This is a genomic window from Edwardsiella piscicida (assembly GCF_021733145.1).
Lineage (GTDB): Bacteria > Pseudomonadota > Gammaproteobacteria > Enterobacterales > Enterobacteriaceae > Edwardsiella > Edwardsiella piscicida.
Window position 1 is genome coordinate 1 of record NZ_CP090968.1, and the last position, 113,435, is coordinate 113,435.

The following is a 113,435-nucleotide window of genomic DNA, read 5'->3' on the forward strand; positions in this document are numbered from 1 at the left end:
GTGTCACTTTCGCTTTGGCAGCAGTGTCTTGCCCGATTGCAGGATGAGTTACCTGCCACAGAATTCAGCATGTGGATCCGTCCTCTTCAGGCGGAGCTCAGTGACAACACGCTGGCGCTGTATGCGCCCAACCGCTTTGTTCTTGATTGGGTTCGTGATAAATATTTAAATAATATTAATGGGTTACTTAATGATTTTTGCGGTTCCGATGCGCCGGTGCTGCGTTTTGAGGTGGGCAGTAAGCCGGTCGCCCCGGCTGCGGTCAGCAGCGCCGCCAGCAGCGGCGTGAGCGTGGCGCCGGCCGCCGTGCGAACCAGCAGTCCGGCGCGCCCGAGCTGGGAGCGGGTTACCGCCCAGCCGGAGCTCTCCTATCGCTCCAACGTGAATCCTAAGCACACCTTCGATAACTTTGTTGAGGGTAAGTCTAACCAGCTGGCGCGCGCGGCGGCGCGTCAGGTGGCGGATAATCCGGGTGGCGCTTATAACCCCCTGTTTCTATACGGCGGTACCGGCCTGGGTAAAACGCACCTGCTGCATGCGGTCGGCAATGGCATCATGGCGCGTAAGCCGAACGCCAAGGTGGTGTACATGCATTCAGAGCGCTTTGTTCAGGATATGGTCAAAGCGCTGCAGAATAACGCTATCGAAGAGTTCAAGCGCTACTACCGCTCTGTCGATGCGCTGCTGATCGACGATATTCAGTTTTTTGCCAATAAGGAGCGCTCACAGGAGGAGTTTTTCCACACCTTCAATGCGCTGCTGGAAGGCAATCAGCAAATCATCCTGACCTCCGACCGTTATCCTAAAGAGATTAACGGAGTAGAAGATCGCCTGAAGTCGCGCTTCGGCTGGGGACTGACGGTGGCCATCGAGCCGCCGGAGCTGGAGACGCGCGTCGCTATTTTGATGAAGAAAGCCGATGAAAATGACATTCGCCTGCCGGGCGAGGTGGCTTTCTTCATTGCCAAGCGCCTGCGCTCGAACGTCCGCGAGCTGGAGGGGGCGCTGAACCGGGTGATCGCCAATGCCAACTTCACCGGGCGGGCGATCACCATTGATTTTGTCCGCGAAGCGCTGCGTGACTTACTGGCGCTGCAGGAGAAGCTGGTCACCATCGACAACATTCAGAAGACGGTGGCGGAGTACTACAAGATTAAAGTGGCCGACCTGCTGTCCAAGCGCCGTTCCCGCTCCGTTGCCCGCCCGCGCCAGATGGCGATGGCGTTGGCCAAGGAGCTGACTAACCACAGTCTGCCGGAGATCGGCGATGCCTTTGGTGGGCGGGACCATACCACGGTGCTGCACGCCTGCCGCAAGATTGAGCAGCTGCGCGAAGAAAGTCACGACATCAAAGAAGATTTTTCTAATCTAATCAGAACGTTGTCATCCTAATTACCTAATAGTCATCGTAGCGATATGAAATTTATTGTTGAGCGTGAGCATCTTATCAAGCCGTTGCAACAGGTGAGCAGCCCGCTGGGCGGGCGCCCTACGTTGCCGATTCTGGGTAACCTGTTGCTGCAGGTGGAAGATGGCCATCTGTCGCTGACCGGCACCGATCTCGAGATGGAGATGGTGGCCAGGGTGCCCCTGGTACAGCCCCATGAAGCGGGAGCGACGACGGTCCCGGCGCGTAAGTTTCTGGATATTTGCCGCGGTCTGCCGGACGGCGCCGAAATTTCGGTGGCGCTGGACGGCGATCGCATGCTGGTCCGCTCCGGGCGCAGCCGTTTTTCTCTGTCTACCCTACCGGCCGCGGATTTTCCTAACCTGGATGACTGGCAGAGCGAGGTGGAGTTTACCCTGCCGCAGGCGACGCTGAAGCGCCTGATCGAGGCGACGCAGTTTTCCATGGCCCATCAGGATGTCCGCTATTATCTGAATGGCATGCTGTTTGAAACCGAGGGCGAAGAGCTACGTACCGTGGCGACGGACGGCCATCGCCTGGCGGTCTGCTCAATGCCGATCGGTCAGAGCCTGCCGAGCCATTCGGTGATCGTACCGCGTAAAGGCGTTATTGAGCTGATGCGCCTGCTGGACGGCGGCGAGACGCCGCTGCGTTTGCAGATTGGCAGCAATAACCTGCGCGCTCACGTCGGGGGATTCATCTTTACCTCCAAGCTGGTCGATGGCCGTTTCCCTGATTATCGTCGCGTCTTACCGAAGAATCCGGATAAAGCCCTAGAGGCCGGCTGTGACGAGCTGAAGCAGGCCTTTGCCCGCGCGGCGATCCTCTCCAATGAGAAATTCCGCGGCGTACGTCTGCACGTCAGCCATAACCAGCTGAAGATCACGGCCAACAATCCGGAGCAGGAAGAGGCCGAGGAGCTGCTGGACGTGGACTATCCGGGCAGCGATCTCGAGATTGGCTTTAACGTGAGCTACGTTCTGGATGTGCTAAACGCCCTGAAGTGTGAGCGTGTGGTGATGATGCTGACGGATGCGGTTTCCAGCGTACAGATAGAAGATGCCGCCAGCCAGGCAGCGGTGTATGTCGTGATGCCGATGCGTCTGTAACGATGGTGACACTTTGCTCACGTAGTGAGTCAGCGCGCCGCGCCGAATCTGCCGCGGCCATGGTAGGGCGGTGTGCATGGCATTGACCCGTCTCGTGATCCGTGATTTTCGTAACATCGAAGACGCCGATCTCGCGTTGGCCCCAGGATTTAATTTTCTGGTCGGCGCCAACGGCAGTGGAAAGACCAGCGTGCTGGAGGCTATCTATACGCTGGGGCACGGGCGGGCGTTTCGCAGCCTGCAGGCCGGGCGGGTGATCCGTCATGACTGCGCCGCGTTTGTGCTGCATGGTCGTATTGATGACGGCGGCGGGCGGGAGCTGGCGGTCGGGCTGAGCAAGGATCGCCAGGGGGACAGCAAGGTTCGCATCGACGGCAGCGACGGCCATAAAGTGGCTGAGCTGGCGCAGATGCTGCCGATGCAGCTGATCACCCCCGAGGGGTTCACCCTGCTCAACGGCGGACCTAAATACCGTCGGGCCTTCCTAGACTGGGGCTGTTTTCACGGTGATCGGGGCTTTTTTACCGCGTGGAACAATCTGCGGCGGGTGTTGAAGCAGCGCAACGCCGCACTGCGTCAGGTGACGCGCTATGCCCAAATCCGGCCCTGGGATCAGGAGCTGGTGCCGCTGGCCGAACAGGTCAGCGCGCTGCGGGCGGCCTACAGTGAGGCTATCGCACAGGACATTGCGGCGACCTGCAGCCAGTTTTTACCGGAGTATGCGCTATCCTTTTCGTTTATGCGCGGCTGGGATCGCGAAAGCGACTATGCCGCGCTGCTGGAGCGTCACTTTGAGCGCGATCGGGCGCTGACCTATACCGCGCTGGGGCCGCACAAGGCGGACTTCCGCATCCGCGCCGACGGTACGCCGGTTGAGGATTTGCTGTCGCGCGGGCAGCTAAAACTGTTGATGTGCGCGCTGCGCCTCGCACAGGGAGAATACCTGACGCGCCACAGCGGCCGTCAGTGTCTGTATCTGATCGATGACTTCGCCTCTGAGCTGGATGCCGGGCGGCGCCGTTTGCTTGCCGAACGGCTGAAAGCCACTGGCGCACAGGTGTTTGTCAGCGCAGTCAACGCCGATCAGGTCGGCGACATGGTTGATGAAAAGGGCAAGATGTTCCGCGTGGAACAGGGTAAAATAGCCGTTTAGATTCGATTTATTACGATAGTTATCCAATGAGCGAGAAAGGCTGATGTCAAATACGTATGACTCCTCAAGTATCAAGGTATTAAAAGGGCTGGATGCCGTTCGTAAGCGCCCGGGCATGTACATCGGGGATACCGATGATGGTACGGGTCTGCACCACATGGTGTTTGAGGTGGTGGATAACGCGATTGACGAAGCGCTCGCTGGTTATTGCAAAGATATCATCGTCACCATTCACAGTGACAACTCCGTCTCCGTACAGGATGACGGCCGCGGCATCCCAACCGGCATTCACCCGGAGGAGGGCGTCTCTGCCGCCGAGGTCATCATGACCGTGCTGCACGCCGGCGGTAAGTTTGACGATAACTCCTATAAGGTCTCCGGCGGCCTGCACGGCGTGGGGGTTTCCGTGGTGAACGCCCTGTCTGAAAAGCTGGAGCTGGTGATCCGTCGCGACGGCCATGTCCATGAGCAAATCTACCGACACGGTGTGCCGGCGGCGCCGCTGAAAGTGGTTGGCGACACCGAGCAGACCGGTACTCGCGTGCGTTTCTGGCCGAGCATGGAGACCTTCAGCAATGTGGTCGAATTCCAGTATGACATTCTGGCTAAGCGCCTGCGCGAACTCTCTTTCCTGAACTCCGGCGTCTCCATCCGCCTGCGCGATAAACGCAACGATCGCGAAGATCATTTCCACTATGAGGGTGGGATTAAGGCGTTTGTCGAGTATCTGAACAAGAACAAAACGCCAATCCATCCGAACGTGTTTTACTTTTCGACCATGAAGGATGATATCGGCGTAGAAGTGGCGCTGCAGTGGAACGATGGCTTCCAGGAGAATATCTACTGCTTTACCAATAACATCCCGCAGCGCGACGGCGGGACCCATTTGGCCGGTTTCCGTGCGGCGATGACCCGTACGCTGAACAGCTACATGGAAAACGAAGGCTATACCAAGAAGAGCAAAATCTCCGCTACCGGTGACGACGCGCGTGAGGGGCTGATTGCCGTGGTGTCCGTGAAGGTGCCGGACCCCAAGTTCTCCTCTCAGACCAAGGATAAGCTGGTCTCTTCGGAGGTGAAATCCGCCGTTGAGTCGCTGATGAACGAGCGTCTGGCTGAATACCTGCTGGAAAACCCCAGTGATGCCAAAATCGTCGTCGGCAAAATCATCGACGCGGCCCGCGCACGTGAAGCCGCGCGTAAGGCCCGTGAGATGACCCGCCGCAAGGGTGCGCTGGATCTGGCCGGCCTGCCGGGCAAGCTGGCGGACTGCCAGGAGCGCGACCCCGCCCACTCAGAGCTTTACTTAGTGGAAGGGGACTCCGCGGGCGGCTCTGCCAAGCAGGGACGTAACCGTAAGAATCAGGCCATCCTGCCGCTGAAGGGGAAAATCCTCAACGTCGAGAAGGCGCGCTTCGACAAGATGCTCTCCTCGCAGGAGGTCGCGACCCTGATCACCGCGCTGGGCTGCGGCATTGGCCGGGATGAGTACAACCCGGATAAGCTGCGCTACCACAGCATTATCATCATGACCGATGCCGACGTCGACGGCTCGCACATCCGTACGCTGCTGTTGACCTTCTTCTATCGTCAGATGCCGGAAATTATCGAGCGCGGCCATGTATATATTGCTCAGCCGCCGCTGTACAAGGTGAAAAAAGGCAAGCAGGAGCAGTACATTAAAGACGATGAGGCGATGGATCAGTATCAGATGTCCATCGCGCTGGACGGCGCCGCCCTGCATATCAACGCTGCCGCGCCCGCGCTGGCCGGTGAGCCGCTGGAAAAACTGGTGGCGGAGCATTATCAGGTGCAGAAGCTGATCGGTCGCATGGAGCGTCGCTATCCCAAGGCGGTGCTGAATCAGCTTATCTATCAGCCGACCCTTAGCGAAGCCGATCTGGGGAACCAGGCGCAGGTTGAGCAGTGGATTAACTCGCTGGTGGCAACGCTGAACGAGAAAGAGCAGCACGGTAGCGTCTATAGCGCCCGCGTTCTGGAGAATCGCGAGCGTCAGATGTTTGAGCCGCTGGTGCGCGTGCGTACCCACGGCGTGGATACCGACTACGCGTTTGACTTTGACTTTGTTCACGGCGCCGAATATCGCCGCATCTGCGCGCTGGGCGAAAAGCTGCGCGACCTGCTGGAAGAGAGCGCTTTCGTGGAGCGTGGCGAACGTCGTCAGCCGGTGGCCAGCTTTGAGCAGGCGTTGGACTGGCTGGTGAAGGAGTCGCGTCGTGGCCTGGCCATTCAGCGCTACAAAGGGCTGGGTGAAATGAACCCGGAGCAGCTGTGGGAAACCACCATGGATCCGGAAGGGCGCCGTATGCTGCGCGTGACCATCAAGGATGCGGTGGCGGCCGATCAGCTGTTCACCACCCTGATGGGGGATGCGGTAGAGCCGCGCCGGGCCTTTATTGAAGAGAACGCGCTTAAAGCGTCCAATCTGGACTTTTAATTGCGCCGGATATAAGTGGTTTAAAAGGGACGGAAACGTCCCTTTTTGCTGTGGGTTAATCTGCACTGACCAGCGTGTATTGAATAAGGGAGCCAATCATGCCAATTAAACTGATCGCTATCGATTTGGATGGAACGCTGCTGAACGAGGCGCGGGAAATTACACCAGCGGTGAAAGCCGCTATCGCTGACGCGCGTCGACGGGGAGTTAAGGTGGTGCTGGCTACCGGCCGCCCGCTGATCGGGGTGCGCCCTTACCTGCGCGAGCTGGCGCTGGATGTCGCCGGGGAGTATTGCCTGTGCAATAACGGGGGGCTGATTGTCCATGCCGATAGCGGAGAGACCCTATTTGAGACCGCGTTGGACTATGGCGACTACCGTTATCTGGAGGCGCTGGCGCGTGAGGTAGACTGCCATTTTCATGCGCTGGACGCTGAGCGTCTGTTTACTGCCAATAGGGATATCAGTAAGTACACGGTGCATGAATCCTTTATTACCGGCATTCCGCTGTATTTTTGCCCGGTAGAGCAGATGGCTCCCTCCCTGCGTTTCCCCAAGGTGATGATGATCGATCACCCTGAGGTGCTGGAAGCGGCGATCGCGCGCATTCCCGCGCAGGCGTATCAACGCTATACCCTGCTGCGCAGCAGCCCGTTCTTCCTCGAGATCCTGCATCGCGACGTGGACAAAGGGAAAGGGATCGCGCGTTTGGCCGAGCATCTGGGTATCGACCGTCAGCATGTGATGTGTATTGGCGACCACGGTAACGATCTGGCGATGATTGACTACGCCGGTCTGGGGGTGGCGATGGGCAACGCCGAGCCGGCCATTCTGGCCGCAGCGCAGTATGTGACGGCCAGTAACCGCGAAGATGGCGTGGCGCAGGCTATCCAGCGCTGGGTTCTCAATGCGGCGTAAGCCGCTGTGTAAAATGCCGTTTATGGATAGTCTCTCCGGCGGGCCTGGTTTATGCTGGTAAAAACAGGCCGCCAGGGGGCTAATTATGCGCCATCCGTCAGAGTTACAGCTTACCGATGATGCCCGCGGGCATCAGTTGACCAATACCCATGTCTGGACACCCGACAGCCGCTGGATAGCCTATGACGTGCGTCCGCGTGGTTCGACATTTAGCGGCGAGACCATTGAGCGGGTCAGCGTGCCCGATGGTCAGACGCAGTGCCTCTACCGCGCCGTCGACGGCGCCTGCGTTGGCGTGGTAACGGTGGCGCCAACGTCGCCGGAGCGCTATGTCTTTATTCACGGGCCGGAGCATCCAGACGCGCTCTGGCAGTACGATTTTCACCATCGGCGCGGGGTGATCGTCAGCGCTGAGCATCCCGACGTCGCAGAGACGCTGGACGCGCTGGATATCACGCCCCCCTATACTCCCGGCGCCCTGCGCGGCGGTTCCCACGTACACGTTTTTAGCCCCGATGCGTCGCGCCTGAGCTTTACCTATAACGATCATGTGATGCACGAGGACTGTCCTGAGCGCGATCAGCGCAACGTGGGGGTCGCGCTGTCGGGAGCGTCGGTACGCTCCGCCAAGTCGCATCCGCGTGAGTATGACGGCAGCCATTTCTGCGTACTGGTAACCCACACGACGCCAGCGCCGCGTCCCGGCAGCGATGATATCACCCGGGCCTATGAGGAGGGTTGGGTCGGTCATCGGGGATACCTGAAGCCCGACGGCCTGCGTCAGCGCTGGGCGCTGGCATTTATCGGCGATACGCTGTCTGAGGATGGCCAGCGTGTGCCGGAGCTGTTTATCGTCGACCTGCCTGAAGAGGATAGTGCCTATCGCCAGGCTGGCGTCTCCCCGCTGCAGGGGACCGGGAGCACCCTGCCGGCGCCGCCGGCCGGCGTATCGCAGCGGCGATTGACGTTTACCCATTCCCGGCGCTATCCCGGCCTGGCGACGCTCCCGCGGCACTGGGTTCGCAGCGCGCCGGACGGTGGGAGTCTCGCGTTTCTGATGCGGGACGACAATGGTGTGGTACAGCTGTGGCGCGTATCGCCTAACGGCGGTGAGCTACGTCAGGTGACTCACGGAGGATATGACGTACAGTCCGCCTTTAACTGGCATCCGGACGGGCGCTCGGTGCTGATGGTGATGGATAACAGCGTGGTGCGCTGCGATGTGGCCAGCGGAGCGGTCACCCGGATCACCGAGCGTACGGCGCAGCCCCCCTGCGCTGATGCCGTCATACCGTCGCCGGATGGCCGCTGGGTAGCCTATATGCGAGAGGTCAACGGCTGGGCGCAAATTTTCGTCGCCCGCCTGACCACGGATGACGAGTAGCTGCGGTCAGTTCTCTAGCGCAGCCGGCGGCGCCATACCGCTGGCTGCGCTGGCCTGTTCGGCGCGCTGCACGCGGGCGCGCGGCGACGCCGTGGCCGGATCGTCGTCGGCGCGGTAGTAGTCATAGGGCAGTAGCAGCGTATCGGCGACCGCCGACAGCGGTAGATCCAGGGCTAACAGCGGGCGCATGGCCCAGCCGCTTTCCTCGCTGCCGATCATTTGCAGATCGTTTTTGGTGCCCGCGTAGTAGCCCTGATGAGGGCCGACGCGCGTCATGACGCTGGAGCATCCGCTACTGAGTAACAGCATACCCCCGGCAAACAGGAGCGTGGTATGGCGCACGAAGGGTGTAGTCATAGTGTCATCCTGGGCTGATTCCAATCTGCCGCCGTCTCTTTCCGGCAACGTTGCTTAGCATATACTGGAATATTGACGCCGTGTTTGTTTTTCAGCCAAATTTTGTCAATGTGTGCTGTATCATAAAATTTAGACGATACCGCTTGAAAACGTCAGGATCGTCGCCATCTTATTATCAGAGCAATGATGGATACGCCGATAGGGTATTCATTTAATCAATCTGTCCATTGGGAAGATTATTTCATCCTCGCTGCATTGTTTAGGAGGCTGTCGCTATGCGTAATTTTGATTTGGCACCGTTGTACCGCTCCGCCATCGGATTTGATCGTTTATTCAATCTTATTGAGTCGGGGCAGAATAATACCAATGGAGGGTATCCTCCGTATAATGTTGAACTGGTAGATGATAATCACTACCGTATTTCTATTGCCGTCGCTGGCTTTGATGAGGCGGAGCTTGAGATAACGTCTCACGCTAACTCACTGATGGTTAAAGGCTCTCATCAGGCGATCGACAAGCAGCGAACCTATTTGTATCAGGGGATCGCTGAACGTAATTTTGAACGTAAATTTCAGCTGGCTGAACATATTCATATAAAAGGCGCACGGCTGGAGAATGGACTATTATTTATCGATTTGGAGCGGATCATTCCCGAGTCGCAGCAGGCACGTAAGATTGCCATAAAATAACGGCAGTTGGCTGGTTAACTAACGCTACTTTTGCCTGCCTTTGGGGGCAATGCAGGTGGAAATAGTTCCACCTGAGCATTATTAACATCTCGCTTCGTAGAAGGAGTATAGGAACATGCGTAATTATGATCTTTCACCGTTAATGCGTCAGTGGATTGGTTTTGACAAGCTGGCTAATGCCATGCAGACCTCGCTGGAGCCGCAGGGATTTCCACCCTATAACATTGAAAAGAGTGACGATAACCACTACCGCATCTCTCTCGCTCTGGCGGGATTTCGCCAGAGTGAGCTGGATATTGAGGTTGAAGGCCCGCGCCTGACGGTGCGCGGCAACCCGGTCAAACCGGAAAAGCCGGTGGAGTACCTGCATCAGGGGCTGGTGTGTAAGGCCTTTGAATTAAGCTTTACCCTGGCAGAACACCTGACGGTAGAGGGCGCCGCCTTTGAAAACGGTCTATTGAATATCGATCTGGTGCGTCACGTACCGGAGGCGCTCCAGCCGCAGCGCATTATCATCGGCGCCGCGCAGCGCGATCCCGCGGCGCTTGAGTGCCGGGATGAACCGAACACCCAACAGTAATAATCAGATCGACCATACCCTCCGCGGGTATAAACCCTCTCGATTTGGCGCAGCCGCGGCTGCGCCTTTTTTTATTCTGTAATTTTTAATTTTTACAGAATAATCAAAATAAAGGGGCTACGCGGCTGACTTGTCGCATCGGCTCACTGCGGGTAAGGTGGTTTTTTTTATTCCTAACCGTCCGCGTGGTCCGCTATGACGTTTTCTGCTTTTGGCGAGAGATTTACCCGTTACTCCGCAATCACCCGTCTGATGGACGATCTCAATAATGGTCTGCGCACGCCAGGCGCCGTTATGCTGGGCGGCGGTAACCCGGCGCGGATTGCGCAAATGGATGCGTATTTTACCTCCCTATGCGGTGAGCTGCTGGAGGAGGGGACGCTGGGCGAAGCGCTGTGTAACTATGATGGGCCACAGGGTAAGGATACGCTGCTGGAGGCGTTGGCCAGACTGCTGTCAGAACAGTATGGCTGGCCGATTGGGCCACAAAATATTGCGCTGACTAACGGTAGTCAGAGCGCGTTTTTCTACCTTTTTAACCTGTTTGCGGGACGGTGCAGCGATGGCACTCGGCGGCGGGTCCTGTTTCCGCTGGCGCCGGAGTATATCGGCTATGCCGACGCCGGCCTGGAGGATGATCTGTTTGTGGCGCTTAAGCCCAGCATTGCCCTGCTGCCGCAGGGGCAGTTCAAGTACCATATCGACTTCGATCGCCTGAAGATTGAGGATGACATTGGCCTGATCTGCGTATCGCGGCCAACCAACCCAACCGGAAACGTGCTGACGGATGAAGAGCTTACCCGCCTAGACGCGCTGGCGCGGCAGCATCGCGTCCCGCTGCTGATCGACAACGCCTACGGGGTACCCTTTCCCGGCATCATCTTTACCGAGGCGACGCCGCTGTGGAACCCGAATACGATCCTGTGTATGAGTTTGTCGAAGCTAGGGTTGCCGGGCGTACGCTGCGGGATCGTGGTGGCTGACGAACGAACCATTCAGGCGCTGAGCAATATGAACGGCGTCATCAGTCTCTCTCCGGGCAGCATGGGTCCCGCGCTGGCGCTGCGCATGATCGAGCGTGGCGATCTGCTGCGGCTGAGCCGTGAGGTGATCCGCCCGTTCTATCAGCAGCGCGTTGACCAGACGCTGGCGATTATTCGCCGCTATCTGCCGGAGGAGCGCTGTCTGATCCACCGGCCTGAGGGGGCGATTTTTCTTTGGCTATGGTTTAAGGATCTGCCGATTGGCAGCGAGGAGCTGTATCAGCGGCTGAAACAGCGCGGCGTACTGATGGTTCCCGGCGACTATTTCTTCCCCGGGCTAGCGCAGGCGTGGCCGCATACCCGGCAGTGTATGCGCATGAACTATGTGCCCGATCCGACGTTGATTGAGCGCGGGGTGCAGATCCTGGCAGAAGAGGTTGAGCGCGCCTACCGCGAAGCGGGCGCCGCCTAGCGAGGCATTCGCCGTCACAATAAAAAACCCGGCATCGGCGCCGGGTTTTTTATTGTCTTGAGACAGGCCGTTTAGTTCTGCAGCAGCCCGGCATTTTGCTGCTTTGCCGCCATCAGCGTCTGGTATTTGGCGGACAGATCGCGCATCAGCTGGTTGTACTGATCGACCTGAGCCTGAGTTTGCAGCTGTACGCCCTGATTATCGAAGCGCGCCTGCGGTCCCAGATTTTGTAGGAAATCACCGACCTGTACCAGCGTTTGGGCGACATCTGCCGCCTGCGGGATCATCGGCATAACGGCGTTGCTGGGGCCGGTGACAATCTTGGTGAAGGCTTTATCGAAGACGGCTTTGACCTCTTCAGGCTGCTTCAGCGTGGCATAGGCGCCGTCGGCCTGAGCCTTGGCACTCTGGATCTGCTGGCCCAGCATGTTCAGCGCGCCAAGCTCCTGCTGCAGACGATCGCGCTGGGTCAGATACTCCTGCGGGGTACGGATCTGCTGCAGGGTACTGAACAGCGGCGTCATGCTGGCTTCCATGGCGCGGTTAAAGTTCTGAGAAAAGGTGACCAGGACAGCATAGTCGCCGGCATAGTGCCCCAGCTGCTGTTTTTGGGCCTCGCTCAGGGTGGGGATCGTAACGCTGCCGCGCATTACCGTATTCTGTAGATAGTCGATAAAGGCTTTTTGCTGCTCTTTATCGCTATCGCCGCAGCCACTCAGCTGCATGACTAAAAAGAGTGCCATAACGGGCATCAGCAGGCGCTGTGCCCATGTTTTTACTGCGAAGGTCATGTGAGTGACTCCTGTAAACCGCGCAAGAATGGTACGAAATCTGTCAATCTAGTGTACCCCGTAAAATGCGGGATAACAGCCATAAAGTAAAAAACCCGCCTGACGGCGGGTTCGATAGCCTGCTCTGCTAACCTACTGCAGAACGGAGATGTCGGCGACCTGCAGGAACAGATCGCGCAGCTTGTTCAGCAGCGTCAGGCGGTTGATGCGGACCTGCTCATCGTCGGCCATGACCATAACCTGCTCGAAGAAGTCATCGACTGGCTGACGCAGGGTAGCCAGCTCAACCAGCGCTTCCTGATAGCGGCCGTCGGCGAACAGCGGCGCCAGCTTCTCCTGCAGCGTGATCAGGTTGGCCGCCAGGCGGATTTCCGCCGGCTCTTTCAGTAGGACGGCCTGAACCTGTTCAGCCAGGACATCGCCTGATTTGGCCAGGATATTGGAGACGCGCTTGTTCGCGGCGGCCAGCGTAGCGGCCTCCGGCAGCGTACGGAAGTGGCTGACGGCGCGTACGCGGGCGTCGAAGTCGGCCGGACGGGTCGGACGGCGCGCCAGCACCGCCTGAATGGTGTCAACGGCATGGCCCTCTTCTTGATACCACGCGCGGAAGCGGCCCAGCATAAACTCCACGACGTCATCGACGACGTTGGCGTTGCTCAGCTTGTCGCCGTACAGGCGCACGGCTTCCTGCGTCAGGGTCAGCAGATCCAGCGGCAGCTTTTTCTCTACGACGATACGCAGTACGCCCAGTGCGGCGCGGCGCAGCGCAAACGGATCTTTATCGCCCTTCGGATGCTGGCCGATGCCGAAGATCCCCGCCAGGGTATCCATTTTATCGGCAATGGCGACAGCGCAGGCGACCAGAGAGGTGGGCAGCGCATCGCCGGCAAAGCGCGGCATATACTGTTCGTTCAGGGCGACGGCGACCTCGTCGGCCTCGCCGTCGTGGCGAGCATAGTGCATCCCCATGACCCCCTGGGTGTCGGTGAACTCAAACACCATGTTGGTCATCAGGTCACACTTGGAGAGCAGGCCCGCGCGGGTTGCCATATTGACATCGGCGCCGATCTGCTGGGCAATCCAGCCGGCCAGCGCGGTGATGCGATCGGTCTTATCACGCAGGCTGCCCAGCTGCTGCTGGAACAGCACGGTCTCCAGACGCGGCAGATTGTCCTCAAGGCGCTGCTTACGGTCGGTTTTGAAGAAGAACTCGGCGTCGGCCAGACGCGGACGCACGACCTTCTCGTTGCCAGAGATGATCTGCTGGGCATCTTTGGAGTCAATATTGGCGACAAAGATGAAGTTTGGCAGCAGCTTGCCCGCCGCATCGTAAACCGGGAAGTATTTCTGGTCACCTTTCATGGTGTATACCAGCGCCTCTGCCGGAACGGCGAGGAATTTCTCTTCGAACTTGGCGGTCAGTACGACCGGCCATTCGACCAGAGAGGTGACCTCTTCCAGCAGGCTGTCGCTCAGATCGGCTACGCCGCCGATGCGGGCCGCAGCGGCTTCGGCATCGCGCTTGATCAGCGCCTTGCGGGCGTCATAGTCAGCGATAACCTTGCCACGCTCCAGCAGGATCTGCGGATACTGATCGGCGCTGTCGATGGTGAACTCGGCTTCGCCCATAAAGCGGTGGCCGCGGATGACGCGATCGGACGGCACCCCAAGGATCGTCGCCGGAATGCTTTCGCTGCCCAGCAGCAGGGTGACGGTATGTACCGGGCGGACAAACTGCGTATCGCTGTCGCCCCAGCGCATCAGCTTGGGGATAGGCAGGCGTGACAGGGCGTTGGCGACCCGCGTCGGCAGCAGATCCTGGGCACGTTGCCCTTTCTGCAGCGCGCGGTACAGCAGCCACTCGCCTTTGTCGGTGCTCAGGCGGTCGGCCTGATCGACGCTGATGCCACAGCCGCGGGCCCAGCCCTCGGCCGCCTTGGTCGGCTTACCGTCGGCGTCGAACGCCTGGGCGATGGCCGGACCCCGTTTCTCGATCTCGCGATCGGGCTGCGCCGCGTTCAGGGCGGCGACTTTCAGCGCCAGGCGGCGCGGTGCGGCGAACCATTCGATATCGCCGTGCGCCAGACCGGCATTATCCAGTTCTGTGCGGAAGTTGTCGGCAAAGGCCTGCGCCAGGGAGCGAAGTGCTTTCGGCGGCAGCTCTTCCGTGCCGATTTCAACCAGGAAAGTCTGTTGCGTCATGGCTGCCTCTTAATCTTTTTTACACATCGGGAAGCCCAGCGCCTCGCGGGAGGCGTAGTAGGCTTCGGCGACCATTTTGGTCAGGGTACGGATGCGCAGGATGTAGCGCTGGCGCTCGGTCACGGAGATCGCTTTGCGGGCATCCAGCAGGTTGAAGCTATGGGCAGCCTTCAGAATGCGCTCATAGGCCGGCAGCGGCAGCGGGTGCTCCAGCTCCAGCAGCATGCGGGCTTCTTTTTCGTACTGTTCAAAGCAGGCGAACAGGAAATCGACGTCAGCGTATTCGAAGTTATAGGTGGACTGCTCCACTTCGTTCTGGTGGAACACGTCGCCGTAGGTGGTTTTACCCAGCGGGCCATCGCTCCATACCAGGTCGTAGACGCTATCGACGCCCTGGATATACATGGCCAGACGCTCTAAGCCGTAGGTGATTTCACCGGTAACCGGCTTACACTCCAGGCCACCCACCTGCTGGAAGTAGGTGAACTGGGTGACTTCCATACCGTTGAGCCAGACTTCCCAGCCAAGGCCCCAGGCACCCAGGGTCGGGTTTTCCCAGTTATCCTCAACAAAGCGGATATCATGCACGGTGGGATCCAGTCCCAGCGCTTTGAGTGAGCCCAGGTACAGTTCCTGAATGTTGTCCGGTGACGGCTTGATCACGACCTGAAACTGGTAGTAATGCTGCAGTCGGTTCGGGTTCTCGCCGTAGCGGCCATCGGTCGGACGGCGGGACGGTTGTACATAGGCGGTCGCCATCGGCTCTGGGCCCAGCGCTCGCAGGCAGGTCATCGGATGGGAAGTGCCGGCGCCGACTTCCATGTCCAGCGGTTGGACGATGGTGCAGCCCTGGCGCGCCCAATAGTCCTGCAGAGTCAGGATCAGCCCCTGAAAGGTCTTGATATCAAACTTTTGCATGTTGGATGTGTTCGCACGCGTTCAAGTGGATTGAAACAGAAAGGATCAGTATACCGCCTGAGCGTAAGATATACAGCAATAGTGCGACAAGGCGCGCTTTTTTAGCCCGCAGGCGCCGCTATTGCGGATTTTACGTGCAAAATATCGCATCAACGCCGGGCGCTGACGCTCTGGCAGGGTATGATGCGCTGAAGACTGTTATCGGGAGAACGTATGGACGACCACGCGCCGCCGCGCTGTGCCTGGGTTTCGGCCGATCCGCTGTATATCGCCTATCACGATCATGAGTGGGGTAGGCCGCTGTATGACGGGCAGGCGTTGTTCGAACTGCTGTGTCTGGAAGGACAGCAGGCCGGGCTCTCCTGGCTGACGGTGCTGAAAAAGCGTCAACGTTACCGGCAGGCTTTCCATGGCTTTGATCCCGCCAAGGTGGCGGCGATGACGGCAGAGGATATCGCTGACCTGCTGTTGGACCAGGGGCTAATCCGCAACCGGCGCAAGCTGGAGGCGATCGTCACCAATGCCCGGGCCCTGCTGGCGATGGCGCAGCGCGGCGAGGCGTTTTCGGCCTTTATCTGGTCGTTCGTCGGCGGGGCACCGCTGGCGCCGCCGGAGGGCGGATGGCAGGCGCTGACGCACACGTCGGTTTCTGATGCCCTGGCCCGCGCGCTGAAGCAGCGCGGTTTTACCTTTGTCGGCACCACGATCTGCTACGCCTTCATGCAGGCCTGTGGGATGGTGAATGACCATATGCCCGGCTGCTGTCTGTACCATGATGCGTCCCCTGTATCTGCGTCCGGCCAGGCCCGCTGATACGTCGGCGCTGCTGGCGCTGTGGCTGAAGCTGACGATCCAGGCTCACCCGGCGATACCGCCCGGCTACTGGCGCGCCAGCCTGCCGTGGGTGCGCGATGCCTATCTGCCGGAGGGGCAGACGTGGCTGGCGACCGACCGTGGACGGATCGGCGGCTTTATCTGCATATTGCCTGGCCATCTGCTCGGTGCGCTGTTCGTGGCGCGGCGCTACCGCGGACGCGGCGTGGCACAGCGCCTGATGCGCCACGCTAAACGCCACCATCCCTGGCTGCTGTTAGAGGCATACTGTGCCAACCTGCGGGCGCAGGCTTTTTACCGCCGTCAGGGGTTTCACTGCATCGACAGACAGATCCAGGCGCAGACCGGTCAGGCGGTGGCCACGCTGCTGTGGCAGCGTAGGGCGGTGCTTGAGAAAAGCGAGCGTCTTGATTACACTGCGCGCTCTTCCGTCATGGGGGAGTAGTCTGTCGGTGCGCCAGCGCCGACGCTGACGTCAACAAACTTGGTGTTATCACCATGGCGTCAGCGCCCGTCACGAGATGGGTTGACGAGACCTGTGGCCGGCCAAGGCGCACTCCGGGGTGAGGGCCTGGTCGCGCCATGTGTCTATGAGACTCACCCCGGTATATGTTCCGCTGTGTCCATTATTCTTACTTCGATGAGCTCCGTCGCCCTGGCTGAAATCGGCGATAAAACTCAGCTTTTGACGCTGCTGCTGGTAGCGCGCTTTGGTAAGCCTTTCCTGATCCTGTTGGCAATTATTCTGGCAACGCTGGTTAACCACTACTTTGCTGCCCTGATAGGGGAGCTGGTCACGCAGTTTCTCAGTCCGCAGATTATGCGCTGGATGGTGGCGGCGGGCTTCTTGGCCATGGCCGTGTGGGTACTGTTTCCCGATAAAGATGACGGTGAGATCCGCGGGGGGCATCCCTTCTGGACGTCGCTGGTGGTGTTCTTTCTGGCTGAGATTGGCGATAAGACCCAGATTGCGACCGTCCTGCTGGGCGCGCACTATCAGCATATTACCTGGGTCGTCCTGGGGTCGACGCTGGGGATGGTGCTGGCCAATGCGCCGATGCTGTGGTTCGGTGCTCGGCTGCAGCCCTACCTGAAGAGCGGTTGGGGAAGGCGACTTTCTTCTCTGCTGTTTGCGATTTTAGGAGTTGTTACCCTTATCCTGTGACGTGATTTTTGCTCCACTCATACTGAACCAATGCCCACCGAGCCGGTCAGACGGGGGCAGCGCGACCGCGGCAGGTGCCGCGCATCGCGCATCACGCTATCTTGACGTCCCCGGGAGCGGGGACATTTATCGACATTGAGGTTTATTCATGAAAAAAAGCCGTTTTTGCATCGCAGGCCTGATCAGTGCGGCGCTGATCCTTTCCGGATGTACCACCAATCCCTATACCGGTGAGTCTCAGGCTGGGAAGTCCGGCGTCGGCGCCGGCTTGGGTGCCCTGCTGGGCGCCGGCGTGGGCGCACTCTCCTCTTCTAAGAGCGATCGTGGTAAGGGGGCGCTGATCGGCGCGGCGGCGGGTGCGGCGCTGGGCGGCGGCATCGGTTATTACATGGATGTGCAAGAGGCGAAGCTGCGCGACAAGATGCGCGGTACCGGGGTGAGCGTCACCCGTCAGGGCGATAACATTGTCCTGAATATGCCGAATAACGTGACCTTTGATTCGAATAGCAGCAATCTGAAGCCGGCCGGTGCCAATACACTGACCGGGGTGGCGATGGTGCTGAAGGAGTACCAGAAAACGGCGGTTAACGTCGTGGGCTATACCGATAGCACCGGTAGCCGCGATCTGAACATGCGCCTGTCACAGCAGCGCGCCGACAGCGTTGCCAGCGCGCTGATCGTTCAGGGCGTGTCCGCGGGACGCATTCGCACCATCGGCATGGGGCCGGCGAACCCGATTGCAACGAACAGCACTGCCGCGGGGAAAGCACAAAACCGCCGCGTGGAAATCACTCTTAGCCCGCTGTAAGGGGCTAAGCCATGGGGTGCCCGGCCTGGTCGGGCAGCTCAGGCGCCGCCTTTGCGCAGCAGATAGCGGTAGGGCGTCTGCTCGATCTCCTGCGCCAGCAGGGCGTGATCCATAAAACGGCAGAAGCCGGGAATATCGCGGGTGGTGGCCGGATCGTCGGCGATGATCAGCAGGGTTTCACCCGCCGCCATATGGCGTACGGCCTTGCGTACCATCATTACCGGCTCCGGGCAGCGCAGGCCCAGAGCGTCTAGGGTTTTGTCCGGATTGGCGAACAGATCGGTCATGGCAGGTCTCTGAATAGCGCCGTTCAGGGCGGTCGCACGAATAAATAATCTCACGTCGCTAGGGCGTATCCCGTCATTGGCCGTGCGCGTCGCTGACGTGCGCCGTTACGGGACGCGCCCTAGTGTACCCGGCGCAGCGCAGGCTGCAAAGGGCGTTAACGATTGCGTGAAAAATAACCGTTGCATCGTGGCGAGAGCCGGGTATGATCGCCGCCGCATCCGTTAAGGATGATCGTTTTCTTGGGTTCCCTCACCCCAATAACCAAAAAGGTGACATCGATGTTTAGTTTTACACCGCAGCAGCGGTTTACGGCCCTTTGTTGGCTGTCTCTCTTTCACGTCTTGATTATCACATCAAGCAACTATCTGGTGCAGCTGCCGATCACCGTGTTCGGTTTCCATACCACCTGGGGCGCCTTTACCTTCCCGTTTATCTTTTTGGCGACGGATCTGACCGTGCGTATCTTTGGCGCACCGCTGGCTCGGCGTATTATTTTGGCGGTGATGGTGCCAGCGCTGCTGATCTCCTACTGTGTCTCCGCCCTATTTTTTCAGGGGCAGTGGCAGGGCTTTGCCGCGCTGGGCAGCGTTAACCTGATGGTCGCGCGCATTGCCTGCGCCAGCTTTATGGCCTATGTGCTGGGTCAAATACTGGATGTGCATGTGTTTAATCGCCTGCGGCAGACGCGAGCCTGGTGGGTTGCACCGACCGCCTCGACGCTGTTTGGCAACATCAGCGATACGCTGTCGTTTTTCTTTATTGCCTTTTACCGCAGCAGCGACGCGTTTATGGCAACCCACTGGGTAGAGATTGCGCTGGTGGATTATGCATTCAAGCTATTGATTAGCATGGTTTTCTTTTTGCCGATGTACGGCGTTATGCTGAATATGCTGCTGAAGCGGATAGCGTTTCGCCAGCAGCAGGCCTCGCTGGCGTAGTTCACGTGGGATGAGGGAGACGAAACGGGGTGCGCGCAGGCGCGCCCCGTTGTCGTTTAGGGGGACCGCCGCCGTGAACTGATAAATTAAAACTATAAAAATCAAATATATATCATTGTTATATATAATTTTATTTCGTTTTTTTCTGCGCTATGTTCCTCCACAGGAGAGATTTTTCTGAGGAGAATATTATGTATAGATCAGTACGGATGTATAAATACCCGATATTGATATGCGCCCTGCTGTCACCGCTGACTGCGACGACGTATGCCGCCGACGCTGAGCAGCCGCCGGTGGTATCCCGCGTGCATCCGCTGCTGCATGTTCAGGGATACACCTTTCGCGATGCTAACGGCAATGGTCGCCTGGATCCCTATGAGGATTGGCGGCTTTCTGCGGAGCAGCGCAGCGCCGATCTGGTCGCGCGTATGACGCTGCGGGAAAAGGCCGGCATGATGATGATCGATACGTTCCGGGTGGCACCGCAGGGCGCGATCCGCCAGGAGGATGCTGCGTTAATCCGTGAGCAGCATATGACGCGCTTTATTTTCCGTAATCCGGTGGTGTCGCAGCCGCAGTCCGGTACCAATCAGCTGACGCCGCGCGAGGTGGCAGAGGCGCTAAATCAGGCACAGGAGATGGCGGAGCGAACCCCCCACGGCATTCCGGCGCTGTTTAAGTCTAACGCCCGCAATCACCTCGATCCCCAGGCGCGGGAGGGGATCAACGTGATTAGCGGCGCATTCTCCTCCTGGCCGAAAGAGGCGGGGCTGGCGGCCACCCGAGACATGTCCCTTATCCGTGAGTTTGCCGGGATTATGGCCCAGGAGTGGCGTGCCGTCGGTATCCGCGGCATGTATGGTTACATGATGGATCTGGCGACGGAGCCCCGCTGGTATCGCGTTCATGAAACCTTTACCGAGGACGCCGATCTGATGTCGGATATTGCCCGCCAATTGATCCTGGGGTTACAGGGAGAGCGGCTGGGCCGCGACAGTATCGCGCTGACCATAAAGCATTTTCCCGGCGGGGGCCCGCAGGAGAACGGCGGCGATCCCCACTATGCCTACGGGAAAAATCAGAACTATGCCGGGCAGAACTTTCGCTATCACCTGAAACCCTTTATTACCGCCATTGAGCTCGGCGTGTCGGCGATCATGCCCTATTACGGTATTCCCGTCGGCCAGGCGCTGACGCCAAACGACGTCGGCATGGCGTTCTCGGCCGGCGTTATCACCGGGCTGCTGCGTGAACAGCTGGGATTCAAGGGGTATGTCAATAGCGATACCGGGATTATCGGCGATCGCGCATGGGGCATTGAACACCTGCCGGAGCAGGAGCAGATTGCCATCGCGGTCAATGCGGGGACGGATGTCCTTTCGGGCTATCACAGCAATGCCATCGTATATGACACGATCCGCGCGGGAAAAATTAGCCAAGAGCGGGTCGATCTGGCGGTCAGTCGGCTGTTGAAAGAGCAATTTACGCTGGGGCTGTTTGAAAACGCCTATGTTGACCCCGAACGGGCCACGCAAACGTTGGGCAATAAGGCGTTTCAGGCGCTGGCCTCGCTGGCGCAGCGTAAGTCCATCGTCCTGTTGAAAAATGGCGACGATAGGGCGCCGCTATTACCACTGGCGCCCGCGCAGACGCTGTATGTGGTGGGGATGGATAAGGCGATTGTTGAGGCGTACGGGTTTCGGGTGATCAGCGGCGATCGGCGCGGCGGCGCGCTGCCCGCGATACCGCCCCAGACGGCGCGGGCGATCGTTCGCGTGGTGGTCAGCAATCCCTATGTCGAGGCGCGCCGCTTTGGCGGTGCCGCCGAGGATGAGCTGAATGATCTGGCCTTTAGCGCGATGGCCCGGGCTAAAACGTGGCAAATAACGCCGTCGCTGGCCGATATCCAGACGATTATGGCGCGGGTTGGGGCGGCCAATACGATTTTATCCATAAACTATCGCCAGCCGTTTGTGCTAGACCGCGCCAGTGGAATGGATCGCGCCGGAGCCATCCTGGCGACGTTTGGGGTTTCCGACCATGCGTTGATGGATGTGCTCAGCGGGCGTTTTAATCCGCAGGGTCGCCTTCCCTTTGCGCTGCCTAATCAGGCGCAGGCGGTCGTGAACCAACTCTCCGATATGCCGGGTTACCGTGCTCTGGATACCTGGCGTCCCTACGGCTTTGGTCTGCGCTATCAGTAAGGCCGCCGCCTACCCTGTGCCCGTCGCACAGGGTATTTTTTCCCTGACTCCGCCTTTTCGACGTTTTACGCTATGCTCTCCTTTTATCTTCCGACAGGAGGCGCACGATGACACCGATCACACTGCACTCGGCCACCCCGGCCGCGATCTTGGCGCTGTATCGGGCCATTCCGGAGTTTGCTCCGCGCCATTCGCTGGCGGATATACAGCGGCGTCTTGCCGGCCGTCAGGCCAGTCTCCTGATCGCCCGCAGCGGCGGCCGTGACGTGTAAAGTGGGCTATGCGCTGGATGAACAGACGTTCTACAGCTGGCTTGGCGGCGTGTTACCCGGCTGGCGACGTAAAGGAATCGCTCAAATCCTATTGCATGCGCAGCAGGCGTGGGCGTTAAATCAAGGGTATCGGCGTATTGAGGTAAAAACCCGTAATGGCTTTTCCTCGATGCTGATGATGTTGATAAATAATGGCTATCACATTATTCAGGTGCAGCCTCAGGACGAGGTTGTCGATTACCGTCTGCGTCTGGTCAGGGATCTGCGTTTAGATGCGGCGTAACATACGGTTACTTGCTTTTTGTTCCGCGATCGGGTGCGATGTGGAATTAGACCTTCGGACAACATAAGGAATTTCCATGGGTAATTTAGTGAAGTTGATCGGCGTCGGGCTGTTGGTTACCGGACTGGCCGCCTGCGATGGCAGCTCCACCGCGGAGACCAACGCACCGGCGCAGGGTGCGAGCGCGACTCAGCCCAGCGTGCCGGCGGGTGCCAAAGTCAGCCTGTTAGACGGTAAGATTGGCTTTACGCTGCCTGCGGGACTGAGCGATCAGACCAGCAAGCTGGGCTCACAGACCAACAATATGTCCGTGTATGCCAATAAAACCGGGCAGCAGGCGGTGATCGTCATCTTGGCGCCGATGCCGCAGGATAACCTGAATACCCTGTCGACCCGCCTGATTGACCAGCAGAAATCACGCGACGCCAGCCTGCAGCTGGTCTCGTCTGAGAGCGTTAAGCTGGGTGGAAAGGACGTTGAGAAGGTCGTGAGTATGCAGCAGGCGAACGGTCACGCCATCTACTCCAGCATTATCTTAGCCCAGGTCGGCGATCAGCTGATGACCATGCAGATCTCCCTGCCGGGCGATAATCGCCAAGAAGCGGCCAATATCGCCAACGGCGTGCTCAATACCCTCTCCTTTGCCCAATAAGCGTCGCGGGGGGCCGACAGACTATCGGCCCTCCGTAGCGATCGGTGACGGCTCTGCGACAAGCTGCCCGCTGACCATGCGTTGATGCAGCGTGTGGCCGTGGCCGTCCTGCGCCTGCAGCGTCGCCTCGACGCCTTGGCGGAACGGCGTGCCGGCCTGCAGCGGCGCGCGTAGCGTCAGCTGTAGATTCATATCGCCCTGCAGCGTCGTCAGCGCAGGCCAGCCCCAGGCATCCAACTGACTGACCGGTACGCCGCGCCCGTGGAGCGCCAGCGTTAATAGGCTATCGTCCTGGATCAGGGTCGCGCTGGCCTCCAGTAATCCCTTCTGTGAAATCGCGCTGAGATCGCTGACGCGGACGGTGCCGCCGTCCGCCAGCAGCGTTGCCGATGGACGGCGCAGATCCACCTTATTAAAGGTAGCCTCGCTGGCATTGAACTGCATCTGCCCCTGCCAGATCCCCCAGCGGCGCTGGCGGGCGAGGGTGACATGGCTACCAAAGCCATCCAGCGCGGTCATCTGAAATGGAAAGTCGGGGTTAATATCGACCAACAGGGTGCGGCTGAGAGAGAAGCGCTGCAGCGTGATCTCCTGCAGCCAGGCGGGCAGCGGGCGTAGCCACAGCGTGCGCCATGCGCTGGGCAGCGTGTACTCCAGGCCGACGACGGCCAAATCGTTGAGGGTCAGATGGCCGCTGTCACGCTGCCAGTCGCCGCTGGCGCGGATCAGCGCATTGCTCCAGCGGGTATTGAACTGGCGCAGCGTGATCCCCTGCGGCGTGAGGTCGGCGCTGAGCAGCGGATCGCTCAGATGCACCGCCCCGAGCACGATATCCGCCGCGTTGAAGGCCAGCGATCCCCGTTGGCTATGCCAATGGCCATCGGTCAGCGAGACGTTGCGCAGAGTGGCATCCAGCCCGCCCAGCGCCCAGCCTTTGCCCTCAAGGTTAGCGCCCAGCAGATCGAGCCGGACGAGCGTCAACGGCGGCAGGATCTGCAGCGCGTGTAGAAACGGCCGCAGCGCCTGTGGGCTTTGCCAGTGGATCTGGCTCAGCCGCAGGCTATCGATACGCCATGTGCCATCGGCCTGGCGCAGCGCCTGCGCCGTCATTTGCCCATTGGCCACATCGGCACCCAGGTTATTCAGCCACAGCTGGCGATCCCGATACTCCCCCTGTACCAGCACGTTTTTGGCCGGAATCTCGCCGATGTTCAGCGCCGCGGCGCTGAACTGAAAATCCACCTTGGTACTGCCGGGGCGCAGGGGAACGATGCCGCCGTCTACGTCGGAGGCCTGCAGGGGCCAGTCAGCGTGGGGCCAGAGGATCTGCATATCGTGCAGGCGCAGGGCGGCGGCGCTGATGGGCAGAGGTGGTATGCCGTCCTGCGTCAGCGTCAGTTTGCCGCCGCTGAGGCTAATCGCGCTAAAGTGGCGCGGTGCGCTAAGCTGCTGCCAGCCGAAGGTCAGGCGCAGCGTCGCTGACTGGATCAGCGGGGGCTGACCGGCGCGGGCCAGACTGAAGCCGTTAACCTGCACTGTCGCCGGCTGACCCAGGGTATGCTGCAGCGCACTCAGCGTGATGCGGTAGTGGGTGTGTTGGTTGACCCAGTCGCTTATCTGGCGGGCTCCCCAGCGGCTCTGCACGATAAAATAGGCCGCCGCCAGCGCCAGCAGGATCAGTACGCAGAGCGTCAGCAGCAGTTTCCCGATAACTTTCATGGTGATTCGTCCTTTCAGTGTTCCGGGGCGGCATACGCGGCAGTGTCCAGGAGAGCGTTGATGCCTCTCAAAGGCCGAGAGCGATCTGGCCCCGTTCGCCGGGCACAGCCTAGTTTATGCCGTAATTATGAGCGAGGCTCAAGGGAAAGCGTTGTGAAAGGCGAAAGCGGGCCTGTTATCAGGCCCGCGCTGCGGGGATCAGCGGTGAGTTTCGTGCGGGAAGATCAGATTCAGTACGATAGCGGTGATCCCGCCTGCCGCAATGCCGGAGGAGAGTAGGGTTTTCAGCCATTGAGGGGCAAACTGTAGGATTTCCGGCTGCTGCGATACGCCCAGCCCCACGGCCAGCGACAGCGCCATGATCATGATGGCGCGGCGGTTGAGCGGCTCACGCGAGACGATACGCACCCCTGAGGCGGCGATGGTGCCAAACATCACGATGGTGGCGCCGCCGAGCACCGGCTCGGGAATATGCTGGACAAACCCGGCGACGGCGGGGAATAGGCCGAGCAGGACCAGCATCAGCGCGACCACGAAGCCGACCTTGCGGCTGGCGACGCCGGTCAGCTGGATCACGCCGTTATTCTGTCCGAAGCAGGAGTTGGGGAAGGTATTGAAGATCGCCGACAGCATAGAGTTGAGGCCGTTGGCCAACACGCCGCCCTTCAGGCGCTTCATGTACAGCGGCCCGGAGACCGGCTGCTCTGAGACATCCGAGGTCGCAGTGATATCCCCAATGGTCTCCAGCGAGGTCACCATAAACACCAGCATCAGCGGTATCAGTAGGTTCCAGTCTATCCCCAGGCCGTAGTACAGCGGGGTTGGTATCGTGACCAGCGGCGCCGTATTCGGCTGCGCGGCGGACGCCGGCAGCATGTCCATCAGCCAGGCTAGGCCGTAGCCGACGGCCATCGCGATCACCAGCGAGGCGACGCGCAGGTAGGGGTTGCGTTGGCGATTGAGCAGGATGATCACCAGCAGCACCGCCCCGGCCAGCAGCAGATTTCGCGGCGCGCCGAAGCTGTGATCGCCCATTGCGCTATAGCCACCGCCGATGGAGATCAGGCCGACCTGGATCAGCGACAGACCGATGATCATCACGACGATACCGGAGACCAGCGGGGTGATGATGCGGCGCGCCAGGTGCAGGAAGCGTGACAGGATAATCTCTGTGCAGGAGGCCAGCATCAGGGTGCCAAACAGCGTCGCCATCATGGTAGGAATATCGGCGCCGCCGTTCTTTAGCGCCATACCGCCCATGATCAGCGGCGTGACAAAGTTAAAGCTGGTGCCCTGAATCGACAGCAGACCGGAGCCGACGGGGCCCCAGGTTTTGATCTGGAGCAGGGAGGCTAGACCAGAGGCGAACAGCGACATGCTGATGATGTGCTGGGTATCCTGCGCCGGCAGGCCGAGCGCCTGACAGATCAACAGGGCCGGGGTGATGACGGCGACGAACATCGCCAACAGATGCTGGCAGGCGGCAAACAGGGTCTGCGCCAGCGGCGGGCAGTCATCCAGACGATAGATCAGTTCGCTGTGGGTCGTCGGGGGCGTAGTCGGTTGGGCCATCGGATCGAGGTCGGTCGTTTGAGTGGTCATGTGTGCGGGCATCCAGGATCAACAATGGGCGCATTTTAATGATCTGCGCCACAAAAGCAATCGTTTGCGTTGGGTGCGTGGCCACTTTTTTGTGGCTTTTATCCAGCAGAGTTTTTTCGATAAAAGCTTGCCGCATCACAACCTTTGTCATTAAATTGTCGGGTTACTGAGCTGCGAAAAAACGGTGAAATTATATAACTTTCTGAAATATAAAAACTATATGGAGTACCTGAATGTATCATTTGGATATTTATGGCACGTTGGTTGCCGCGACGCTGGTGCTGCTGTTGGGGCGCCAGATGGTGCAAAAAATACCTCTGTTGACCAAATACACCATTCCTGAACCCGTAGCCGGCGGGCTATTGGTTGCCCTGGCCCTGCTAATCCTGAAAAAAAGCATCGGTTTTGAAGTCGACTTCGACATGTCGTTGAAGGATCCGCTGATGCTGGCTTTTTTTGCCACCATTGGTCTGAATGCCAACCTGGCCAGCCTGCGCGCCGGGGGCAAGGCGCTGAGTATTTTCCTGTTTGTGGTGGTTGGGCTGTTGATCGTGCAGAACGCCATCGGTATCAGTATGGCGAAACTGATGGGGCTGGATCCGCTGATGGGGCTGCTGGCCGGTTCGATTACGCTGTCCGGCGGCCACGGTACCGGCGCCGCCTGGAGCAAGCTGTTTATTGAGCGCTACGGTTTCCAGAATGCGACCGAAGTGGCAATGGCCTGCGCAACCTTTGGGCTGGTGCTGGGCGGCCTGATCGGGGGCCCGGTCGCGCGCTACCTGGTGAAGCACTCTTCGACGCCGGACGGCACGCCGGATGACAATGCGGTGCCCAGCGCCTTTGAGAAGCCGCAGAGCGGGCGCATGATCACCTCGCTGGTGCTGATTGAGACCCTGGCGCTGATCGTTATCTGCCTGACGGTCGGTCAGCTGATCGCCGGGTGGCTGCGCGGCTCGGCGCTGGAGCTGCCGACCTTCGTCTGCGTGCTGTTTGTCGGGGTTATCTTAAGCAATACCCTGTCAAAAATCGGCTTTTATCAGGTGTTCGAACGCGCCGTCTCGGTATTGGGCAACGTCAGTCTGTCGCTGTTCTTGGCGATGGCGCTGATGAGCCTGAAGCTGTGGGAGCTGGCCTCGCTGGCGCTGCCGATGCTGGCGATCCTGGCGGTGCAGACGCTGGTGATGGCGCTGTACGCCATTTTCGTTACCTATCGGGTGATGGGAAAGAACTACGACGCGGCGGTGCTGGCGGCGGGGCACTGTGGCTTTGGGCTGGGCGCTACGCCGACGGCCATCGCCAATATGCAGGCCATCACCGAGCGCTTTGGTCCTTCCCACCTGGCGTTCTTGGTCGTGCCGATGGTCGGCGCCTTCTTTATCGATATTGCCAACGCCATCATTATTAAGCTGTATTTAATGCTGCCGCTGTTTGCACAGGCGATCGGCTAAGGCTGGTCGGCGCAGCTCAGGCGTTGGAGTAGCGGCTGCCGGCGGGTAGCCAGCGTTCGATCAGCGCGCGTGCATGCTGTGGATAGGCGCTGTGCAGATGGCGAGCGATACGCTGGACTTCGGGTATTAGCGCCTGATCGCGCAGCAGATCGGCGACGCGGAATTCGGCGTTGCCGGTCTGGCGGGTGCCCAACAGCTCGCCGGGGCCGCGGATCTCCAGATCGCGCTGGGCAATAACAAAACCATCATTGCTGTCGCGCAGCACCTGCAGTCGCCGCTGCGCCGTCTGGCTCAGCGGCGCCTTGTACAGTAGAACGCAGTGGGAGGCGATCGCCCCACGCCCGACGCGTCCACGCAGCTGGTGCAGCTGCGCCAGCCCTAGACGCTCGGGGTTCTCAATGATCATCAGGCTGGCGTTGGGGACATCGACCCCGACCTCGATCACCGTGGTGGCCACCAGCAGATCGACCTCTCCCGCCTTGAACTGCGTCATGACCCGCTGTTTATCCGCCGCTTTCATTCGACCATGTACCAGCGCAATGCGTAGCTCGGGAAGCTGCTGCATCAGGGTCTCTGCCGTGGCTTCGGCCGCCTGAGCCTCCAGGAGATCGGACTCTTCAATCAGGGTGCAGACCCAGTAGGCCTGGCGCTTCTCCTCCAGGCAGGCGTGCCGTACCCGATCCAGGATCTGCTGACGCCGGGTATCGGCGATGGCCACGGTGGTGACCGGGGTTCGTCCCGGCGGTAGCTCATCGATGACCGAGGTATCCAGATCAGCATAGGCGGTCATCGCCAAGGTGCGAGGGATCGGGGTGGCGGTCATGATCAGCTGGTGCGGGTGAAATCCCTGCGCCTCGCCCTTCTCCCACAGGGCCAGCCGCTGATGAACCCCAAAGCGATGCTGCTCGTCGATGATCACCAGCGCCAGGCCGGCGAACTGCACCTGCTCCTGAAACAGGGCGTGCGTCCCGACCACCATGTCTACCTCGCCGGCGGCAATGGCCGCCATTTGCGTCTGGCGCGCCTTCCCCTTCTGTTTCCCGGCCAGCCAGCCAACGCTTAGGCCCAGCGGGGCGAACCACTGGCGGAAGTTGGCGGCATGCTGTTCGGCCAGCAGCTCGGTAGGCGCCATCAGCGCCACCTGGTGGCCATGGGCGATGGCGCGTAGCGCCGCCAGGGCGGCGACCAGGGTTTTACCGCAGCCGACGTCGCCCTGCACCAGGCGCATCATCGGCACGCTTTTGGCCATGTCCGCCTCTATATCGCCCAGCACCCGCCGCTGGGCCGTCGTCGGGGTAAAGGGCAGCGCCGCGAGAAAACGTTGTTTGAGATGGTCATCGGTTGCCAAGGCCAGCGCGCGATGGCGCTGGTTGCCGGCGCGTACCGCCAGCATGCTGAGGTGATGCGCCAGGAGTTCTTCCAGAATCAGGCGCCGCTGGGCGGGGTGTCGTCCCTGCGCCAGATCCTCTTGATGGATGTCCGGCGGTGGGCGGTGCAGGGTGCGCAGCGCATCGGGCAGGCTAAGGAGCCCTTGCTTTAGGGCGTCGGGCAGCAGCTCTGGGATAGGGGTGATATCGAGCAGCGCCAGCGCCTGATCGCTCAGCTTGCGCAGCGTGGCCTGGCGTACGCCTTCGGTGGTCGGGTAGACCGGCGTCAGCGCCTCCTGCAGCGCCGGCGCGGCGTCGTCACCCTGCATGCGGTACTCGGGATGGATTATCTCTCCGCCGTGGTGGCCGCGCTTGATCTCGCCGTAGGCCAGCACCCGTTTACCCGGCGCGAGGCTATTTTTCATGGCGGCGCTGAAGTTGAAAAAGCGCAGGGTCAGCAGGCCGGAGCCATCGCTGATTTGACTGGTCAGCATGCGACGGCGCCCAAAGGCGACGTCGGTACGCAGTACTTCGCCCTCCACCGTCACCACCATGCCGGGCTGCAATTCACCGATACGGTACAGGCGAGTGCGGTCTTCGTAGCGCAGCGGCAGATGCAGCAGCAGATCCTGTATGGTAACCAGTCCGAGCTTGGCCAGCTTGCCCGCCTGGCTGGCGCCGACGCCGGAGAGCGATGTCAGCGGAACGGCATCGAGCAGGCGGCCTTGCATATCAGCTCCGGGCGGCCTGCATGGCGTCCCACCACGCCTGGGGCGCATCGATCTGCCCATCGTCGCCGATGTGCGGACGTGCCAAGCCCTTGCGGCGGGCGACGCTGGCCAAGACTGGATAGCCGCCTTCCCACAGCAGGCGCTGCTGCTCTTCTTCGCTCAGGGAGGGTTGGCTGCGACCATACATGCCGGCCTGCTGGCGCTGGCGCTGCGCCTCATACAGGATCAGCGCGCTGGCGACGGAGACATTGAGCGACTGCACCATGCCGACCATCGGAATGATGATATCGCGATCGGCCAGCTGCAGCGCTTCGGCGCTGATGCCACGCTTCTCCTGTCCCATCAGGATACAGGTCGGTCGGGTGTAGTCTATCTCGCGAAAATCAACGGCGGTTGCCGAGAGGTTGGTGGCCAGGATCTGCATGCCCTGACCTTTCAGCTCGCCGACGGCGGTGGCGATATCCCGGTGGGTTTTAACGTTGACCCAGCTGTTGCTGCCGGCGGCGGTGGAGACCAGGGTACGCATGCTTTTGCCCGGCCAGACGGCGTGGACCTGGTGGACGCCGACGGCGTCTGCGGTGCGGATCACGGCGGAGACGTTGTGCGGTTTGTGAACCTGCTCCATGCAGACCGTCAGATCCGGCTGGCGTGCCGCCATCATCTGACAGATCCGCGCATAGCGTTGTGGGGTCATGGCGGTTAGTTTCTGTTTCGGGTGACTTTAATGACATCCGGCATGATGCGAATTTTGCGCATGATATTGGCCAGATGCACGCGATCGCGGGTGGTCAGGCGAATATAGACGGAGTAGACGCGCCCGTCTTTCTCTTCGGTGTTCATGCTCTGAATGTTGGAGGCCGTCGCGTTGATCGCTGCCGTCAGGTTGGCCAGCGCCCCCTGGTGGTTGAACATATCAACCTTAATTTCGGCGATAAACTCTTGATCGATTTCCTTATCCCACTCCACCGGCATGAACTTTTCCGGCTCTTTCTGATAACCGCGGATGTTACGGCAGGACTCATGGTGAATCACCAGGCCCTTGCCGGGGCTGACGTGGGCGATGATCGGATCGCCAGGAATGGGGCGACAGCACTTGGCAAAGGTCAGCAGCACGCCATCGGCGCCCTTGATCGGCAGCTTACGGCCGCCCGGCGGCGTATCCTGTTCACCCAGCAGATTGCGCGCCACCACGACGCTCATCGCGTTGCCCAGCCCGATCTCCGCCAAGAGGTCGTCCAGCGACTGCAGCTTCATGCGCTCCAGCTCGCGCTGGATGTTGGGCGCAGGAATACTGGCCAGCTTGCGGCCGTTGCCCAGCGCATGGGTCAACAGGCGGCGCCCCAGGCTGACGGAGTCATCGCGCTTGAGGTTCTTCAGCATCTGGCGGATCTTGGCCCGCGCCTTAGAGCTGACCACAAAGTTCAGCCAGGCGGCGTTGGGTCTGGCGCCCGGCGCGGTGATCACTTCGATGGTTTGGCCGCTGCTCAGCGCCTGAGACAGCGGATAGGGCTGGCGATCGACGCGGGCGCCGACGCAGGCGTGGCCGATGTCGGTATGCACCGCATAGGCGAAGTCGACCGGCGTGGCGCCGGCCGGCAGCTCGACGATGCGCCCTTCGGGGGTAAACACGTAGATTTCGTCGGGGAACAGATCCGACTTCACGCTTTCGATGAACTCAAAGGAGTTTCCGGCGCTCTGCTGCAGCTCCAGCAGGCTCTGCATCCAGCGCTGGGCACGGATTTGGGCAGTGGTGCTCGACTCGCCTTCCTTATAAGCCCAGTGGGCGGCGACCCCCATCTCGGCCATCTGATCCATATCTTCGGTGCGTATCTGTACCTCGACCGGCACGCCGTGCGGCCCGATCAGCGAGGTGTGCAGCGACTGGTAGCCGTTAGCCTTGGGAATGGCGATGTAATCCTTCACCCGCCCCGGGCGCGGTTTGTACAGACTGTGCACCTGGCCGAGCACCCGATAGCAGGTATCCACGTCCTTGACGATGACGCGAAAGGCGTAGATATCCATGATGGAGTGGAAGCGCTGCTCTTTGAGGTGCATCTTGCGGTAGATGGAGTAGAGGTGTTTCTCACGGCCGTTGACCTGGCAGGCCATGCCGGCCTCGGTCAGGCGCCCGTCGATCTCCGCCAGGATTTTTTGGATCATCTCCTTGCGGTTGCCGCGCGCGGCCTTCACCACCTCTTTGATCACCCGGTAACGATTGGGATACAGGGCCTCAAAGCCCAGCTCTTCCAGCTCGGTTTTCAGGTGATGAATACCCAGGCGGTGAGCCAGCGGGCTGTAGATCTCCAGGGTTTCACGCGCGATGCGGCGACGTTTGTCGGGACGCAGCGAACCCAGGGTACGCATATTGTGGGTGCGATCGGCCAGCTTGATCAGAATGACGCGGATGTCCTGCACCATCGCCATGATCATCTTACGGAAGTTTTCCGCCTGGGCCTCTTTTTTATCGCGAAACTTCAGCTTGTCGAGCTTGGATACCCCCTCCACCAGTTCGGCGACGCTCTTGCCGAACAGCTGTTCCATATCCTGGTAGGTAGCGGGGGTATCTTCGATGACGTCGTGTAACAGGGCGGCCATCAGCGTCTCATAGTCGAGACGCATTTCGGCCAGAATGCAGGCCACCGCGACCGGGTGGGTGATATAGGGCTCACCGCTGGAGCGCGTTTGTCCCTCGTGCGCATCGCGCGCGACCAGATAGGCCTGCTTCAGGCGTTTGATCTGCTCTTCCGGCAGGTATTTTTGAATCAGGAGATTCAGACTTTCAAACAGATACAAAGGCTGCCCTTGAGGTTAATTAACGACGACCTTCCGCAATGGCGGTTACCGCCTGCAGCTCGGCAGCTTCCTGCTCCTGCTGCTCCTGACGCTCACGCACGTCGAGGATCTGGTTGTTGATCAGACCTTCTTCGATTTCGCGCAGGGCGATAACCGTGGTCTTATCGTTCTCTTCCGGAACCAGCGGCTCTTTGCCGCCCGTCTGCATCTGGCGCGCGCGACGGGCTGCGACCAACACCAGGTCAAAACGGTTACCAATTTTCTCTACAGCGTCTTGAACAGTTACGCGTGCCATAAAAGTGCTACTCCACAGGTGAAGAAATGACTGGGCATGATACTGAAACTGGGCTCAGTCTGCCAATAATTTGCTGATTAAAGCATCATGACGCAGCTGCTGACGCTCGCGGCGCAGGCGTTCGGCGCGGATGATGGTGCGCAGATCCTGAAGCGCGACGTCGAAGTCGTCGTTGATGATGAGGTAGTCGTACTCGCTATAGTGCGACATTTCGCTGACCGCCTTGGCCATACGCCCGGCGATGACGTCATCGCTGTCCTGCCCGCGACCGTGCAGACGGCGCGCCAGCTCCTCGCGCGACGGCGGCAGAATGAAGATGCTGCGGGCCTGCGGCATCTTGCTGCGCACCTGGCGGGCGCCCTGCCAGTCGATATCGAGGAAAACATCGATCCCCTGCGCCAGAACCTTTTCAATCGCCTGACGCGAGGTGCCATAGTAGTTGCCAAAGACTTCGGCGTGCTCCAGGAAATCATCGCGGGCGATCATTGCCTTGAACTCGTCCACAGAGACAAAGTAGTAATGCTCACCGTGCTGTTCGCCCGGACGGCTGGCGCGCGTGGTGTGCGAGACGGAAACCCGGGAGTCGTAGGTCGGCTGCGTTTTCAGCAGGGCCTGGATCAGGCTGGATTTGCCAGCGCCGCTCGGCGCGGAAACGATATAGAGCGTACCTTGTACCATGTGTATGTCTTATCAGCGTGTAAAAGAGCGAAATATAGCAATATATCCGCTCATTATACACGGCTCCGCCGCCGGTTGCAGCGCTCTCGTTGCGCCGACGCAGATTTCACGCCGCTCGGACTATTCGCGCTCCGGCTGTTTATAGTCGAAAACCGGCAGGCTCAGATGGAAGCGCAGCGCCAGCAGACGGGCGCTAAAGCCGGCCACCAGGGTGATGATCACCGTGAGATCCTGCGGTACCTGCAGGTATAGCAGTCCCAGATAGAGCCAAGCGGCGGCAAACGAGATCCCGGCGTACAGCTCTTTCTGAAAGACGAGGGGGATCTGATTGCAGAACAGATCGCGCAGAACGCCGCCGAACACCCCGGTGACGACGGCGGCGATGACCGCGACGATAGGGCCGTGCCCCATCTCCAGCGCGACCTGGGCGCCGATGATGGAAAAGACGATCAGGCCGACGGCGTCGAGTAGCAGAAACAGGCGACGCAGATGTGACATCAACGGCGCTACCCAGGTGGTCAGCACGGCGGCGCAGGCGACGATCACAATGTTTTCCGGGTGTTTGACCCAGCTCAGCGGGTAGTGCCCCAGCAGCATATCGCGTACCGAGCCGCCGCCGATGGCGGTGGCCGAAGCGATGATGATCACCCCGAAGGTGTCCATTTGGCGACGTCCCGCCGCCAGCGCGCCGGTCATCGCCTCTGCGGTAATGCCGACAATATAGAGAATGCTCAGTAACATAATGGGTATGCTCGTCCGTAAAGCCAGGGAAGAGGTCGAAAGTGGGCAGGATAGTCAGCCTGGGCGGGCTGCGCGACTGAGTTTTTCTAAGGTATGCTGTTTCGAATTACTTTTTCTAATGTATATATGCCTTATTTGTGGCTTTGATTGCGTATTTTATATTTGATATAGATTAGTTTTTTTAGTGGTTAACTGGCAAGGGAGAGCCACGCCGCCGGAGGTGGGCCGCGGCAGCGCGTTGGCCACAATAGAAAAAAAGCCATTTCAACAATGGCTTTTTAGCATGCTTCAGCGGGGCGGACGCATCGTCCACCGGCCGCTTACTCGATTGGATCTGAATGTTGAGTGAATGCTTATGTGTATTGATTTTATTATATTTTTATTAATCTTTCTTTTCGTTAAGTACACACATGAATACACGATAAATAAAAGTGTCCAATGAGTTGGGGCGAAATTGTCCATCAGTTCTTGTTAAGATCGGTTCAGTAAGATGAGCTAACAAGTGCAGGTTGCTGGCATTTACACTTCGCAACTTTAAGGGAAGGTTCGATAAGGCCGCCTTCTTCCCATTCGGTATGAAAATGTTGGAAAGAGCCTCCACTTTGCCAATGTGAGACGTTCCAAATATACGGTCGTGGAAAGTGATAACATCTTGAGCACTAACCTAGATCATCAGTTTGTCAGCGCCTCTACACTATGACCATGAGGTTGAATAATCATATCGAACTCTGCATCCAGTTTAGCATTCTTATATGCCTCGAACTAAGCCTTATTGATAACCACTGCTGAGCTACTGTATTGGTGGGGGATTTCAATCGGTTCCCTCTGAGTGGTGGTATCCAATGCTTCTGAGATTTTGGTACGTGTCTGAGTTGAAGTGTATGTACACATACCATATCGCCTGCGATGTACATTTTGATTTAAATAGAAAAATCAATATTAATCATATGGTTACAAAATTAATTGACATGTTGGTTTGGTGATTACTTTTGTTTTGTTACTTGACAAAACAAAAAAAACGCAAGATTATTGTCATGTATTTCACCAAATCCCCATTAAGGGCTACGTAACTCTACGCATGAGGTCTTTTTTGCAATGAAGCAACCGTGGGAGCTAAACCCAGCTCTAACAATAGAGCGACTTAAACAACTTGCATCCCTGATTCGAAATGTCAGGGATGATGTGATTGATTTACATAATGAAGAACTCGGTGATTCTGCTCGTTCAACTGGGTTGAGGGCCTATGAATGTTGCCGAACGAGGATAATTCGGGCCGCAACTCAACATGAAGAGTGGCCCTGGCTTGGCATAGTGAAAGACGATGGAAAATTTACCTTTTCTATCGATTCAGTGCCAGTGCGTTTGTATCGGGGAGGTCCTAATCGTCCGGAAGAACGCAGGCTGATACCTTGCGTAGAAGCGCTGAGTCAGATGAGTTTATTGCCTATTGAAGTAGGCGACGCTGTATCTGTCATTTGGTTTTTTGCTGTTGAAGTTGATGATTTCCGCTATGTTGAGCGTGTAACCTTTACTGGATTTTTAGAAGGCGTGCAGGTTTCATGCTGGGAAATTCCGCTGGATGAAAGAGTTCCTGCTTTCAGTTCCATTGATACCGAATTACCTGAGCCAGTCAAAACTCAGAAAGCATCAATCTCTGTCAAAAGGAAAGACAAAAAGGCCGAGAATGATGACCCGAATAATGGTTAGTAAGTTATGGCTATAGAATTTTATGGCGAGCGGCTTCGGCTCGCCCGTTTGTTAAAAGGGTACACACTACAAGAGCTGGGTGATGCAGTTTTTGTTACCCGGCAAAGTATACACCAGTATGAAAGTGACGTTCGGGCACCCGCTAATGATGTACGTAATGCACTGGCTGAGTTTCTTCAGGTATCCACTGACTTTTTTGGGGTTCCTCTTTCTGGTGACGTCAAGCCAGAGCAATGCCATTTTCGTAAGAGACAAACAACACCTGCTGGTGTTAAAGAGCGGGTTCAGGCATACAGTACTATTCTTGAGCAGCTCGTTGCTGAGTTGCATGAACACCTAGATATGCCCGAGAACGGTTTTAATTTGATTGATAATAGTAAGATTGTAGAATTAACACCGCCATTGATAGAAAAGATTGCTGAGGGAGCCCGTATTCGTTGGGGGTTAACACCTGATGCCCCTATAGATAATATGGTCAATGTTGTTGAAAATCAGGGAGCAATTGTTACCTGTTTTGATGGCGTGTCTGAAAAAGTTGATGCTTTATCTGTTAATAGAAAATTTCCTATAATAATTCGCAATACTGCGAAGGAAAGTGCATGTCGAATGCGTTTTGATTTGGCCCATGAATGTGGTCATTTAATAATGCATGATGGTATTGAGACTGGGTGTAAACAGACAGAGAGAGAGGCTGACGCCTTTGCTAGTGCTTTCTTATTTCCTCGCAAGTCTTTTGCCAGAGAATTTCCGTCTTGCTTAGGTATTGGCGGAATGATTGACTGGAAGAAAGTGTATGCTTTAAAAACTCGATGGAAAGTTAGTGCTAAAGCAATTATTTATAGAGCACATTTCCTGGGTTTTATTAACGCTCAGCAATATAGAAGTGCTAATGTCTGGTTCAGCCAAACAAGACAAACAAAAAAAGAAAAACTGGACGATCAAATTCCTTTAGAGGAACCTCATGTTCTTGAGGAAAGTTTGGCAATTTTGAAAGAGCATCTGGGTATATCTTTCGATATGTTAGCTGAAAAGATTAAGGTTAGACCTGAATTATTAGCAGATATATCAGGCATCAAATACATACCTGCTATTGATGATGGTTATGACGAAATTGTTGTTCCTTTTAAATTTTGACTTAAATATATAAGGCCCTTCGTTACGAAGGGCCTTAGGGGTTATCTATTGAAATAACACTTTAATTTTGTTTCAGTCATTTCAATGATCGTTGAGTAAATTGAACCCAGGAAATTTCTCATGTCTATCGATAACTTTGATTTTTCCACACCTGGTTGAGCAATTGAAAACTCAAACTCCACATTTGAATATTTTAATGCTTTTCTTATATTTTCCAGATCGTCAGGACTTCCATGATAAAATCTCTTATTTTTCAAAATACCCATGCCATTACGTCTTTCCATGTGTTTAAGGAGTTCTTCTGGTTTCCATTTGTAACGTAGAGATACGACAGCTTGCCCACACACTTCATAAAGATCTGATAATCTTGCTCCTGATGTTTCTTTTGAGTATTTGCAATGAATCATTTCAAATCTTATTAAATCGTCTTCGACGAATATTGCTACAATGTCAGATGATTCACCAGCATTGTCATCATTAAAAATAATCCGGGCACCATTTTTTTTAAGATGTATCATCATGTATTCTTGAATGGAATTATTACGGATTTTATCACCTTTATATAATGATTCTACCGTGTAATTTACATCATCCCATTCCAGTGTTGTTATTCTTTCTGATGGGATTTGAACCTCAAATGACTCGCCATAGTTTGTGTGAATACATCCAGAAATAGTGCACCCATCTAATAAAAACATCGTTGGGGGATTTTCCTCAAAAAACTGTTTTAATGATAGTGTATTGCTTTTTAAACCTTCAATGTAAATATCTGTCTCATCTAACCCTTCAATACTATGACCTCTCTCTCCTCCAAGTACTATTGAAAACGGAATCTTCTCATCTGAAATTATTATCTCAAAGAACGCATGGTTATTATTATGTGATATATTTTTTAAAGCACATTCTGCCAATAATATAGATTCCTTCTGAGGTCGTTCTATCGTGATTTTATGCATTCTCTCATATAAATCTTCGGACCAGTCTGTTGCTAAAATGATTATGTTTTCAGGATATGATAATAATTGTGTTTTCTGAGCAGAGTCTTCTAATAATTTATTGGCATCAATACTCTCATCTGTAATTAAATTACCGATTTCTAAACACCAAGATTTCCACTCTTTCAAATCGCCTACACGGGCGGGACTCCATATTTTTCCTTTAACAGAGGCTCCGACACTAACGGGAAATCCATCTCGGAAACCGATACCTACGAAATCTGATTTTTGACAGCGTTGGCCTTCTTTCCATTTTGTTAATTCAGTTGTTACATCTGCCCCACTTAAACGGGAGTAGCGGTGAAGATGATTAGCTGGTTTGAAAATCCCCGCATGAATTATACTAAGGCGCTTGATATTATCAAAAGATCTAAAAACGCAGTCGCCTCTTAACTGAGTAGGTTTATCTTCCGTTATCTTTTCAACTAAAAAATTAATATCTAATTTTTTCTCGGAATAGCCAATATAAAGAAGATTCATAGATATATTATAATGCATAACAATGAGGTCCCACGTCTGGTCACGCATTTTGTCTGTTCTGGCCCATTTCACCTTCTCTCTCTTTTGTGTAGTGAAATAAAAGACATTTTCTTCTTTATTAATAAATGGTTGTGATAGGGAGTATTTATTTAAATTGAATGCGTTCTTGAAATTTTTCCATTCTGCTTTTTTGCATTTAAAACATACAGTACTTAGTGCAGGGTAAACAAGTTTAGGATTTAGGTCTATATTTGGAGAATCAAAACCAGAAAAAGGTTTACATCCTTGAAGAAAACTAAGTAATGTTTCTGCTTCATTTTTCTTTGCATCAGCTATTTCGCTAATAACTTCTTCCCAACCGGAACCTTCTTGGAATAAATTTTCTAATTCAATGGATATTTTTTCATCAGCATAATTCACAACAAATGAAGCATCACCCAGTCCCTCTTGAGTCCTAGTAAATCGGCCGATAAATTGTAACAAAACCGCTAATGATTTGTGTATTCCGTGCACAGCTGCAATTTTAAAATCAGGATAGTCAAAACCTTCTTTTAGCATGTCAACGCATACGATTATGTCGTATGCCCCATTTTTAATGTCGCTAATCAGATTTCTTCTATTCTTGATTCCTGTGTATACAATCGCTATTCGTTCATTTGGGAATAATTCTTTGTACATGTCAAAAAGTTCAATAGCATGCTTTTTATTATCAGCGCGAACCATCATCTTATGTCTTATCCATCCGTTTTTCCTGTCTGTAATTAACCTAGACATGGCCGCATTTGCTATAGCTAAATCTTTCTTTCTGGGATGGCGTTCATCCACAGCAACTAATGATATCCTGGAGAAACAATTATCTTTTAATGCGTGAGATAAAGGGTAGTTATATACGATCTTTCCTTCAATTGGTTTCTTATCATTTCTATAGGGTGTTGCGGTGAATTGTACAATTTTAGATTTTGAAAAAAGTTTTTTTATTATATCCCACTCTGATGCCTGTATATGATGTGCTTCATCAAAGTAAACATGTGTGAATATATCTGATATTGTTTTTTGTAATGTCGGAGATGCCCTTGCTATAAGCGCAGGAGTTGTTATAACAACATCAGATTCATGGAGTAATCCTATGCTTTCCTCAGAAAAAGCTAGACCTTCCTTTAACATTAATACTGTTGGGTTTGGAGTGGGGTTCGGTATTACTCCTAATTCTCTTAATATCCCCCAGGAAGAAAACTTATCTGCGATTTGATATTTAAGATCTATTGAAGGGACAATTACTAGTGTATGTGTCGCTTTGTCAGCAAGAGATGCTAAAAGCATTGTCTCTGTTTTACCTGTGCCTGTCGGTAGAACAACTGTGCAAGTTTCTGATGACAATGACCAATGAGATAGTAATGCATAAATAGCACCAATTTGTGCAGGTCTAAGAGATTTATTTGATTCCCCTTTACCGTTTATTTTTACGTTATCAAAGAATGATGTTTTATTATCAGATAATCTTTTTATGTCGCCACGTATATGATAAGTGCTGCCTTTCAATTCAGCAAGAAATGATACCCCAATATTAGAGTTGCTGAGGGAGTATATATTATCTTTTATGTGACTTTTATCAAAGAGCCAATCTCCAGCCTTGAAGGCAAGATTTGATAACATTCCTATTTGATAATTTTTCTTTGTAAAGTAAATCGACTTATCAAATGAAATTATTTCTTGAGTAATAATTTTGTTTACTTCATCAGATTTAGTATTCAATGTGATATCCTTATTTTTAATAAGAAACGGAACGTTGTCGTTAAAAAACATAAGTCACAAGGTTGTACGAATTATACACAATCTTGAAGGGTAGATCGATTAAAGTATTTTGTGATCTGGTTCTCTTTTTAAGTTTTAATTCAAAATGCTTATTACTTTTACCATTCGTAGTGAGAATGGTAATTATTCTAGGTATATACCTCATTTTTCAGCACAATGCGCAGATACGGATGTTTCCAGTCATCATCGGACAACTTGCTCAGGCTGACGAAACCGTCATGCTCCAGTGCGCATACTCCATCATGACAGGCAACATAATCGTAGACGGCACGACTTTCCAGCCCCTGCAACATATGGGCGAGCAATTTCCGGCGCATCTGCATAGGCTGCCATTTTCTCTCCTTCCGGGCATTCCTCCATGTGCAGTTAAAATTCTGCCCCACTGCATTTCTGACACAAAGCCCGTAGCGGTTGGTCTTACCGGATGACAGATAATCATCAATAAGGCGCTTAAGGTCTTTCCTGAGTGGTTTCATTAGCTTTTTCCAGCGTTTTAACACCCTGTCTGCCTCCGCTTCTCCCAGCCGTTTGTTCAGCCGCTTTTTGCTCACACTTTTAAATGACAGGCTTACAGAACCGGCGCTGAAAATGGTCGAAAAACGAAAGCTTTTAACATCATCTTCATCAATCCCCAGTTTCTTACTGATATAGCTGGTTTCAAGGCGTTTCAGATTTTTGGGCGACACGCCAATACGCAGAAGTTCGTGGCGCAGGATCTCCTGTCAACGACGGGTAAAAAGTGATCCACTTACATCTCCACCGACGGTCTAATATTGATCCACCGTTTTACTCAGGATTAGCTTCAGCGATAACCCCGGCCTTTCGTTTCTGTTTCAGTCGATAACTCTCTCCTTTTATTTGAACAACGTGTGAGTGGTGTAAGATCCGGTCCAGCATCGCGGATGTTAGCGCCGCATCACCGGCGAACGTCTGATCCCACTGCCCGAACGGCAGGTTGGAGGTCAGGATCATCGCGCTCTTTTCATAACGTTTGGCGATGACCTGGAAGAACAGCTTGGCTTCTTCCTGGCTGAACGGCAGGTAGCCTATTTCATCGATGATGAGCAGCTTTGGTGCCATCACGCCACGGTGAAGCGTTGTTTTATAGCGCCCCTGGCGTTGTGCCGTGGACAGCTGAAGCAAGAGATCCGCCGCCGTAGTGAAGCGAACCTTGATACCCGCCCGTACCGCTTCGTAGCCCATTGCTATTGCCAGATGCGTTTTCCCCACGCCGGATGGCCCCAGCAACACGATGTTTTCGTTGCGCTCTATGAAGCTCAGTGAACGCAGCGACTGGATCTGCTTCTGCGGCGCACCGGTGGCGAAGGTAAAGTCGTATTCTTCGAACGTTTTCACTGCCGGGAAGGCCGCCATCCGGGTATACATTGCCTGTTTACGCTGATGTCGGGCCAGTTTCTCTTCGTGAAGCAGATGCTCCAGGAAGTCCATGTAACTCCATTCCTGCTCCACTGCCTGCTGTGACAGGGCTGGCGCTGCGCTGATCAGACTGTCCAGTTGCAGCTGTTCGGCAAGCACCATCAGCCGTTGATGTTGCAGTTCCACCATCATGCGGCTCCTCTGCAGAACGTGTCATAGATGGATAGCGGGTGGTGCAGTGGCTGCCTGTCGAAGGTCACCAGGCTTTCGTCTACCTGCACGTCATACTGTTTTTTCTCCGTCGGTAGAGCCAGCATGGACTGCTGCTCTTCGATCCAGCGATCGCAGGGACGGGTCTGTATTGTTTCGTGCCTGCGCTGGTTAGCGACATCGTGCAACCAGCGCAGGCCGTAGCGGTTGGCTGTTTCAACATCGACGGTGATCCCCAACGGACGCAGGCGAGTCATTAGCGGGATGTAGAAGCTGTTGCGGGTGTACTGCACCATCCGCTCCACCTTGCCTTTAGTCTGTGCTCTGAAGGGGCGGCACAGCCGTGGAGAGAAGCCCATCTCTTTGCCGAACTGCCACAGTGAAGGGTTGAACCGGTGTTGCCCGGCCCGATAAGCATCGCGCTGTAGCACTACCGTTTTCATGTTGTCGTAGAGCACTTCACGCGGTACGCCACCGAAGAAGCTGAACGCATTACGGTGGCATTCTTCCAGGGTGTCGTAGCGCATATTGTCAGTGAACTCGATATACAGCATTCTGCTGAACCCCAGAACGGCAACGAACACATGAAGTGGTGATTTGCCATTACGCATGGTGCCCCAGTCAACCTGCATCTGTCGTCCTGGCTCTGTTTCGAAGCGCACGACAGGCTCCTGTTCCTGAGGAATGGCAAGTGAACGTATGAACTCTCTCAGGATGGTCATGCCACCACGATAACCCTGCTCCGTGATCTCGCGGGCGATGACCGTTGCAGGGATTTTATAAGGATGAGCATCGGCGATGCGTTGCCGAATATAGTCCCGGTATTCATCCAGGAGTGAAGCGGTTGCGGGACGCGGCGTATATTTTGGCGGCTCAGACTGCGCACGCAGATAACGCTTTACGGTGTTACGGGAGATACCCAGTTCCCTGGCGATCGCCCGACTGCTCATACCCTGCTTATGCAGGATTTTAATTTCCATAACTGTCTCAAAAGTGACCATAAGCTCTCCCGAATCAGGAGAGCAGATTAACCCCTGGATCTAATTTCAGGCGTCGGATATGGATCACTTTCGCACCGTTGGTAACATCTCCAGTTGGCTGCTTTTAATGTCGTAGTTATATCCCCGAGCCAGACATGCCCATTTCATGCCCTTTGGCAGGTACTGAAACCCTTTACCCACCTCAAACGAACGTCCGCCCAGACGGGCAGTTTTGTAAGACTGACGATAGGCCACAATCAATGGACTCGTATTGATGATTTTCACCCCCACACCGCAGAGATGGCTGATGAAATTGTGGTAGTACATCATATTCACAGGGGTGGGATGTGCATTGCAGTAATCCCTCAGGGTATCAAGATTGATATGCAGGTAATCAAGCTGCCCGTAGACCTGCGTGACCCGCTCCCTGAATGCCGTGTCCGGGATTTTACGTTTTGATATCTGGTGGCAAACGACGGGCTTCTGGATGGAGGCCTGCGCAATTATCTCCTCAAGTGTCAGCGGCTTTTGGCGTTTCCCGTAAAGGTCAGTCAGATAGCTGTAGCGATCCTTACGTCGCAGATATGCCTTGCGGTCTCCCGGGAACAACGCTTTCAACAACTGCTTTGACAGCGCAAATTCACGGCATTTATGCTTGCTGGGATCATGACGGATGATTTTGATAAGCCCCGCTGCTTCCAGCTTTTCCAGTGCCCTCCCAAAGGGAAGCCCACGAGACTGTTTAAAAACTGCGGGAGCCTCTTTCTCGCCCAGAGAATATGGGAAAGGAACAGAACAGGTCCATTCATCGTCACTTTCAAAAATTGCTTTTTTACGCGTGTTCTTACTGGCGGTTGCACTGCATATAAGATGCTGTATAAAGATAGCTATAGATATGTAATAAGTGGGTTTGCATCTCCTGTCACAATTACTATCAAATGGAACGCTGAAAATAGATTCCCTGAAAATTCCGAGCGTCTTTTCTGTTACGAGAATATTATTCTTTGTGCAATAGGCTTTCATTTCATTGTGCTCCGCCAGTTATTTAAACGCTGTTTTACAACCAGCGTTTTTGCACAATGAATTACGACCGCGCATAAGAATCATATTTGCTAGCCCCACTTTTTTTGGGGCTAATTTAAAAACACAGAATCAGTAAAAATGCGCCTTATGGCAGGAAGGATATCCGCCGAGGAATGTCCGGAGTGAATTCGTGGGATCAGCTAATACTTGTGTCCCCATACTATAGCCATACAACGCATATGGCCTGTGCGGAGGCTTGCCTCAGGCATCTGCCTGTCACCATCTCCATCTGATACATTTTTTTTTGCCGCGTGCAGGAGCATGTAGCGGCGTCCCTGCCGCTGTGTTGCCTGAAAGGCTTATTTCCCGCGTGATTTGAGCCATTTCTGGCGATGTTTGAGTTCCCAGTTCTGCGGCTGAGCCAGAATACCCAACGTATCCAGTACCAGCGGTAACCGATCCCAGATGGCCTCTGCGTCAAACAGTGCCACACGGTACTTTTTCATGCGCTTATCCACGCGTTTATTTGCGGCTTCCTTGGTTGTGCTGACGGCCTTACCGTTCAGCTTACTGGCTGGCTTAAACTTCGCACGGGCAGCCGGAATGGGCATTTCCCCTAGCAGCCTTACGAAATCAGGGTCAAGCCCCTTATCCTCCAGCATATCCCGACGATAAATTACCAGACGGGATACCAGATTGGTCATATGCGACAGATTGCGCAGCATCAGCTTCTGTTTACCCGGCGAGAAACGCAGCTCCAGACGCAGGAAATGCTCAAGCTGGCTCTCCTCCAGTGTCAGCAATGCCGCAGCATAACGCTCCTCGACACTGAGAGATGGCACATTAACCTTGGCATAAACGGAGGCAACCAGCGTGCTTGAACCCAGCCGCAACCCTTCCTCGGGACCATTCAGATCATGGTATTCGCCTCCATGTACTTTTGAAAGGCCGATCAGATAATCATGCTGCTGCATTCCCACCACATCCAGCGCATAATGGATGGTTGTCACCCATGCGCTACGCAGCCCCCGGTACAGATATTTTCCGAGGCGTCCCTTGCGTCCCAGCCACAGGAACAGGTCAGTGATCTGCTCAGGTGTGTAGTGCTGTGGGCTGAACTCCATACGCATCGCACCACGAATCTTACTTGTGGGTGAAAAGTAGAGCATCATCAGCACTGGATGCACAGAGCGTTTGTCAGCAAGCCGGATCTCCACGACAGAGCGGTAGAGAGCATCACATTCTTTCTTACCTGCAGGACGGCATTTGACGAGATAGCCGCCATCCGATTTCAGGTCATTGAGGCGTTCAACCAGCACTTTATTTTGTACACTGCCAAGATCAGTTATCCACGACATTTTATCAATGTGGGCGTAACAGAGATTTCCGGCGCTATTTCGCATCAGACGAACTGCATTTTTCAGACTGTCCACGCGTTTACTGTCGTACGTATTTTTCATTGTCTGCTCCCGGCTTGTTTAAGCCAGCAACGGGCAATAGCAGTCCCCCCGGGTATATACGGGATCTCACTGCTATTACCTCTGATTAATGAGCTACCAGTTATAGTCGGTAGGTTGGGGGCTATATGAGGCTTATAGATGCGCGTGATTTACTTCACGCGCTCACGGTTGCTTATCCAGTTGTCGATATCGGAAGAGAGCCAGCCAACAGCACGCCCTTCCTGACCAGTCAACTTTATGCCCGTAGGGAACAGGCCTTTTGCGATTAGGCGGTACAGGGAGGCGTTCGAGATCCCGATGCGTTGCAGCACTTCTTTTTTGCGGAGAATTCGTTCTTGATACATAGCAGTGTTCCTTGCTTCGTTTGTGGAACACGGCATTTACAACGCGATTTCAGCTATTTTTTTCCTCAAAACCGGGTAGCAGCATGCGTTACTGGCTGAATTGATGAAAAAACGGCAAATTGAAGAGAAAATGGCGATTGAGTATGATGACGCCTCATTGTTCAAAATTAAACCAATGAATTTCACTGTATGAAAAACAACCGAATCAGAAAAAGTGACAAACGTGATGCCGAATGGCACAGGAACGTCTATGACAGGAATAAAGAATTTAATGTGTTCCAGAAAGAGTTCTATCTCGGCGATAACACGCTAAAGAAAATGGCCGTGATGTATCGAGAATTTTTTGGTCAGACAATGAATCTGTCCAACGTTGACAGGCACAAGGCCAGCGAGATTGTCAGTTTCTGTATCAATCATTGCTTCAATGAATTCTTCTGCAAACAAGGCAGTGAATCTGTGGAACATGATTTACCAGTAAGAATCGAAACAGCTTTCACACCAGACGGCAGAGAGCTTTATGACAAGTATCAGTATGCAAAAGGCTATTTTGATCGATTGATGACGGGTGATAGTGATAAAGAAAAAATCAGATCTGTTGCCGAAAGATTAAACAAAGCTGAAATCCCTCCATTAGGTCTTGTCAGGTTTAACGGGGCCAGGAGCTGGACGCCGGATATGGTTGAATGGTTGTTGGACACAGCTAATCTTAATAAAGTTATCGGGACCTATAATCGTACATCGAAAGAGGCAGAATTTTAAAATCGCAGCGCCGATGAAGCATGGGTCAGCATCGTTGTTGAACGCCTGTCATAGAGCGCGGTCGTGCTGATATCACTGTGCCCGGCAAGCTGGCGTACGATATTGAGGTCGGTACCCTGTTCCAGCAGCCGGGTGATAAATGTGCGGCGCAGATCATGGGGCGTGAACAGGTGGATTTGCGCAGTTTCCTGTAGCTGGCGCAGTATCCCCGCCAGCCCTGCTGTAGTGAGTGGCTGACCTGTAACGCTCCCGCTGCGGTGAATGCGACAGAACAGGCTGTCATGGTCGGCGCTGACCTTTATCCATGCCGCCAGCGCTTTCCCGACTGGCGGGGCCACCACGACAGCACGTTTCTTGCGCCCTTTCCCCTGCCGGACAGTCAGTGTCCGGGTGGCAACGTCATAATCGTGGCTCTCCAGCGTCACCAGTTCCCCAGCCCGCAGCCCGGCTCCGCACAGCGTCAGCAGTAGCGCCCGGTCGCGATTCTGGCGGACTTTACAGGGATGGGTCTTTGTCGCATTCAGTAACAGCCTGACCTCTTCCTTACTCAGGGCGCGTCCTGCCGCCTCACTGTCGCTCCGCATGCCTTTTACCGCTTTAATACGCGCCAGCGCGTCCGCATCCATCTGCCCGAGATTAAACGCGGTCTGCGCCACCCCTTTCAGGGCCGCCAGCACCATATTGATGGTCGCCACGGCATAGCCCTGTTCCGCCAGCGTGGCGCGGAGGGTTGCCACATGGACATAACGCAGTGCTGACCAGTCATGGCTGTCTGCGGTGGCGTTGTGCCGGAGTATGGTGGCGCTGAGGTTCAGCAGGGAGCGCATACTGCGGCGTCCGCTCGGGGCCAGCCCGTCCAGCCAGACGCTGGCGGGGTTGATGGTGGTGTGTGATGATGTTCTGCGTTGCTGCGGCATACAGCCTCCATTAATGCACATTAACCAAAGTCAGCGTGTGCCCTACAGCAGCCCACGCTCCGCCATCGAGACCGTATGGTCCCCGGCGACAATAAAGTGGTCCGGGATACGGACATCAATCAGTGCCATCGCCTGTTGTAAGCGCCGGGTCAGCGCAATATCGGCGTCACTGGCCTCCGGATGCCCTGACGGGTGGTTATGAACCAGAATCACGGCAGCGGCGTTGTGTTGCAGCGCCAGTTTCACCACTTCGCGGGGGTAAACGGCTGTCTGGTTCAGCGTGCCGTAAAACAACTCACGCCACAGCAGTACCCTGTTGCGGTTATCCAGCAGCAGTACGCCAAATACTTCATTCTCCCGTAGCGCCAGAGTGAACAGCAAAAAGTCACGCACCTCGTCCGGGGATGTCAGTGCCCTGCCTCGTCTGACGGTGGCTCTGAGCAGTTTCCGCGCCTGTTCAATCAGCAAACGCTCACTCGTGGTCATGGTTTGATGCTCCCCGTTCGATAAAGTAGATGGCCTGACGGTAAAGCTGGTGTTTGCCGCGCTCCTCTCGCAGGGACCAGCGACTGCGATGAATGCGTCTGTAGGTGTAGCTGTCGAAAAAGTACAGCCACTCGCTGTCCATGTGACTGACCACAGTCCAGTGGTACTGGTCTCCCAGCAATACAACCCTGTCGGGATGATGGTCGAGCCACTGTTGGCACTGCGTGAGGATATGGCGGGTGCTAAGTTTCGGGATATCCATGAAGGGTTTACTGAATGTGAAGGGCCAGCGTTGCTGGCAGCGGGTCCGGAGGAAGTCCAGCATCGCGTCAAGCTGGTCAGGCTCAGTGCCGGTGGTCAGGCAGACGGTAATGTCATACTCCTGGCTGAACCAGTGAACTATCGCCCGGAACAGAGGCTTTCGTCTGAGGCGCGGGTGGAGCCAGCTCAGGGCATTCACCACACTGTACAACCCACAAAGGGTGTCGAGGTCTCCCTGTACGGCAGGCCGCAGGGTGTTACTGTTTTGCTGTTTCATATACTGAGCCATTGTTGAAAGTTAACGGCTCATGACGTCATGAGTACTTTTTATTACTGCGCGCGTGGTCTGACTGTTGTGATTATCAGCGTTCCTGCTGAACGGTGACCGTGTAAATCTTCATCCGGCAGTAGCGGATAAAGTTGCGCTGCCACAGCTCAAACAGCGCCCCGCCTTCTTCTGCGTCCGTGTCACCTATCAGGATGTGCCATATGTAGCTTTGGCTCCAGCAGACATCGAATTCCTTCTCCAGCTCAGGCCATGGGTGGCCCATATAGCTGAAATCGGTCACGTAGTCGAAATACCAACCATCCGCATGACGGGTGAGACGGATTTCCACCGGGTGGAAGCCACCGGATTCGGCGGAGTATTTCGGGTCGCGGAAATTCAGGGTAACGGCAGGAGGAAAAAGCGGTGGCGGGGGTAAGTATTCAGTTATTATATTTATAAAGGCCCGGCTGACGGGTAAGTGCAGCCCTGACTGATGAACAGTCATATTCTCTTTCATGATGAACTCCGTTTATTGATGACGGATATATGGCACCGGGTGATGCATATTTACGGTGAAAATGGTCGTCTTTTATATGGCAATATTTTCTGACTGAGCTGCCATGACAGCTACATAAATAACGTCATTTCCCGGCTAGCAAATATATTCAAACGTTATTCACACTGTAATAACTTACTGATAGTGGTGAATCGTGGACATCAGCAACTCTCCCGAAAAAAGGATAATAAGGACAGTGGGTGATATATGGCGTCATGCCATGAATGCTGACACATACAAAATAGACGTGTGTCAGCACAGTCAGTATAGCAAAATGGCATACGTAATGCAATGCCATTTTGAGAATAAAGTATTTTTATTCAGTACCTTACAACAAGATGGCTATTTTTGACTGGCTGATGACTGACCCTGTTCAAGATCTTCGGCTACCTGCGCCAGTGCCAGTTTCAGCATCCGGTCACGTGAAGCGGGAGACATAGTGCGGAATAGCTGTATCCACAGGCTGAGTTTGTCATCCGATGGCAGCTTAACCGCCTCTCTCTCACTTTTCAGGGACATCCCTGCGGCACTGATGTGATAGACAAACCCTTTCCCGCGCGTGCGTTTGCGCCTGATTTCGGGATGTAGCTCCGCCAGCTTCTCGAGCCGCAGACGAACACCTTTCGCCGTGCCGGGCATACCTTCTATTTCAGCTTTGGCGAACTGTTCGGCCGTCAGCCAGTCGTTTTCTTCTTCACTTCCGGTACGTACCCTTCCGGAAGAATTTTGTGCATCTTTGACCATAAAATATTTCACCAGATATCAGAGAGTTATAAGAAAGCCCATCAAATTCGTAAAAAGGAACTTGATAACTACCTTTTATTCCCTTTTAATATCTACGTACTAAGTGTGTGGAATGACTACCATGACTAACTCATCAGCTTCGCAGAAAAAACGAAGTAAGGGAAGTGCGCAGGACTGGCACCGGGCTGATATCGTGGCCGCCCTGCACAAGCGCGGCATCACGCTGGCCGGGTTGTCCCGTGCCCACGGACTCGCTGCACGGACCCTCAGCAATGCCATGGAACGCCACTATCCACGGGCAGAGCGGCTGATAGCGCAGGCGCTGGATATGCGCCCGGAGGACATCTGGCCTCAGCGTTACCGGAACAAAAAAACAGACGGAGAAAAGGAATGAGTGTGAGCGTCAGTGAGGTGGTGAACAGTTTCAGTTATCTCTATGCATCACTGTGGCGGAAGGAATTCACCAAGACATTGCGCCCCGGCGAATACAGCGAAAGAGAACTTTTGCCCCTGCTCAGATTCTACCTTTTAGGCCGGTTCGGCGATAAGGTGTCGCCGGAAGTGCCGGGGATATTGCCGGGTGCCCTGCGGGGTTCCGGACGGCTGGATTTTTTGATTGGTGATGTGGCGGTGGAGTTTGCTGTCAGACGGAGATATGACCGGGCCTGCACACTGCGTCCGGAATATCAGGCGACAGAAGTTAAAAAACTGCTGAAATACGACGGGAAAGGGGTTCTGATACTGTTTGACTTATCCTACTCTCCGCTGACGCTTTCTGTTATCAGGGAGTACAGGTCTTTACCCGCTATGGGTAATCACATCAAAACCTCGTTTCATGTCGCCTATTTTTACCGTAACGAAAACGGCGGAACAGACCACATTCGCCGCCACGTGCGTATATTCAGAAAATAAAGCGGGGATGACTATGAATACCATGCAGTTCGAAGGGCAATGCGTTTTTAACGAAGGTGATTCTTTCATATTTAATACATTCCGCATCACTGAACGCGGAGACATTCTGGTTGAGATATCCGGTGACAGTATTACTGACCGTTACGCACTGAGCTGTCGGCTGCAAAAAGAAAACGGCAGATACAGTGGCTGTGGCGTAATTGAATATTCAGGAAATAAAAGTATACGGACAGACACGGTCTTTCTGTCGATACAGGAAAGTGATATATCGTTCAGTGACGATATCTGCATGATTAAACGAGGCCAGTGGGAATTAAAAACCCCGGACGGAAGTGAGATATATTATTTCAGCGGCGAACTTGAGCGAATAATGGCTGACTGATACCGGTAAAAATCGCAACAGGAACACATTACCGTACATACTGAGATACAGTTTACAGGGGAATATATGAAAATCCTTATCCCGGCTGTTCTTTTTGTTTCCACGGCTGTATCAGCCAAATGTTTAAATCATGATCCGGCATTTCCGGGTTCCTATCTCGGGGGGATGGAAAACGCGATGGTTGTGGCCCCGACTGAAAGCGGGTATGTGGGGATGCCAATGACAGATTATGTCTGTAGCCAGTATTATATACTCAACAACCCAGTTGTTCGCATCAATGTGCGTGGTGGAAATACAAAACTGCGCAATCAGGTAGTAACCATCGATATCATGGGCAGGTATATGAACTCAGGAAACCCTGCTTTTGTCAGACTCGCACGCATCAGTCAGACACAATTTCAACCATTACAAAGTGAAAGTAAGAATTTTACACCGGCTTCTAACCTGGAAAATGTGAAGGAACTGGTCTCTGGCCTGCAGTCATCCGGGTATAGTTACGTGGACTCCGCATTTATGAATCCCAGCAACACCTGGTAATATATTCTGTATTGTCGTGACAGAAATCATATCCGTCACTATAAACACAGTGATTACGCGCATAATTCAGCAACAGTGATATTATATCACTTTAGCAGCGAACGAGTTCATTCGCATATTAAACTACATGCGTGGCTGATTTATAACACAGAAAATAAAGAGGCGCCAGCACCGGGGTTATTATGCATAATAAAAAAAGCAGATATAAATTCCAGTCTTTTTTCTGGATGTATTTAAAAGCCATTGGGTGTCACCATATTAAACGCGGTAAATTTACCGATATATATGGTGATATAAGTTTTAACACAGAGGCTGGCAGAAGGCTGCGAATCCCTGCCAGGGTTAATTTTCATGGAAAGGTCAGGATTACGCAGACTAACAAATTATCGCCGAACATCATCTTCTTCAATGAATTTCACGTATTACCTCTCGCCATTGGTACAATTGATACCCATAAAACTTCTCACCTCCGAATTCCGAAAAGTACACGATTTATGTCTGACGTCTTTCTGAATACGTTTCACGGGAGATGGCCGGATAGTGTTCATACCATTAAAGGTCATTTTTTCTGGACCTACTCATATATTAAGAAAATGCCAGAGGTATTTTCTATTCATGGGGATATTAACCTTAGTGGTTCTGGAGTTAAACAGTTACCTAACGAACTGACAGTGCTGGGTGATGCCATCATGCCCGGAATACACACCAGAAGGCTGCCTGACAGAATGAATATGAGCCAGTCCCTAAGGCTGTCATTTTCAACACTGGAAGCATTACCTGCGGGACTTAGCATTCCGGGTGACCTCAGTATCAAAAATACCCGCATCAGCCAGCTTCCTGATGACCTCTGTGTTGGTGGAAACTTGAATATAACAGGAACAACAATCAGCATTATTCCTGAAACAGGATTTATCGGCGGTGAAATATTGCGTGATTAATAATCAATTGCGGTATTTATTTAAAGCTAAGGAGAAACAAATGAAGAAAACAACTGCGGCTCTGATACTGATGCTCATGACTACAGCCGTTAATGCTCATGAGTATGTTAAACCTGATGCAGGGCTCACTCTGACACCTCAGGGCGAAAATATGGCGTTCAGTATTAACTCATCTTATGGTGATGAATCAGGGGTCTGTAATCTGGAAGGTGTTGCACAACCACTCCCCGCAGGGAAAGGGCAGAAACATCGATGGGGCTGGAGCGACAGCAGCAGTCAGTGCGTTGCCGTAATCAGTGAGGACAAGAATGGCAAAATGACTGTCTCGACAAAAGGATGCGACGGCTACTGTGGTATGAATGCTGTGGGTTCGATGGACGGACGATATCACTGAAAATAGACACCAACTAAAGGCATCCTATAAATTATGGGGTGCCCTGCTAATAATCTATTAAAATGGGTAATCATCATCAGAAGATGGTGTTTGTTTTTTTAGAATCGAGTCTGGAAGAGATAAATTACTGACAGTGTATAAATTAATAATATCATCTCGATCCATAAATAATATTTGGCTTCGTTTAGTGGCATCTAGTTTTCCACCCAACCAATTTTTCGCCTGTTTAGTGATCTCGCCTCCAGCAACGATGAACGCATGGTCAACCAAAACCTTCCTATTTGTTTCAGGATCAAAAATTTCGTGCCCAAGCATCATTAGAACCTGATTATATATTTCAGCAATATTGGCATTAGTACTACGTCCCATACCAGAAGCATCTAGCTTGCCTTTCTTAGCTTGTATTCCGAAGTATAAAACATGTTGCGTCGGTAAAACAAAACGCATCCATATATCTTTGCCATACTCTAGAGCTTTGTCTTTGTGGCCAGCAGCAGTGATTCGGTGATAGCCTAATTGGCGAAATAATGGGATTAAGATTTCTTCAATTAAGTCATCCTCAGAACAACTGGTTAAATAATTAGCCAGCAGTTCTCTGCGCTTTATTTCTTGTAGTGTAAAGGGTCTATGTGGGTTAGAAATAATGGAAACTGTTTTAGTTCCAGAGTGGCGTATATATAATAGTCGATCTTCCCCATAAAAAGCTTCGTAACCTTCTCTGTTTAGAGGTTTATTTAAGGATTCTAAAGCTAGTTCCCTTTCAGGATCATGATCCTCCGCATCGGCTTTAGCCATTAACACTCGCAACACATTAACAAATCTCTCTGGTAATGTATTTGCTGCTGGTTGGGGCTCTTCGAGTAATTCAGAAATTCGATCAACAGTCCATGCCCATCTTGTTGAGCCGTCATGGGTAAAATCAAGGTCACACTCTTCGAAAAATTGTGTTATGTAACTGCTTGAGCGGTAGGGGAAGTACTCGGCGTCACCAATAATCATCTCGGCAATGGCGCGTAAATTTCTTGGCTTAAATTTCACGAGGCTCCCTCTTATTGCTAAAGAAACGTTTTATTACTATGCAGTTTAACTGATCTTTTTGTTGTTTTTTATTGGCATCACATTGTAATCCTCACCACGCTCCAGTGATACCAACAATGCTGCCCATTGATCTAAGGCTGCTTTACGTTCCTGAAAGTACTCATAACGGTTATAAATGCCTTCAACGCCCTTGATGCGATGGTTTAAACAGCGTTCTGCGACAACCGGGTCAACGCCTAATGCGGCTAGGTGTGAGCGCCCTGTGCGGCGGAAATCATGGATGGTGAAATTTGGTACCTCAGGGAGGTTGCTGCGCACTTTTGCCAGCGCGACGGGCAGTGTGCTTTCCTGTATGTGAGGGATCATTCTGTGTTGCATTTTACGCGCAGGTAATACCCACTGGCTATTGAGTGACATTTGGCGTAGCTCTTTCAACCACTCAACGGTTATCGTTGGTAAGGGGATATCAATAGCATCACCGTTCTTTACCCGCTCGGCAGGTAAATGCCAGATAGCGTTATCTAAATCAAATTCAACCCACTGAGCAGCGCAGAGTTCCATTTTTCTACAGCAGAGGGCAAGTAGAAGCTTCATGGTCAACTCGTTTTGCCGAGAAAATCCTTGAGTAATACGCATGGCCTGAAAGAATTTAATCAGTTCTTCTCTGGTCAGCCAGCGTTCACGGGATTTCTCTTTACCTCCAGCATCAGCGATCTCAAACGCTGTTGTGGGGTTGCTCTCCAGCATATGGCGTTTGATCCCATAGTTGAAGATGCGGCGGGTCCAGCGGAGGACATCATTAGCCACTGTAGGAGCGTTTCGTGCGATGATTTTCTGCAACATATCATCAATATGGCGAGGGCGAACATCTTCGATTTTAAGATGCCCAATATTTGGATTGATGTCTTTTTCGATACGACGGCGCAGGATATCTGGATGCTTCCAGTTCCCTAAGATCTGGCGCTCAAAGTACTCTTGGGCTAGTTCGGCAACCTTTAGGGCATTTTTTTCTTCTTCTATCTTTTTGAGCGCCTCAGCTTTGCGTTCCTGCTTTTCTCCTGCAACGTCGTAACCCAGCGCAACACGAGCGGAAAGTTCTTTAGCCGTTTCTCGTGCTTTAGCGAGTGAAAGTTCAGAGTAAGTGCCAATAACCATTGCTCTCTGTTTCCCGACAAACCGGTAGCGGAAGCGCCAGAATGGAATGGCGTAGTTTTTAGGAAAACATAAATACAGACCATTACCATCAGAACGGCCATCAAATCGTTCCCCAGATCGCACCCATGCTTTGATCTGGATATCCGTTAGTTTCGCCATCACTCGTCCCCAATGAAGTTCTTACTGTGTACATAACTGTATGTGTACATAATCTGATTATATACACAACTATATACACGGTAAACGTGTGCTGTAGTGAGATCATGTGAGATTCTATGGAATCAAAAAAGCCCGTTATTACGCGGGCTTGTTGATATCTCTGAGATGTTGTGAGACTTCAAGAGTTCGACTTGGAATTTACTCGATGTTTTGAATCTGCTCGCGCATCTGCTCGATGAGCACCTTCAGCTCAATGGCAGAGGCGGTGATATCGGCGTTGATCGACTTGGACGCCAGGGTGTTCGACTCGCGGTTGAACTCCTGCATCATAAAGTCCAGGCGACGGCCGACGGCCTCTTTCTTCTTCAGGATGACGTAGGTTTCTTTCACGTGGGCATCCAGGCGATCCAGCTCTTCGGCCACGTCGATACGCTGAGCCATCAGCACCAGCTCCTGCTCCAGACGGTTGTTTTCCAACTGTACCTGGGCTTCCTCCAGCTTGCTGACCAGACGCTCGCGCTGCCACTGCAGGATTTCCGGCATCCGGCTGCGCACCTTGGCCACCTCCGCGGATACGGCCTCCAGACGCTGTTCGATCAGCTGCTTCAGGGCGCTGCCCTCACGCTCGCGCGCGTCGATAAAGTCGTCGATGGTGCCGTCCAGCGCGGCGAGCAGCTCGCTGCCGATGGCGTCCAGATCCTGCTCGGCGGCCGCCATCACACCGGGCCAGCGCAGGACGTCCAGCGGGTTGATTTCACCCTCGTCGCTCTGCAGTTTGACCCAGTTAGCGGCATCGACCAGCTGTTTAGCCAGGCTTTCGTTGAGGATCAGGGCGCTCTGGGCGCTCGGATCCAGTTCGAAGCGCAGGTTGCACTCGACCTTGCCACGGGTCAGGCGGGTGCGCAGGCGCTCACGGATCACCGGCTCCAGACTGCGGAACTGCTCCGGAAGACGGATATAGGTTTCCAGATAGCGCTGGTTTACTGAGCGCAGCTCCCAGGCTGCGCTGCCCCAGTTACCCTTGACTTCGCGTCGGGCGTAAGCGGTCATGCTACGGATCATAGTGCCTGCCTATTACTAAAACGGTGTGTGTTGTCGGGATTATAGCCCCGCGGCGTCCTGCGTGATAGGCATAAGCAGATGAAGGCCGTATAATGCGCAGCCGATTACTGAATTACCTGCGGAGATGAGCTTATGCGTCCTGAAGGCCGAGCTGCCGGACAGATCCGTCCACTGCGTTTGACCCGTCACTATACCAAGCATGCGGAAGGGTCCGTGCTGGTGGAGTTTGGCGATACCAAAGTGCTGTGTACCGCCAGCGTTGATGAAGGGGTGCCGCGCTTTTTAAAAGGCCAGGGACAGGGGTGGGTCACCGCAGAATACGGCATGCTGCCGCGTTCTACCCATAGCCGCATGGCGCGCGAGGCGGCCAAGGGCAAGCAGGGTGGCCGTACCATGGAGATCCAGCGGCTGATCGCTCGTTCGCTGCGGGCGGCGGTAGATCTGAAGAAGCTGGGCGAGTTTACCATCACCCTGGACTGCGATGTGATTCAGGCGGACGGTGGAACCCGTACGGCGTCGATCACCGGAGCCTGCGTGGCGTTGGCCGATGCGCTGGGCGCGCTGGTGGCCGCCGGTAAGCTGAAGGAGAGCCCGCTGAAGGGCATGGTGGCCGCCGTTTCGGTGGGGATCGTGGCCGACGAGGCGGTGTGCGATCTGGAGTATGTGGAAGACTCCGCCGCGGAAACCGATATGAACGTGGTGATGATGGAGGACGGTCGGATGATCGAGGTGCAGGGCACCGCCGAAGGCGAACCGTTCAGCCATGAAGAGCTCTTGACGTTGCTGGCGCTGGCCAGAGACGGCATAGGACAGATTATCCAGGCGCAGAAGACGGCGCTGGAGCAGTGATTTTTAGGCGACTGAATAAGTCGCTTTTTTTTGCCCGCGGGGTGGGCATCCGTCGCGTTAACAGACTTTGAAGGAGAAAAGTATGAAGGCCTATCAGCGCCGTTTTATTGAATTCGCACTCAGCAAGCAGGTGCTAAAGTTTGGCGAGTTTACGCTGAAGTCCGGGCGCACCAGCCCCTATTTCTTTAACGCCGGCCTGTTTAACACCGGGCGAGATCTGGCGCTGCTGGGGCGTTTCTATGCGGAGGCCCTGGTGGACAGCGGGATTGCGTTTGACGTGCTGTTCGGGCCAGCCTACAAAGGGATCCCGATTGCGACCACAACGGCGGTGGCCCTGGCTGAGCACCACGATCGGGATATGCCTTACTGCTTTAACCGTAAAGAGGCCAAGGATCACGGTGAAGGCGGCACGCTGGTAGGCAGTGCGCTGGTCGGGCGGGTGATGCTGGTGGACGATGTGATCACTGCCGGTACCGCGATTCGCGAGTCGATGTCGATTATCCAGGCCAACGGGGCGGCGCTGGCCGGCGTGCTGATCTCTCTTGATCGTCAGGAGCGCGGCCGCGGCGAACTGTCGGCGATCCAGGAGGTGGAGCGTGACTACGGCTGCCGGGTGATTTCAATCATCACCTTAGGCGATCTGATCCGCTATTTGGAAGAGCAGCCGGAGATGGCGCAGCACCTGGCGGCAGTAAAAGCGTATCGCGCCCAGTACGGGGTGTGAGTTGCCGATGGCCGCCGTCTGGCGGCCATCGTTGGGATCACTGCAGCTGGCAGGCCAGGAGCGGCCAGCGTGTCTCGAACTCCTGCGTGGGGCGGTAGCGGAACTCTGAGCGCACGAAGCGCGATAGCATACCCTCGCAAAACGCCAGAAGCTGGCTGGCCAGCAACGTCTCGTCGTGGTCAAAGCCGCTGCCTTCGCGCAGTCGGCGCTCTTTTAATACCTGGCGCAGCTGGGCCTCAATGCGCTCGAACAGCTGGTTGATTCGCCCCTGTAGGCGATCCTGCTCAAACATCAGGGCATGGCCGGTCATAATCCGGGTTAACCCAGGATTGCGTTCGGCAAAACCCAAGATCAGCAGAAGAATAAGACGAAGCCGGTTGAAGGTGTCTTTTTCATCCTGCAGTATAAGATTGATGCGCGATGTCAGCGTGTCCTCGATAAACTCGATAAGACTGTCGAACATCCGCGTTTTACTGGGAAAATGGCGATAAAGTGCGGCTTCTGAAACGCCGACGTTCGCCGCCAGTTTTGCTGTCGTGATGCGTTGACTGCCGTCGCTGGACTCCAGCATCTGCGCCAGCGCCTGTAAAATCTCTTCGCGACGGTTCCTTTTCGTATTTTCTTTTTCTGCCATGCCTGACAAGACCCTTGCTAAACGGCGAAAACGGATTTCCCACAACAGACACCGCCGCACCAGGGTGCGACGGTGATTAGGCTTGGTAGCGTTGCGTGCGGCGGATTAGTGGCGGCCAGAGTGGCCAAAACCGCCGTCGCCGCGCGCGCTGCCCTCAAAGGATTCCACCAGATTAAAGTCGGCCTGCACCACCGGTACCAGTACCAGCTGCGCAATGCGCTCGCCCGGCTCAATGGTAAAGGGGGTCTGCCCACGGTTCCACACGGAAATCATCAGCTGCCCCTGGTAGTCGGAGTCGATCAGCCCGACCAGGTTACCCAGCACGATGCCGTGCTTGTGGCCCAGGCCGGAGCGCGGCAGGATCACCGCCGCCAGAGACGGATCGGCAATGTGAATAGCCAGTCCGGTGGGCAGCAGGGTGGTTTCACCCGGCGCGAGGACGACGGCGCGGTCCAGGCAGGCGCGCAGATCCAGGCCGGCGGAGCCGGGGGTGGCATAGGTCGGCAGCGGAAACTGTTGGCCGATGCGCGCGTCGAGGATTTTAACGTCGATTTTTTTCTTCATAATGTCTGACGATCTCATTGATTAAGGTGCAGCCCAGGCGGGATTTACTGCTGAGCGGCAACCGTTTGTCACCCTGGGGCCAAAAAAGATGTAAGGCATTGGTATCGCTATTAAAACCCTGCCCATCTTGTGAAACGTCGTTGGCGCAGATCAGGTCGAGCCCTTTACGCGCCAGCTTTTGTTTGGCGTATTCTTCCACATTCTGCGTTTCAGCGGCAAATCCTACCACAAACGGACGCGCTTCGGTCATGGCGGCGACGCCGGCGACGATATCCGGATTTTTCACCAGCGTCAGCGTCAGCGTATCGCCCTGCTGCTTTTTCATCTTCTCTGGCGCGATCTGCTGCGCGCGGTAGTCGGCGACGGCGGCGCAGGCGATGAAGATATCGCAATCACGCGCGCGCTGGGCAACGGCCGCCTGCATGTCCAGTGCGCTCTGCACATCGACACGCGCTACGCCTGGCGGGGTAGGCAGGGCGACCGGCCCACTGATCAGCGTCACCTGCGCGCCGCGGCGGGCGGCGGCTTCAGCGATGGCAAAGCCCATTTTACCGGAGCTGTGGTTGCTGATAAAACGCACCGGGTCCAGCGCTTCGCGCGTTGGGCCGGCGGTGATGATCAGCCGGTAGGCCGCCAAGTCCTGACTCTGGCTGAAGTGTTGCTCGGTAAGGCTGACCAGCGTCAGCGGATCCAGCATGCGCCCTGGGCCGACGTCACCGCAGGCCTGCTCTCCGCTGTCTGGGCCCCAGATCAGCGCCCCACGCCGCGCCAGGGTGGCCAGATTGTCCTGCGTGGCGGCGGCGCGGAACATCTGCTGATTCATCGCCGGCGCGATGGCGAGAGGGGCAGCGCTGGCCAGGCACAGGGTGGCCAGCAGATCGTCCGCCATGCCGGCGGCCAAGCGTGCCATCAGGTCCGCCGTTGCGGGGGCTAACAGTACCAGGTCGGCCCATTTTCCCAGCGCGATGTGTCCCATCGAGGCTTCGGCCGCCGGATCGAACAGATCGTCGGCAACCGGATATCCAGAGACGGCCTGCAGCGTCAGGGGGGTGATAAAGGCCTGTGCCCCTTTGGTCATGACTACGCGCACCTCTGCGCCGCGCTCGCGCAGTCGACGTACGATTTCCGGGCACTTATAGGCGGCTATCCCGCCGCTGATGCCCAACAGGATGCGTTTGCCGCGAAGTACAGTCATGGTGTTGGTTCCGTTGAAAGCCCAAGGTTGGCAAGATTTTATCATAACCGGTTTCCTCTCGCCGACTCTGCAACAACCACGGAAAGCCTGCGTAAGGCCGCACAGTTTTTATCTGTGCTAGTTGGTGCTGTTTATTTATACAGTTAATTTATGCCCATCGGTAGTCTGGCGGATGGGGGAGGCGGGGCGATGGCGCAGGGTAAGGGCGAGGGCGGCTGGCCGCAGGGGGCGCTGCCGAGGGAAAAGCTACTCGCGCTGGGCGCGGCAGCGCTCAGCGATCGTGAGCTGCTGGCGCTGTTTCTGCGCACGGGGCTGCCGGGGGTACATGTGATACAGCTGGCGGAGCGGCTGCTGCAGCGCTTTGGGTCGCTACAGGGGGTGCTGCGGGCAGATGTCGATACCTTCTGCGCCAGCCAGGGGCTGGGCATCGCCAAGTTTGCCCAGCTTCAGGCGGTTATTGAGCTATCGCGACGGGTGCTACGGCACCGTATCGGTGAGGAAAGCGCGATTACCAGCCCCGATCTGACGGCGCTATACCTGCAGAATCTCTTCGTTTCACTGGAGCGCGAAATCTTTGTCGTGCTGTTTTTAGACAATCAACACCGTGTTATTCGATCTGAGCAGATGTTTTCAGGTACTATAAACTGCGTGGATGTATATCCACGAGAAATCGTCAGGGAAGCGCTTAAGCTGAATGCTGTGGCGTTAATCCTGGCGCACAATCACCCGTCGGGCAATCCCGAACCCAGTGTGGCGGACCGTTTGTTAACGGAGCGCGTGGCTAAGGCCTGCGCACTGGTGGATATTCAGGTTCTCGATCATATGGTCATCGGCCATGGTCAGCGGGTTTCCTTTGCTGAACGTGGGTGGATTTAATCATATTTTTCGCGATCCTGAGGGATCTTTAGCTGTTCGGGTCTTGAGCACATGCGCTCTAGAGCGTATACTACGCCACCTTTGAGAATCTAGGTTGTGGCGTTAAGAGCCTATCTCAGCAGGTTTCGACCTGACTCAGAGTCTACTCGGCGGAGTTTGTCGGGATGGGCTCTAAAGCCTGACGAGGCGGCCACATCCTATACGAAGCTCGAGCTGATTTGATTTTTGGAGAATAGACATGTCCCGAGTCTGCCAAGTTACTGGCAAGCGTCCGGTGACCGGTAACAACCGTTCCCATGCGCTGAATGCGACCAAACGCCGTTTTCTGCCTAACCTGCACTCACACCGTTTTTGGGTTGAAGGTGAGAAGCGCTTTGTAACTCTGCGTGTATCTGCTAAAGGTATGCGTGTTATTGATAAGAAGGGTATCGAAGCGGTTCTGGCCGATCTGCGTGCCCGTGGTGAGAAGTATTAAGGAGCTGAATCATGGCTAAAGGTATTCGCGAGAAGATCAAGCTGGTTTCCTCTGCTGGTACTGGTCACTACTACACCACTACCAAGAATAAACGTACCAAACCGGAAAAATTGGAACTGAAAAAGTTCGATCCGGTGGTACGCCAGCATGTGATCTACAAAGAAGCTAAAATTAAATAATTTTAGTGGAATTGGAAAAACCCGGCTCTGCCGGGTTTTTTTTTGTCCATTCGCCCCTATCTATAGCCTAGGCTGTTTTTTCAGAGAGGGGTTATGCCTGAATTACCGGAAGTAGAAACCAGCCGGCGCGGTATTGCGCCGTTTTTGGAGGGGAAAACGCTCTCCCATCTGACGGTGCGCCAGCCGCGCCTGCGCTGGCCGGTTTCCGAAACGCTGCTGACGCTGCGCGATCGGCCGATACTGAGCGTGCAGCGGCGTGCCAAGTATCTGCTGCTGGCGTTGCCTGAGGGGTGGATCGTCATCCATCTTGGCATGTCGGGTAGCGTCAGGATCCTGCCGGCACAGACGCCGCCGCAGAAGCACGATCACGTCGATCTGCTGCTGACGGATGGCATGATGCTGCGCTATACCGATCCGCGCCGCTTTGGCGCTTGGCTGTGGTATGACGATCTGGCGACGGCCAGCGTACTGGCGCATCTGGGGCCGGAGCCGCTCAGCGAGGCGTTCAGCGCAGAGTACCTGCTGGAGAGGGCGCGCGGTCGGCGTACGGCGGTGAAGCCGTGGCTGATGGATAACACGCTGGTGGTCGGCGTCGGTAACATCTATGCCAGCGAGTCGCTGTTCAGTGCACAGATCCATCCGGATCGTCTGGCGGGATCGCTGAGCGCAGATGAAGCGAGCCTGCTGGTGCAGACGATCAAGGCGGTGCTGCAGCGATCCATCGATCAAGGCGGGACGACGCTGCGCGATTTTTTACAGGCGGACGGTAAGCCGGGCTACTTTGCGCAGCAGCTACAGGTCTACGGGCGGGCGGGGGAGGCGTGTCTGACCTGCGGCACGACCATCAAGAGTAGCAAGCATGGGCAGCGCACCACGTTTTACTGCCCACACTGCCAGCGTTAAGCGTTGCGCAGACGAGCCATAAGCGTCCGGGCTACCGGCTCGGGTAGAAATGCGTCGACATCGCCGCCGTGGCGCGCGACCTCCTTCACCAGCGAGGAGGAGATAAAGGACCAGGCCTCTGCCGGCATCAGGAATACGCTTTCCAGCGTCGGCATGAGGTGGCGATTCATATTGGCCAGCTGCAGCTCATATTCAAAGTCAGAGACGGCGCGCAGCCCCCGCACTAAGATATTGGCCCGCTGGCGCTGCGCAAAGTGCGCCATCAGCTCGCTGAAGCCCTGTACCTCAACGTTAGCCAGATGGGCGGTCACCTCACGCGCCATGGCGACGCGCTCCTCTAGGGTGAAAAGCGGCCGTTTGCCAGGGCTGGCGGCGATGGCCAGGATCACGCGGTCGAACATATGCGCGGCGCGCGTCACAATGTCCAGATGTCCATTGGTCAGCGGGTCGAATGTACCCGGATAAATCGCTGTGCGGCTCATAAAGGCGTTTTTTCCGTATAGCCATGCTGCAGTGCCCACAGCTCGGCATATTTGTTAAATGTGTACTGTGCGTTGACGACGGCCAGCAGCCATCCCTGTTTCCCGTCCAACACGCCGCCGCGCAGCAGCAGGGTTTTTAGCAGGGCGCCGACGGTATGGCTGAATATGCCCAGCATGGATGTCTTTTTACCGCGGGCGTGGCGCTCATGCGCCCAGGCCGTGGCATAGCACAGCTGTTTTTGCTGGAATCCGGTAAAATCACGACAGGTCAGGTGTAGCAGATCGCCCTGCAGCGGCGTGACGGACGCGCCGCGACACGCCAGAGACTCGTGGACCGGGCTAGTGTCATAGCCGTAGCGCTGACGCGGGTAGAGGCGGATCACCCGGTCTGGATACCAGCCGCTGTGACGCATAAAGCGCCCCAAGAATAGATTGCGGCGGGCGATACTGTATACCCGCTCGGTGACCGGCTGCGTGAGCACCTGGGCGATGGCCTCTTTCAGCGCCGGTGTGACGCGCTCATCGCTGTCGATCATCAGAATATAGTCACCGCTGGCATACTGCTGCGCCCGCTGGCGCTGGATGCCGAATCCTTGCCAGTCGCGGCTTTCATAGACCTTGGCGCCGGCGGCCTGGGCGATACGCTGCGTCTCATCGCTGCTGCCGGAGTCCAGGACGATGATTTCATCGGCCCATGCCACGGAGGCCAGACACTCCGGCAGGAGGTCGGCTGCATTCTTGCAAATCAGGACGACGGAGAGGCGCGGTGGCATGGTCAGTGACTCCGTAGTGGCAGGTAGGGTAATAGCAGCTGCAGCAGACGCTGGAGAGCACCCTGATTCTGATGCAGTACCTCGACGGCGTGGCGGCCATACCACAGGCGGTAGTCCTCATCGGTCAGGAGGGTCGAGACCTCGTTGACCAGCGCATCGCCGTCCGCCACGCTGATCAAGCCGTCGGCCTGATGCAGCTTGGCACAAATGTCCTTGAAGTTAAAGGTATGGGGACCCATCAGCACCGGGATGGCGTGTGCGGCCGGCTCTAAAGGGTTATGTCCACCGCGCTCGATCAGGCTGCCGCCGACAAAGGCCAGATCGGCGATCCCATACAGCAGCATCAGCTCGCCCATGCTATCGCCGATCACCACCTGGGTCTGCGGCGTCGGGATTTCACCGCCGCTGCGCATCAGGTAGGTGAACCCCTCTTTTTGCGTCAGCAGCTCGGTTTCTTTAAAGCGTTCGGGGTGGCGGGGAACCAGGATCAGCAGCAGGTCGGGAAACTGGGCCAGCAGGCGACGGTGAGCCTGCAGAATGATGGCCTCCTCGCCTTGGTGGGTGCTGGCGGCGATCCACACCTTCCGGTGGGGAGCCCACTGGCGGCGCAGCGTGACGGCGCGGGCGGCCAGCTCTGGCGTGACCGAGATATCAAATTTAATGCTACCGGTGACGGCCAGCTGGCTACGCTTGAGCCCCAGCGCGATGAAGCGTTCACCATCCTCTTGGTTTTGCGCGGCGATCAGGGTGACTTTACGCAGCAGACGGCGCATAAATCCGCCCAGTTTGCCGTAGCCTTTGGCTGAGCGAGCAGAGAGGCGCGCATTGGCGATCACCAGCGGGATCTGGCGCTGATGCAGAGCAGAAATCATGTTGGGCCACAGTTCGGTCTCCATCACGATCACCAGTTTGGGGCGCACCGTGTTCAGAAAGCGCCGCATGGCGCCGGGGAGATCGTACGGTAGATAGACGTGATGCACATCGTTACCAAAGGCCGACATGACTCGCTCTGAGCCGGTCGGCGTCATGGTGGTTACCGTGATGGGCAGCGTTGGATAGCGGTGGCGCAGCGCCCGCACCAGCGGAACCGCAGCCAGCGTTTCGCCGACGGATACCGAGTGCAGCAGAATTCCACCCGGCGCAACCTTATTACGGCAGAATCCATAGCGTTCTCCCCAGCGTTTGCGGTAGGCGGGGGCTTTGCGGCTACGCAGCAGCAGTCTGAGCCAGATCAGGGGCTGAATAATATAAAGCAGTACGGTATATAACGATTCCAAGCTTGTATCCGTTATTTTTAGTATCGGCGGGCAAATTCTAAGCATTTCACAGCGCTAATGCCATTATTTTACCGATTTTCCCAGAATTTACATATTAATGCGGCCAGTGAGAATGCATGCCGCATTACGATCGCGAGGTGATACGGGTAGCGCTAGCTACCCGCGTCGGGCTATCAGGCTTTTCCGAGCTGGCGATAGCGCGTGCAAACGGCGGCGACGCCATATTGCTGCAGCTGTGTATCGTCGATAGCGGGGGGATGGCGATAAATATCCTGCAGGGTCTGTGCCAGAGAGGCTGCATCTGGGCGGCACAGGCCGCGCGCCAGATCGCCCGTCATGATTTCGGCTGGCCCACCGGGACAGCGCGTGCTAACCACGGCGGTACCCAGCGTAAGCGCCTCGACCAGTACATTGCCAAAGCCCTCACTGTCGGAGCTGACGACCAGGAGCCTGGCATGACGGATCCAGGGGTAGGGATTGGCTTGAAACCCGGCAAAATGTACCCGCTCCGCCACGTTAAGGGTTTTGGCCAATGCTCGCAGCGTGTGCTCCTGTTCTGGGCTGCCCTGCCCCAGTAGCACCAACGGTGCGCTAAGCCCGCTTTGCGCATAGGCCTCAAGCAGACGATCGTGCCGCTTGGCCGGATGGAAGCGCCCGACGTGGATCAGGTAGTCTTGCCCCTCCAGCGGACAGGGGGCATCGGCCGCGCGGCGAATAGCCTCGAGATCAAAGGGATTGGGAATGGTCTGTAGCTGCGCCGGCGTAACGTTGAACTGCTGGCAGAGATCCTCCCCCACGGCGTGAGAGACGGCGACGATTTGACGGCCCTGATAGATACGGCGGATCTTTTCACGCTTCAGCCAGCGGCTGAAGCCATGGCGATGTCCCAGATAGGAGGTGGAGAAGACGCCGTGCAGACAGAACCAGAGGTTATGGTCTCGCAGCAGGTGACTGCGGGCGACGATGCGATCGGTCTTGTGCAGGTTGGAGAGGACCAGATCATAGCGCCCCTTCTGCTCCGCGCTGGCGATCGCCTCATCCAACTGACGGGCCCGGCGCGACAGCTCACTCAGCTTGCGCCAAGGGGCGCGGCAGGTATCGCGGATGACGCGGTAGTCAAGGCCGTCAGGCAGCGGGTAATGGCAGACATCGCGCAGGGAGAACAGGGAGACGCTGTCACCCTGGGCCAAAAAATACTGTGCCAGCGTCAATACGACCTTTTCGGCCCCCCCGCCCGGGAGACCGTCGATAATCATTAAAATTCGCATAGTTTACTTCACCAGTTGTCGGTACAGCCCAATAAGCTGCGCAGAAAGGCGCTCGGCGGTGCATTCCATAATACGCTCCCGGGCCAACCTGCCTGCGTGAGAGCCCAGCGCCTGAGCGGGTAGCGCCATGGCCGCATCGCGTAGCGCGGCAATATCCAGCGCATCGCAAACGTAGCCGTTATCGCCGCTGCGGATAAACTCGGCACCGCCGCAGCCTGTGCTGGTGATCACCGGCAGACCGCAGGCCATCGCCTCTAGAATCACGTTAGGGAAGGGATCGTACAGCGTTGGCAGCAGCAGCCCGTCGGCCATTTGGTAAAACGGCAGCGTTTCCGGCTGCATTCCCAGAAAGCGCACGCGCTGAGCGCAGCCCAGCGTATTTGCCAGCGCGCGGTAGCGGGCTTCTTCTTTATCTTTACCGACAACTAACAGGTAGCGCTCCGTGGGGGCGATCGCCTCTATCGCGGCCCGTAGCCCCTTGCGCTCAAAGCCTGAACCGACATAGATCAGGCAGGAGGCGCTCTGCGGTATTTGCCAGCGACGACGCAGTGCGGCGCGCTGCGCCTCATCCGGAGGCAGGAAGCGGTGGTGATCGATGGCATTGTAGATGACGTGGATTTTGCTTTCCGGCACGCCAAAGTCTGCGATGATCTCCTGTTTAATCATGTCCGCGTTACAGATAACGGCGCGCAGCTCAGGCGCCTGATACATGGCCTGCTCTGCGTTCATGACATAGCGATGATAGCGATCGTGCCACAGCATGCGGGCTTTCCAGCCGGGAAGGATCCGCGCGCGCTGCGTCAGCCAGCGCTGATGTACGCCGTCGCCGGCGCGATAGAGATCGCAGCCGGGGATACGCTCGTGGCTCTGTACGAGATCGAAGCGCTGTTGCTGCCAAAGCGTGCGGGCCGCATGGGCAAAGCCACGCTCGCGGCTGATGCGCCCCCATTTCCAGGGATTGCACAGGTGGATATGCCAGGCTGGTTTGACGGGGCCCTGCCACTGACGCGTGATAACGTTCAGCTCAATGTCATGGCTGTCCAGCGCCTCCAGCGCCCGTGAGACAAAGCGCTCTGCGCCGCCGTCGGGGCGGTATTTTTGCCGGACTAATGCCAATCTGAATTGGGTCATTCAAGTAACCTCTTTGCCGCCGCGATCACTGCGCTGCTGGGGATTAAATCGAGGTAACGCTCCGCTGTTTGGGTATCGATAGCATCCGGATCGGGGAGGGTGCCAAAATCGCCGGCCCAGATAACATCGCCGCGGGCCTGCCATGGGCGCCAAAAGACGAGCTTTGAGGGGCCAAACAATGCGACAAGCGGCGTCTGTAGCGCAGCGGCCATATGCATGGGAACGGAGTCTACGCCGATAAATAGGCGGGCATGATCAATAATGGCCGCCAGCTGGCGTAGCGTTAGCTGTCCTGCCAAGCTGGTCACCTGCGCCGTTGGACACCCCTGCATAATGGCATCGATCATCGCTCGTTCTCGAGCATCCGGCCCGGAGGTGAGCAAAATAGGGTAGCCCGCCTGAGAGAGAGCATTAATGACCTCGCTCATGCGCGCCTCTTGCCAGCACTTAAAGAACCAGCGAGAGGTCGGCTGAATGACAACGTATCCCGCCTGCCATGCCGTAGGAATGAGCGCGCTTGCGCTTTGCCAATCCTGCTCGCTATATCCCATGGTGACGCGGCTATCGTCATCGGCGAGCCCGAGCGGCGCCAGAATCGAGAGGTTTTGCTCTACGGTATGCTGCTTTCCGTGCTCTGCCGTACTGGCGAGATGTGTATGGCTGGTTCGCCAGAGCGGGTGACGGCGCTTGGTAAAGTCAAACCCGATACGCACCGGTGCGGCGCTCAGCGCCGTGACGATGGCGCTGCGCCACTGATCGGCGAGGTTGACGACCAGATCGTATCGCTGCGCGCGCAGCGTACGCAGCAGGCGCCACTCTTGGCTTAGCTGATGGCGCACGCCCTGTTTTTTCCACTGACGATCAATGCAATAGAGCTGATGGATATCCTGATTAGCCGACAACATATCCCGGGTTTCTGCATACAACAGAACGTCTATCTGCGCCGAGGGATAGTGCCGTTTCAGCGTGCTGATAACCGGCGTGACCAAGAGCATATCGCCGTGGTGGCGTAGCTTGATCACCAAAATACGCTGCGGAGAAAACGCGGCGGGGAGCGTCGAATTGGATACCATTCTTTTGCCTTTGACTGCGGTTGACGCTCGATTTTAGAGGATTAGCGGGGCGGGGAGAAGCGTGGTAGCGGTTTTATATTAATTGTTCTACCATGGACAAAAGAATGGGCTTTAAGAAGAAGACGTATCAGTATGAGCCATCCTGCATTTATCATTACCATCGACACCGAAGGCGATAATCTGTGGCAAAACCACGATCGGATTACGACAGAGAATGCCCGCTATTTGCCTCGATTCCAGCAGCTGTGTGAGAAATATGGTTTTAAGCCGGTCTATCTGACCAATTATGAAATGGCCAGCGATCCGGTTTATGTTGAATTCGCCCAGGATGTGATCGCCCGGGGATGCGGTGAGGTAGGGATGCACCTGCATGCTTGGAATAGTCCGCCGGAGATCCCGCTGACGGATAATGACTGGGCCAATAAACCTTATCTAATTGAATATCCTGCTGAGGTAATCCAACAAAAAGTGGATTACATGACGCACCTGCTGGAGGATACCTTCCAGACAAAAATGGTGAGCCATCGCGCGGGTCGCTGGGCGATGAATGCCTTTTATTTGCAGCTGCTGTTGGCGCATGGTTATCAGGTCGATTGCTCGGTCACGCCGCGCGTTGATTGGCGTGGTGCCCGCGGTGCGCCGCAGGGAAACGGCGGTAGTGACTACAGCGGCTATCCGGATAACGCCTATTTTGTGGACGCCGATGATTTACGCCGTGAGGGCACCTCCACGCTGTTGGAAGTGCCGATGAGTACCCGGTTGAAGCATGCTCCGCTGTTTAATCACCTGCGCGGTGCCTATGATCGCCTACGGGGTAAGCGGCGTCCGGCGTCGGTTCAGTGGCTGCGTCCGCGCGGTGGCAACCTGCAGGAGATGCAGCGGGTAGCGGAGTATCACCTATCCCAAGGGCGTGATTATGTAGAGTTTATGCTGCACTCCTCTGAATTTATGCCCGGAGGAAGCCCGACGTTTCGCAATGAGCAGGATATCGAGCGGCTGTATCACGATCTGGAGGCGTTGTTTGACTGGCTGGCGCCTCAGGTGATGGGGCAGACGCTGGCGGAGTATTATCAGATAAAACGTGGTCAGCGTCCGGCGATGTAATTTCGTTTGGGCGCATGCGAAGACGCTGTATTGCAGGGGGGGAGACGAATGTCTTCCCCCTTTGTTTTTTAACGAACGATAGGCGTTAGTCGTGCGGGCGGGGGGGCGCCAGCGTGAGCAGACGTTGACATAGCGCCTGCGCGAGGTCGTTAAAACGTCGGCTGGCGGCGGCGTATTCGCGGGCGCCGTCGCTCAATTGTTGGTAGGTTTCCGGGTTGTTATAGAGATCTTCAATGCTATCCGCGAGCTGCTCGGGTGACAGGATTAACGGCGGGGTTAGTCGATCCTGCACCGGGTCGTAGACCAACGGTGAAAAATCGGTGGAGGCGGCGCTGATGTGGGCATACTGCTCGACCGAGAGCGTCGGGGTGAGGCAGAGACCGGTCTGCTGGTGGCGAACGGTTTCCGGCAGACCATCGATATTACTGGTGATCGTCGGGATCCCATAGGTTCCAGCCTCTAGCGCGGTGAGCGATGCGGTTTCATGCATGGAGGGGCAGATGTAGAGATCCAGCTTGGCGTAAAATGCCTCCATATCAGAGACAAAGCCTAATAATGTCGTTTCTTTTTCCACGCCAAGCGCCGTGCGTAGATGCTGTAGATAGTCCGCCTCTTTGCCTTCTCCCGCGATATAGCAATGATGCGGTATGCCACGCTGCTGTAGTACCTGGGACGTCAGCAGCAGCAGTCCGAGACACTTGAGCGGCACCCATCGTCCTGCGCTGCCAAAGATAATCGGTTGCCCGCGATGGCGCGCTGGCTTCGGCGTGGCGTGCGCCGGTAGGCTGCGTGGGGCATTTAGCTCCACGGCGATCGGCTGCGTGATATGGTGTTTAAGCTCCAGCATACGTTTGCAGGCGTGAGATACGGCCAGGCAATGCGTCACCTGGGCAAAGAAACGCTGCGGTAGCGTCGGCGTGTGCTGATACCATGACATGCCGTGCTCATAGTAGACGACCGGGCAGCGTAGGTAGCGTGCTGTTCGTGAGCCGGAGAGATGCCATTCCGTAAATTGGTTCCAGATCAATACAATATCCGGAGCAGAGTCCCGGATCAGCCGCAGTCGATTCCAGGCGCGAAAGAGCTTTGGGCGGTTGGGCAGGCTAAATGATCCACAGCGTTTAATCGTCTGGATGCTGACCTGCTGCAGGCCCTGTAGGCGTGGGCGCAGGGCGTTGGCAATACCGCTGTGCTCCATTATCAGCGTGTGTTGAATATGCGGATAGGCCTGCGTGGCATAGCGCAGAAAATCGCAAAACATGGTTTCAACGCCGCCCACTTTACGCAGGTCAATCAAGTGGATGAGACGGAATGTCTTAGCCTGGCTGTCAGTCATTTATTAAGTGAAATTAATTAATAATGACGCCATGCTATCATTAAAAAAATGAAGAGTCTCGCATGCTTTTTGGGGCACAAAATTATGTTTGTGGCAAAGTGAGCAATAATAATAGCCTGTGGAGATAGTGCGTCTCCCCCTCTGGATATATCCAAGAGGGGAAGCGATTATTGGTGCAGCGTCGCCTGGTAGAATTTAACCATCTCTTTGATCATATAATCAAAAGTCATATATTGCAGCGCGTGTTGATAGGCGTTTTCACGGAGCTGCGCGCGTAGCGGGGGCTGTTCAATCAGTCGACAGACGGCGTCCGCCAACGCCTTTGCATCATGGGGAGGGCAGAGCAGACCGGTTTGCTCGTGGGCGATCATTTCCGGCAGTCCCCCGGTCGTCGTTGCGACGACATTTTTCTTCATCAAAAAGGCTTGGGAAACTAAACGAGTCTGCGCCTCTGTAGCGACCGAGGCGACGACAACAATATCTGCAATAGCCAGATAGTTCTCAATATCATTATGGTAGCCGAGAAAACGGATCTGTTTATCGACATAGGGCTGTGCGAGCTCAAGAACCTGTCGTTTAAAGTCCGCGGTCTGGCTTGTGGCCTCGCCAACCTGGATGCAGGTGATTGGTACTCCTTTATCCAGCAGTTGCTTACATGCTTCCACATAATAGTTTTGCCCTTTATCAGGGCGGATCATCCCGATATTCGCGATAACCAGGCTATCGGCAGCGATGCCCAGACGGGCCCGTAGCTGCTGTGCATCGTGCTCGGGGGAGAAGCGCTGCGGATCGACGCCAGCGGGAGCAACCAGCGTTTTATCTTTATTCGGGATCCCCTGCGTCTCCAGCATTTCCTGGATTTTTTTTGCTGTAGTAATAATGCCGTGGTTACCATGGCGCCATACCAATCCATGGAGTCCGCTCATTTTTATTGGGTCGGTGACATGACGAGAGCGGATAACTTTGACACCGGTAAGCAGCTTGACCAATGCGCCATAGACGGCGTCCCGGCTTCCATGACAATCAAGAATATCGATGCGCTGAGCACGGATAAATTTTAATAATGGCGCCAATGTCTTGGGATGAACGGAACCTCGTACGCGAATCGCAAACGTTGGCAGATTTTTCTCCTGGGCTTTAGCCAGGATGGCCGAGCCTGGGCGGGCAATGATCCAGGTCGGATAGCCGTTTTGGTTTAGCCATTCAGCCTGCTCTACGATCCGTAGCTCTTGACCACCCCAGTCCATGGAGGTTTCAAAGTGGGCGATATTCATTATCTAAAAATTCCTAACTATTTTAATGAGATTTTCCTCAAAGGTTTTATCATCAAAGAGTTCTTTGGCTCGATGTCTCGAGTTTTTTTTGTAATCATCTACTCCATGAAGATAAATTTCAATTATTTTATCTGCTGCATCCTTGGGGCTTAATAAGCGTGGAGGGCCAATGGTATCATTTTCTGGATAGTAGATATCTTTTTGAAATGGTAGAGACATGCCTGTTTTTTTGCAATAGTCTTCCATGCTCAGCGTAGGCGAAATACAGAAGCCAGTATGTCCATTGCTAATTATTTCAGGCTGCCCATCAATATTTGCCGAAATGATAGGGATACCAAATGACATTGCTTCAATGCAGGACAAACTGCATGTTTCATGTGCAGATGTGCTTATGTAAACATCAATGTGCTTATAAAAATCGTTAAGATTATCGAGAAAACCAATTGTTTTTATTGATTTTTTTAAGTTTTTTTTGTCGATTAAGCTGGCTAATGCCGATTCCTCCTCACCTGTTCCTGCAATAATAAAATTGAAGTTAAACCCTCGTAGGGCTGTCTCTTCTGCAATCAGGGGAAGTAATCCAAGTGCTTTTAATGGTGAGAAGCGTGCTGCGCAACCGATAGTAAAGGTTTTTTTCTTCTCGTCAGCGATGATGCTGTCTCGCGATTCAACACTAGTTCTGTTTAATATCACAGATATATCACAGCGATGCTCGAATTTATTTTCCAATATTTTTTTAGAAGCTTGTGATACGCAAATGCAGCCATCGATTCTTTTGAAAAAATCAATGGTCTTTTTGTTTTTTTCAACCTCCCATACAGCACCATGGTCATAATATATCGCTTTGATTGAGTCAGGTTTGTCTTCAAGGGAGACAATTTGATTCCAGATAACAACATGACTTGGGTTTATTTTTTTTATTTTATTCCAGAGCGCTTTTTTTCTTATAAATGATGGGATCTGGATAGCCGCTGACTGAATGGCTCGATTGCAGAAAATAATTGAATTAGCATGTTCATTAAATCGTTTGTTGAGGGAGTTAGCCGTGTTTATAATAACCCAGTTATGTTCTTTTCCATTAATAACATAGTCTAAAATAAGACGCTCAACGCCACCGAAATCGCGAAGATTAACCAAGTGAACAATGCTTTTTTCTGCCATGTTATACTTGCTCCGATGATATCTTGCTCATTGGGATAGCTAAGAATAGCGGTAGCCATAAAACTAGCCATATCTCGCGCGGATGATAAATATATAGATATCCTTGGGTTGATGAGAATATTAGCGAAATTAAAATAAATGCTATAGGATATCTATTTTCATTGAAGACTTTTATTGCCGCGAAGAAGATATTTAAAATATAAGAAAAAAACAGGATGACGCCAATGATGCCAGAATAGTAGAGCATGCTCATGAAGACACTGTGAGCATTATTGTAAGTAAAATTCCGAGGCTTGAAATAATGAGCGAATGTATCATTGTAGCCAAAGCCAAGCCATGGATGATGTTCGCTAACTTGTTGGATGGTATATAGCCAAGTAAAAATTCTTGGCGTAGGCGCGCCATTGACGGCGTCACGAGTAAAAATACTTGGATAGACAGTATGAATTAGAAATATAATTGCCAAAATAGTCACTAATGATATTATGGCTGATCTTTTGCTTTTTATAAAAAGCACCATGAGAGATATGGCTAAAGCAATGATTGGTGTTCTGCTCTGGCTTAATATCACGCCAGCTAATAAAACGATGCCAGCAATAACATATGGGGCTTTATTCTTTTCATGTTGATAGAGATAACAGCAAAAGATTATTGCTAAGCATAGTATCCCCGCATAGTCTATGGTATTAGAGGGGCCGAGGATTGGATAGAATCTATCGTATAAGTTATACTTTGAATAAAAAAGAAAGCCATTTATTATAACAAATATAGAACATGTTGCCACATAGGACTTAAAGAGAATGTTTTTGAAAAAAAGTGTGCCTCTCAGCTCATAAATTATAGATGAGAAGATGAAAATATATACGGCGTGCTGTATATAGCGCGATGTATCTTTGCTGTGATCTGACCAATATGTTGATATGGCGCTTAATAGAAGAAATGCACCAAGTAATAAACTTGCTTTATTAAATATGTTTTTCCTTTCGCGAATGCACCATACGATAAATAATGCAAACGAAACATAATAAATATTGCTAACTATATTATTATCATCACTAATTGATAGTAGTGAAATAAATGCGCAAAATAATGCTGAAATATATATAGGTAGCTTATCTATGAAATTAGTTTTCATTTTTTAAGTACTCAACGACGGCTAACGATGGCAGAGCATCAAGAGAGTGTGTCGGTTCAATAATTTCCAGCTGGTTTTTCCCATATCCGCCGATAAGTCCCGGATCGGTGGGGCCATACAGGGTGATATTGGGGCGATCCAAGGCTGCCGCCAGATGGCTGAGGCCGGTATCGACAGAGATCACCTGGCTGGCGCCGGCTAATACGGTGGCGACGTCGGACAGCGCCATTTTAGGCAGAACGTCAACGTGGGGGAAGCCCTCCGCGAGACGCAGGGCGCGCTGATGCTCATGTTCGGCGCCCCAGGGCAGCTTGATTCGCTGCGTCGTATGGCGGCCAACCCAGGCAATCAGCTCACGCCAGTGCGCCTCTGGCCAGTGTTTCTCATCACGGGTGGTGGCATGCAGGAACACCATGTATTGGCCAGCATCCATGGGGAGCTGTTGGGTGAAATGACGGGCGATGGCGTAGTCGCCGCGCTGCGCAGGCAGGGGATAGCCCAGGCTCTGCGCAACCAGCTGGCGGGTTCTTTCCACCGCATGCTGATCGCGGGCAACGCGATGGCGCCGGTCGTAAAACAGGCTGGCCAGCGGCTCTCGGGCGCTGCGGCGATCGAATCCGTGACGGGTACCGAGGGCATTGTGGGTGACCAGCAGTGCACTTTTAAGCAGTCCCTGTGCGTCGATAACCGCATCATAGCGCTCCTGACGCAGCTGTTGCTTAAACGTGCGCCACTCCTGACGGGTTTGGGCGCTGAGCAGGTTTTTGCGCCAGCGCCGGATTGCGACCGGAATCACGCGATCGACCGCCGCGTGCCAAGAGGGGATCTGGGCAAAGCCCTCTTCGACCACCCAGTCTACGCAAAGTCCCGGTATCGCCTGCTGCGCATCGGTCAGCGCCGGCAGCGTGTGGATGACATCTCCCATGGAGGAGGTTTTGACCATCAGGATACGCACCCGCTCTCCTTCTCATCATGCAGCAGCGCCTGCAGCGTCTGTTCAACCCGATCCGGCGTAATGTCGATCAGGCTCTGGTGGTATCCGGTTTCTCCCTCGCCGCGGCGGACCTTGTGGTAGCCGCTAATCAGCCGGATTACCCGGGCATGTTGGCTCAGCGGCGGAGTAAAGTCTGGGCTGCTTGGTCCGTACAGGGCAACCAGCGGTTTGTCGAGCGCGGCGGCGATGTGCATCAGCCCTGAGTCGTTGCTGACGATGGCCTGGCAGGCAGCGATCAGCGCGACGGCTTGATCCAGCGAGGTATGTCCAGCCAGATTCAGACAGTATTCGCGACTCTCTTCGTCCAGCGTCCGGCGGATCTCCTCACCGGCATCGGTGTCTTTGGCCGAGCCAAAGAGCGCGATCTGATACCCTTGTCCGATCAGACGCTGGGCCAGGGCGGCATAGTGGTAATGGGGCCAGCGTTTGGCCGGGCCAAACTCCGCACCGGGGCAAAAGCCGATCACCGGGCGGTGATCCGTCAGATTAAAGGCGGCGGCGGTTTCGGCGATCTCTTCGTCGCGTACCTGCAGCGCAGGCCACAGTAACGGCTGCGGCAGATCCGCGGCACGACGTATCTGCGTCGCTGGGTAAGCCAGCGCCGCGTAGCGTTCGACCATCAGTGGAAATGCCGACTTATCCAGCTGGCGCAGATCGTTCAGCAGGCCATAGCGCAGCTCCCCTTTCCAACCGGTGCGTACAGGGATGCGGGCAAAGAAGGGGATCAGCGCTGATTTAAAGGAGTTGGGCAGCACATAGGCCCGATCGTACTCCCGCTCCCGCAGCTGTCGACCCAGACGATAGCGTTCGCCCAGCCCCAGCGTACCGTGCCCCAGCGGCATAGGAATCGCCTGATGTACCTCCGGCATACGCTCCAGAAGCGGACGGCACCAGTTGGGTGCCATCACGTCGATTTCTGCCTCGGGATACGTCGCCTTCAGGGTGCGGTACAGGCTTTGTGACATCATCATGTCGCCTACCCACGACGGGCCGATAACCAGTATTTTCATACCGTGAGAAATTCCTTACTGTATTAGGGCTTACGGTTCAGCCATTCCATATATTCACGCACGCCCTGTGCTACGGTCTTAAACGGACGGCTGTAGCCGGCCGCGCGCAGCTGGGTGGTATCCGCCTGGGTGAAGGCCTGGTAGCGCCCTTTGAGTTTGTCCGGGAACGGAATATAGGTCACGCTGCCTTTCTGGTGATACGCCACGACGGCGTCAGCGACGGCCTGGAAAGACTCGGCGTTGCCGGTGCCGCAGTTAAAGATCCCGGAGACGCCGTTTTCCCAAAACCACAGGTTAACGTCCGCAACATCGCCCACATAGATGAAGTCGCGTCTAAAGTTCTCGCTGCCTTCAAACAGTTTAGGCTGTTCTCCGTTGTTGATTTGGGTATTCAGATGGAAGGCAACGCTGGCCATACCGCCTTTATGACCTTCACGCGGGCCATAGACATTGAAATAGCGGAAGCCACAGATCTGAGACTCGGCATGGGGCAGGATGCGGCGCACATACTGGTCAAACAGGAATTTGGAGTAGCCATATACGTTCAGCGGACCTTCGTAGCGGCGATCCTCCACAAATTTGTCCGTCATGCCATAGGTTGCGGCGGAAGAGGCATACAGGAAGGGGATCTGACGCTCCAGGCAGAAGTGCAGCAGCTCTTTGGAGTACTGGTAGTTGTTATCCATGACGTACTTGCCATCCCACTCGGTGGTGGAAGAGCAGGCGCCTTCGTGGAATACCGCGTCGATATCGCCAAAGTCATCGCCAGCAACGATGCCGGCAATGAAATCCTCTTTGTCCATATAGTCGGTGATATCCAGGTCGACCAGGTTCACAAACTTTGTGCCGTCCTTGAGGTTATCAACCACCAGAATGTCGGTATAGCCTTTATCGTTCAGTGCCTTAACGATGTTGCTGCCGATCATACCGGCGCCGCCAGTGACAATAATCATGAGGTTTACCTTTCGATGAGCTAACGGGAGCGCTCGAATGCGCTACAGATGGCGTCATCATAGCATTTCATGGCGCAGCAAGCAGCGTCGGGGGCGCAGTTGTTAACCAAAAAGCGTGCGCGAGACGGTGTACGCCCGCGGGATGGACGTACTTTGTGACGTATTCTCACTTGCCGCGCGCCATGACGTGATAGATGCTGCATTTCTAGCATTATAAAGGTTGCAAACTCGTTTCAATACTGTTCCAGCAGTAAGATGTCCTCGCGAACCCGGAACCTAGGAGAGAACCCATGTCTGCGGATTTTTACCAGCAGCTGGCGCAGCAGCTCGTTGCGACGCGTGCTGAAGGGCTGTACAAGAACGAACGGATCATCACCTCCGCCCAGCAGGCGGAGATTGCCGTGGCTGACGGTAGCCGCGTACTGAACTTTTGCGCCAATAACTACCTTGGGCTGGCCGATCATCCGGCGCTGATCGCGGCCGCCAAGGCGGGGATGGACTCACACGGTTTCGGTATGGCCTCGGTGCGCTTCATCTGCGGCACCCAGGACAGCCATAAGGCGCTAGAGCAGCAGCTGGCGGACTTTCTCGGCATGGAGGATGCCATACTTTACTCCTCCTGCTTTGATGCTAACGGCGGACTGTTTGAAACGCTGCTGGGGCCGGAGGATGCCATTATTTCCGATGCGCTGAATCACGCGTCGATCATCGACGGAGTTCGCCTGTGCAAGGCGCGGCGCTACCGCTATGCCAATAATGATATGGCCGAGCTAAAGGCGCGTCTGGAGCTGGCTCGGGCCGAGGGCGCTCGCCATATCATGATCGCTACCGACGGGGTGTTCTCCATGGATGGCGTGATCGCCGATCTGAGGTCGATTTGCGATCTGGCGGATGAGTATGATGCCCTGGTGATGGTGGACGACTCGCACGCCGTCGGGTTTGTCGGTGCCCATGGGCGGGGAACGCCGGAGTACTGCGGCGTGATGGGGCGCGTCGATATTATTACCGGCACCCTGGGCAAGGCTCTGGGCGGCGCCTCCGGCGGCTATACCGCGGCCCGTAAAGAGGTGGTCGAATGGCTGCGTCAGCGTTCGCGGCCGTACCTGTTCTCCAACTCGCTGGCGCCGGCCATCGTCGCCGCCTCGTCTCAGGTGCTGACCCTGCTGGCTCAGGGGGACGATTTGCGTGCTCGCCTATGGGATAACGCCCGCCTGTTCCGTGAAAAGATGACCGCCGCCGGTTTTACCTTGGCCGGCGCCGATCACGCCATTATTCCGGTGATGCTGGGGGAGGCGAAGCTGGCGCAGCGCTTCGCCGATCTGCTGCTGCAAGAGGGGATCTATGTGACCGGGTTCTTCTATCCGGTGGTGCCGCAGGGACAGGCCCGTATTCGCACCCAGATGTCGGCAGCCCATACGCCTGCGCAGATTGAACAGGCCGTAGCCGCCTTTATTCGCGTTGGTAAACAGCTTGGCGTCATTGCCTAGGGGACTGCTATGAAAGCCTTATCCAAACTGAAAGCCGAAGAGGGTATCTGGATGACCGATGTGCCGCTGCCGGCGCTGGGTCACAACGATATCATGATCAAAATCCGTAAGACGGCGATCTGCGGGACGGATGTTCATATCTATAACTGGGACGCGTGGTCGCAGAAGACCATTCCGGTACCGATGGTGGTCGGGCATGAGTACGTGGGTGAGGTGGTAGCCGTCGGCCAGGAGGTCAGCGGCTTTCGCATTGGCGACCGCGTCTCCGGTGAAGGTCACATCACCTGTGGACACTGTCGTAACTGCCGCGCCGGGCGTACCCATCTGTGCCGTAATACCATCGGCGTTGGCGTTAACCGCCAAGGGGCCTTTGCCGAATATCTGGTGATCCCTGCCTTCAATGCGTTCAAGATCCCCGACAATATTCCCGATACGCTGGCGGCGATTTTCGACCCGTTCGGTAACGCGGTGCATACGGCGCTCTCGTTCGATCTGGTCGGGGAGGATGTGCTGGTCTCCGGGGCGGGACCGATCGGCATCATGGCCGCGGCGGTCTGTCGCCACGTTGGGGCACGCCACGTGGTGATCACCGATGTGAATGACTATCGTCTGGATCTGGCGCGTAAGATGGGCGTGACGCGGGCGGTCAACGTTAGTCGGGAGTCGCTGCCGGAGGTGATGCAGGCGCTGGGGATGAGCGAAGGGTTTGACGTCGGGCTGGAGATGTCCGGTGCGCCGCCGGCCTTCCGGACGATGCTGGATACCATGAATCACGGCGGCAAGATCGCCATGCTGGGTATTCCGCCGGGCGATATGGCTATCGACTGGAACCAGGTGATTTTTAAGGGGCTGTTGATTAAAGGGATCTATGGGCGTGAGATGTTTGAAACCTGGTACAAGATGGCGGCGCTGATCCAATCCGGTCTCGATCTGACGCCGATCATCACCCATCAATACGCGATCGATGATTTTCAGAAGGGATTTGACGCGATGCGCTCGGGGCATTCCGGCAAGGTGATCCTGAACTGGTCGTGAGTCCATGGGGTCGCGTCTGAATCATTACGCCCGCGTTATGCGGGCGTAATGCGTTTTATCCCCGCTGCAGGGAGAGCAGTAGCCGATCCATAGCGCGGTAGCTCAGCGCCTCGGCCAGATGGCGGCGTGCAATGTCATCGCATCCTTCCAGATCCGCCAGCGTACGTGCGACTTTCAGCAGCCGATGCCAAGCGCGTACCGATAGCGCCAGGCGCGTGAGCGCCTGCTCCAGATAGAGGGCATCGTCCGGCGCCAGCCGGCAGTCGCGATCGCGGGCGGCACCCTCCAGATGCGCATTGAGCCGGCCGCCGCGGGCGTACTGCCGCGCCCGAGCGGCGCACACGCGTCGGCGCAGAGTCGCACTGTCTTCGCCATCCGCCCGCTGGCGAGCCAGCAGTCCCGGTGACAGCGGCGGCACATCAATCGACAGATCGAAGCGGTCAAGCAGGGGGCCGGACAGCCGGGAGAGGTATCTTAGTACCTGCTGTGGCGCCGCCCGGCGATCGCGTCCGTCAGCGTGGCCACCGCTGCTGGGGTTCATGGCCGCCACCAGCTGTACTCGGGCGGGAAAGCTGACCTTTATCCTGGCGCGAGACAGGTGGACGACGCCGGACTCCAGCGGTTCGCGCAGGGCGTCCAGGGTTCGCCGATCGAATTCGGCCAGCTCGTCAAGAAACAGGACGCCGTGATGGGCCAGCGAGATTTCGCCGGGCTTCGGCAGCGGCCCCCCGCCGATCAGCGCGGCCATGGAGGCGCTGTGGTGTGGCGCGCGAAAGGGGCGCATGCCATAGCGCGGCGGCATTGCGCCCGGGTAGGCTAGGCTGCTGATGGCCGCCTGCTCTAGCGCCTCATCCGGGGTCATCGGCGGCAGCAGGCCCGGCAGGCGACAGGCCAGCATGGTTTTACCGGTGCCCGGCGGCCCGATCAGCAGTAGATTATGTCCACCGGCGGCGGCGATCTCCAGCGCCCGTCGCGCCTGCGCCTGACCGATAATGTCGGCCATATCGCCGGCGCCCGCGCAGTCGCTCGTCATCTTGCCGGCCGGCGCGGTCTCTAGGGATGCCTGGCCGCTCAGAAAGGCGCAGACGGCCAGCAGCGACGGCGCGACGGGGGGACGAGGGGCTGCCAGCAGCCCGAGTTCCGCCGCGTTATCACTGGGCGCTATTAGGGTGCGCTTCGCGCGGGCGGCGCTCAGCGCGGCGGGCAGCGTCCCCTGTACTGAACGCAGATCGCCGGACAGGGCCAGCTCGCCGATAAATTCATAGTCGCCAACGGATACGCGTGGGGCCAGCTGTTCGGACGCCAGCAGCAGCGCCAGCGCCATCGGCAGATCGTAGCGCCCCCCTTCCTTAGGCAGATCGGCGGGTGCCAGGTTCAGCGTAATGCGCTTCGGCGGGAACTGAAATCCGCTGTTCAACATGGCGCAGCGCACCCGATCTTTGGCTTCGCGTACGGCTGTTTCCGGCAGGCCCACCAGGGTAAAGCCCGGTAGGCCGTTGCCGATATGCGCCTCAATGCGGACTTCGGGGGCTTGAATACCCAGGGCGGCGCGCGTGTATACAGTGGCCAGAGTCATGATGGTCTCTCCCTTCGGCATGTCATCATGGCGCAAGCGTTGCGCGGGGAAAGGGGACAGCGTTAGGGATGCGGAGGCGTACGCGGAAAGGCTGGGGTTGTGCAATAATTATTAACACATTAACAATAAATGTAACCCGTCGGCGATTTATCCAGCAGAAAGGCTAGGGGTATTTTAACAAAAGTTATACAAAAAGCTGACGTCCTGCCAACAATATAGATAACCATCCAGGCTAAGGGCGTAAAAGCAGTCTTCTTACCCTACACCCTACCCAAAGGTAACATATTATGCTTGGTTGGTCTGCGCAGCAGCGTAACGTGGCGATTGCCAGCTTTTTAAGCTGGACGCTGGATTCATTCGATTTTTTCATTCTGGTCTTCCTGCTTAGCGATATCGCCCGTACGTTTCACGTCGGGGTGGAGCAGGTCACGCTGGCCATTCTGCTAACGCTGGCGGTACGCCCGATCGGGGCGCTAATTTTTGGTCGGGCGGCGGAGAAGTATGGGCGGCGCCCCATTTTGATGCTGAATATTATCTGCTTCTCCCTGTTTGAACTGCTCTCTGCCGCGGCGCCCTCGCTGCTGATTTTCCTGCTGCTACGGGCGCTGTACGGCGTCGCGATGGGGGGAATTTGGGGTGTTGCATCATCATTGACCATGGAAACCATCCCCGATCGCTCACGTGGGCTGATGTCCGGTATTTTTCAGGCTGGCTACCCGTTTGGCTATTTGCTGGCGGCGGTGATCTATGGATTATGTGCCCAGACGCTGGGCTGGCGCGGTATGTTTATCGTTGGCGCCGTGCCGATTGTTTTACTGCCCTTCATCTACTTTTATGTCCCTGAGTCGCCGGTCTGGCTGGCGGCGCGTGCGCAGCATCAGAGCGTCGCGCTGCTGCCGGTGCTGAGGCGCCACTGGACGCTGTGCGTTTACCTGGTCGCGCTGATGGCGGCGTTTAATTTCTTTAGCCATGGCACTCAGGATCTCTATCCTACCTTTCTTCGCGTGCAGCATGGTTTCTCTACCAATGTCATCAGTATCATTGCCGTTGCCTACAATATTGCGTCCATTATTGGGGGCGTGTTCTTCGGTATCCTGTCGGAGCGGATCGGTCGTAAACGCGCCATCATGCTGGCGGCGCTGTTGGCGCTGCCGGTGATCCCGCTGTGGGCCTTTTCCAGCGGTTCGCTGATGCTGGGCGTCGGTGCTTTTTTGATGCAGTTTATGGTGCAGGGAGCATGGGGCGTGATCCCGACCTATTTGAACGAGCTGGTGCCGGCCAATGCCCGCGCGGTATTGCCGGGCTTTGTCTACCAACTGGGTAATCTGATTGCGTCAGTGAATGCAACGATGCAAGCGTCGATCGCTGCCGATCATGGGCAAAACTATGCGCTGGCGATGGCCATTACGGCGGCCTGCGTCGCGCTCACGATCGTGGCGCTGATCGCCTTTGGCCGGGATACGCGCGGTGTGTCGATGGCAGAGAAAATTCCACGTCAGGATAAGTCTATAAAAATTAGCTAACTCAATGCGTTGCTCGATATTGCGCCAGGGATGGTGCAATTCATACGCAAAAAAAGGGTTGTCAGCGTACAAAAAACTGTGATACCTCTGTAAGCATCGTGTGACAAAACAACAGATTTCACTGTTTATGAGCCTATTCGTCCAAGTGATTAGCCTAGTCGTGATTAGCGTGGTGGTGATTATTATCCCACCGTGCGGGGCTGCACTTGGACGAAGAAGGGCTTAGAAATCAAGCCAAAATCAGAAAAGAGCCTCCGCACCATCCGGTCCGGGGGCTTTTTTTTACGCTGCGGCCGGCGGAGGCAGGGATAGCTTGAATCAGAATAAAATTCTGAAAAATAGGACAGGGTCGGGGAATTAATCATGAATGGAGCGCAGTGGGTAGTACAAGCGTTACGTGCGCAGGGAGTGAACCAGGTTTTCGGTTATCCGGGCGGTGCGATTATGCCGCTGTACGATGCGCTGTATGACGGCGGCGTAGCCCATTTGCTGTGCCGACACGAGCAGGGCGCGGTGATGGCGGCGATTGGCTATGCCCGCGCCAGCGGCCGCGTTGGTGTCTGTATCGCAACCTCTGGCCCCGGCGCCACCAACCTGATCACCGGCCTGGCCGATGCCATGATGGACTCGGTGCCGCTGGTGGCGATCACCGGACAGGTCGCTTCGGCGCTGATTGGCACCGACGCATTTCAAGAGATGGATGTGTTGGGGCTGTCGCTGGCCTGCACCAAACACAGCTTTATGGTGACGTCGCTGGCCGAGCTGCCGGAGGTGATGGATCGCGCGTTTGCCATTGCGATGCAGGGGCGTCCGGGGCCGGTGCTGATCGATATTCCCAAAGATATTCAGCTGGCGCAGGGAGAGCTGGCGACGCCGCTGTGCAGCGTAGCGTCGGCGCAGGCACCCTGCCAGCCCGCGGCGTTGGCGCAGGCGCGTGCCATGCTGGCACAGGCGCAGCGACCGGTGCTGTACGTGGGGGGCGGCGTAGGGATGGCCGATGCGGTGCTGGCGCTGCGCTCTCTGGTGTCGCGCAGCGGGATGCCGGTTGCCGCGACCCTAAAGGGGCTGGGCGCCGCCGATGATCGTCACCCCGCTTACCTGGGGATGCTGGGAATGCACGGCTGCAAGGCGGCTAATCTGGCGGTGCAGCAGTGCGATTTGCTGATTGCCGTCGGTGCCCGCTTTGACGATCGCGTTACCGGCCGCCTCGATGCCTTTGCGCCGCAGGCGCAGGTGATCCATCTGGATATCGATCCGGCGGAGCTGGGCAAGCTGCGCCAGGCGCACGTGTCGCTGTGCGGCGATCTGAACCCGCTGCTGTCGGCGCTGACCATGCCGCTGGATATCGCCCCATGGCTACAGCAGGTGGCGGCGCTCAAGGCGCAGCATGCCTGGCGCTATGACCATCCCGGCGAGGCGATCTATGCACCGCTGTTTTTGCGTCAGCTCTCTGAGTGTAAGCCGCCGCAGGCGGTGGTCACCACCGATGTCGGACAGCACCAGATGTGGAGCGCCCAACATATGCAATTTTCCCTGCCGCAGGATTTTATTACCTCCAGCGGGCTGGGGACCATGGGGTTCGGCATCCCGGCCGCGGTCGGCGCACAGGTCGCTCGCCCTGACGACTGCGTGATCTGCGTCTCCGGCGATGGCTCTTTCATGATGAACGTTCAGGAACTGGGCACCATCAAGCGGGCCAGGCTACCGCTGAAAATCGTGCTGTTGGATAACCAGCGTCTGGGGATGGTGCGCCAGTGGCAGCAGCTGTTCTTTGACGCCCGCTACAGCGAAACCGATCTCTCCGATAATCCGGATTTTTTAACCCTGGCGCAGGCGTTTGATATCCCGGGGCAGCGCATCAGCTGCAAGGCGCAGGTGGCCGGGGCGCTGGAGGCCCTGTTTAGCACCCCGGGTCCTTATCTGCTGCAGGTCGCTATCGACGAATTTGAAAATGTCTGGCCGCTGGTGCCGCCGGGCGCAGGCAACGAATCTATGCTGGAGAACGTATCATGATGCAGAGTCCTTCCTTCCAACACCATCTGGCTATTCAGGCTCGTCGCCGTCCGGAGATCCTGGAGCGGGTCCTGCGCGTGGTGCGCCATCGAGGCTTTGAGATCCACGCCATGAACATGGCTCAGGACGGCGACTGCGATAGCGTCAGTATTGAGCTGACGGTGGCCAGTACGCGGCCGGTCACGCTGCTGTCGTCTCAGTTGAGTAAGCTGCTGGACGTCGCGCGGGTTGACGTCAGCGCCCCGCGATCGCTGCGCATGCTGCCCCGCCGTCAGGCGCTGGGCTGAGTGATTTTCCCCGTTATCGAATCAGGCGCAGGTCGCCAAAAGGAATAAATCAATGACCACCAAGAAAGCGGATTATATCTGGTTTAACGGCGACATGGTGCCCTGGGGCGAGGCCCGAGTACACGTGATGTCTCACGCCCTGCACTACGGCACCTCGGTTTTTGAGGGGGTGCGTTGCTACGACACCCACCGCGGTCCGGCGGTATTCCGCCACCGTGAACATATGCAGCGCCTGCATGATTCGGCGCGGATTTACCGTATGCCGCTGGCCTACAGCGTTGACGAGTTGATGGCCGCCTGTCGTGAAACCCTGCGCCGGAATCAGCTGTCGAGCGCCTATATCCGCCCGCTGGTCTTTATCGGTGATGTCGGCATGGGCGTGAATCCACCCGCGGGCTATAGCACGGATGTGATCCTCGCTGCTTTCCCCTGGGGAGCCTATCTGGGGGAGGAGGCGCTGGAGCAAGGCATCGATGCCATGGTCTCCTCTTGGCATCGGGCCGCGCCCAATACCATCCCAACCGCGGCCAAGGCCGGGGGAAACTATCTCTCTTCGCTGCTGGTGGGATCAGAGGCGCGGCGCCACGGTTATCAGGAGGGCATTGCGCTGGATGTCCACGGCTATGTATCTGAGGGCGCCGGTGAAAACCTGTTTATGGTGAAAAACGGGGTGATCTTCACGCCGCCCTTTACCTCCGCCGCCCTGCCGGGGATCACCCGCGATGCGATCATCACCCTGGCGCAGGCGCAGGGGCTAGAGGTCCGGGAGCAGGTGTTGTCACGCGAGGCGCTGTACCTGGCCGATGAAATTTTCATGTCGGGCACCGCGGCCGAAATCACGCCGGTGCGCAGCGTGGACGGGATCCAGGTCGGGATTGGTCGCTGTGGCCCTATCACCAAGCGGGTACAGCAGGCCTTTTTTGGCCTGTTCAACGGCCAGACTGAGGACCGCTTTGGCTGGCTGGATCCGGTGAATCCGTAAGCCTGCCGCGACGGTAGCCTGAGCCGATGGGGCGCCGGAAGCGCGGCGCCCGTTCATTGATTTTCCCGCGCAGTGCGGGTAACGCAGGGAGTGAATTGTGCATGCCTAAGTATCGTTCTGCCACGACTACCCATGGCCGTAATATGGCCGGTGCCCGCGCGCTGTGGCGCGCGACCGGAATGACCGACGCGGATTTCGGCAAGCCGATCATTGCCGTGGTGAACTCGTTTACCCAGTTTGTGCCGGGCCATGTGCATCTGCGCGATTTGGGCCGGCTGGTCGCCGCACAGATCGAGGCCGCCGGCGGCGTAGCGAAAGAGTTTAATACCATCGCCGTGGATGACGGTATCGCCATGGGGCACGGCGGCATGCTCTATTCGCTGCCCTCGCGGGAGCTTATCGCCGACTCCGTTGAGTATATGGTCAATGCCCACTGCGCCGATGCCATGGTCTGCATATCCAACTGCGACAAGATAACGCCGGGGATGATGATGGCGGCGCTGCGCCTGAATATCCCGGTGATTTTTGTCTCTGGGGGCCCGATGGAGGCCGGTAAAACCAAGCTCTCTGATCGGTTGATTAAGCTGGATCTGGTCGATGCGATGATCCAGGGCGCCAATCCGCAGGTCAGCGATGCACAGAGTGAACAGATCGAGCGCGCCGCCTGCCCAACCTGCGGCTCCTGCTCTGGGATGTTTACCGCGAACTCCATGAACTGCCTGACCGAGGCGCTGGGGCTGGCGCTGCCGGGCAACGGTTCTCTGCTGGCGACCCACGCCGATCGCCGGGCGCTGTTCGAGGAGGCGGGGCGGCGTATCGTCGCTCTGACCCACCGCTACTATGAGCAGGATGATGCGTCGGCGCTGCCGCGCAGCATCGCCGGCAAGGCGGCCTTTGAGAATGCCATGACGCTGGATATTGCCATGGGGGGATCGACCAATACGGTGCTGCATCTGCTGGCCGCGGCGCAGGAGGGGGAGATCGACTTTACCCTGGCGGACATCGATCGCCTGTCGCGCCAGGTGCCACACCTGTGCAAGGTCGCGCCCAGCACGCCGGATTATCATATGGAGGACGTACACCGCGCGGGCGGCGTAATGGGGCTCCTGGGTGAGCTGGATCGCGCGGGGCTGCTCAATCGGGGCGTTGTTAACGTTCTGGGGCTGGATCTGAATGAAACTCTGGCGCGCTACGACATCATGCGCAGCGACGATGAGGCGCTGCGACGTCTGTATAGCGCCGGGCCTGCCGGGCTGCGTACCGTGGAGCCTTTTTCGCAGTCCTGCCGCTGGGATGCGCTGGATAGAGACCGGCAGCATGGCTGTATCCGCGCGCGTGAGCATGCCTATAGCCAGGATGGCGGGCTGGCGGTGCTCTCGGGCAACCTGGCGCAGGATGGCTGCATCGTCAAGACCGCCGGCGTTGATCCCGAGAGCCTGATCTTCCGCGGCCCGGCCCGGGTATTTGAAAGCCAAGAGGGGGCCGTCGAGGCGATACTCGGCGGACGGATCCAGCCTGGCGACGTGCTGGTGATCCGCTATGAAGGCCCCAAGGGCGGGCCGGGGATGCAGGAGATGCTCTATCCTACCGCCTATCTCAAGTCGATGGGGCTGGGCAAGCAGTGCGCCCTGATCACCGACGGGCGCTTTTCCGGCGGAACCTCCGGTCTGTCCATCGGGCATGTCTCGCCGGAGGCCGCCAGCGGCGGCGCCATTGCGCTGGTGCGCGACGGCGATCCGATCGAGATCGATATTCCGGCGCGTCATATCCGCATAGCCATTGCCGAAAGCGAGCTGGCGCTGCGTCGCCAGCAGGAGCAGGCGCGCGGCGCACAGGCGTGGACCCCGCGCGACCGGCGTCGTGCGGTCTCGCTAGCCCTGCGTGCCTACGCCAGCCTGGCGACCAGCGCCGACCGCGGCGCGGTGCGCGATAGAGCGAAGCTGGGAGGCTAACGATGACGTCGAAACCCCTTATCTCTTCGGCGCCGGACGGCGCGGAATACCTGCGGGCGGTGCTGCGCTCACCGGTGTATGAGGTGGCGCAGGTCACGCCGCTGCAGGCGATGGAGAAGCTTTCAGGCCGCCTGGGTAACCATATTCTGGTCAAGCGCGAGGATCGTCAGCCGGTGCACAGCTTTAAGCTGCGCGGAGCCTACGCGATGATCGCCGGGCTGAGTGAGGCTCAGCGGGCCTGCGGCGTGATCACCGCCTCAGCGGGAAATCATGCCCAGGGCGTGGCGCTGTCGGCGTCGCGGCTGGGGATCGCGGCGACCATTGTCATGCCGCGGGCGACGGCGGAGATCAAGGTTGAGGCGGTACGTGGCTTCGGCGGCCGGGTGCTGCTGTACGGCGCCAACTTTGATGAGGCCAAGGCCCATGCTATCCAGATGGCGCAGGAAACCGGCATGACCTTTATTCCGCCCTTCGATCATCCAGCGGTGATCGCCGGCCAGGGAACCCTGGCGCTGGAGCTGTTGCAGCAGGATGCCCATCTCGACCGTATTTTTGTGCCGGTGGGCGGCGGCGGGCTGGCCGCCGGCGTGGCCGTACTGATTAAACAGCTGATGCCGCAGGTCAAGGTGATCGGCGTGGAGGCCGAGGACTCCGCCTGCCTGCGAGCGGCGCTGGATGCCGGTCAGCCGGTGGATCTGCCGCGGGTTGGCCTGTTCGCTGAAGGGGTGGCGGTCAAACGCATCGGTGACGAGACGTTCCGCCTGTGCCAGCGCTATTTGGACGATGTGATTACGGTGGATAGCGACGCTATCTGCGCCGCCGTCAAGGATCTGTTTGAGGATGTGCGGGCCGTGGCGGAGCCGTCGGGCGCGCTGGCGCTGGCCGGGTTGAAACAGTATGTCCAGCGACACGCGCTGCGCGGCGAGCGGCTGGCGCACGTGCTGTCCGGCGCCAATCTGAACTTTCACGGCCTACGCTATGTATCAGAGCGCTGTGAGCTGGGTGAGCAGCGCGAGGCGCTGCTGGCGGTGACCATCCCGGAGCGTAAGGGCAGCTTCCTGGCGTTTTGTCAGCTGCTGGGGGGGCGCTCGGTGACCGAGTTTAACTACCGCTACGCCGATGCCGACAGCGCCTGCATTTTTGTCGGCGTGCGGCTGACCAACGGGCGTGGCGAGCGTGAGGAGATCATCGCCTCGCTGCGCGGCGGCGGCTATCAGGTGGTGGATCTCTCCGATGATGAGATGGCCAAGCTGCACGTGCGCTATATGGTGGGCGGCCGGCCCAGTAAGCCGCTGCAGGAGCGCCTGTATAGCTTTGAGTTTCCCGAGGCTCCCGGGGCGCTGCTGAAGTTCCTGCATACCCTGGGCACCCATTGGAACATCTCCCTGTTTCACTATCGCAGCCACGGCACCGACTTTGGCCGGGTACTGGCGGCGTTTGAGCGGCCGGACAGCGATGCCAGCTTCGAGGCGCGTCTCAAAGAGCTGGGCTATGAGTGCCACGATGAGACGGGGAATCCGGCGTTTCGCTTCTTTTTGCAGGGATAGCGCTTAAGGCGTCGCGCGGGCCAGCAGCGACCAGAAGGCGGCGATCGGCGGCTCGCGCAGGCGTTTATGCTGCACGCAGACGCCGAGCTCAAAGGGGGCGATGGCAACGTCGTTGTCCAGCGTGACGATGCGGGCGCGTACGCTGTCCGGGCTGTTATCGATCACCACCTCGGGCAGCAGTGCGATGCCGCAGCCCAGCGCCACCATGGAGACGATGGCTTCATGACCGGCGACGGTGGCGTAAATGCGCGGTGCCGGGATACGGCGGCGGCGAAACCACTGATCGATGCGCTGCCGCGCCGGCCCATGCTGCGGCAGAATAAACGGGATCTGCGCCCAGTCTGGGCGAGGGCTCTGTGCCTGACGGCGTACCGGGCAGGGCTGAGCCGGGGCGATCAGCCGCAGCGGGATTTCGCCAATCGGGCAGAATTCAACGTGGGCGGGCAGCGACTGCGGTCGTCCGGCGATGGCCAGATCCGCCGCGCCGCCCTGAACTTTGCTGACGGCGTCGGCGGCATCGCCGGTGGTCAGGCGGATATCCACCTGCGGATGATGGGCGCGAAAACGGTCCAGGATCGGCGGTAGATGGCTGTAGGCGGCGGTGACGGAGCAGAACAGGTGCAGCTCGCCGCACAGCGCCGCGCCGTGGCTGTCTAACCCGCCGCGCAGTTGTCGGTAGTGCAGCAGCGTCTGGCGGGCGAAATCCTGCAGCTGTTCGCCCGCCGCCGTTAGGCGGACGTCGCGGTTGTCGCGCAGCAACAGCGGCTGGCCGAGCTCCTCCTCTAAACGCTGGATCTGGCGCGATAGCGTCGAGGGGCTGACGTGCACCGCCGCCGCGGTACGGCCAAAGTGGCGGCTTTCAGACAGGTGCAAAAACAGCTTCAGGTCGCGGATATCCATCGTATGACGTCGCCTCGGTTGTTGCAAAATACGCAATTACATCTTCTCAATATATCAATTTAAGCAACAACCGTCCTGGCCTATGATGGATTTATCGCCACCGGACAGACGCCGGACGGGCAGGGTAACGGACAATGGGGTGTCGCCGGTAATATCGCCGGGAGCACGGCCGCATCAGTGAACAGGATGGAGTGCAGCATGACCAACTATTTTAATACGCTGAATCTGCGTCAGCAGCTGGCGCAGCTGGGTAAGTGCCGTTTTATGGCGCGGGCGGAGTTTGCCGATGGGGTCAATGCCCTGCGCGGTAAGAAGGTGGTGATCGTCGGCTGCGGCGCCCAGGGGCTGAACCAGGGGCTGAACATGCGCGACTCGGGGCTGGACGTCGCCTATGCCCTGCGGGCAGAGGCGATCGCCGAACGGCGCGACTCATATCGTCGCGCCACCGAGCACGGTTTCAGCGTCGGGGATTATCAAACCCTGATCCCCCAGGCCGATCTGGTTATCAACCTGACGCCGGACAAACAGCATGCCGCCGTGGTCAGCGCGGTGCAGCCGCTGATGAAGCAGGGGGCGGCGCTGGGGTATTCGCACGGCTTCAATATCGTTGAGGTGGGGCAGCAGATCCGCCCGGACATCACCGTGGTGATGGTTGCCCCCAAGTGCCCCGGCACCGAAGTGCGCGAGGAGTATAAGCGCGGCTTTGGCGTACCGACCCTGATCGCGGTGCACCCGGAAAACGATCCGCGCGGAGAGGGGATGGCGATTGCCAAGGCGTGGGCGTCGGCGACCGGCGGCGATCGCGCCGGGGTGTTGGTGTCATCGTTTGTGGCGGAGGTAAAGTCTGACCTGATGGGCGAGCAGACCATTCTGTGTGGGATGCTGCAGACCGGCTCGCTGCTGTGCTATGAGCGTTTGGTCGCCGAGGGGGCCGATCCGGCCTGGGCCGGCAAGCTGATCCAGTTTGGCTGGGAGACCATCACCGAGGCCCTGAAGCAGGGCGGGATCACCCTGATGATGGATCGCCTCTCCAATCCCGCCAAGCTGCGCGCCTATGCGTTAGCCGAGCAGCTCAAGACGCTGATGGCGCCGCTGTTTGCCAAGCATATGGATGACATTCTCTCCGGGGCCTTCTCGCAGGGGATGATGGCGGACTGGGCCGCGGACGATGATCACCTGCTGACCTGGCGCGCGGAGACCGGCGAAAGCGCTTTTGAAAAGGCGCCACCGTTTGAGGGCAAGATCGATGAGCAGACCTATTTCGATCGCGGTGTGCTGCTGGTGGCGATGGTGAAGGCCGGGGTCGAGCTGGCCTTTGAAACCATGGTCGCCTCCGGCATCGTCGCCGAGTCCGCCTACTATGAGTCGCTGCATGAGCTGCCGCTGATCGCCAATACCATCGCCCGTCGGCGACTGTATGAGATGAACGTGGTTATCTCGGATACCGCCGAATATGGCAACTACCTGTTTGCCAACGCGGCGGTACCGCTGCTGCGCCAAGCGTTTATGGCGACGCTGCAGCCGGGGGATCTGGGGCAGTCGCTGCCGGCGGAGGCGGTGGATAACGCCGCGCTGCGGGAGGTCAATCAGGCCATCCGTCAGCATCCCATTGAGACGGTCGGTGAGCGCCTGCGCGGCTATATGACCGATATGAAGCGCGTGGCCGTCGCCGGTTAGCTGCGGTACAGCACCTTAATGATGTGGTAGCCAAAACGGGTTTTGATCGGGCCGATAGGGGTCAGCAGTGGACCGCTGAAGACGGCGCGATCAAACTCGGGCACCATGCTTCCCTTCGTAAACTCCCCCAAGTCGCCGCCCTGGCGCTTTGAGGGGCAGCGTGAATGGCGACGCGCCAGCGTTTGAAATTGGGCGCCTCGCTTCAGCTTTTGCAGCAGCGATTCGGCCTCTGCCTGACTCTCGACCAAAATGTGCAGTGCGGCGGCGCGGCGGGCCATGGGGATATCCTTAGGGTTATTGAGATCGGTGACGCAGAGATCGCGCAGGCGTCTGACGGTATGCGATCGCCCGCCGGCGCGATGAAAACCTGCGTAGTGTACGGCGGCGGCGCAGCGCAGGCAATGCGCCGACGGCGCGGTTTTTTTTCCGCCGTCGCTTTCTGCTACAATCGCCTCCCGCCCACGGGGGTCATCATTAGCAGGAATATCGTCATGCGCTTAAATCCCGGTCAACAGCAGGCCGTCGAATTTGTTACCGGCCCCTGTCTGGTTTTGGCGGGCGCCGGCTCCGGTAAGACTCGGGTAATCACCAACAAGATAGCCCATCTGATCCGCGTGTGCGGCTATCAGGCGCGCCACATCGCCGCAGTCACCTTCACCAATAAGGCCGCGCGCGAGATGAAAGAGCGCGTGGCGCAGACGCTGGGGCGCAAAGAGGCCCGCGGGCTGATGATTTCAACTTTCCATACCCTGGGGCTGGAGATCATCAAGCGTGAGTATAAGGCGCTGGGAATGAAGTCTAACTTCTCCCTGTTCGACGATCAGGATCAGCTGGCGTTGCTGACCGACCTGACTGAGCGCTGGCTGGAAAAGGACAAAACCCAGCTGCAGCAGCTGATCGCGACCATCTCCAACTGGAAGAACGATCTGATCGATCCCGCCCAGGCGGCGGCGCAGGCGCGCTCAGCGCGGGAGCGCCTGTTCGCCGACTGCTATGGCCTGTATGACACCCAGCTCAAGTCCTGCAATGTGCTGGATTTTGACGATTTGATCCTGCTGCCGACGCTGCTGCTGCGCCGTGATCCAGAGGTACGCGAGCGCTGGCAGCAGCGTATCCGCTACCTGCTGGTCGATGAGTATCAGGACACCAACACCAGCCAGTATGAGCTGGTAAAGCTGCTGGTCGGTACCCGCGCTCGCTTTACCGTGGTGGGCGACGACGATCAGTCCATCTACTCCTGGCGCGGCGCGCGCCCGCAGAATTTGGTGCTGCTGAAAGAGGACTTTCCGGCGCTGCAGGTGGTCAAGCTGGAGCAGAACTACCGCTCTTCGCAGCGCATTCTGAAGGCGGCCAATATTCTGATCGCCAATAACCCACACGTATTTGAAAAGCGCCTGTTTTCTGAGCTGGGCTACGGTGAGCCGCTGAAGGTGATCACGGCCAATAATGAGGATCATGAGGCGGAGCGGGTGGTCGGCGAACTGATCGCCCATCACTTTATTCACAAAACCGCCTACAGCGACTATGCGATCCTCTATCGCGGTAACCATCAGTCGCGGGTGTTCGAAAAAATGCTGATGCAAAACCGCATTCCGTACAAGATTTCGGGTGGAACCTCTTTCTTTTCCCGCGCGGAGATCAAAGATCTGCTCTCCTACCTGCGGGTGTTGACCAACCCGGATGATGACAGTGCCTTTTTGCGTATCGTCAATACGCCGCGGCGAGAGATCGGCCCTTCGACCCTGCAAAAGCTCGGGGCCTGGGCGAATCAGCGCGGTATCAGCCTGTTTCGCGCCAGCTTTGACGTGGGGCTAGAGCAGACCCTGAGCGGGCGCGGTCTGGCGTCGCTGCAGCATTTTACCCGCTGGATGGATGAGCTCTCCCAGCTGTGTGAGCGCGACGCGACGGCGGCGGTACGCGATCTGATCCACGGCATCGACTATGAGAGCTGGCTGTTTGAGACGTCGGCCAGCCCGCGTGCGGCGGAGATGCGCATGAAGAACGTCAACCAGCTGTTCGGCTGGATGACCGACATGCTGCAGGGCAGCGATCTGGATGAGCCGATGACCCTGACGCAGGTGGTGAATCGCTTTACGCTGCGCGACATGATGGAGCGCGGTGAGTCTGAGGAAGAGGCCGATCAGGTGCAGCTGATGACCCTGCATGCCTCCAAGGGGCTGGAGTTCCCCTACGTGTATCTGGTCGGGATGGAGGAGGGGCTGCTGCCGCATCAGAGCAGCATCGATGAGGACAACGTCGATGAGGAGCGGCGCCTGGCCTATGTCGGTATCACCCGCGCTCAGAAAGAGCTGGTGTTTACCCTGTGCCGCGAGCGCCGCCAGTACGGTGAGCTGATGCGTCCGGAACCCAGCCGTTTTCTGCTGGAGCTACCGCAGGACGATCTGAGCTGGGAGAGCGCCCGTAAGGTGGTCAGCCCGCAGGAGCGCATGCAGCGTGGGCAGTCCCACTTGGCCAATCTGAAGGCGCAGCTGGCGCGGGCGAAATCGGCGCAGGATTAAGGGACATCAGCGCGTAGGAAAACGCGCGCGGGGCGCCCGACGAGCGTCCCGCGCGGGGTAGGATCAGGCGTTACGCCGACGTTGCGTCGACGATCTGCAGCGGCCAGTGGGCGTAGCCCTGCCACAGACTCTCCTGCTGCAGGCTTTCGGCGCGCAGCGGGTGGTCGGCGAGCCAGTCCACCGGCAGGATCAGACGCAGGGCGTCCTCCTCGCAGACCTGCGTCAGCAGCGGCGGCAGCGCGCCGTCGTGGCGCTGACTGGCGAAAATGATCGCCAGGCGCAGCAGGCGACACAGCCGCTGGGCGGTGCGGAGCGGAACGGCGTTCTGCTGGCCAAACAGCGCCAGATTGAGCGGACCGCTCTGGTTAGCCAGCAGGGTCGCCAGCAGCTTTTTCTGCGCCGGCGTGAAGCCGGGCAGATCCAGATGGCGAACCAGATAGGCGGCGTGCTGCGGCGCCTGACGCACATCTACGCTCAGCCCCAGCTCATGGAGCAGGCAGGCCGCGTGCAGCAGCGTATGGGCACAGCTGTCCAGCGGCCACGGGGTCGAGAGCTGGCGGGCCAGACCATCGGCCAGGCGCCAGACTCGCTCGGCCTGCCCTTCATCGATCAAAAAGCGGCGCTGAATGTTATGCAGCGTCCGGGTACGGACATCGCAGCCCACCGGCAGCGCCAGCATGCCATAGACCAGACCTTCGCGCAGCGCGCCGCCGGAGAGGGTCATGCTGTCAATATGCAGCGCTTCAAACAGGGCGATCAGAATGGCCAGGCCGCTGGGGAACACCAGGGCGCGCTCCAGGGTCAGTCCGTCGATCTCCAGTTCTTCAAGCTTACCGCACTCGATGGCGCGATCGCGCAGCTGACACAGCTTATCCAGGGTGATGCGTTCGTCCATCCCCTGGGCGACCATGATCTCCTGCAGAGCCTGCACGGTACCGGATGCGCCGACGCAGGCCTGCCAGCCATGGCGTAGCAGCGTATCGCGTACCGGGGCGATCATCGCATGCGCGGCATCGCCAGCGCGGGCAAAGTTGGCCTGTGTCAGGTGGCGGTCGCTGAAGTAGCGCTCTAGCCAGGTGACACAGCCCATCTGCAGGCTGAACAGAACGTCGGCCTTGGCGCCTTCGCCGCAGGCCAGCTCGGTACTGCCGCCGCCGATGTCGACCACCAGCCGCCGACGGGCGCCGCCGGTGGTGTGAGCAACCCCCTGATAAATCAGGCGAGCTTCCTCTTCACCGCTGATGATGCGTACCGGACGCCCCAGAATTTCCTGCGCACGCGCGATGAACGCGTCGGCGTTCCGGGCGATGCGCAGCGTCGCCGTCGCAACGACCCGGATGTGGTCGGTGGGAATATCCTGCAGGCGTTCGGCGAAGAGGTGCAGGCACTGCCAGCCGCGCTGCATCGCATCCGGCGACAGAATATTGTCAGCGTCCAGACCGGCGGCCAGGCGCACCTTGCGCTTGATCCGCGCCAGCGTCTGGATACCGCCGGCCATCTCACGCACCACCAGCATGTGGAAGCTGTTAGAGCCTAAGTCGATGGCGGCATACAACGCGGCGCTCTTGCTCATGCTGATTAACCTGAGCGTTTACGGTTCGGGCGCGGTGCACCGCTGCCGCGGCGCGGCGATCCCGGACGGCGTGCGCCGGCGCCGTTACGGCTACGGCTCAGGCGTTTGGGGGCCGGCAGATCTTTGAGCAGGGCGTCGCTGTTGTATTTGCTGACCGGAATCGAATGGCCGATATAGCTTTCGATCGCCGGCAGGTTCAGCACATACTCTTCACAGGCGAGGCTGATGGACTTGCCGCTGGCGCCGGCGCGGCCGGTACGGCCGATACGGTGTACGTAGTCTTCACAGTCATCGGGCAGGTCATAGTTAAACACATGGGTGACCGCCGGGATATGCAGGCCGCGCGCGGCGACGTCGGTGGCAACCAGAATATCGATGTGCCCCTTGGTGAAGTCTTCCAGGATGCGCAGGCGTTTTTTCTGCGGTACGTCCCCGGTCAGCAGACCGACGCGGTGGCCATCGGCGGCCAGGTGCCCCCAGATGTCCTCACAGCGGTGCTTGGTGTTGGCGAAAATGATGCAGCGATCCGGCCACTCCTCTTCCAGCAGCGTCTGCAGCAGGCGCATTTTCTCTTCGTTGGAGGGGTAGAACAGCTCTTCCTGGATCCGGTGACCGGTTTTTTGCTCCGGCTCAACCTCGACATACTCGGCGTTGTTCATATGTTCGAACGCCAGTTCGCGTACGCGGTAAGAGAGGGTTGCGGAAAACAGCATGTTAAGGCGCTGGGCGGTCGGCGGCATACGGCGGAACAGCCAGCGAATATCTTTGATAAAGCCCAGATCGAACATGCGATCGGCTTCGTCGAGAACCACGACCTGAATGGCGCCAAGGTCAACGTGACCCTGCTTGGCATAGTCGATCAGGCGTCCGGTGGTACCGATCAGGATATCGACACCCTGCTCTAAGACCCGGAGCTGCTTGTCATAGCCATCGCCGCCGTAGGCCAGGCCGAGGCGCAGGCCGGTTTCTTGGGCCAGCGGTTCGGCATCGGAGTGGATCTGGACGGCCAGCTCACGTGTCGGCGCCATAATCAGCGCGCGCGGCTGATTGGTTTTGCGCTCGGCAATGGCCGGATGAGTCAGTAGATAATGAAAAGTAGACGCTAAAAATGCTAGCGTCTTGCCGGTGCCGGTTTGCGCCTGTCCCGCAACGTCACGCCCGGCGATCGCCAGGGGCAATGCCAGTGCCTGAATGGGAGTGCAGCTGTGAAACCCTTTTGATTCAAGGGCTTTGATCACCATTGGGTGCAGGGCGAAGTCGGCAAACTTCTGTTCAGTCAAGTGTGTTTTGCTCATAATGGCGTAGAATAACAGTTAACCGTATCTTCACGAAAGTATTGCTTTACGAAAGCGTATCCGATGAAATAAAGTCAACCCTTTGTTGGGGGAAGTAGGCTATTACTATAACCAACAAGGCAGACTTAATCCTGTGGAGTAGAACATGAGCGATAAAATTGTTCACCTGAGCGACAGTGGCTTCGAGGCTGACGTGCTGAAGGCTGAAGGCCCGATCCTGGTTGATTTCTGGGCTGAATGGTGCGGTCCGTGCAAGATGATTGCTCCGATCCTGGACGAAATCGCAGCCGAGTATGCAGGGAAGCTGACCATTGCTAAGCTGAATATCGACGAAAACCCGGCCACTGCGCCGAAGTACGGTATTCGTGGTATTCCGACGCTGCTGCTGTTCAAGAACGGCGCGGTTGCGGCCACCAAAGTGGGCGCGCTGTCCAAGACTCAGTTGAAAGAGTTCCTGGATGCCAACCTGTAAGGTTGCCCGCCATTTGTGACGGCGTCCGGCGGTTAACGGATTCTTGCTGTTGACCGCTAGACGTCCGCTCATAAGCGTGTTAAGTTTAACCACGCTGCCTAGTCAGTGCTTACCTGTAGTTTGAATCATCTGGTTTGAACCAAAAGTTAGAATCTAAGTTTTACTCTGTTTGAAACCTCTGTATCGCCAGCGTTCTTCCTGTTGTATATGGCCGTGTCGCCGGGATGAAGCATGGATCAGCAAGTTAAAACATAGGTTTTAAATCGTTAACGCCTCTTTCGTCCCATCAGCGAGAATCGTCCGCTGGATCTGTCGCACCGTTAGCAGCATGGGCGCGCAGGGGAAGGAAAGTTCGCAAACAGGCATGGATGACCCCGTCATACCATTCACTATACAGTTCGAGATATACCCCGAGTTTAAAGAACCCACCACTATGAATCTTACCGAATTAAAGAATACGCCGGTTTCTGAGTTGATTACGCTTGGCGAGAGCATGGGGCTGGAAAATCTGGCGCGCATGCGTAAGCAGGATATTATTTTTGCCATCCTCAAGCAGCATGCGAAAAGCGGCGAAGATATTTTTGGCGATGGCGTGCTGGAGATCCTGCAGGATGGTTTTGGATTCCTGCGCTCCGCAGACAGCTCCTACCTTGCCGGTCCCGATGATATCTACGTTTCCCCCAGCCAAATCCGCCGTTTTAACCTGCGTACCGGTGATACCATTTCCGGTAAAATTCGTCCGCCGAAAGAGGGCGAGCGCTACTTTGCCCTGCTGAAGGTTAACGAAGTTAACTATGACAAACCGGAGAATGCCCGCAGCAAGATCCTGTTTGAAAACCTGACGCCGCTGCACGCCAACTCGCGTCTGCGCATGGAGCGCGGCAACGGTTCTACGGAAGACTTGACCGCCCGCGTGCTGGATCTGGCCTCGCCGATTGGCCGTGGTCAGCGCGGTCTGATCGTCGCTCCGCCGAAGGCCGGTAAGACGATGCTGCTGCAGAACATCGCCCAGAGCATCGCCTATAACCATCCTGACTGCGTGCTGATGGTGCTGCTGATCGATGAACGTCCGGAAGAGGTGACGGAGATGCAGCGTCTGGTGAAGGGCGAAGTGGTTGCTTCGACCTTTGATGAACCGGCGTCACGTCACGTTCAGGTCGCTGAAATGGTGATCGAAAAGGCCAAGCGTCTGGTTGAACACAAGAAAGACGTGATCATCCTGCTGGACTCCATCACCCGTCTGGCCCGCGCCTATAACACCGTGGTGCCGGCCTCCGGTAAAGTCTTGACCGGCGGCGTGGACGCCAACGCCCTGCATCGTCCGAAGCGCTTCTTCGGCGCGGCGCGTAACGTGGAAGAGGGCGGCAGCCTGACCATCATCGCGACGGCGCTGATCGATACCGGCTCTAAGATGGATGAGGTTATCTACGAAGAGTTTAAGGGTACCGGTAACATGGAGCTGCATCTGTCGCGTAAGATTGCTGAGAAGCGCGTCTTCCCCGCCATCGATTACAACCGCTCCGGTACCCGTAAAGAAGAGCTGCTCACCACGCCGGAGGAACTGCAGAAGATGTGGATCCTGCGCAAGATTATTCACCCGATGGGTGAGATCGATGCGATGGAGTTCCTGATCAATAAGTTGGCAATGACCAAAACTAACGACGAGTTCTTTGACATGATGAAACGCTCTTAATCATCGGCTCTGCCAACTCGGGAAAAACGACGCCACGTTAGCAATAACGTGGCGTTTTGCGCTTTTAGCGGATACGATTAGACAAACATATTTTTGCACAATATGTATAAAATTGGCGAATCGTCCAGATTATGCATATGTCGCTGACCGTGGGAGTCCAGGCGATGTCTTTCTATTGTCCTCGCCTGCCGGGTCTATTTCGCCGATGTGTTGGTATTGTTAAAGGGATATCGTCGCGTAACGTTATGGCGGCGATCAGACAGAGAGCAGTTAACCGTGAATTTACTCACTCTGAGTAGCAAATTTTTCCTTATCTTCATTTTCTCAATGGCGTTTTTATTGGTCGCCCGCCGGGTGGCCAAGAAGATAGGCCTGGTGGATAAGCCCAATTACCGTAAGCGGCATCAGGGGTTGATCCCGCTGGTCGGCGGCATCTCGGTGTATGCGGGGATCTGCTTTACTTTTCTGTTTTTTAAACCCTATATTCCCCACGCCACCCTGTATCTGATCTGTGCCGGGATCCTGGTGCTGGTCGGGGCACTGGATGATCGCTTCGATATCAGCGTCAAGTTCCGCGCCACGGTGCAGGCGCTGATCGCTATCGCCATGATGGTCGCCGGCGGTCTATACCTGCGTAGCCTGGGGTTTGTCTTAGGGCCTTGGGAGATGATTTTAGGCCCCTTCGGCTACCTGGTGACGCTGTTTGCGGTATGGGCGGCGATCAACGCCTTTAATATGGTGGACGGCATCGACGGCCTGCTCGGCGGTCTGTCCTGCGTCACCTTTGCCGCCATGGGGATCTTGCTACAGTGGGATGGCCAGCCGGATTTGGCGCTGTGGTGCTTTGCGATCATCGCGGCGACGCTGCCCTATATTCTGCTGAACCTGGGCGTGGTGGGGCCGCGCTTCAAGGTCTTTATGGGCGATGCCGGCAGCACCCTGATCGGCTTTACCGTTATCTGGATTTTGCTGGAGAGTACCCAGGGGCGCGGGCATCCGATGAACCCGGTGACGGCGCTGTGGGTTATCGCGATACCGCTGATGGACATGATCGCCATTATGTATCGGCGTCTACGCAAAGGGATGAGCCCCTTTTCGCCAGATCGCCAGCATATTCATCACCTGATTATGCGCGCTGGCTTTACCTCCCGGCAGGCGTTTGTTTTGATTACGCTAGCGGCGGCGCTGCTGGCGGCGATCGGGGTTCTGGGTGAGATTTGGCTGCCCGAGTATGTCATGATGGCACTGTTCTTGCTTGCTTTTGCCCTCTATGGTTACTGTATCAAGCGCGCGTGGCGCGTGGCGCGTATGGTGAAGCGCTTTAAGCGCCGTCTGCGCCGTAAATCGGCAGGCATGCATGTCTAACGGCCCTAGTCGGCCATAAAGGGAAAACCGATGGTGAGTCAAAATCCGATGCCCGTGGAGAATGAGCTGGATGTCCGAGGGCTGTGTCGTGCGCTGTGGCGCGGTAAGCCCTGGATCGTTGGCACGGCGGCGCTGTTTGCGGCGCTGGCGCTGGGTGTCTCTCTGCTGATGCCGCAGAAGTGGAGCGCGGCGGCGATCACCGCGAGCCCGGGCGTTAACAGTTTGGGCGGCTACTACTCCCAGCAGCAGTTTTTACGCAATCTTGCGCAGCTGAGCGCGCCCAGCGGTGCGGTAGCGCAGGGCAGCATCGCCGATGAGGCCTACGCCGAGTTCACGACACAGCTGGCCTCCTATGACACGCGGCGCGAGTTTTGGCTGCATAGCCCCTATTATCAGAGCCATAAAGAGGGGAGCGCGCAGGCGGATGCGGCTCTGCTGGATGAGCTGATTAATCAGATCGTCTTTACGCCGGGGGATGCGGCGAAGCACAGCGATGACAGCATTCGTCTTACCGCCGACGGCGCCGCGCAGGCTAACCAGCTGCTGCGCCAGTACGTTGCCTTCGCCACCCATCGCGCCAGCGCCAATCTGAATGAGTCTCTGCAGGGGGCCTGGGCGGCCCGTAGTATCTTTCTGAAGGCGCAGGTAAAGCGTCAGGAGGCGGTGGCGCAGGCGATCTACCAGCGTGAGCTGAACGGCCTGGAGCAGGGGCTGAAGATCGCCGCGCAGCAGGGGATCACCCGCAGCATGGCGACGACGGCGCAGGTCGAGGTGCCCGATGCCGAGCTGTTTATGCTGGGACAGCCGATGCTGCGTGCGCGTCTGGAGGCCCTGCGCGCCGTTGGGCCATCCTATGACATTGACTACGATCGGAATCGGGCGATGCTCACGACCCTGAGCGTCGGACCGGTTTTGGACGCGGCGTTTCAGCCTTATCGCTATCTGCGCACGCCGGAGGAGCCGGTGAAGCGCGATAGCCCGCGCCGGCTCTTTATGATGGTGATGTGGGGCGCCATTGGCGCGCTGGTTGGCGCCGGTATTGCGCTTTCCCGCCGTGCACGGATCTGAGCGCCTGCGTTAGCGCTTAACAGGGAATTGGCCGGTCCGGGCCAGCGGGCGGGGATCGGCGGTAACAAAAGAAGAATGATACAGTGAAAGTGTTAACCGTCTTTGGCACGCGTCCTGAAGCCATCAAAATGGCCCCCTTAGTGCATGCGCTGGCCGCAGACGCCGCGTTTGATGCTCGCGTCTGCGTCACCGCCCAGCACCGGGAGATGTTGGATCAGGTGCTGGGGCTGTTTCAAATCGTGCCCGATTACGATCTGAACATTATGCGTCCGGGACAGGATCTGAGCGATATTACCTGCCGGATCCTGGAGGGGCTCAAGCCCGTCTTGGCCGAGTTCCGACCCGATGTGGTACTGGTTCACGGCGATACCACCACCACGCTGGCTGCCAGCCTGGCGGCGTTTTACCAGCGAATTCCGGTCGGGCACGTGGAGGCGGGGCTGCGCACCGGCGATCTCTATTCGCCTTGGCCCGAGGAGGCCAACCGTACGCTGACCGGACACCTGGCCAGCCTCCATTTTGCGCCGACCCTCACGGCGCGCGCCAATCTTCTACGCGAAGGCATTCGTGAACAGACGATCCACCTGACCGGCAATAGCGTGGTTGATGCCCTGCTGTGGGTGCGCGACAGGATTTGCGCCGATGCGGCACTGCAGACCCGTCTGGCCGCGTCCTATCCGTTTTTGGCTGCAGATAAGCCGCTGCTGCTGGTGACCGGTCATCGGCGCGAGAGCTTCGGCGGCGGTTTTGAGCGTATCTGCGGTGCGCTGGCGCAGATTGCGCGCAGCCACCCGCAGGTACAGGTCGTTTATCCGGTACACTTGAACCCTAACGTCAGCGAGCCGGTTAACCGCATCCTGCGCGATATCGAGAATGTCTTTTTGATCCCGCCGCAGGACTACCTGCCGTTTGTCTATTTGATGGGGCGAGCCCAGCTGATTTTGACCGATTCGGGGGGGATCCAGGAGGAGGCGCCCTCCCTGGGCAAGCCGGTGCTGGTGATGCGGGAGACCACTGAGCGGCCGGAGGCGGTACAGGCTGGAACCGTGCGTCTGGTGGGGACGGATACGGCGACAATTGTCTCGCAGGTGAGCCAGCTGCTGGAGGATGAGCAGCAATACCGGGCGATGAGCCATGCTACTAACCCCTATGGTGACGGGCAGGCCTGTCAGCGTATTTTAAGCGCATTAAAAAATTATCGGGCAACACTATGAGTTTTGACACTATTTCCGTTATTGGGCTGGGCTATATCGGTTTGCCGACGGCCGTGGCATTCGCCGGGTGCCGCAAGCAGGTGATCGGGGTCGACGTCAGTCAGCATGCGGTCGAGACCATCAACCGCGGAGAAATTCACATCGTTGAGCCGGATCTGGATCGGGCGGTGAAGCGCGCCGTTGAGGGGGGCTTTCTGCGCGCGGTGATGCGACCCGAACCGGCCGACGCCTTTTTGATTGCGGTTCCTACGCCTTTCAAGGGCGACCATGAGCCCGATTTAACCTATGTCGAAGCGGCGGCGCGCTCCATTGCGCCGGTGCTGAAGAAAGGGGACCTGGTGATCCTGGAGTCGACCTCTCCGGTCGGCGCTACGGAGCAGATGTGCGCCTGGCTGGCCGAGTGCCGGACGGATCTGCGCTTCCCCCATCAGGACGGTGAACAGGCGGATATCCGCGTCGCCTATTGCCCGGAGCGGGTGCTGCCGGGGAAAATTATGGTGGAGCTGCTGCGCAACGATCGGGTGATCGGCGGCATGACGCCAACCTGTTCGGCCCAGGCCTGCGCGCTGTACAAGCTGTTTCTGGAGGGGGAGTGCGTGGAGACCAACGCCCGCACCGCCGAAATGTGTAAATTGACCGAAAATAGCTTCCGCGACGTGAATATTGCCTTTGCCAATGAGCTGTCCCTGATTTGCGATGCTCAGGGTATCGATGTCTGGCAGCTGATCGCGCTGGCTAACCGCCATCCACGCGTGAATATCCTGCAGCCGGGGCCGGGCGTCGGCGGGCACTGTATCGCGGTAGACCCGTGGTTTATCGTGGCGCAGAATCCGCAGCTGGCGCGTTTGATCCATACGGCGCGCCTGGTGAATGACGGCAAGCCGCTGTGGGTCGTCGATCGGGTTAAAGCGGCGCTGGCCGACTGCTTGGCCGCGGAGGATAAACGGGCTTCAGAAGCGACCATTGCCTGCTTTGGCCTGGCTTTTAAGCCGGATATCGACGATCTGCGCGAGAGTCCGGCGATGGAGATCGCTGAAATGGTCGCGCAGTGGCACAGCGGTACTACGCTGGTGGTCGAGCCCAACATTCATCAGCTGCCCGCCCGCCTGGCCGGTATGGCACAGCTGACGGACTGCGCGACGGCGTTGGCGCAGGCGGATGTCGTGGTGCTGCTGGTCGATCATCAGCCGTTCCGCGCGCTGGCGCCGCAGGCGGTGACCCAGCGCTTTGTGGTGGATACCAAGGGGGTATGGCGGTGAGACGCATTCTGGTCACCGGCGGCGCCGGCTTTATCGGCTCGGCCGTCGTGCGGCATATCATCATGGATACGGCTGACAGCGTGGTGGTGGTCGATAAGCTGACCTACGCCGGTAATCTGGCCTCGCTGGCGCCGGCGGCGGGCAGCGATCGCTATGCGTTTGAGCGGGCGGATATCGGCGACCGCGCGGCGATGGATCGGATCCTTGCCCAGTACCGGCCGGACGCCATTATGCATCTGGCGGCCGAGAGCCACGTCGATCGCTCTATCGACGGCCCGGCGGATTTTATTCAGACCAACATCGTGGGCACCTATACCCTGCTGGAGGCGACGCGCAGATACTGGAGCGCACTGCCGGCGGCGCCGCGGGCGGCATTCCGCTTCCATCATATCTCCACCGACGAGGTGTATGGGGATCTGCACGGTCCGCAGGCGCTGTTCCGCGAAGATACGCCCTATGCGCCGAGCAGCCCCTACTCTGCCTCCAAGGCCGCCAGCGATCATCTGGTGCGCGCCTGGCTGCGCACCTACGGACTGCCGACGCTGATCACCAACTGCTCGAATAACTACGGTCCCTACCACTTTCCGGAAAAGCTGATCCCGCTGACCATCATCAATGCGCTGGCTGCTAAGCCGCTGCCGGTCTATGGCAACGGCCTGCAGGTGCGCGACTGGCTGTACGTCGAGGATCATGCTCGCGCGCTGTACCGGGTGCTGATGACCGGGCGCGTGGGGGAGACCTATAACATCGGCGGTCACAATGAGCGGCGCAACATTGATGTCGTGACGACGCTGTGCGCATTACTGCAGGAGATGGTGCCGGAGAAACCCGCCGGCGTGCGCCATTTCGCCGATCTGATCACCTATGTGGCGGATCGTCCGGGTCATGATGTGCGCTATGCGATCGACGCCTCCAAGATCGAGCGAGAGCTGGGCTGGCGGCCACAGGAGACCTTTGAGAGCGGTATCCGCAAGACGGTCGCCTGGTATCTGGCCAATGAGCGCTGGTGGCGCGCCGTGATGGATGGCTCCTATGCCGGTGAACGGCTGGGGCTGGCCTGACGCGTTAACGTACGCGAAGATAAGGATGACCGATGAAAGGCATTATTTTGGCGGGGGGATCGGGCACCCGCCTGTATCCCATAACCCGCGGCGTCTCCAAACAGCTGCTGCCGATCTACGACAAGCCGATGATCTATTATCCGCTGTCGGTATTGATGCTGGCCGGGATCCGCGACATCCTGCTGATCAGCACCCCGCAGGATCTGCCGGCGTTCCAACGGCTGTTGGGGGACGGCAGCGATATCGGCGTCCGATTGCAGTACGCCGAGCAGCCGCGTCCAGAGGGGCTGGCCCAGGCGTTTTTAATCGGAGAGTCGTTCCTTGACGGCGATAGCTGTTGCCTGGTCCTTGGGGACAATATCTTTTTTGGCCAAGGGTTTAGCCCCAAGCTGCGTCAGGTGGCGCAGCGCGAGCGCGGGGCGACGGTATTCGGCTATCAGGTGATGGATCCCGAGCGTTTCGGGGTGGTTGAGTTCGATGATGACTTCCGCGCGCTCTCCATTGAAGAGAAGCCCCAGCGGCCGCGTTCGAACTGGGCGGTGACCGGGCTCTATTTCTATGATGCCCAGGTGGTGGACTTTGCCCGCAGGGTTACTCCCTCCGTTCGCGGCGAGCTGGAGATCACCAGTATTAACCAGATGTATCTGCAGCGCGGTGAGCTCAACGTAGAGCTGCTGGGGCGGGGGTTCGCCTGGCTCGATACCGGTACCCACGACAGCCTGCTGGAGGCCAGCGCCTTTGTGCAGACGGTGGAGAAGCGACAGGGCTTTAAGATTGCCTGCCTGGAGGAGATTGCCTGGCGCAACGGCTGGCTGGATGACCACGGCGTAGCGCGCGCCGCGGCATCGCTGGGCAAGACCGCCTATGGCGCCTATCTGCGGGAGCTACTGCATGTCCGTCCACGCCAGTATTGAGCCGCTGGCGTGGGAGAGCGCCTTTTTTGCCCTGCGCAGCGGGCGACTGCGATTTGACGATCGGGCGCCGCCGCTGCAGGCGTCGGCGTGCGATGCCTACCAGCTGCTGCAGGCGAAGGTGGACGCCCGCGATCTGGCGCGCTGCGATGCCCTGCAGGCGCTGGGGTTCCGTCTGGCAGAGGGCGAGGCCGACTTTGTCCTGCCCGTCTCGTCCGCGCCGACATTCGGCGGCCAGCGTCAGGCGCAGGCGCAGGATTGCCTGTGGCTGCGCGCCTTGGCGCGTAATGCCTTTGCGCTGAGCCGTTTTCGTGCTCCGTGGTATCGCGCCGAGGACAGCGCGCGTTTCTATGCCGAATGGGTCGAGAAGGCCGTCTATGGCACCTTCGACCACGCTTGCCTGCTGGCGCTGGATGACGAGGGCACTCCTCAAGGATTTGTCACGCTGCGTCGACAGGTGGACGGCAGCGCCCGCATTGGGCTACTGGCGGTGGACAACGCGTCGTTCCGCTGCGGCGTGGGGCGGCGCCTGGTCGCGCAGGCGCAGGCGTGGTGCCACGCGCAGAGCCTGTCTCGGCTGTACGTGGCAACCCAGATAGGCAATCTGGCGGCGCAGCGTTTGTATCTTGGTTGCGGTGCGCAGCTGGCTGCTACCGCGTATTGGCTATACCGATAACGTTATCTCTCTCGAGGTGAACACAATGATCCCATTTAATGCGCCCCCGGTCACCGGCAGCGAGTCCGACTATATGCAGGCGGCGATGGCCAGTGGCAAGCTGTGCGGCGACGGCGGCTTCACCCGCCGCTGTCAGCAGTGGATGGAGCAGCGCTTCGGCAGCGCTAAAGTCTTGTTGACCCCCTCCTGCACGGCGTCGCTGGAGATGGCGGCCCTGCTGCTGGATATCCAGCCCGGCGATGAAGTGATCATGCCGAGCTTTACCTTCGTCTCGACGGCTAACGCCTTTGTGCTGCGCGGCGCCCGCATTGTCTTCGTCGATGTGCGCCCCGACACGATGAATATTGATGAGACGCGGATCGAAGCGGCGATCACGGAGAAAACCCGCGCCATCGTACCGGTGCACTATGCCGGCGTCGCCTGTGAGATGGATACCATTATGGCGCTGGCGCAGCAGTACGGCCTCTATGTGGTTGAAGATGCGGCGCAGGGAGTGATGGCGACCTATAAGGGGCGGGCGCTGGGCACCATCGGCCACATCGGCTGCTACAGCTTTCACGAAACCAAGAATTACACCGCCGGCGGCGAGGGCGGTGCGACGCTGATAAACGATGCGGCGCTGATCGAGCGGGCGGAGATCATCCGTGAAAAGGGCACCAACCGCAGCCAGTTTTTCCGCGGGCAGGTGGATAAATATACCTGGCGTGATATCGGCTCCAGCTACCTGATGTCCGATCTGCAGGCCGCCTATCTGTGGGCGCAGCTGGAGGTCGCCGATCGCATCAATCAGCGTCGCCTGCAGCTGTGGCAGCAGTATCATGATGCGCTGGCGCCGCTGGCCGAGGCCGGGCGCCTCACGCTGCCGACCACGCCGGCGCACTGCGGGCATAACGCGCATATGTTTTATCTCAAGCTGCGCGATATGCGCGAGCGCAGCGCCTTTATCGACTTTCTCAAAGAGGCGGAGATCATGGCGGTGTTCCACTATATTCCGCTGCACTGCAGCCCGGCAGGGGCGCGCTTTGGTCGCTTTGTCGGCGAGGATCGCTACACCACGTGCGAGAGCGAGCGTCTGGTACGTCTGCCGCTGTTTTATAATTTGCCGGACGTCAACCAGCGGACGGTGATCAACAGTATTCAGAGCTTTTTCCGCTGATGTCCCTGGCGCGCGCATCGCTGTGGACCGCCGGTTCGACCCTGATCAAGATCGGCGCCGGGCTGGTGGTGGTCAAGCTGCTGGCCGTGGCGTTCGGCCCCGTCGGCGTGGGGCAGGCGGCTAACTTTCGTCAGGTGATCACCGTCCTGGGGGTGCTGTCGGGCGCTGGGATTTTCAACGGCATTACCAAGTATGTCGCAGAGTACCGCCAGCAGCCGCAGCGGCTACGGGCGCTGCTGGGCACCGCATCGACGATGATCCTGGGGTTCTCCCTGCTGCTGGCGCTGATCTTTACCCTAGGGGCCGCGCCGATCAGCGTGGCGCTGTTTGGCCACGATCGCTATCAGGCGGTGATCCGCCTGGTGGCGTTACTGCAAATGGGCATTGCCTGCGCGAACTACTGCCTGGCGGTGATCAAGGGGTATCGCGACGCCCGCGGCAACGCGCTGGCGGTTTCGCTCGGCAGCCTGCTGGGCGTGGCGGCTTATACCCTAAGCTATTTTTTGGGTGGCTACCGCGGTGCGCTGGCTGGGCTGGCGCTGGTGCCGGCGGCCGCCACGCTGCCGGCCCTGTGGGTGCTGTGGCGCCAGCGTCATATTCCATGGCGCTACGTCCGTCCGTCCTGGGATCGGCCGCTGGCCGCTAGCCTGGGGAAGTTTACCCTGATGGCGGTGATGACCGCGGTGACGATGCCGGTTGCCTATGTCATGATGCGTAATCAGCTGGCGGCGCTGGATGGCTGGGAGGCCGTCGGGATCTGGCAAGGGGTGAGCGGCATCTCCGACGCCTACCTGCAGTTTATTACCGCCTCGTTCAGCGTTTATCTGCTGCCGACCCTGGCCGGGCTGCACAGCCGTCAGGCGGTTGGGCAGGAGATCCTGCGCGCGCTGCGCTTTGTTTTGCCTGCGGTGGCGGCCGTCAGCTTTACGGTCTGGCTCCTGCGCGATCTGGTGATTTGGCTACTGCTGTCGGGGAAGTTCAGCGCCATGCGCGACCTGTTTGCCTGGCAGCTGACGGGGGATGTGTTTAAGGTGGGCGCCTATGTCTTCGGCTATCTGGTTATCGCCAAAGCCTCGCTGCGCTTTTACCTGCTGTGCGAGATAAGCCAGTTTATCCTGCTGACCCTGCTGTCGCGTATTCTGATCCCGCTGCACGGTGCCTTGGGCGCCGCTCAGGCCTATATGGCAACCTATATTATTTATTTCCTGCTGTGTGGCAGCGTATTTTGGATTTATCGTAACCGCGCATGACGACACTGATTCACGTACTGGGAGCGGATATCCCGCACCATAATCTGACGCTGCTGCGTTTCTTTGACGGCATGCTGTCGCAGCGCGCCGCGACAGCGCCGCGCCGGCGTTTTATGGTGGTGGCGCGCGACGCCGCCCCGTTCGCCGACCTGACCACGCTGGATATCGAGGTTTGGCCAGACAAGCGCGCGCTGGCGCGTGCGCTGCTCGCCCGCGCCAGCGCGGATCGCGCTCTGCGCTTCTTCCTGCATGGTCAGTTTAATCCCTGGCTATGGCTGGCGCTGCTGTGTGGGCGTCTGCGGCCGCAGCAGGTGCTGTGGCACGTGTGGGGGGCCGATCTGTATGAGGAGGCCCGCGGCTGGAAATACCGGTTGTACTACGGCCTGCGCCGCCGGGCTCAGGGGCGGGTGGGGCACGTCTTCGCCACGCTGGGCGATCTGGACTATTATCGGCGGCGCCATCCGCGGGTGGCGACGTCGACGCTCTATTTCCCGACGCGGATGGATCCGGCGCTAACGTGCAATCAGCGGGCTAGAGTGACGTCGGGAGCGCTGACGGTGCTGGTGGGGAACTCCGGCGATCGCAGCAACCGTCATCTGGTGGCGCTGCAGCGACTGCACGATACCTTCGGTGCGCAGACACGGGTCATCGTGCCGCTGGGCTATCCTGCCAACAACCAGGCCTATATCGCGCAGGTACGCGAGCGAGCCGAGGGCCTGTTTGGCCATAATGCGACGCTGCTGACGCAGCAGGTTGCCTTTACCGACTATCTGGCGCTTCTGGCCCGCTGCGATCTGGGCTACTTTATCTTTGAACGTCAGCAGGGGATCGGCACGCTGTGTCTGCTGCTACAGCAGGGGATCCCCCTGGTATTGAGTCGGCAGAACCCCTTTTGGCGCGATATGGTCGATCAACAGCTGCCGGTGCTGTTTGACGATGACGCGCCGGATGACGCCGCGGTGCGGGCGGCGCAGCGTCAGCTGGCGCAGCGCGATCTGAGCCGGCTCGCCTTTTTCGACCCCAACTATACCGACGGCTGGCTGCAGGCGCTGGCGCTGGGAGAACGGCCATGACCCTGATGCAGTTTGCCGGTTTGGCGCTGGTGTATTTTTTCTCGCTGCTGTTTGTGGCGTTTCTGACCTACAAAGAGTTTCGCCGGGTTCGCTTTAATTTTAACGTATTCTTTTCACTGCTATTTTTACTGACATTCTATTTCGGCTTTCCGCTGACCTGTACGCTGGTGTTCCGCTTTGACGTGGCGACGGTGCCGGCGGAGGAGATGCTGTACGCCCTGCTGTCGGCCACGGCGTTTTACGCTATCTATTACGTCACCTACAAGACGCGGCTGCGTTCGGCAACGTCGGCGTCGAGCGGCGGCTCCGCCTGGCTGCAGCTCAACCGGGTCGAGGCGCAGCTGACCTGGATACTGCTGGCACTGGTGGCGCTGGTGACCGTAACCATTTTCTTCCTCAACAACGGCTTTTTGCTGTTTAAGCTGCACTCCTATAGCCAGATCTTCTCCAGCGGCGTCTCCGGCGTGGCGCTAAAGCGCTTCTTTTACTTTTTTATTCCGGCGATGCTGGTGGTGTACTTTCTTCGTCAGACGCAGGCCGCCTGGCTGTTTTTTCTGGTCAGCACCGTAGTTTTTGGCCTGTTGACCTACGTCATCGTCGGCGGGACGCGCGCCAACATTATCATCGCCTTCGCGCTGTTCCTGTTTATCGGTATCCAACGCGGCTGGATAACCCTGTGGATGCTGGCGCTGGCCGGCGTCGTCGGGGTCGTCGGCATGTTCTGGCTAGCCCTCAAGCGCTACGGCCTGGCGGTAAGCGGCGACGAGGCCTTCTACACTTTTCTCTATCTGACGCGCGACACCTTCTCGCCCTGGGAGAATCTGGCGCTGCTGCTGCAGCACTATACCCAGATAGATTTTCAGGGACTGGCGCCGATTGCCCGTGATTTCTATGTCTTTATCCCCGGCTGGATGTGGCCGGATCGGCCGCATCTGGTGTTGAACAGCGCCAACTATTTTACCTGGCAGGTGCTCGATAACCATTCGGGGCTGGCCATCTCCCCCACCCTGATCGGTTCGCTGGTGGTGATGGGCGGCGCGGCGTTTATTCCGCTAGGGGCGATCGCCGTGGGGCTGATTATCAAGTGGTTCGATTGGCTGTATACCCGGGGGTGCGCGGCGTCAAACCGCTACCGGGGCGCGGTGATCCAGGCGTTTTGCTTCGGGGCGGTGTTTAATATGATCGTACTGGCGCGCGAGGGGCTCGATGCCTTTGTCTCGCGCGTGGTGTTTTTCTGTATTATTTTCGGCTGCTGCCTGCTGCTGGCAAAGCTGCTGTACTGGCTGTTTGATGCGGCGGGGCTGATCCGCGCGCGCGCGGCCATCGCGGCGCCTTCTGTCGGGAAGGGATCGCCGGCTCGCAAGGATAGAAACGATGGAGAGTAACGGGTCAATTCCACATTACGCGATTCGCGGTATCGATATCTGGGGCTTTCGCGACAGCGATCAGTTTCTGCGCCACCTGCTGACGGAGACGGCGGTGCGTCCGGGCACGCTGGTCGCGATTAACGCCGAAAAGGTGATGACGGCGGAGGATGACGCTGCGCTGCGGGCGCTGATCGCGGCGGCGGAGTATAAATATGCCGATGGCATCAGCATCGTGCGCGCCATTCGGCGTAAATACCCCGGAGCACAGGTCAGCCGCATCGCCGGTGCCGATCTGTGGGAGGCGCTGATGCAGCGCGCCGGTGAGCTGGGCATTCCGGTGTTTTTGGTCGGAGGCCAGCCCGACGTACTGGCGCAGACCGAGGCGGCGCTGCGCCGCCGATGGGGGGTCAATGTCGTCGGCGCCCAGGATGGCTATTTCTCCCCAGAACAACGCAATGCGCTGTTTGAGCGGATTCACGCCAGCGGGGCGCAGATCGTGACGGTCGCGATGGGTTCACCGCGCCAGGAGATCCTGATGCGCGACTGTCGGGCTTACTATCCCCAGGCGCTGTATATGGGGGTTGGCGGCACCTATGACGTCTTTACCGGGCGGGTTCGTCGCGCGCCGCATCTGTGGCGTCGCTTTGGTCTGGAGTGGCTGTATCGCCTGCTGTCCCAGCCGACGCGCTGGCGCCGCCAGGTTAAGCTGCTGCGTTTCGTGGCCTACTACTACGCAAGGAAGCTATAGCGCGCCGTCGCCTCGCGCAGGCCGTGTCGCCGGGAGCGTACGGTGGGTTTGGGCTCG

109 protein-coding genes, 1 pseudogene and 1 riboswitch are annotated in these 113,435 nt (G+C 57.0%); of the genes and pseudogenes, 60 read left to right on the forward strand and 50 right to left on the reverse strand.

Translation table 11 applies throughout. The annotated features are described in order from the left end of the window. The 6 genes from dnaA (at position 1) to L1P05_RS00030 (ending at position 8,429) form a co-directional block, all read left to right on the forward strand. Positions 1-1,392: a chromosomal replication initiator protein DnaA gene (dnaA, locus tag L1P05_RS00005; protein WP_109579898.1), complete on the forward strand. Its 1,392-nt coding sequence runs from the start codon at positions 1-3 to the stop codon at positions 1,390-1,392. A 24-nt stretch (positions 1,393-1,416) separates the two neighbouring features. Further along, the gene (gene dnaN, locus L1P05_RS00010; protein ID WP_012846885.1) at positions 1,417-2,517 is read left to right on the forward strand and encodes a DNA polymerase III subunit beta; all 1,101 of its coding nucleotides are present in this window, start codon (positions 1,417-1,419) and stop codon (positions 2,515-2,517) included. A gap of 76 nt (positions 2,518-2,593) precedes the next feature. Beyond that, on the forward strand, positions 2,594-3,670 hold the full coding sequence (gene recF, locus L1P05_RS00015; RefSeq protein ID WP_012846886.1) for a DNA replication/repair protein RecF: 1,077 nt from the start codon (positions 2,594-2,596) through the stop codon (positions 3,668-3,670). 43 nt (positions 3,671-3,713) lie between these two features. Then, positions 3,714-6,128: a DNA topoisomerase (ATP-hydrolyzing) subunit B gene (gene gyrB / locus L1P05_RS00020; RefSeq protein WP_012846887.1), complete on the forward strand. Its 2,415-nt coding sequence runs from the start codon at positions 3,714-3,716 to the stop codon at positions 6,126-6,128. Between the two features lie 98 nt (positions 6,129-6,226). Continuing rightward, the gene (gene yidA / locus L1P05_RS00025; RefSeq protein WP_012846888.1) at positions 6,227-7,045 is read left to right on the forward strand and encodes a sugar-phosphatase; all 819 of its coding nucleotides are present in this window, start codon (positions 6,227-6,229) and stop codon (positions 7,043-7,045) included. A gap of 85 nt (positions 7,046-7,130) precedes the next feature. Beyond that, on the forward strand, positions 7,131-8,429 hold the full coding sequence (locus L1P05_RS00030; protein WP_012846889.1) for a YidR family protein: 1,299 nt from the start codon (positions 7,131-7,133) through the stop codon (positions 8,427-8,429). A gap of 6 nt (positions 8,430-8,435) precedes the next feature. On the opposite strand, the gene L1P05_RS00035 is transcribed toward L1P05_RS00030, so the two are convergent. Further along, a complete protein-coding gene (locus L1P05_RS00035) occupies positions 8,436-8,786 on the reverse strand; it encodes a YceK/YidQ family lipoprotein (RefSeq protein ID WP_015460647.1) in 351 nt (116 codons plus the stop codon). Positions 8,787-9,061: 275 nt separating this feature from the next. On the opposite strand from L1P05_RS00035, the gene ibpA reads away from it, so the two are divergent. From ibpA to L1P05_RS00050, 3 genes are all read left to right on the forward strand, one after another. Beyond that, positions 9,062-9,475 (forward strand): small heat shock chaperone IbpA, encoded by a 414-nt coding sequence (gene ibpA, locus L1P05_RS00040; protein ID WP_012846891.1) that lies wholly within the window; start codon positions 9,062-9,064, stop codon positions 9,473-9,475. Positions 9,476-9,590: 115 nt separating this feature from the next. Beyond that, complete coding sequence (gene ibpB, locus L1P05_RS00045) at positions 9,591-10,055, forward strand: small heat shock chaperone IbpB (protein ID WP_012846892.1); 465 nt, start codon at positions 9,591-9,593, stop codon at positions 10,053-10,055. Positions 10,056-10,250: 195 nt separating this feature from the next. After that, positions 10,251-11,510, forward strand: a complete 1,260-nt coding sequence (locus L1P05_RS00050) for a valine--pyruvate transaminase (protein ID WP_012846893.1) — start codon at positions 10,251-10,253, stop codon at positions 11,508-11,510. 71 nt (positions 11,511-11,581) lie between these two features. On the opposite strand, the gene L1P05_RS00055 is transcribed toward L1P05_RS00050, so the two are convergent. The 3 genes from L1P05_RS00055 to glyQ all read right to left on the reverse strand — a co-directional run bounded on the left by L1P05_RS00055 (position 11,582) and on the right by glyQ (position 15,421). Further along, positions 11,582-12,301, reverse strand: coding sequence for a DUF3053 domain-containing protein (locus L1P05_RS00055; protein ID WP_012846894.1), 720 nt, complete (start codon positions 12,299-12,301; stop codon positions 11,582-11,584). 132 nt (positions 12,302-12,433) lie between these two features. Beyond that, complete coding sequence (gene glyS / locus L1P05_RS00060; protein ID WP_012846895.1) at positions 12,434-14,503, reverse strand: glycine--tRNA ligase subunit beta; 2,070 nt, start codon at positions 14,501-14,503, stop codon at positions 12,434-12,436. Between the two features lie 9 nt (positions 14,504-14,512). Further along, positions 14,513-15,421 (reverse strand): glycine--tRNA ligase subunit alpha, encoded by a 909-nt coding sequence (gene glyQ / locus L1P05_RS00065; RefSeq protein ID WP_012846896.1) that lies wholly within the window; start codon positions 15,419-15,421, stop codon positions 14,513-14,515. A 213-nt stretch (positions 15,422-15,634) separates the two neighbouring features. Between glyQ and L1P05_RS00070 the strand changes: the two genes are divergently transcribed. The 4 genes from L1P05_RS00070 (at position 15,635) to L1P05_RS00085 (ending at position 18,228) form a co-directional block, all read left to right on the forward strand. Next, positions 15,635-16,234 (forward strand): DNA-3-methyladenine glycosylase I, encoded by a 600-nt coding sequence (locus tag L1P05_RS00070; protein WP_012846897.1) that lies wholly within the window; start codon positions 15,635-15,637, stop codon positions 16,232-16,234. Further along, entirely contained in the window at positions 16,194-16,700 is a 507-nt protein-coding gene (locus L1P05_RS00075) for an N-acetyltransferase (RefSeq protein WP_014524144.1), read from the forward strand. The genes L1P05_RS00070 and L1P05_RS00075 overlap by 41 nt, the downstream gene beginning before the upstream one ends. After that, positions 16,680-16,783, forward strand: a riboswitch (yybP-ykoY riboswitch). It overlaps the preceding gene by 21 nt. 91 nt (positions 16,784-16,874) lie before the next feature. Next, the gene (locus L1P05_RS00080; protein ID WP_225857420.1) at positions 16,875-17,420 is read left to right on the forward strand and encodes a TMEM165/GDT1 family protein; all 546 of its coding nucleotides are present in this window, start codon (positions 16,875-16,877) and stop codon (positions 17,418-17,420) included. Between the two features lie 148 nt (positions 17,421-17,568). Beyond that, a complete protein-coding gene (locus tag L1P05_RS00085) occupies positions 17,569-18,228 on the forward strand; it encodes an OmpA family lipoprotein (RefSeq protein ID WP_012846900.1) in 660 nt (219 codons plus the stop codon). A 38-nt stretch (positions 18,229-18,266) separates the two neighbouring features. Here the strand turns inward: L1P05_RS00085 and tusA are convergent, their stop codons facing one another. Beyond that, positions 18,267-18,515, reverse strand: a complete 249-nt coding sequence (tusA, locus tag L1P05_RS00090; protein WP_014524145.1) for a sulfurtransferase TusA — start codon at positions 18,513-18,515, stop codon at positions 18,267-18,269. A 279-nt stretch (positions 18,516-18,794) separates the two neighbouring features. Here tusA and L1P05_RS00095 point away from each other — a divergent pair, with 279 nt between their 5' ends. From L1P05_RS00095 to L1P05_RS00110, 5 genes are all read left to right on the forward strand, one after another. Further along, entirely contained in the window at positions 18,795-19,454 is a 660-nt protein-coding gene (locus L1P05_RS00095) for a 7-cyano-7-deazaguanine/7-aminomethyl-7-deazaguanine transporter (RefSeq protein WP_012846902.1), read from the forward strand. A 191-nt stretch (positions 19,455-19,645) separates the two neighbouring features. Beyond that, positions 19,646-21,658 carry a glycoside hydrolase family 3 protein gene (locus L1P05_RS00100; protein ID WP_012846903.1) on the forward strand — a complete coding sequence of 671 codons (2,013 nt, stop codon included), beginning with the start codon at positions 19,646-19,648 and terminating at the stop codon, positions 21,656-21,658. 107 nt (positions 21,659-21,765) lie between these two features. Further along, the gene (locus L1P05_RS17525; RefSeq protein ID WP_012846904.1) at positions 21,766-21,930 is read left to right on the forward strand and encodes a hypothetical protein; all 165 of its coding nucleotides are present in this window, start codon (positions 21,766-21,768) and stop codon (positions 21,928-21,930) included. Continuing rightward, on the forward strand, positions 21,920-22,213 hold the full coding sequence (locus tag L1P05_RS00105) for a GNAT family N-acetyltransferase (protein ID WP_306304637.1): 294 nt from the start codon (positions 21,920-21,922) through the stop codon (positions 22,211-22,213). The genes L1P05_RS17525 and L1P05_RS00105 overlap by 11 nt, the downstream gene beginning before the upstream one ends. A gap of 76 nt (positions 22,214-22,289) precedes the next feature. After that, positions 22,290-22,865: a DcrB family lipoprotein gene (locus tag L1P05_RS00110; RefSeq protein WP_012846906.1), complete on the forward strand. Its 576-nt coding sequence runs from the start codon at positions 22,290-22,292 to the stop codon at positions 22,863-22,865. A 21-nt stretch (positions 22,866-22,886) separates the two neighbouring features. Here the strand turns inward: L1P05_RS00110 and L1P05_RS00115 are convergent, their stop codons facing one another. Both L1P05_RS00115 and L1P05_RS00120 read right to left on the reverse strand, forming a co-directional pair. Continuing rightward, positions 22,887-24,584 (reverse strand): AsmA family protein, encoded by a 1,698-nt coding sequence (locus L1P05_RS00115; RefSeq protein ID WP_012846907.1) that lies wholly within the window; start codon positions 24,582-24,584, stop codon positions 22,887-22,889. 198 nt (positions 24,585-24,782) lie between these two features. Then, a complete protein-coding gene (locus L1P05_RS00120; RefSeq protein WP_012846908.1) occupies positions 24,783-26,186 on the reverse strand; it encodes a nucleobase:cation symporter-2 family protein in 1,404 nt (467 codons plus the stop codon). Positions 26,187-26,419: 233 nt separating this feature from the next. On the opposite strand from L1P05_RS00120, the gene gltS reads away from it, so the two are divergent. Continuing rightward, complete coding sequence (gltS, locus tag L1P05_RS00125; RefSeq protein ID WP_012846909.1) at positions 26,420-27,634, forward strand: sodium/glutamate symporter; 1,215 nt, start codon at positions 26,420-26,422, stop codon at positions 27,632-27,634. A 16-nt stretch (positions 27,635-27,650) separates the two neighbouring features. Here the strand turns inward: gltS and recG are convergent, their stop codons facing one another. From recG to L1P05_RS00160, 7 genes and pseudogenes are all read right to left on the reverse strand, one after another. Beyond that, positions 27,651-29,732 (reverse strand): ATP-dependent DNA helicase RecG, encoded by a 2,082-nt coding sequence (gene recG, locus L1P05_RS00130; RefSeq protein WP_012846910.1) that lies wholly within the window; start codon positions 29,730-29,732, stop codon positions 27,651-27,653. A gap of 1 nt (position 29,733) precedes the next feature. After that, entirely contained in the window at positions 29,734-30,426 is a 693-nt protein-coding gene (gene trmH, locus L1P05_RS00135) for a tRNA (guanosine(18)-2'-O)-methyltransferase TrmH (RefSeq protein WP_015460653.1), read from the reverse strand. Positions 30,427-30,431: 5 nt separating this feature from the next. Beyond that, positions 30,432-32,525 (reverse strand): bifunctional GTP diphosphokinase/guanosine-3',5'-bis pyrophosphate 3'-pyrophosphohydrolase, encoded by a 2,094-nt coding sequence (gene spoT / locus L1P05_RS00140; protein ID WP_012846912.1) that lies wholly within the window; start codon positions 32,523-32,525, stop codon positions 30,432-30,434. A 19-nt stretch (positions 32,526-32,544) separates the two neighbouring features. Continuing rightward, the gene (rpoZ, locus tag L1P05_RS00145) at positions 32,545-32,820 is read right to left on the reverse strand and encodes a DNA-directed RNA polymerase subunit omega (protein ID WP_005291030.1); all 276 of its coding nucleotides are present in this window, start codon (positions 32,818-32,820) and stop codon (positions 32,545-32,547) included. A 54-nt stretch (positions 32,821-32,874) separates the two neighbouring features. Further along, positions 32,875-33,498, reverse strand: coding sequence for a guanylate kinase (gmk, locus tag L1P05_RS00150; protein ID WP_012846913.1), 624 nt, complete (start codon positions 33,496-33,498; stop codon positions 32,875-32,877). Positions 33,499-33,618: 120 nt separating this feature from the next. After that, positions 33,619-34,239 (reverse strand): trimeric intracellular cation channel family protein, encoded by a 621-nt coding sequence (locus L1P05_RS00155; RefSeq protein WP_012846914.1) that lies wholly within the window; start codon positions 34,237-34,239, stop codon positions 33,619-33,621. Positions 34,240-34,911: 672 nt separating this feature from the next. Further along, a pseudogene (locus tag L1P05_RS00160) lies at positions 34,912-35,130 on the reverse strand (type II toxin-antitoxin system prevent-host-death family antitoxin). A gap of 204 nt (positions 35,131-35,334) precedes the next feature. Here L1P05_RS00160 and L1P05_RS00165 point away from each other — a divergent pair. Continuing rightward, entirely contained in the window at positions 35,335-35,946 is a 612-nt protein-coding gene (locus tag L1P05_RS00165; RefSeq protein WP_226989541.1) for a hypothetical protein, read from the forward strand. Between the two features lie 6 nt (positions 35,947-35,952). Further along, a complete protein-coding gene (locus L1P05_RS00170; RefSeq protein WP_041692469.1) occupies positions 35,953-37,080 on the forward strand; it encodes a helix-turn-helix domain-containing protein in 1,128 nt (375 codons plus the stop codon). Between the two features lie 41 nt (positions 37,081-37,121). Here the strand turns inward: L1P05_RS00170 and L1P05_RS00175 are convergent, their stop codons facing one another. The 7 genes from L1P05_RS00175 to L1P05_RS00205 form a co-directional block, all read right to left on the reverse strand. After that, positions 37,122-40,307: a DEAD/DEAH box helicase gene (locus L1P05_RS00175; protein WP_071818547.1), complete on the reverse strand. Its 3,186-nt coding sequence runs from the start codon at positions 40,305-40,307 to the stop codon at positions 37,122-37,124. Between the two features lie 188 nt (positions 40,308-40,495). Then, positions 40,496-41,053: a hypothetical protein gene (locus tag L1P05_RS00180; protein WP_012846919.1), complete on the reverse strand. Its 558-nt coding sequence runs from the start codon at positions 41,051-41,053 to the stop codon at positions 40,496-40,498. A gap of 100 nt (positions 41,054-41,153) precedes the next feature. Continuing rightward, complete coding sequence (istB, locus tag L1P05_RS00185; protein WP_012846920.1) at positions 41,154-41,936, reverse strand: IS21-like element ISSen3 family helper ATPase IstB; 783 nt, start codon at positions 41,934-41,936, stop codon at positions 41,154-41,156. Further along, positions 41,933-42,955: an IS21 family transposase gene (istA, locus tag L1P05_RS00190; protein WP_012846921.1), complete on the reverse strand. Its 1,023-nt coding sequence runs from the start codon at positions 42,953-42,955 to the stop codon at positions 41,933-41,935. Before istA ends, istB begins: the two co-directional genes overlap by 4 nt. 63 nt (positions 42,956-43,018) lie before the next feature. Next, complete coding sequence (locus L1P05_RS00195; protein ID WP_012846922.1) at positions 43,019-43,957, reverse strand: hypothetical protein; 939 nt, start codon at positions 43,955-43,957, stop codon at positions 43,019-43,021. Positions 43,958-44,316: 359 nt separating this feature from the next. After that, a complete protein-coding gene (locus L1P05_RS00200) occupies positions 44,317-45,417 on the reverse strand; it encodes a hypothetical protein (protein ID WP_012846923.1) in 1,101 nt (366 codons plus the stop codon). 149 nt (positions 45,418-45,566) lie between these two features. Continuing rightward, on the reverse strand, positions 45,567-45,761 hold the full coding sequence (locus L1P05_RS00205) for a helix-turn-helix transcriptional regulator (protein WP_012846924.1): 195 nt from the start codon (positions 45,759-45,761) through the stop codon (positions 45,567-45,569). 189 nt (positions 45,762-45,950) lie between these two features. On the opposite strand from L1P05_RS00205, the gene L1P05_RS00210 reads away from it, so the two are divergent. Next, positions 45,951-46,520: a hypothetical protein gene (locus L1P05_RS00210; protein WP_012846925.1), complete on the forward strand. Its 570-nt coding sequence runs from the start codon at positions 45,951-45,953 to the stop codon at positions 46,518-46,520. On the opposite strand, the gene L1P05_RS00215 is transcribed toward L1P05_RS00210, so the two are convergent. From L1P05_RS00215 to L1P05_RS00235, 5 genes are all read right to left on the reverse strand, one after another. Further along, on the reverse strand, positions 46,517-47,437 hold the full coding sequence (locus L1P05_RS00215; protein WP_012846926.1) for a tyrosine-type recombinase/integrase: 921 nt from the start codon (positions 47,435-47,437) through the stop codon (positions 46,517-46,519). The two genes, L1P05_RS00210 and L1P05_RS00215, sit on opposite strands and share 4 nt — an antisense overlap. A gap of 42 nt (positions 47,438-47,479) precedes the next feature. Next, complete coding sequence (gene radC / locus L1P05_RS00220) at positions 47,480-47,923, reverse strand: RadC family protein (RefSeq protein WP_012846927.1); 444 nt, start codon at positions 47,921-47,923, stop codon at positions 47,480-47,482. After that, positions 47,910-48,461, reverse strand: a complete 552-nt coding sequence (locus L1P05_RS00225; RefSeq protein ID WP_146203336.1) for a hypothetical protein — start codon at positions 48,459-48,461, stop codon at positions 47,910-47,912. The genes radC (L1P05_RS00220) and L1P05_RS00225 overlap by 14 nt, the downstream gene beginning before the upstream one ends. An 85-nt stretch (positions 48,462-48,546) precedes the next feature. Next, positions 48,547-48,969 (reverse strand): DUF2787 family protein, encoded by a 423-nt coding sequence (locus L1P05_RS00230; protein WP_012846929.1) that lies wholly within the window; start codon positions 48,967-48,969, stop codon positions 48,547-48,549. 381 nt (positions 48,970-49,350) lie between these two features. Further along, positions 49,351-49,752: a hypothetical protein gene (locus L1P05_RS00235; RefSeq protein ID WP_041692472.1), complete on the reverse strand. Its 402-nt coding sequence runs from the start codon at positions 49,750-49,752 to the stop codon at positions 49,351-49,353. A 121-nt stretch (positions 49,753-49,873) separates the two neighbouring features. Between L1P05_RS00235 and L1P05_RS00240 the strand changes: the two genes are divergently transcribed. From L1P05_RS00240 to L1P05_RS00265, 6 genes are all read left to right on the forward strand, one after another. After that, complete coding sequence (locus L1P05_RS00240; RefSeq protein WP_041692473.1) at positions 49,874-50,146, forward strand: helix-turn-helix domain-containing protein; 273 nt, start codon at positions 49,874-49,876, stop codon at positions 50,144-50,146. Further along, positions 50,143-50,664, forward strand: coding sequence for a hypothetical protein (locus L1P05_RS00245; RefSeq protein WP_019846368.1), 522 nt, complete (start codon positions 50,143-50,145; stop codon positions 50,662-50,664). The genes L1P05_RS00240 and L1P05_RS00245 overlap by 4 nt, the downstream gene beginning before the upstream one ends. Before the next feature lie 13 nt (positions 50,665-50,677). Continuing rightward, positions 50,678-51,046: a hypothetical protein gene (locus L1P05_RS00250; RefSeq protein WP_012846935.1), complete on the forward strand. Its 369-nt coding sequence runs from the start codon at positions 50,678-50,680 to the stop codon at positions 51,044-51,046. Positions 51,047-51,112: 66 nt separating this feature from the next. Further along, entirely contained in the window at positions 51,113-51,583 is a 471-nt protein-coding gene (locus L1P05_RS00255; protein ID WP_226989542.1) for a hypothetical protein, read from the forward strand. Between the two features lie 182 nt (positions 51,584-51,765). Then, entirely contained in the window at positions 51,766-52,521 is a 756-nt protein-coding gene (locus tag L1P05_RS00260) for a hypothetical protein (RefSeq protein ID WP_071818492.1), read from the forward strand. 40 nt (positions 52,522-52,561) lie between these two features. Continuing rightward, complete coding sequence (locus L1P05_RS00265; RefSeq protein WP_041692474.1) at positions 52,562-52,915, forward strand: hypothetical protein; 354 nt, start codon at positions 52,562-52,564, stop codon at positions 52,913-52,915. Between the two features lie 57 nt (positions 52,916-52,972). On the opposite strand, the gene L1P05_RS00270 is transcribed toward L1P05_RS00265, so the two are convergent. From L1P05_RS00270 to L1P05_RS00280, 3 genes are all read right to left on the reverse strand, one after another. Then, positions 52,973-53,953 (reverse strand): hypothetical protein, encoded by a 981-nt coding sequence (locus L1P05_RS00270; RefSeq protein WP_012846940.1) that lies wholly within the window; start codon positions 53,951-53,953, stop codon positions 52,973-52,975. Between the two features lie 45 nt (positions 53,954-53,998). Further along, a complete protein-coding gene (locus L1P05_RS00275; protein ID WP_012846941.1) occupies positions 53,999-55,267 on the reverse strand; it encodes a tyrosine-type recombinase/integrase in 1,269 nt (422 codons plus the stop codon). 198 nt (positions 55,268-55,465) lie between these two features. Then, entirely contained in the window at positions 55,466-56,329 is an 864-nt protein-coding gene (locus L1P05_RS00280) for a YicC/YloC family endoribonuclease (protein ID WP_012846942.1), read from the reverse strand. A gap of 132 nt (positions 56,330-56,461) precedes the next feature. On the opposite strand from L1P05_RS00280, the gene rph reads away from it, so the two are divergent. Continuing rightward, positions 56,462-57,178, forward strand: coding sequence for a ribonuclease PH (gene rph, locus L1P05_RS00285; protein ID WP_012846943.1), 717 nt, complete (start codon positions 56,462-56,464; stop codon positions 57,176-57,178). A gap of 82 nt (positions 57,179-57,260) precedes the next feature. Next, positions 57,261-57,902 (forward strand): orotate phosphoribosyltransferase, encoded by a 642-nt coding sequence (gene pyrE / locus L1P05_RS00290; protein WP_012846944.1) that lies wholly within the window; start codon positions 57,261-57,263, stop codon positions 57,900-57,902. 37 nt (positions 57,903-57,939) lie between these two features. Here the strand turns inward: pyrE and slmA are convergent, their stop codons facing one another. The 3 genes from slmA to coaBC all read right to left on the reverse strand — a co-directional run bounded on the left by slmA (position 57,940) and on the right by coaBC (position 60,295). Then, the gene (gene slmA, locus L1P05_RS00295) at positions 57,940-58,536 is read right to left on the reverse strand and encodes a nucleoid occlusion factor SlmA (RefSeq protein WP_012846945.1); all 597 of its coding nucleotides are present in this window, start codon (positions 58,534-58,536) and stop codon (positions 57,940-57,942) included. Positions 58,537-58,641: 105 nt separating this feature from the next. Beyond that, the gene (gene dut, locus L1P05_RS00300) at positions 58,642-59,100 is read right to left on the reverse strand and encodes a dUTP diphosphatase (protein ID WP_012846946.1); all 459 of its coding nucleotides are present in this window, start codon (positions 59,098-59,100) and stop codon (positions 58,642-58,644) included. Continuing rightward, a complete protein-coding gene (coaBC, locus tag L1P05_RS00305) occupies positions 59,078-60,295 on the reverse strand; it encodes a bifunctional phosphopantothenoylcysteine decarboxylase/phosphopantothenate--cysteine ligase CoaBC (RefSeq protein ID WP_014524147.1) in 1,218 nt (405 codons plus the stop codon). Before coaBC ends, dut begins: the two co-directional genes overlap by 23 nt. Positions 60,296-60,484: 189 nt before the next feature. Between coaBC and radC (L1P05_RS00310) the strand changes: the two genes are divergently transcribed. From radC (L1P05_RS00310) to mutM, 4 genes are all read left to right on the forward strand, one after another. After that, entirely contained in the window at positions 60,485-61,171 is a 687-nt protein-coding gene (gene radC, locus L1P05_RS00310) for a RadC family protein (protein WP_012846948.1), read from the forward strand. 238 nt (positions 61,172-61,409) lie between these two features. Beyond that, a complete protein-coding gene (rpmB, locus tag L1P05_RS00315; RefSeq protein WP_015460658.1) occupies positions 61,410-61,646 on the forward strand; it encodes a 50S ribosomal protein L28 in 237 nt (78 codons plus the stop codon). An 11-nt stretch (positions 61,647-61,657) separates the two neighbouring features. After that, a complete protein-coding gene (gene rpmG, locus L1P05_RS00320) occupies positions 61,658-61,825 on the forward strand; it encodes a 50S ribosomal protein L33 (protein WP_005290066.1) in 168 nt (55 codons plus the stop codon). Between the two features lie 93 nt (positions 61,826-61,918). Further along, positions 61,919-62,728, forward strand: coding sequence for a bifunctional DNA-formamidopyrimidine glycosylase/DNA-(apurinic or apyrimidinic site) lyase (gene mutM / locus L1P05_RS00325; protein ID WP_012846950.1), 810 nt, complete (start codon positions 61,919-61,921; stop codon positions 62,726-62,728). Here mutM and coaD read toward each other — a convergent pair. From coaD to rfaQ, 6 genes are all read right to left on the reverse strand, one after another. Further along, a complete protein-coding gene (gene coaD, locus L1P05_RS00330) occupies positions 62,725-63,210 on the reverse strand; it encodes a pantetheine-phosphate adenylyltransferase (RefSeq protein WP_012846951.1) in 486 nt (161 codons plus the stop codon). The two genes, mutM and coaD, sit on opposite strands and share 4 nt — an antisense overlap. Further along, on the reverse strand, positions 63,207-63,983 hold the full coding sequence (locus L1P05_RS00335; protein WP_012846952.1) for a glycosyltransferase family 2 protein: 777 nt from the start codon (positions 63,981-63,983) through the stop codon (positions 63,207-63,209). The genes coaD and L1P05_RS00335 overlap by 4 nt, the downstream gene beginning before the upstream one ends. A gap of 2 nt (positions 63,984-63,985) precedes the next feature. Beyond that, positions 63,986-65,260: a lipid IV(A) 3-deoxy-D-manno-octulosonic acid transferase gene (gene waaA, locus L1P05_RS00340; RefSeq protein WP_012846953.1), complete on the reverse strand. Its 1,275-nt coding sequence runs from the start codon at positions 65,258-65,260 to the stop codon at positions 63,986-63,988. A 173-nt stretch (positions 65,261-65,433) separates the two neighbouring features. Continuing rightward, positions 65,434-66,528, reverse strand: coding sequence for a glycosyltransferase (locus L1P05_RS00345; protein ID WP_012846954.1), 1,095 nt, complete (start codon positions 66,526-66,528; stop codon positions 65,434-65,436). 3 nt (positions 66,529-66,531) lie between these two features. Then, positions 66,532-67,659 (reverse strand): glycosyltransferase family 4 protein, encoded by a 1,128-nt coding sequence (locus tag L1P05_RS00350; protein WP_012846955.1) that lies wholly within the window; start codon positions 67,657-67,659, stop codon positions 66,532-66,534. Next, positions 67,656-68,732 carry a putative lipopolysaccharide heptosyltransferase III gene (gene rfaQ / locus L1P05_RS00355; RefSeq protein ID WP_012846956.1) on the reverse strand — a complete coding sequence of 359 codons (1,077 nt, stop codon included), beginning with the start codon at positions 68,730-68,732 and terminating at the stop codon, positions 67,656-67,658. Before rfaQ ends, L1P05_RS00350 begins: the two co-directional genes overlap by 4 nt. 132 nt (positions 68,733-68,864) lie before the next feature. Here rfaQ and L1P05_RS00360 point away from each other — a divergent pair, with 132 nt between their 5' ends. Then, positions 68,865-69,836 (forward strand): polysaccharide deacetylase family protein, encoded by a 972-nt coding sequence (locus tag L1P05_RS00360; protein ID WP_012846957.1) that lies wholly within the window; start codon positions 68,865-68,867, stop codon positions 69,834-69,836. 85 nt (positions 69,837-69,921) lie between these two features. Here L1P05_RS00360 and L1P05_RS00365 read toward each other — a convergent pair whose 3' ends face one another. The 7 genes from L1P05_RS00365 to rfaD form a co-directional block, all read right to left on the reverse strand. Beyond that, positions 69,922-71,097 carry a glycosyltransferase family 4 protein gene (locus L1P05_RS00365; RefSeq protein ID WP_231941980.1) on the reverse strand — a complete coding sequence of 392 codons (1,176 nt, stop codon included), beginning with the start codon at positions 71,095-71,097 and terminating at the stop codon, positions 69,922-69,924. 242 nt (positions 71,098-71,339) lie between these two features. Then, positions 71,340-72,446 carry a glycosyltransferase family 4 protein gene (locus L1P05_RS00370; RefSeq protein ID WP_012846959.1) on the reverse strand — a complete coding sequence of 369 codons (1,107 nt, stop codon included), beginning with the start codon at positions 72,444-72,446 and terminating at the stop codon, positions 71,340-71,342. 3 nt (positions 72,447-72,449) lie between these two features. Further along, complete coding sequence (locus L1P05_RS00375; protein WP_012846960.1) at positions 72,450-73,607, reverse strand: glycosyltransferase; 1,158 nt, start codon at positions 73,605-73,607, stop codon at positions 72,450-72,452. Position 73,608: 1 nt separating this feature from the next. Then, positions 73,609-74,742 (reverse strand): O-antigen ligase family protein, encoded by a 1,134-nt coding sequence (locus tag L1P05_RS00380; protein WP_012846961.1) that lies wholly within the window; start codon positions 74,740-74,742, stop codon positions 73,609-73,611. After that, complete coding sequence (gene rfaC, locus L1P05_RS00385) at positions 74,732-75,697, reverse strand: lipopolysaccharide heptosyltransferase RfaC (protein ID WP_012846962.1); 966 nt, start codon at positions 75,695-75,697, stop codon at positions 74,732-74,734. Before rfaC ends, L1P05_RS00380 begins: the two co-directional genes overlap by 11 nt. Further along, complete coding sequence (gene rfaF / locus L1P05_RS00390; RefSeq protein ID WP_012846963.1) at positions 75,685-76,746, reverse strand: ADP-heptose--LPS heptosyltransferase RfaF; 1,062 nt, start codon at positions 76,744-76,746, stop codon at positions 75,685-75,687. Before rfaF ends, rfaC begins: the two co-directional genes overlap by 13 nt. Before the next feature lie 23 nt (positions 76,747-76,769). Then, on the reverse strand, positions 76,770-77,699 hold the full coding sequence (rfaD, locus tag L1P05_RS00395) for an ADP-glyceromanno-heptose 6-epimerase (RefSeq protein WP_012846964.1): 930 nt from the start codon (positions 77,697-77,699) through the stop codon (positions 76,770-76,772). Positions 77,700-77,989: 290 nt separating this feature from the next. Here rfaD and L1P05_RS00400 point away from each other — a divergent pair, with 290 nt between their 5' ends. Together L1P05_RS00400 and tdh are read left to right on the forward strand one after the other, a co-directional pair. Continuing rightward, positions 77,990-79,186: a glycine C-acetyltransferase gene (locus tag L1P05_RS00400; RefSeq protein WP_012846965.1), complete on the forward strand. Its 1,197-nt coding sequence runs from the start codon at positions 77,990-77,992 to the stop codon at positions 79,184-79,186. A 9-nt stretch (positions 79,187-79,195) separates the two neighbouring features. Continuing rightward, positions 79,196-80,221 carry an L-threonine 3-dehydrogenase gene (gene tdh, locus L1P05_RS00405; protein WP_012846966.1) on the forward strand — a complete coding sequence of 342 codons (1,026 nt, stop codon included), beginning with the start codon at positions 79,196-79,198 and terminating at the stop codon, positions 80,219-80,221. A 55-nt stretch (positions 80,222-80,276) separates the two neighbouring features. Here tdh and L1P05_RS00410 read toward each other — a convergent pair whose 3' ends face one another. Further along, the gene (locus tag L1P05_RS00410) at positions 80,277-81,797 is read right to left on the reverse strand and encodes a YifB family Mg chelatase-like AAA ATPase (RefSeq protein WP_012846967.1); all 1,521 of its coding nucleotides are present in this window, start codon (positions 81,795-81,797) and stop codon (positions 80,277-80,279) included. Positions 81,798-82,084: 287 nt separating this feature from the next. Between L1P05_RS00410 and L1P05_RS00415 the strand changes: the two genes are divergently transcribed. The 7 genes from L1P05_RS00415 to ilvA all read left to right on the forward strand — a co-directional run bounded on the left by L1P05_RS00415 (position 82,085) and on the right by ilvA (position 90,101). Beyond that, on the forward strand, positions 82,085-83,320 hold the full coding sequence (locus tag L1P05_RS00415) for an MFS transporter (protein WP_012846968.1): 1,236 nt from the start codon (positions 82,085-82,087) through the stop codon (positions 83,318-83,320). A gap of 127 nt (positions 83,321-83,447) precedes the next feature. Beyond that, positions 83,448-83,546, forward strand: a complete 99-nt coding sequence (gene ilvL / locus L1P05_RS00420; protein ID WP_071818493.1) for an ilv operon leader peptide — start codon at positions 83,448-83,450, stop codon at positions 83,544-83,546. Positions 83,547-83,683: 137 nt separating this feature from the next. Beyond that, positions 83,684-85,333, forward strand: a complete 1,650-nt coding sequence (ilvG, locus tag L1P05_RS00425; protein WP_012846969.1) for an acetolactate synthase 2 catalytic subunit — start codon at positions 83,684-83,686, stop codon at positions 85,331-85,333. Continuing rightward, positions 85,330-85,620 carry an acetolactate synthase 2 small subunit gene (gene ilvM, locus L1P05_RS00430; RefSeq protein ID WP_012846970.1) on the forward strand — a complete coding sequence of 97 codons (291 nt, stop codon included), beginning with the start codon at positions 85,330-85,332 and terminating at the stop codon, positions 85,618-85,620. Before ilvG ends, ilvM begins: the two co-directional genes overlap by 4 nt. 52 nt (positions 85,621-85,672) lie before the next feature. Next, positions 85,673-86,602: a branched-chain amino acid transaminase gene (locus tag L1P05_RS00435; protein ID WP_012846971.1), complete on the forward strand. Its 930-nt coding sequence runs from the start codon at positions 85,673-85,675 to the stop codon at positions 86,600-86,602. A 101-nt stretch (positions 86,603-86,703) separates the two neighbouring features. After that, positions 86,704-88,554 carry a dihydroxy-acid dehydratase gene (ilvD, locus tag L1P05_RS00440; RefSeq protein WP_012846972.1) on the forward strand — a complete coding sequence of 617 codons (1,851 nt, stop codon included), beginning with the start codon at positions 86,704-86,706 and terminating at the stop codon, positions 88,552-88,554. A 2-nt stretch (positions 88,555-88,556) separates the two neighbouring features. Further along, complete coding sequence (ilvA, locus tag L1P05_RS00445; protein WP_012846973.1) at positions 88,557-90,101, forward strand: threonine ammonia-lyase, biosynthetic; 1,545 nt, start codon at positions 88,557-88,559, stop codon at positions 90,099-90,101. 3 nt (positions 90,102-90,104) lie between these two features. Here the strand turns inward: ilvA and ilvY are convergent, their stop codons facing one another. Next, the gene (ilvY, locus tag L1P05_RS00450) at positions 90,105-91,001 is read right to left on the reverse strand and encodes an HTH-type transcriptional activator IlvY (protein WP_012846974.1); all 897 of its coding nucleotides are present in this window, start codon (positions 90,999-91,001) and stop codon (positions 90,105-90,107) included. Between the two features lie 198 nt (positions 91,002-91,199). Between ilvY and ilvC the strand changes: the two genes are divergently transcribed. Continuing rightward, positions 91,200-92,678 carry a ketol-acid reductoisomerase gene (gene ilvC / locus L1P05_RS00455; protein WP_012846975.1) on the forward strand — a complete coding sequence of 493 codons (1,479 nt, stop codon included), beginning with the start codon at positions 91,200-91,202 and terminating at the stop codon, positions 92,676-92,678. On the opposite strand, the gene ppiC is transcribed toward ilvC, so the two are convergent. Continuing rightward, positions 92,675-92,956, reverse strand: coding sequence for a peptidylprolyl isomerase PpiC (ppiC, locus tag L1P05_RS00460; RefSeq protein ID WP_012846976.1), 282 nt, complete (start codon positions 92,954-92,956; stop codon positions 92,675-92,677). The genes ilvC and ppiC overlap by 4 nt on opposite strands. Before the next feature lie 213 nt (positions 92,957-93,169). Between ppiC and rep the strand changes: the two genes are divergently transcribed. Further along, positions 93,170-95,197 (forward strand): DNA helicase Rep, encoded by a 2,028-nt coding sequence (rep, locus tag L1P05_RS00465; RefSeq protein WP_015460673.1) that lies wholly within the window; start codon positions 93,170-93,172, stop codon positions 95,195-95,197. Between the two features lie 70 nt (positions 95,198-95,267). On the opposite strand, the gene gppA is transcribed toward rep, so the two are convergent. Further along, positions 95,268-96,770: a guanosine-5'-triphosphate,3'-diphosphate diphosphatase gene (gppA, locus tag L1P05_RS00470; RefSeq protein WP_012846978.1), complete on the reverse strand. Its 1,503-nt coding sequence runs from the start codon at positions 96,768-96,770 to the stop codon at positions 95,268-95,270. Positions 96,771-96,775: 5 nt separating this feature from the next. Beyond that, positions 96,776-98,065 (reverse strand): ATP-dependent RNA helicase RhlB, encoded by a 1,290-nt coding sequence (gene rhlB / locus L1P05_RS00475; protein WP_015460675.1) that lies wholly within the window; start codon positions 98,063-98,065, stop codon positions 96,776-96,778. Positions 98,066-98,210: 145 nt separating this feature from the next. Here rhlB and trxA point away from each other — a divergent pair, with 145 nt between their 5' ends. The 14 genes from trxA to wecG all read left to right on the forward strand — a co-directional run bounded on the left by trxA (position 98,211) and on the right by wecG (position 113,378). Further along, positions 98,211-98,537 carry a thioredoxin TrxA gene (gene trxA / locus L1P05_RS00480; protein ID WP_012846980.1) on the forward strand — a complete coding sequence of 109 codons (327 nt, stop codon included), beginning with the start codon at positions 98,211-98,213 and terminating at the stop codon, positions 98,535-98,537. Positions 98,538-98,970: 433 nt separating this feature from the next. After that, complete coding sequence (gene rho, locus L1P05_RS00485) at positions 98,971-100,230, forward strand: transcription termination factor Rho (protein WP_005297111.1); 1,260 nt, start codon at positions 98,971-98,973, stop codon at positions 100,228-100,230. 276 nt (positions 100,231-100,506) lie between these two features. Then, on the forward strand, positions 100,507-101,595 hold the full coding sequence (gene wecA, locus L1P05_RS00490; RefSeq protein WP_012846981.1) for a UDP-N-acetylglucosamine--undecaprenyl-phosphate N-acetylglucosaminephosphotransferase: 1,089 nt from the start codon (positions 100,507-100,509) through the stop codon (positions 101,593-101,595). Between the two features lie 30 nt (positions 101,596-101,625). Then, positions 101,626-102,663, forward strand: a complete 1,038-nt coding sequence (gene wzzE, locus L1P05_RS00495) for an ECA polysaccharide chain length modulation protein (protein ID WP_012846982.1) — start codon at positions 101,626-101,628, stop codon at positions 102,661-102,663. A gap of 83 nt (positions 102,664-102,746) precedes the next feature. Beyond that, positions 102,747-103,877, forward strand: coding sequence for a non-hydrolyzing UDP-N-acetylglucosamine 2-epimerase (wecB, locus tag L1P05_RS00500; protein ID WP_012846983.1), 1,131 nt, complete (start codon positions 102,747-102,749; stop codon positions 103,875-103,877). Beyond that, a complete protein-coding gene (gene wecC, locus L1P05_RS00505; protein ID WP_012846984.1) occupies positions 103,874-105,136 on the forward strand; it encodes a UDP-N-acetyl-D-mannosamine dehydrogenase in 1,263 nt (420 codons plus the stop codon). The genes wecB and wecC overlap by 4 nt, the downstream gene beginning before the upstream one ends. Further along, positions 105,133-106,197: a dTDP-glucose 4,6-dehydratase gene (gene rfbB / locus L1P05_RS00510; protein ID WP_109745993.1), complete on the forward strand. Its 1,065-nt coding sequence runs from the start codon at positions 105,133-105,135 to the stop codon at positions 106,195-106,197. Before wecC ends, rfbB begins: the two co-directional genes overlap by 4 nt. Positions 106,198-106,229: 32 nt before the next feature. Further along, positions 106,230-107,111: a glucose-1-phosphate thymidylyltransferase RfbA gene (rfbA, locus tag L1P05_RS00515; protein WP_012846986.1), complete on the forward strand. Its 882-nt coding sequence runs from the start codon at positions 106,230-106,232 to the stop codon at positions 107,109-107,111. Further along, positions 107,089-107,784, forward strand: a complete 696-nt coding sequence (rffC, locus tag L1P05_RS00520) for a dTDP-4-amino-4,6-dideoxy-D-galactose acyltransferase (RefSeq protein ID WP_012846987.1) — start codon at positions 107,089-107,091, stop codon at positions 107,782-107,784. The genes rfbA and rffC overlap by 23 nt, the downstream gene beginning before the upstream one ends. 25 nt (positions 107,785-107,809) lie before the next feature. Beyond that, on the forward strand, positions 107,810-108,940 hold the full coding sequence (gene rffA / locus L1P05_RS00525; RefSeq protein WP_012846988.1) for a dTDP-4-amino-4,6-dideoxygalactose transaminase: 1,131 nt from the start codon (positions 107,810-107,812) through the stop codon (positions 108,938-108,940). Further along, complete coding sequence (wzxE, locus tag L1P05_RS00530) at positions 108,940-110,190, forward strand: lipid III flippase WzxE (RefSeq protein WP_012846989.1); 1,251 nt, start codon at positions 108,940-108,942, stop codon at positions 110,188-110,190. The genes rffA and wzxE overlap by 1 nt, the downstream gene beginning before the upstream one ends. Continuing rightward, a complete protein-coding gene (locus L1P05_RS00535) occupies positions 110,187-111,263 on the forward strand; it encodes a TDP-N-acetylfucosamine:lipid II N-acetylfucosaminyltransferase (RefSeq protein WP_012846990.1) in 1,077 nt (358 codons plus the stop codon). The genes wzxE and L1P05_RS00535 overlap by 4 nt, the downstream gene beginning before the upstream one ends. Continuing rightward, positions 111,260-112,648 carry an ECA oligosaccharide polymerase gene (wzyE, locus tag L1P05_RS00540; RefSeq protein ID WP_012846991.1) on the forward strand — a complete coding sequence of 463 codons (1,389 nt, stop codon included), beginning with the start codon at positions 111,260-111,262 and terminating at the stop codon, positions 112,646-112,648. Before L1P05_RS00535 ends, wzyE begins: the two co-directional genes overlap by 4 nt. Then, complete coding sequence (gene wecG, locus L1P05_RS00545) at positions 112,638-113,378, forward strand: lipopolysaccharide N-acetylmannosaminouronosyltransferase (RefSeq protein WP_012846992.1); 741 nt, start codon at positions 112,638-112,640, stop codon at positions 113,376-113,378. The genes wzyE and wecG overlap by 11 nt, the downstream gene beginning before the upstream one ends. The last annotated feature ends 57 nt before the right edge of the window (positions 113,379-113,435 follow it).

Excerpts from the sequence above, each read along its gene's own strand:
- L1P05_RS00280 (WP_012846942.1), bottom strand. The coding sequence starts at position 56,329 with ATGATCCGTAGCATGACCGCTTACGCCCGACGCGAAGTCAAGGGTAAC.
- L1P05_RS00265 (WP_041692474.1), top strand. The coding sequence starts at position 52,562 with ATGAAGAAAACAACTGCGGCTCTGATACTGATGCTCATGACTACAGCC.
- rfbA (WP_012846986.1), top strand. The coding sequence starts at position 106,230 with ATGAAAGGCATTATTTTGGCGGGGGGATCGGGCACCCGCCTGTATCCC.
- recF (WP_012846886.1), top strand. The coding sequence starts at position 2,594 with ATGGCATTGACCCGTCTCGTGATCCGTGATTTTCGTAACATCGAAGAC.
- rpoZ (WP_005291030.1), bottom strand. The coding sequence starts at position 32,820 with ATGGCACGCGTAACTGTTCAAGACGCTGTAGAGAAAATTGGTAACCGT.
- L1P05_RS00085 (WP_012846900.1), top strand. The coding sequence starts at position 17,569 with ATGAAAAAAAGCCGTTTTTGCATCGCAGGCCTGATCAGTGCGGCGCTG.
- L1P05_RS00435 (WP_012846971.1), top strand. The coding sequence starts at position 85,673 with ATGACCACCAAGAAAGCGGATTATATCTGGTTTAACGGCGACATGGTG.
- gyrB (WP_012846887.1), top strand. The coding sequence starts at position 3,714 with ATGTCAAATACGTATGACTCCTCAAGTATCAAGGTATTAAAAGGGCTG.
- radC (WP_012846948.1), top strand. The coding sequence starts at position 60,485 with ATGGCGCAGGGTAAGGGCGAGGGCGGCTGGCCGCAGGGGGCGCTGCCG.
- L1P05_RS00075 (WP_014524144.1), top strand. The coding sequence starts at position 16,194 with ATGATGCGTCCCCTGTATCTGCGTCCGGCCAGGCCCGCTGATACGTCG.
- istB (WP_012846920.1), bottom strand. The coding sequence starts at position 41,936 with ATGATGGTGGAACTGCAACATCAACGGCTGATGGTGCTTGCCGAACAG.
- L1P05_RS00380 (WP_012846961.1), bottom strand. The coding sequence starts at position 74,742 with ATGAAAACTAATTTCATAGATAAGCTACCTATATATATTTCAGCATTA.
- rhlB (WP_015460675.1), bottom strand. The coding sequence starts at position 98,065 with ATGAGCAAAACACACTTGACTGAACAGAAGTTTGCCGACTTCGCCCTG.
- istA (WP_012846921.1), bottom strand. The coding sequence starts at position 42,955 with ATGGTCACTTTTGAGACAGTTATGGAAATTAAAATCCTGCATAAGCAG.
- rfaD (WP_012846964.1), bottom strand. The coding sequence starts at position 77,699 with ATGATTATTGTCACTGGCGGCGCCGGTATGATCGGCAGCAACATCGTT.
- L1P05_RS00100 (WP_012846903.1), top strand. The coding sequence starts at position 19,646 with ATGTATAGATCAGTACGGATGTATAAATACCCGATATTGATATGCGCC.
- ilvC (WP_012846975.1), top strand. The coding sequence starts at position 91,200 with ATGACCAACTATTTTAATACGCTGAATCTGCGTCAGCAGCTGGCGCAG.
- rpmB (WP_015460658.1), top strand. The coding sequence starts at position 61,410 with ATGTCCCGAGTCTGCCAAGTTACTGGCAAGCGTCCGGTGACCGGTAAC.
- rpmG (WP_005290066.1), top strand. The coding sequence starts at position 61,658 with ATGGCTAAAGGTATTCGCGAGAAGATCAAGCTGGTTTCCTCTGCTGGT.
- rph (WP_012846943.1), top strand. The coding sequence starts at position 56,462 with ATGCGTCCTGAAGGCCGAGCTGCCGGACAGATCCGTCCACTGCGTTTG.
- trmH (WP_015460653.1), bottom strand. The coding sequence starts at position 30,426 with ATGACCCCACAACGCTATGCGCGGATCTGTCAGATGATGGCGGCACGC.
- L1P05_RS00410 (WP_012846967.1), bottom strand. The coding sequence starts at position 81,797 with ATGACTCTGGCCACTGTATACACGCGCGCCGCCCTGGGTATTCAAGCC.
- ibpB (WP_012846892.1), top strand. The coding sequence starts at position 9,591 with ATGCGTAATTATGATCTTTCACCGTTAATGCGTCAGTGGATTGGTTTT.
- slmA (WP_012846945.1), bottom strand. The coding sequence starts at position 58,536 with ATGGCAGAAAAAGAAAATACGAAAAGGAACCGTCGCGAAGAGATTTTA.
- L1P05_RS00335 (WP_012846952.1), bottom strand. The coding sequence starts at position 63,983 with ATGCCACCGCGCCTCTCCGTCGTCCTGATTTGCAAGAATGCAGCCGAC.
- gmk (WP_012846913.1), bottom strand. The coding sequence starts at position 33,498 with ATGGTACAAGGTACGCTCTATATCGTTTCCGCGCCGAGCGGCGCTGGC.
- L1P05_RS00070 (WP_012846897.1), top strand. The coding sequence starts at position 15,635 with ATGGACGACCACGCGCCGCCGCGCTGTGCCTGGGTTTCGGCCGATCCG.
- ibpA (WP_012846891.1), top strand. The coding sequence starts at position 9,062 with ATGCGTAATTTTGATTTGGCACCGTTGTACCGCTCCGCCATCGGATTT.
- rep (WP_015460673.1), top strand. The coding sequence starts at position 93,170 with ATGCGCTTAAATCCCGGTCAACAGCAGGCCGTCGAATTTGTTACCGGC.
- L1P05_RS00365 (WP_231941980.1), bottom strand. The coding sequence starts at position 71,097 with ATGTTTTGCGATTTTCTGCGCTATGCCACGCAGGCCTATCCGCATATT.
- L1P05_RS00155 (WP_012846914.1), bottom strand. The coding sequence starts at position 34,239 with ATGTTACTGAGCATTCTCTATATTGTCGGCATTACCGCAGAGGCGATG.
- wzyE (WP_012846991.1), top strand. The coding sequence starts at position 111,260 with ATGACCCTGATGCAGTTTGCCGGTTTGGCGCTGGTGTATTTTTTCTCG.
- tusA (WP_014524145.1), bottom strand. The coding sequence starts at position 18,515 with ATGACCGATCTGTTCGCCAATCCGGACAAAACCCTAGACGCTCTGGGC.
- dut (WP_012846946.1), bottom strand. The coding sequence starts at position 59,100 with ATGAAGAAAAAAATCGACGTTAAAATCCTCGACGCGCGCATCGGCCAA.
- L1P05_RS00360 (WP_012846957.1), top strand. The coding sequence starts at position 68,865 with ATGAGCCATCCTGCATTTATCATTACCATCGACACCGAAGGCGATAAT.
- L1P05_RS00205 (WP_012846924.1), bottom strand. The coding sequence starts at position 45,761 with ATGTATCAAGAACGAATTCTCCGCAAAAAAGAAGTGCTGCAACGCATC.
- ilvG (WP_012846969.1), top strand. The coding sequence starts at position 83,684 with ATGAATGGAGCGCAGTGGGTAGTACAAGCGTTACGTGCGCAGGGAGTG.
- glyS (WP_012846895.1), bottom strand. The coding sequence starts at position 14,503 with ATGACGCAACAGACTTTCCTGGTTGAAATCGGCACGGAAGAGCTGCCG.
- L1P05_RS00245 (WP_019846368.1), top strand. The coding sequence starts at position 50,143 with ATGAGTGTGAGCGTCAGTGAGGTGGTGAACAGTTTCAGTTATCTCTAT.
- L1P05_RS00030 (WP_012846889.1), top strand. The coding sequence starts at position 7,131 with ATGCGCCATCCGTCAGAGTTACAGCTTACCGATGATGCCCGCGGGCAT.
- L1P05_RS00110 (WP_012846906.1), top strand. The coding sequence starts at position 22,290 with ATGGGTAATTTAGTGAAGTTGATCGGCGTCGGGCTGTTGGTTACCGGA.
- recG (WP_012846910.1), bottom strand. The coding sequence starts at position 29,732 with ATGCAAGGCCGCCTGCTCGATGCCGTTCCGCTGACATCGCTCTCCGGC.
- L1P05_RS00275 (WP_012846941.1), bottom strand. The coding sequence starts at position 55,267 with ATGGCGAAACTAACGGATATCCAGATCAAAGCATGGGTGCGATCTGGG.
- glyQ (WP_012846896.1), bottom strand. The coding sequence starts at position 15,421 with ATGCAAAAGTTTGATATCAAGACCTTTCAGGGGCTGATCCTGACTCTG.
- L1P05_RS00115 (WP_012846907.1), bottom strand. The coding sequence starts at position 24,584 with ATGAAAGTTATCGGGAAACTGCTGCTGACGCTCTGCGTACTGATCCTG.
- L1P05_RS00120 (WP_012846908.1), bottom strand. The coding sequence starts at position 26,186 with ATGACCACTCAAACGACCGACCTCGATCCGATGGCCCAACCGACTACG.
- L1P05_RS00215 (WP_012846926.1), bottom strand. The coding sequence starts at position 47,437 with ATGCCGCAGCAACGCAGAACATCATCACACACCACCATCAACCCCGCC.
- L1P05_RS00095 (WP_012846902.1), top strand. The coding sequence starts at position 18,795 with ATGTTTAGTTTTACACCGCAGCAGCGGTTTACGGCCCTTTGTTGGCTG.
- rho (WP_005297111.1), top strand. The coding sequence starts at position 98,971 with ATGAATCTTACCGAATTAAAGAATACGCCGGTTTCTGAGTTGATTACG.
- rfaQ (WP_012846956.1), bottom strand. The coding sequence starts at position 68,732 with ATGGTATCCAATTCGACGCTCCCCGCCGCGTTTTCTCCGCAGCGTATT.
- L1P05_RS17525 (WP_012846904.1), top strand. The coding sequence starts at position 21,766 with ATGACACCGATCACACTGCACTCGGCCACCCCGGCCGCGATCTTGGCG.
- yidA (WP_012846888.1), top strand. The coding sequence starts at position 6,227 with ATGCCAATTAAACTGATCGCTATCGATTTGGATGGAACGCTGCTGAAC.
- trxA (WP_012846980.1), top strand. The coding sequence starts at position 98,211 with ATGAGCGATAAAATTGTTCACCTGAGCGACAGTGGCTTCGAGGCTGAC.
- coaBC (WP_014524147.1), bottom strand. The coding sequence starts at position 60,295 with ATGACTGTACTTCGCGGCAAACGCATCCTGTTGGGCATCAGCGGCGGG.
- L1P05_RS00210 (WP_012846925.1), top strand. The coding sequence starts at position 45,951 with ATGAAAAACAACCGAATCAGAAAAAGTGACAAACGTGATGCCGAATGG.
- pyrE (WP_012846944.1), top strand. The coding sequence starts at position 57,261 with ATGAAGGCCTATCAGCGCCGTTTTATTGAATTCGCACTCAGCAAGCAG.
- L1P05_RS00165 (WP_226989541.1), top strand. The coding sequence starts at position 35,335 with ATGAAGCAACCGTGGGAGCTAAACCCAGCTCTAACAATAGAGCGACTT.
- wecC (WP_012846984.1), top strand. The coding sequence starts at position 103,874 with ATGAGTTTTGACACTATTTCCGTTATTGGGCTGGGCTATATCGGTTTG.
- ilvM (WP_012846970.1), top strand. The coding sequence starts at position 85,330 with ATGATGCAGAGTCCTTCCTTCCAACACCATCTGGCTATTCAGGCTCGT.
- L1P05_RS00255 (WP_226989542.1), top strand. The coding sequence starts at position 51,113 with ATGAAAATCCTTATCCCGGCTGTTCTTTTTGTTTCCACGGCTGTATCA.
- wecG (WP_012846992.1), top strand. The coding sequence starts at position 112,638 with ATGGAGAGTAACGGGTCAATTCCACATTACGCGATTCGCGGTATCGAT.
- rffA (WP_012846988.1), top strand. The coding sequence starts at position 107,810 with ATGATCCCATTTAATGCGCCCCCGGTCACCGGCAGCGAGTCCGACTAT.
- ilvY (WP_012846974.1), bottom strand. The coding sequence starts at position 91,001 with ATGGATATCCGCGACCTGAAGCTGTTTTTGCACCTGTCTGAAAGCCGC.
- L1P05_RS00240 (WP_041692473.1), top strand. The coding sequence starts at position 49,874 with ATGACTAACTCATCAGCTTCGCAGAAAAAACGAAGTAAGGGAAGTGCG.
- gltS (WP_012846909.1), top strand. The coding sequence starts at position 26,420 with ATGTATCATTTGGATATTTATGGCACGTTGGTTGCCGCGACGCTGGTG.
- wzzE (WP_012846982.1), top strand. The coding sequence starts at position 101,626 with ATGGTGAGTCAAAATCCGATGCCCGTGGAGAATGAGCTGGATGTCCGA.
- rffC (WP_012846987.1), top strand. The coding sequence starts at position 107,089 with ATGTCCGTCCACGCCAGTATTGAGCCGCTGGCGTGGGAGAGCGCCTTT.
- L1P05_RS00400 (WP_012846965.1), top strand. The coding sequence starts at position 77,990 with ATGTCTGCGGATTTTTACCAGCAGCTGGCGCAGCAGCTCGTTGCGACG.
- L1P05_RS00350 (WP_012846955.1), bottom strand. The coding sequence starts at position 67,659 with ATGACCCAATTCAGATTGGCATTAGTCCGGCAAAAATACCGCCCCGAC.
- L1P05_RS00225 (WP_146203336.1), bottom strand. The coding sequence starts at position 48,461 with ATGAAACAGCAAAACAGTAACACCCTGCGGCCTGCCGTACAGGGAGAC.
- L1P05_RS00235 (WP_041692472.1), bottom strand. The coding sequence starts at position 49,752 with ATGGTCAAAGATGCACAAAATTCTTCCGGAAGGGTACGTACCGGAAGT.
- L1P05_RS00230 (WP_012846929.1), bottom strand. The coding sequence starts at position 48,969 with ATGAAAGAGAATATGACTGTTCATCAGTCAGGGCTGCACTTACCCGTC.
- ilvL (WP_071818493.1), top strand. The coding sequence starts at position 83,448 with ATGAGCCTATTCGTCCAAGTGATTAGCCTAGTCGTGATTAGCGTGGTG.
- L1P05_RS00260 (WP_071818492.1), top strand. The coding sequence starts at position 51,766 with ATGCATAATAAAAAAAGCAGATATAAATTCCAGTCTTTTTTCTGGATG.
- L1P05_RS00050 (WP_012846893.1), top strand. The coding sequence starts at position 10,251 with ATGACGTTTTCTGCTTTTGGCGAGAGATTTACCCGTTACTCCGCAATC.
- L1P05_RS00535 (WP_012846990.1), top strand. The coding sequence starts at position 110,187 with ATGACGACACTGATTCACGTACTGGGAGCGGATATCCCGCACCATAAT.
- L1P05_RS00370 (WP_012846959.1), bottom strand. The coding sequence starts at position 72,446 with ATGAATATCGCCCACTTTGAAACCTCCATGGACTGGGGTGGTCAAGAG.
- wzxE (WP_012846989.1), top strand. The coding sequence starts at position 108,940 with ATGTCCCTGGCGCGCGCATCGCTGTGGACCGCCGGTTCGACCCTGATC.
- L1P05_RS00345 (WP_012846954.1), bottom strand. The coding sequence starts at position 66,528 with ATGCGAATTTTAATGATTATCGACGGTCTCCCGGGCGGGGGGGCCGAA.
- L1P05_RS00195 (WP_012846922.1), bottom strand. The coding sequence starts at position 43,957 with ATGAAAGCCTATTGCACAAAGAATAATATTCTCGTAACAGAAAAGACG.
- L1P05_RS00250 (WP_012846935.1), top strand. The coding sequence starts at position 50,678 with ATGAATACCATGCAGTTCGAAGGGCAATGCGTTTTTAACGAAGGTGAT.
- L1P05_RS00055 (WP_012846894.1), bottom strand. The coding sequence starts at position 12,301 with ATGACCTTCGCAGTAAAAACATGGGCACAGCGCCTGCTGATGCCCGTT.
- radC (WP_012846927.1), bottom strand. The coding sequence starts at position 47,923 with ATGACCACGAGTGAGCGTTTGCTGATTGAACAGGCGCGGAAACTGCTC.
- L1P05_RS00200 (WP_012846923.1), bottom strand. The coding sequence starts at position 45,417 with ATGAAAAATACGTACGACAGTAAACGCGTGGACAGTCTGAAAAATGCA.
- dnaN (WP_012846885.1), top strand. The coding sequence starts at position 1,417 with ATGAAATTTATTGTTGAGCGTGAGCATCTTATCAAGCCGTTGCAACAG.
- mutM (WP_012846950.1), top strand. The coding sequence starts at position 61,919 with ATGCCTGAATTACCGGAAGTAGAAACCAGCCGGCGCGGTATTGCGCCG.
- ilvA (WP_012846973.1), top strand. The coding sequence starts at position 88,557 with ATGACGTCGAAACCCCTTATCTCTTCGGCGCCGGACGGCGCGGAATAC.
- L1P05_RS00375 (WP_012846960.1), bottom strand. The coding sequence starts at position 73,607 with ATGGCAGAAAAAAGCATTGTTCACTTGGTTAATCTTCGCGATTTCGGT.
- ilvD (WP_012846972.1), top strand. The coding sequence starts at position 86,704 with ATGCCTAAGTATCGTTCTGCCACGACTACCCATGGCCGTAATATGGCC.
- L1P05_RS00035 (WP_015460647.1), bottom strand. The coding sequence starts at position 8,786 with ATGACTACACCCTTCGTGCGCCATACCACGCTCCTGTTTGCCGGGGGT.
- rfaF (WP_012846963.1), bottom strand. The coding sequence starts at position 76,746 with ATGAAAATACTGGTTATCGGCCCGTCGTGGGTAGGCGACATGATGATG.
- coaD (WP_012846951.1), bottom strand. The coding sequence starts at position 63,210 with ATGAGCCGCACAGCGATTTATCCGGGTACATTCGACCCGCTGACCAAT.
- gppA (WP_012846978.1), bottom strand. The coding sequence starts at position 96,770 with ATGAGCAAGAGCGCCGCGTTGTATGCCGCCATCGACTTAGGCTCTAAC.
- L1P05_RS00415 (WP_012846968.1), top strand. The coding sequence starts at position 82,085 with ATGCTTGGTTGGTCTGCGCAGCAGCGTAACGTGGCGATTGCCAGCTTT.
- tdh (WP_012846966.1), top strand. The coding sequence starts at position 79,196 with ATGAAAGCCTTATCCAAACTGAAAGCCGAAGAGGGTATCTGGATGACC.
- ppiC (WP_012846976.1), bottom strand. The coding sequence starts at position 92,956 with ATGGCCCGCCGCGCCGCCGCACTGCACATTTTGGTCGAGAGTCAGGCA.
- L1P05_RS00170 (WP_041692469.1), top strand. The coding sequence starts at position 35,953 with ATGGCTATAGAATTTTATGGCGAGCGGCTTCGGCTCGCCCGTTTGTTA.